A 113225-nucleotide genomic window follows, 5' to 3' on the forward strand; every position below is an offset into this window, starting at 1 on the left:
TCTGGCGGAGGTGGCTGCGTTGCAGGCCGCTCGCCGCGCCGAACGCGAAGCCGCCGCTGAAAAGGCGAAGGCGGCCGCCGACGCGAAGGCCAAGGCGCAAGCAGACGCCAAGGCGAAGAAGGAAGCCGAGGCGAAGAAGAAGGAAGCGGAGGAAAAGAAGCGCCTTGCCGCCAATCCTTCCCGCAACTGGGTGCAGGTCGGCACCGGATCGGACAGGAGCGCGCTGGCTTTCACCCTGCGCGGGCTTCGGAAGAAATATGACGATATTGCCCCGCAGGACGGCTGGATCGCCAGTTGGGGCCGCACCAATCGCCTGCTGATCGGCCCCTTCGCCAGCTTCACCCGCGCCAAGGCGGTGGAATCGAGCCTCAAGAAGGCGGGCGCCGACGTCTTCGCATGGCAAAGCGGCGCGGGAGAGGTGGTCGAACGGGTCGGAGGCAAGTAAAGGGGCGTCCATGACGACGCTCGCGCCCTATGCTTCCCGTCCCGATCACAGCCGGGGCCGTCTCCATAGCGAGCCGGGGGGCGAGGTGCGCGGGCCGCGCGACCTGTTCCAACGCGACCGCGACCGGATCATCCATTCCATCTCGTTCCGCCGTCTGCGTCACAAGACCCAGGTGTTCGTGTCCCCCGACGGCGATCATTTCCGCGTCCGCCTGACCCACAGTCTGGAAGTCGCGCAGATTGGCCGCACCACCGCGCGCACGCTGGGCCTCAATGAGGATCTGACTGAGGCGCTGTGCCTGGCCCATGATATCGGCCATCCGCCCTTTGGCCATGCGGGCGAGGATGCGCTGGAAGCGGCGCTGGAGGATCAGGGCGGGTTCGACCACAACGCCCATACGCTCCGCACGCTGATGCTGCTGGAATCGCCCTATCCCTTGTTCCGGGGCCTCAATCTGAGCTGGGAAATGCTGGAGGGCCTTGCTAAGCATAACGGTCCCGTCGACCGTCCCGGCTGGGCCATGCGCGAAGTCGATGCGCTCTTCCCGCTGGATCTTGCCAGTCATGCTTCGCTGGAGGCGCAACTGGCGGCAATTTCGGACGATATCGCCTATGACAATCACGATATCGACGATGGGCTGCGCGCCGGGCTGCTGACGCTGGAGCAGTTGCTGAGCGTGCCGCTGGTGAAGATGTCGTGGGACCGGGTGCGCGCCCGCTATCCCGATGTGCCGGAGGAAAGGCTGCTGCGCGAACTGGTGCGCGAGCAGATTGGCGTCATGGCGAACGACCTGATCGCCGCGACCCGCGCCAATATCGCGCAATCGGGTGTCGAAACGGTGGAGGATGTGCGGCGGGCGGGCCGTGCGCTGGTCGGCTTTTCGCCGGAGCTTGCCGCGCAGGAGCGCGAACTCAAGCGCTTCATGTATGCGACGCTCTATCACCATCCCGAACAGCTTGCCGCCGCCGAGCGTGCGCGCGTGATCGTCACCGGCCTGTTCCGCGCCTATCATGACCAGCCTGGCCTGATGCCGCCCGAATGGCGCGACGATTGCGTTCTGGAGGAACCGCGGCGCAGTCGCCACATCGCGGATTTCATCGCCGGCATGACCGACCGCTACGCCCAAAAGCGCCATGCGGAGATATTCGGCAAGATCGCCTCCGCCTGACGCGGTTGAAAGCGGGAGCGGCCATGCCCAACTCCCGTCCATGACCCTCCATCCGCAAATCGCCGCGCTTGCCGCGCAATTGGAGGAATTGTCCGCTCTGCTGCGCGGCCATGGCGACCGCTGGTGGTCGGCGAAGATCGACCTGTGCCGCGGCCTGATCACCGATTCCAACTTCACCGGGGTCGAGAAGTTCCTGGCGCTGCTCAATGGCGCGGGCGGTTTCGCGGATTTCAAACTGCGCGACGGGGAAGGGGCGTTGCTTCCCGATCATCTTCGCCTTGTCGAACTGCGGCAGGCGGCGCGCACGCTGGCGGAGCGGCTGGCGCGGGAAGAACGCTCCACCCCTGATCGCATGAGCGATTGACGCCGCCGGGTAATTTGCGCAATGCATGATGTGTCTCCAGCGCCGAAGACTCGGCGCAGGGCATGATGCGGGAGAGCATGGCGGGCCTTTCAGTCCAGACGCCGTCGCCGAAGGAGCAACCGCCCCGGAATCTCTCAGGCTGAAAGGACCGCATCATGGGCAGGCACTCTGGAAAGCGGATGGTTCGTTCCATCCCACCGAAGGGGTAAGCCATCGGGTCGAAAGACCAGTGGTCAAAGCTCTCAGGTTCCGTGACAGAGGGGGTGGCAAGCGCGCCGGGGCCATCGGGTCTCCCCGCGCCTGTCGCCACGCACTCATCACGGAAAGGCCGCCCCATGACCGGCAAGGAAGACGTCGCCACCATCGAAGAGGAACTTCCGCCCGGCACGCTGCCGCTTGATGCCTGGCATCGCGCCCGGGGCGCCCGCATGGTCGTCTTCGCGAACTATCACATGCCGATCCAGTATGAAGGCATCATGGCCGAACATAGCTGGACCCGCGAACATGCGGGCTTGTTCGACGTCAGCCATATGGGCCAGCTCAGCTTCTCCGGCGAGGGCGTGGACGAGGCGCTGGAACAGTTGCTGCCGAGCGACATCAAGGGATTGAAGCCGTTCCGCCAGCGTTATTCCATGCTGTTGGACGAGGAAGGTGGCATTCTCGACGACTTGATGGTGTCGCGCCTTGACGGCGGGGCGTTCGACGGCGCGGACATCTATATGGTCGTCAACGGCGCGACCAAATATGACGATATGGGTTGGATGATCGAGCATCTGCCCGACGAAGTCACCATGAACCATATGGACGAACAGGCTTTGCTGGCGTTGCAAGGCCCCGAAGCCGGGGACGCCCTCGCGACGCTGATCCCCGAAACCGCTGGTCTTTATTTCATGCAGTCCGGCCCTTTCACCTGGCGCGGCGTTCCGTTGTGGATCAGCCGGTCGGGCTATACCGGCGAAGACGGCTTTGAGATCAGCATCCCCGCTGACAATGCGGAGCTGCTCGCCGATGCGCTGGCCGCCTTGCCGCAGGTGAAGCCCATCGGCCTTGGCGCGCGCGACTCGCTGCGGCTGGAGGCGGGGCTGCCGCTCTATGGCCATGACCTCGACCCGCGGGTGAGCGCCATTGGTGCGGACCTTGGCTTTGCCATCCAGAAGCGGCGGCGTGAGGAAGGCGGCTTTTTCGGCCATGCCCGCGTGATGAAGGAACTGGCCGATGGCCCCGGTTCCAGGCGCGTCGGCCTCAGGGTCGATGGCCGCCTGCCGGCGCGGGAAGGAGCGCCGATCTTTGCGGGCGATGTGATGGTGGGCGAAGTCACCTCCGGCGGCTTTGCGCCGACCTTGGGCGCGCCGATCGCCATGGGCTGGGTCAGCCTGCCGCACAGTGCGCTCGGCACGGCGCTGGAAGTCGAGGTGCGCGGCAAGCGTATCGTCGCGACCGTTGCGCCGATGCCCTTCGTGCCGCACCGTTACCGCCGTCAGAAATCTGCCTGAATTCCGAGGGGAGTTGAGATCATGAGCCGTTATTTCACCGATGAACATGAATGGATCGACGTCGAAGGCGAAATCGCCACTATCGGCATCACCGACTATGCGCAGGAACAACTTGGCGACATCGTGTTCGTCGAATTGCCTGCCGAAGGCGCGACCTTCGACAAGGGCGACGATGCGGCCGTGGTGGAATCGGTGAAGGCCGCTTCCGACGTCTACGCGCCCATTTCGGGCGAAGTCGTGGAAACCAATGGCGCGCTGGAGGACGAACCCGCCCTCGTCAACAGCGATGCCGAGGAAGACGGCTGGTTCTTCAAGCTGCGCGTTACCGACGCCAGCGAACTGGAAGGGCTGATGAACGAAGCGGCCTACAAGAAGTTCGTGGCCTCGCTTTAAGTTTACCGTCGTTCCTGCCCTTGGAAGGCAGACGCCGTAGGAAAAGATCATGCGCTACCTCCCCCTTACCGACGCCGACCGGCAGGAGATGCTTTCCGTCATCGGTGCGGCCAGCGTGGACGACCTGTTCGTGGACGTGCCCGCCGAAGTCCGGCTTCCCGGCCAGATCGCGGGCCTGCCCGATCACGCTGGCGAACTGGCCGTCGAACGCCATATGGACAGGCTGGCGCGGCAGAATCTGTCGGCGGGGGAAGCGCCCTTCTTCCTGGGCGCGGGCGCATACCGCCATCATGTCCCCGCCAGTGTCGATCACCTGATCCAGCGCGGCGAGTTCCTGACCGCCTACACGCCTTATCAGCCGGAAATCGCGCAGGGCACGCTCCAGGTCCTGTTCGAATTCCAGACGCAGGTGGTACGCCTGCTGGGCTGCGATGTGGCCAATGCGTCGATGTATGACGGCTCCACCGCCTGCTGGGAAGCGATCGGCATGGCCCGGCGCATCACCAGGCGGGGGAAGACGCTGCTCTCGTCGGGCCTTCATCCCCATTATGTCTCGGTCGCCAACACCATGGCGAAGTTCACAGGCGACGCGCTGGTGCACGAAGCGCCCAGGCTCGACGCCGCGACGGACATCGGCGCGCTGATCGCCACCATCGACAAGGAAACAAGCTGCGTCGTCGTCCAATATCCCGACATATTGGGCCGCATCGCCGACCTGACCCCGCTCGCCAACGCCGCGCATGAAGCGGGCGCATTGCTGGTCGTCGTAGTGACTGAACCCGTCGCCCTGGGAGCCATCACCGCGCCGGGCCATATGGGCGCGGACATCGTGGTGGGAGAGGGCCAGTCGCTCGGCGTCGGCCTGCAATTCGGCGGACCCTATCTCGGCCTGTTCGCGGCCAAGCAGAAATATGTGCGCCAGATGCCGGGACGACTGTGCGGCGAGACGGTGGATGCGGCGGGCCAGCGCGGTTATGTGCTGACGCTTTCGACCCGCGAGCAGCATATCCGCCGCGAAAAGGCGACATCCAACATCTGCACCAATTCCGGCCTCTGCGCGCTGGCGTTCAGCATCCACATGACCTTGCTGGGCGAAAAGGGGCTGCGGGAACTCGCGACGCTCAATCATGCGCTCGCCTGCCAGGCCGCCGACCGTCTCACGCAAGTGCCGGGCGTGAAGCTGCTCAACGACGCCTTCTTCAACGAATTCACGCTCATTCTATCCAAGGACGCGCGCGACGTTGTCCGCGACTTGGCCGGCAAGGGCGTGCTGGGCGGCGTGTCGCTGGGCCGCCTGTTCCCGGACGCGCCGGAGATTGGCAACGGCCTTGTGGTTGCAGTCACGGAAACAGTGACGGTGGAGGATATCGAAGCGCTCGCCAAAGCGCTGGAGGAGGAACTGGCATGACCATGCTCAAGGAAGGCCGCCCCACCGCGCCGCAAGCCGTCCGGGAAGAGCATATGGCTCCCGCGACCGCCACGGGAAACCGCGCGCTGATGCTGGAGGAACCGCTGATCTTCGAGATCGGGTCGAACGACACCACCGGCGTCGATTTCGCCGCGGCCCCGAAAGCCGTAAGCCGTCTCGGCAACTTGGCGCGCAAGGATGCCATCGGCCTGCCGGGGCTGTCCGAACAGGAAACCGTGCGCCATTACACCCGCCTGTCGCGTCAGAACTACGCCATCGACCTGGGCCTGTTCCCGCTCGGCTCCTGCACGATGAAGCATAATCCGCGCCTCAATGAAAAGGTCGCGCGGATGCCGGGATTCGCCGATCTCCACCCCCTCCAGCCGCAATCGACGGTGCAGGGCGCGCTGGCGGTGATCCATGAACTCGCCCAGTGGCTCATCACCCTCACCGGGATGCACGGCGTCGCCATGAGTCCGAAGGCTGGCGCGCATGGCGAGCTGTGCGGCCTGCTTGCGATCCGGGCTGCGCTCGAAGCGCGCGGCGATGCCCGCTCCGTCGTGCTGGTGCCCGAAAGCGCCCACGGCACCAACCCCGCCACTGCTGCCTTCTGTGGCTACAAGGTGGAGGATATCCCGGCGACCCCGGACGGCCGCGTCGATCTGGCAGCGCTGAAAGCCCGGCTCGGCCCGGACGTGGCGGCGGTGATGATAACCAACCCCAATACCTGCGGCCTGTTCGAGCGCGATCTCAAGACGATTTCCGAAGCCGTCCATGCTGCGGGGGCCTTCGTCTATTGCGACGGCGCGAATTTCAACGCCATCGTCGGCCGCGTCCGCCCCGGCGACCTGGGCGTCGATGCGATGCACATCAATCTGCACAAGACTTTCTCCACGCCCCATGGCGGTGGCGGTCCCGGCTCCGGTCCGGTGGTCCTTTCCGAAGCGCTTGCGCCCTTTGCACCACTACCCTTCGTGGAGAAACAAGGCGACAAGTTCGTGCTGGTCGAAGAGGAAACGGTTGAGGACCATCATGGCCGCAGCTTCGGACGCATGGTCGCTTTCCACGGCCAGATGGGCATGTTCACTCGCGCGCTGGCCTATATCCTCAGCCATGGCGCGGACGGCCTGCGGCAGGTGTCGGGCGATGCGGTGCTCAACGCCAATTACATCCTGCGCAGCTTGGCTGACGTGCTGGACGCGCCCTTTGGCGGCAGCGGTCCTTGTATGCATGAGGCGCTGTTTAGCGACAAGGGGCTGGCTGAAGGCTTCACCACGCTCGACATTGCCAAGGGGCTGATCGACGAAGGCTTCCATCCGATGACGATGTATTTTCCGCTGGTCGTGCATGGCGCGATGCTGGTCGAGCCGACCGAGACGGAAAGCAAGGCGGCGCTGGATCAATTCATCATGGCGCTGCGCAGCCTGGCCGAACGCGCCAAGGCGGGGGATGAGGCGTTGAAGGGCGCGCCTTATCACGCTCCGCGCCGCCGTCTGGACGAAACGCTGGCCGCACGCAAGCCGGTGCTGGTCTGGACCGAACCGGAACTAGCGGAAGCGGCAGAATGACGAAGCGGCCGTAGCCGCAGAGGATGGCTCCGGTTCCGCCCGAAAGGGCAGGGTAAAGCCTTTATCCTGTTCCCGCGGCTATCGCAGTTTCGCAGTTGTGGACAGTGTCATATGCCGTCATCGTCCAGCATGGCGATGATCGGGAAGATATGAGCTATTTTGCTCCGATGGATGGAAACGGTTATGCCGTCCCGATATTGGATCAAGCCGATCAAATTGCGGTCGCGCATACGCAATCTGCCGACGGTCCATAATGATTGGCCTTTATCGCCGCGCAATTGGACCAACACGTCCGTGTCTATCGAGGCGGGCTTGATTCGATCCATGATAACCCGTTCGCCGGCGCGAAAGCGCGGCTCCATGGCTTCGCTGGGAATATAGATCGCAAAATAGCGTTCCGGGTCCGTCTGGGCGAAAGGGATCGGCATATATGCCGCAGGACGGGAAAAATCCCCTTCCCAAAGCTCCAGTTCCTTTGAAAGCGGCAGGCCATTTTCCTCTGGGAACAGAAGGGCTGTGCCGTAAACGGGGATTACATTATGCGATGGGGCGGCAAAGGGAGTTGCGCGTTCCTTGACGATCGATGACGGAGTAGGCGAATCCCCATATTCCGAAGCTGCCGTGAAATCATCCGGGAAAGCCGTCTTGAGCTTGGCAATGCTGCGCGCCGACAGGGAATAGTCGACGGACGGAACCGGATAAATCCGTGTCAACGTGGACGGCGCCAAACCGGCGCTGCGCGCAATTTCCGTCGCTGATAAACCCGTTCGATCAACGAGGCGGCCTATCAGATTGCGCGCTTTTTGCTGGTCCCATTCATAATCGAACATAGTTTCCTTTGCGCCCGTTTTTTGGCCCCGCAGCGCCGAAAACGGCAGCGCATCTGATGCCTTTTGGCGGGAAATATGTGTGTTAATGGTCCAACACGCAAATTGACCCCGTGCACATTTCGCTTATTTGCGTTTGCGCGCTAGGGATATTCGATAATATGTTGTAATATAACGATATTATTCCATTTTTATATGAGATGTGCGAACATATGTACGCCTAAACCAAAAAATCGTTTGCGAAACAGTGCGATAGATAATATCCGATTTGCGTAGATTGCGGCGGTGTGCGTTTCACGTGCGCTCCGGAATGTGGGGCTTAGAGAAAGGGGGCATCATCATGCTCTAGACTTGTTCGCGGCTTCATTTGTGAGGGAGCAGCGCTGCTTGAAGCATGCCTGCCGCATTTCTGCGCGAGCCGCCGTCGTGGGTTCGTAAGACCGAGTTAGGGGAAAGTGAATGAGAAATAGTTCCAAGTTCAACCGGAGGCTGCTCGTGTCGGCTTCCATACCGGCGGCACTGCTTGTCAATGCTGGCGTAGCCTGGGCGGCTCCCGCTACGGTCGACGTGACCGCATCGGAGACGGGTGCAGCCGTCGATGCGAAGATCGTTACGGCGATCACCGCGCCCGCCAATCCCGATCTGACCGTGACGATTGGAACGGCTGGAGAAGTGACCGGCGGTTCTATTGGTTTTGACGCCACGGCTTACGCCGCTGGTGAAGGCGATGGCGCCATCATCGTCAACAATAACGGCAAGGCTGCCGGGTTGGATTTCGGCGGCGTGGGCGTCGTCAAGGCCGGAAACACCTTCACGGTTGTCAATAAGGGCGAAGTTGATGGCGACATCAATGCGTATAACTTCGGTGGTGCGGTTTCGATCACCAATGAAGGGAGCGCTGGCGATGTAGATGTCTCCGGTTCGCTCGGTGATGTCACCATCGCAAATGCGGCCAAGGCGACGGTTGATGATTACATCACTGTGCATGGCGACGGCGCGGTTTCGATCACAAACGACGGTAAGGTGGGCGATGGCGTCCATGGCCATTCCACGGGCGATGGCACCGTTGAAATCACCAACAACGGCACTATCGGCGATTATGTTGAGGCATATGCTGACGGCAAGGGTGCGGTAACGGTTGCCAACAAGGGTGAGATCGGCACCTATGTTGACGCCGAGTCGAATGAAGGCGCCATCGCGATCACGAATGATGGCAAGATCGGTGGTTATGTTTCTGCTGGGGCCGAAGACGGTGCGGTTTCGATCGCCAACAGCAAGAGTGCCCAGATCGGCCAATTTGTCCAGGCGGGTTCGGATACCGGTGATGTGAAGTTCGTCAACGAAGGCGTCGTTGTCGGCACAACCGAACTGAGCAGTTCCGACAGCGACACGGCGGCGCCGGTTGTTGCTGGCGACACGACGACGACGGTGACCAGCGCCACGGGCGGTTCGGTCGAAGGCACCTATGCGGGCGTCAACGGTCAGTTGAACTTTGGCGGCGCGCCCGGTGGTGGCGATATCTATCAGTCAGCCGATAAGGACAGCACGGCGACCGTGACCGGCAAGGTTTACGGTAGCCTTGAGTCCGATGCTGGCTCCAACGATGTCACGAATGTCGTAACGACCAAGGTTGGTGTGGCGCCTGCCGGCGACGGCACCAAGGTGGACACCACGGCCACCAGCAATCAATATGTTTCGACGGCGGGGACCAGCAAGGTCGATGTCATCGGCGCTGGCAGCCTGGTCAGCGGCGACGTTGATTCTTATGGCACGAAGGCGAGCGTCGTGACCGTCGATGGCGGCACGGTGAACGGCGGCATTGATTCCGGCAGCAGCTCGTATGACGATACATATAAGAGCAGCAAGGTCACAACCGGAACCTACAAGGCTGGCGTTCTGGAATCGACCAATATTGTCAACACGGCCTATGATAACTCCTATACCTATACCGGCGGCGATGCGACCGTCACGGTGCAGGGTGCTGGCCATGTGGGCGGCGATATCGATGTCGAGGGCGCCAATTCCGCTTTGGCGGTGATCGGTGCGAAGGCGAAGGCCGACGGCAATGTGTTCGTCGACACCGTATATAATGATTACAGCGAATCGAGTGTCTCTAACGCCACGGTCGATAAAGCGGGTGACGGCACTGTAACCAACGTCGACAGCCAGACTTGGGCAGCGTCCAAGGTCGATGGTAATGCCACGCTGCAAAATGCTGGCCGGATCGACGGTTATGCAGAGGTCGAGGCGGCGCATGGTGACGCCACGGCAACCATCACCGGCACGATCGGCGGCAGCGTTTATGCCAGCACCGGCAATGGCTCACTTCTGGGTTCCGAAACGATAACCGCCGAATTGGACATCAAGGGCGGCGCTCCGGATTTCTCCACGCCCAAGCTCACGAAAGAAAGCGATCTTTCCAGCTTCGGCGGTGAAGCGACCATCCTCGTCGATACGGCGGCGACCTTGCAGGGCAAGGGCGTGCCGAGCGTCGGCGGCGATGCCTATGCCAGCGGTCTTGGCGGCGCCACCGTCACCATCAAGGCGGGCAATGAGGTCGGCGGCAGCGTTGGCGCGATCAGCGAGGGATATCGCGAGCAGACCAAGGAAGTGCAGGACGTCGCTGCCGACAGCTTCGAGCGGAGCGCAACCTACACGGCATTGGGCGGCAAGGCTGTCGTTTCCAACGACGGCAAGGTTGGCGGATCGGCTTATGCTTCCGGTCTGGAATCTGCTTCGGTCACCAACAGCGGTCAAATCCTGAATGGCGTCGGCGTCTACTCGCTGGGCGTCGAAGGGAACTCGACCCTGACCGACACCGATGCCAGCACCGCCACCCTGCGTAACGTGGTCGCGGAAGTGACGGTCACGCCGGTTGGCGGCGACGCCAGCCTGACCAACACCGGCCTGATCGTGGGCGGTGCGCAAATCGCTGGCGCGACGGGCACCGTGACCAACAGCGGTATCCTCAACGGCACCACCTATCTCGGTGAATCGCAGTATAGCGGCTCCGCCAAGGTGGATGCGACGTTGACCACCACGACCGTCACGGTCGATCCGGTTGCGGCTTCGCAGGAATATACTGTGAACCAGAACGGCGTGTCCGGCGGCTTCTCGGTCGGTGGCGCGACCACGACGCAATACGACGTGTATAGCGAACTGGCCGGCCTGGTGTCCGGCCGCGGCGTGACGATGACGCCTGACGATGTCGATCCGACCAAGTTCGACCTCATCGTCGGCGGTGAAAAGGCGGTCAAGACTGCCGATATCAAGGCGACTATCAACCTGAACAACGGGTCGATCACTCTGGGCGACATCGATGCCCAGCGCGACGATAGCGGCGCGTTCCTGACCGACACGACCGTCAACCTGAACGGCAGCGGCTTCCTGGGCGCCAGCGAGTTCAAGACCAAGACGTTCGCCGGTGACTACACGCCTGTCGCGTCGCTGCCGGAAAATGCCAAGGCTCTGTTCGGCACCACCGCCGTTCGCGTTCGTGGCGTCAACACGCTGAACAAGGAAGGCGCGGGCACGTTCGTCATCCATGGTGACGAATATTTCCCGGCAGACGGCGCTACGCCTGCTGCATGGACGCTGGACGTCGGCAACTTCAACATCAAGGCTGGCGAAGTTCAGCTGAGCGTGCACGATAATGCTTCGTGGGACGATGTTGATCCGGTATTCGGGATCAAGGGCAACATCAACAATGATGCCACCCTTGTGCTGGGACGCCGCGCACCGACCGTCATCCAGAATGTCGGCAGCAGCATCACCAGCGCTGGACCTGAAGTGATCGACGGCATCACCATCCATCAGCAGGGCAACTACAACCAGAGCGCCACCGGCACGACGGTCGTAGGCATCAACCCCTCACTGGTCCGCTTCGGCAACCTGTCGATCAACGATGGTGGTTCCTCGACGGAAATCCTGGGTCCGATCACGGGAAGCGTGAGCATTCCTTACTTCACCACGGTGGATAAGGCCGGTGTTGCTTCCACCCCGTCGTCCGTCACGGTCGATGGCGACCTGAACCTGGCCGGTAAGGTGGCGGTCACCGTTTCGAAGGACAGTCTCTATTCGAACGGCGACGGTTACACTCTCTTCACCTATACGGGTGACGGCGACGTAACGGCGACGGTGGATACGTCGATCAGCTCGAACTTCGTGAAGTTCGGTCTGACGCATGACACAACGGCCAAGACGGTGAAGATCGCCGCCAATCGCCTGAGCTATGCGACGGGTGCGACCAACCCCAACGCCGCTTCGGCTGCGGTGGGTCTGGACAGCGCGCTTGCCGACGTGATCGCCAAGGTGAAGGCGGATGCCGCTGGCGGCGCTGCTTTCTCCTCGGTCACGGACATCGCCAATGCTCAGGACATTGCGAACATCGCTGCTGGTCTTGACTGGCGCCTGAACGCTGCACAGGCGGCCCAGGTCTTCAACGAGCTTTCCTCGGCTGAGATCTACGGTTCGCTTGCTTCGGTGGATCAGAACTCGGTGTTCAACAGTTCGCTGAACCGCCTGACCCAGCGTCGGGGCTATGGTGAAGCGCTGGGCACCCAGCTCTGGTTCGATCCGTCGGCCAGCTTCGTCAAGACGGGCGGCACCAAGTCCGGTGCGTCGAAGATCAAGACGAACAGCTATGGCGGCGCCTTCGGTATCGACGTGGCCTATCAGGACAATGGCGCGGTCGGCATCGGCTTCGGCTACGGCCAGCATGATGTGAACGCTCGCGGCACGCCTGAAAGCGCTCAGGTCCGGACCTACACCATCGGCGCTTATGCAACGCAGGGCTTCGGTCCCTTCTACGGCAACCTCAGCTTTGCCTATGGCTTCTCCAAGTTCGAGGTGGAGCGTGATCTGACGATCCTCGCCCGCACCATCGAAGGCGATTTCAAGGGCAAGCAGTGGGATGCGGCTCTGGAACTGGGCTATGACATGCAGGCCGGTGGCAATCTGGTCGTCACCCCGTTCGGTAAGCTGGCGGCTCGCCACTGGTCGATGAACGGCTTCACGGAAGAAGGCGGTGCGGGCATCGGCCTGAACGTCAAGGGCGCATCCAAGACTGTCTTCAACCCTGTCCTGGGTGTGAAGGCGGGCGCTCTGCTGGGTGATCCGGAGAAGGTTGCCTACCGTCCCTATGGTAAGCTGCAATACACCTTCCAGGGGAATGTCGGTAACCGTCGCACGGTCCAGTATCTGGGCGGTGGGGATGACTTCCAGCTGCGCGGTGTGGACCCCAACGGTTCCGGTCTGATTGAACTGGGCATCGACGCCACGGTCAACAAGCGCGTCGGACTGTTCCTGTCGGGTGGTCTGGGCTTTGGTGGCCATACGTCCTCGGGTCAGGTCCGCGCCGGTATCAGCTTCGGCTTCTAAAACCCCTAGGGTCGCGGAGGGGGGAGGGCGCGTCGGTCACACGGCGCGCCCTTCGTCTTTGACGAAAGACGGATCGCATACTTTCAATCAATTCGGCGGAAGAATGCTCATGTGGAACGCGGGCTATGTTTCTGAAGTGGATTATCTCTACGGCTATTACCCCGAACTTTCGCCGCAGCGGCTGAAACTGGCGCTTCTTTCGCGCGGGATTCAGCATTCGGTGGGCGAACATCCCAACTATCTGGAATTGGGTTTTGGACAGGGCGTGTCCCTGAATATCAACGCCGCGACGTCGGAAGGGCAGTTTTTCGGAACGGACTTCAATCCCGCCCAGGCCGCACATGCCCGGGAATTGGCGGAGGCCAGTGGGCAGCCGGTCAGAATATTCGATCACGCCTTTGAAGAATTGATGGCAGTGGAAGATCTGCCGCAATTCGACATTATTTCGCTGCACGGCATATGGTCGTGGATTTCGGCGGACGGCCGTCAGTCAATTCTCAACATCCTGCATCGCAAATTGAAGCCCGGTGGAATCCTCTACATTAGCTATAATGTCACACCGGGCTGGTCGTCGGTCGTCCCGCTGCGTCATTTGATGGCACAATATGCCAAAACGGCTGCCAAGGGCGATCTGTTGTCGAGGGTCGATCAGTCCATCGAGTTTGTCGAAAAAGTCATTGAGGATGGCGCGTCCTATTTTTCGGCCAATCCTGCGCTTGCTCATCGGCTGGAAGCGATCAAGGGACAGGATCGCAATTATATAGCGCACGAATATTTCAACACATTTTGGGACCCCATGCCGTTTTCCGCGGTCGCGGAAATTTTGGAAAGCGCAAAGCTCGGTTTCGCTGCTTCCGCCAATATATTGGATAATATCCCTTCGATCAGCACGCCGGAAAAAGCGCGCCCTATCCTCGCACGGATCGATGATGTCAAATTACGTGAAACCACGCGCGATTATTTCGTCAATCAACAGTTTCGCCGCGATATTTTTGCCCGCGGCGTTCGCGTCATGTCGCACTATGAATTACTGGAAATTGCCGGGCAGCAATATTTCATGCTCCTTGGTGATCCTGCATCTCCACCTTCCAAGATTGTGGCAGGGGCTGGTGAAGCCTCATTGCGGTCGGACATCTATGGTCCGTTGACCGACGCGCTCGCCAGCAGGCTTCTTGAACCGATAAGCGTCGCGGAGTTGGAGGCGTCGCCAGCATGTAAAAAGCTTTCGCGCGCGCAAATCTGGGAAGCCCTGCTCATCCTTATGGCGCAGGGTTTTGTCGCTCCAGTGCAAATTCCGGGGAGCCAAAGCGCCAGCCCCGGCGCCTCACGTAGGCTGAATGCACATATCTGCAAGCGCGCACAATATTCGGGCGATATTCAGCATCTGGCTGCCCCGACCATTGGCTCCGCTTTGCCTGTGAACCGGATCGAGCAGTTGTTCCTCCATGCCATCCATCAGGTTCACGACGATGCACCGGCATTCGTCCAGACCACCCTGACCGCTCAGGAACAGAGATTGGTCATCGATGGCAAGGAAATTGCTGATCCAGAGAAGATGGAGGCTCAACTCAGAAAGATGTTCGTTAATTTCTCTGAAGAAAGATTGCCAGTTTTGAAGGCTGTGGGGGCCGTGTAACACCAGTAATGGTCGAATATATTTTCGATTATTGCTATATTGTGGGGGATGAAAATGGAGAGTCGTCTATTCATATTGGATGTTTCCATTAATACCAAGAAAGATGATCTATACTGGAGGGGGTTGACCAGAATGGCAGGCGATGCTGCTGGTGAAGGAGCGGCGAACAGCCGCTTTCTGTAAGCGGTGCATCAGCATGACCGACCTGCTTTTCTTCCTTGGCGGCCTATTGATGGGCGCCTTCATCGCAGCGGCCATATGTGTAGCTTGGGTATTTCGTATCTGGTCTGAAGACCAGGAAGCATAAGCCCGGCCAACGTGCCTTAAACGAGCATTGGTCTGAATTATTGCCGCCGCTGCGTATCTTTCAAGATATGCAGCGGCGGCAATGAGCGTTGAATGGTAGATCCTTCTTATTGGCAATGCGGGGGCCTTTGCCCTACTCTTCCATCGGCTGCGGCGCGATGGATCGCATCTGGAAATATCCGTCAATATCTGTCCTTGCCGTTCGTCAGGCGTTAAGGAGGGCGACGATGCCCGACCGCCTGCGCTCCCTCGTCGCCCAAGAACTCGCCATGCCGGCCGATCCGCGCGCTGCCGCGATGGCGGTGGGGCTTGCCGCGCGCTACCCGCAAGCGGCGCGCGCGGTGCTCTTCTATGGTTCCTGCCTGCGGGAGGAGAATCTCGACGGGCGGATGCTCGATTTCTACCTGATCGTATCCGCCTATCGCGCCGCTTATGCCAAAAAATGGCTGGCGACCGCCAACCGCTTGGTCCCGCCCAATGTATTCCCCTTTGAGCACAGAGGCCTGATCGCCAAATATGCGGTGCTGTCGGAAGCCGATTTCGCGCGGCTTTGCAGCCTGGAAGCAGACAATGTGTCGGTCTGGGCACGCTTTGCCCAGCCGTCGCGGCTGCTCTGGGCGGCGGATGACCTTGCCCGGCAACGCGCCGTCGCCGCCATCGCCTCGGCCGCGCCGACGCTGCTGGAATTGACCATGCCGATGATGCCGCCGGGAACTGCTCCCGGCATCCTGGAACTGTGGAAAACAGGCTTCACCCTCACCTACAATGCAGAATTGCGGGCGGAGCGGAAGGGCCGATCCTTCTCCATCGTCGATGGCGACCCGGACCGTTATGAGCGCTTCGGCCTGGCCGCTCTGGAAGAAATCGCGCGGCAGCGGGGCGTCGGACCGCATGGCGAAGTGACCGGCGTCCTGGCGCCCGATCAGGCGGCACGCCGCTGGCGCACTTTGCAGCGGCGGGGAAAATGGCTGTCTGTCGTCCGCCTTGCCAAGGCCAGCTTCACCTATACGGGTGGGATCGACTATCTTGCCTGGAAGATCAACCGCCATGCAGGCACCGCGATAGAGATCAAGCCCTGGCAGCGCCGCTGGCCGCTGATCGGCGCGCTTACTCTGCTGCCGCGGCTGTTCCGGGGTGGCGCGATCCGTTGAGCGCGTTGGAAAGCGCCACCGACAGCGCCGCCAGCGTATAGGGTTTGCGCAGCACCTCATATCCTGCGAAATCGGCGCTTTCCGCCGTGTCGCCCGCATATCCGGTCACGAACAGCACGGGCAGATGGGTATAGGCGCGGGACAAGGACCGGATCAGTTCGGGTCCGGTCATATCAGGCATCAGCACGTCCGTCAGGATGAGGCCGATGTCGCGATTGGCCGCCAGCAGCTTCACCGCCTTGTCGGGATGATCGCAGGCGAGCGGCAGGTGGCCGAGTTCCGAAAGGGCCGCCATGGTCTGGCTGAGCACGCGCGGATCGTCCTCCACTACTAGAATGCGTGTCGGTGGGTGGAGGGTGGGTTCGCGTTCGACATCCGGCACGATGCTGTGCAACTCGGTTTCCGCGACGATGCGGCGGGGCAGGTGGATCTGAACCGTGGTTCCCTTGCCCTCCTGTGATTCGATGCGGATTTCTCCCTCGCTCTGGCGCACGAAGCCGAAAATCTGGCTGAGGCCGAGACCGGTTCCCTTGCCCACGGGCTTGGTCGTGAAGAACGGTTCGAACACGCGGGCCAATATCTCCGGCGACATGCCGCAGCCATCGTCCTTCACCGTCAGCGTGACATAGTCCCCGGCAGGGCATTCCCCGACCTCATTCTCGGAAAGGCGGGTCTGGGTCGTTTCGATGGTGAGCTTGCCGCGTCCGTCCATGGCGTCGCGCGCATTGACGCACAGGTTCAGGATCGCATTCTCCATCTGCTGCTGGTCGACGAAGATGCGCCAGCCCTGGGCATGATGACGAAAAGTCACGACGATCTGGTCGCCGATGGTGCGGTCGATCAATTCCTCCATGTCGCCCAGAAGGGCGTCCGGGTCCAGCGCGTTCGGCAGCAGCGGCTCCGACCGGGCGAAGGCCAGCAGGCGGCGGGTCAGCGCGGCGGCGCGATGCGCCCCTTCCATGGCGTTGGCCAGATGCCGGGACGCCTCCTCCGGTTTCAGCCTCAGCTTGCGCTTGGCCAGTTCCAGCCCACCGACGACGACCGCCAGCATATTATTGAAATCATGGGCGATCCCGCCGGTCAATTGGCCGATGGCGTCCATCTTCTGCATCTGGCGCAGATTTTCCTCGACGGCGGCGCGTTCGGCGGTTTCCTTCTTCAACAATTCATAGGCTTCGGACAATTCGATGGTCCGCGCGCTGACCGCCGCTTCCAGCCGATCGGCCCTGTCGGTTTCCGCCTCGGCCAGCCGCCGGGCATTGCGCCGTCCGGTATAGGCGGCGTTGGCCAGCCATATCGCGCACAGCACGCTCACCAGCAGGGTCAGCCCCAGCAGGCGATAGGTTCGGCTGACCCAGGCGCTGCGATCACCGGCGATGCTGACCGCCAGGCTGCGTTCCGCCAGACGCTTGTTCTCCGCCTGTATCACGCTGTCCAGCAGGGTGGTGATCCGTTGCAGGTCTTCCGATTTGCCTGCCTGATGGAATTGCGCGAGCGCTCCCATCTTCTGGTCATAAGTCGTGCGCAGGCCGATCTGGCTCAGCGTCTTGCCGCGGACGATGAAGGCCTGTTGCAACTGCCGGACATTGTCTTGCTGCCAGCCCGATTCCCGCGTGGCATAGATCAACGATTTGATCTGGCTGGCCGCCGTGCGCCACTGGTCCTGAAACAGACGGCCCGTATCCGGGTCCATGCTGATGACGTAGCGGGCCAGCGTCACTTCCGCGCGGGCGGTCGTCGCCTGGAACGTGCGGGCGAGCGCGATGACTTCATAACTTTTCTGCTGTTCCGCCAGCGCCCGCGCGTGGTCGCGCGACGCGCTGCCCGCGCCATAAAGCAGGGCGCCCAGCGCCATGACAAGAAGGATCGCCAATGCCGGGGCGAAGGCGCGCCGAAGCTGCGACCGCCAGCCGGTTCTCTCATCTTCCATGAAATCGCCGTGCGCCATGGTCTGTTACACTAGCCAAACGGTGTTGCGTGCGAAACAGCAACGGTTAAAGGTTGCATAAAAGACTGGAATTTGATCGCGCGCAAGGCTCGTCTGGTCGTGAATTAGCTGGCTCGCGCCGATCAGCCGATGGCGCCGACCGTCCGGCCCGCCGCTTCGAACATGCCGATGATCTGCCCGACCTGCTCGTCGCTATGCTCCGCGCATAGTGAACAGCGCAGCAGGAAGGTGCCCGCCGGAGTTGCCGGAGGACGCGCCATATTGACGTAGAGGCCCAGTTCCAGCAACGCCTGCCATATCGCGACCGCCTGGACCTGATCGGTCAGGATCACGGCGATGATTGCCGACTGCGGCTCCTTCGTCCCCAACGTGAAGCCGAGATCGGTGAGGCCCTTGTGCAGCCGCTTGCTGTTCTTCCAGAGATGCGCGCGCTTTTCGCCCGCGCTCATCAGTTTGCGGATGCTGGTCGCGGCGGTGGCGACCACGCTGGGCGGCAACGATGCGGTGAAGACATAGGGCCGGCAGACGAGGCGCATCACTTCGAACTTCGGGTGGTTGGACACGCAGAAGCCGCCCACCGTGCCGACCGACTTGGAAAAAGTGCCGACGACGAAGTCCACATCCTTCTCGACGCCCTGCTCCTCGTAGACGCCCCGGCCGTTGGGACCGAAAAAGCCCATGCCATGCGCTTCGTCGACCAGGATCATGCAATTGGGATGCTTGCGGACGGCGGCCACCATGGCGGGCAGGGGGGCAACGTCGCCCAGCATCGAATAGACGCCCTCCAGCACCACCAGCTTGAGCGCATCGGCGGGCAGGCGGCCCAGGCGCTTGTCCAGATCCTCGACGCTGTTGTGGCGGAAGCGCACGATTTCCGCGTCGCCCAGGAAGCAGCCGTCATAGATGGACGCATGGCTGTCCGCGTCCAGCACGACATAGTCGCCCTTGCCCGCCAGCGTCGAGATCATGCCCAGATTGGCCTGGTATCCGGTCGAAAAGACCATGGCGGAGGACGTGCCGTAGAACTCCTTCAGCGCCTCCTCGACTTCCCTGTGTCCCTGATATGTGCCGTTGAGCACGCGGCTTCCCGTGGTTCCCGCGCCGAATTCGTCGAGCGCCTTCTTGCCCGCCGCGATGACATCCGGATCGAACGTCATGCCCATATAATTATAGGTGCCGAGCAGGATGGTTTCCTTGCCCTTGATGATAGCCCGCGTGGGGGACAACACCTTGTCCATCACGATGGCGAAGGGATCGCGCACGCCTGTCGCCAGCAGCGCCTCGCGCTCCGCGATCAGGGGGTCGAACTTGGAAAACAGGTCGCGCGTTTGCGTGGCGGTGGCTTGCGTCATCTAAACTATCCCAATATCCGTGCGTCCGGCCGCACGAAGGAAATGCGCGGTTTCAGCCCTTGAGCTTCGCCACGGCGTCCACAAGCTGACCGACGGTTTCGATTTCGGCCTGCATGTTCATGGTGATGATGATGTCGAATTCATCCTCGATCGCGGCCACGAAGTCCATCACGGTCAGGCTGTCCCATTCCAGATCGCCCGCGAAGGTGGTGGCTTCGGTCAGGTCCACGCCTTTCTTGTTGAAAGGGGCGATCTGCGCCGCGACGCTGTCGAAAATCTGCTGGCGATCCGTCATTATCTCTTCAATCCATGATGGGAAGCAAAGCCCGCTTCTGGCAAGGGAATAAGGCGTCAATCGGGCAGCATCTGGCCTGAAAAACTCCGTCAAGCCGCGCGATCAGCGGAAATTGTCGGCGTAAGCCTGAATTTTCAGAGCCTTGGGCGCCGACGGGATGACGGTATAGGCGATGCCTTCGCGTTCGGCATAGGCGCGCGCGGCGTCTTCGGAAGGGAAGGTCAGCGTCAATTGCTGCTTCATGTCGCCCGAACCGGCCCAGCCGGTCAGCGGATCGGGCGTCTTGGCTTCGGCGGGCGCATATTCCAGCACCCATTTACGGGTCAGCGCCTTGCCGGATTGCAGGGCGTTCTTCTGGATTTGATAGATGCGCGCGGTCATCGCGTGAAAGACTCCGTGAAATCGTGGAGCCGCGTTGCACCAGCGGGCGGGGCTTCGTCAAGGCTTGGCGCGGGCATCGGCGCGTTTCGTCCGCAATGTCGCCGCCGCGCCCGCCGGATCGTCGGGCCAGGGATGCCTGGGATAGCGTCCGCGCATTTCCTTGGCGACCGCGCTCCAGCTTCCCGCCCAGAAGCCCGGCAGGTCGCGCGTCGTCTGGATCGGCCGCCCGGCGGGCGAGGTGAGGGAGAGGACGAGCGGGATTCGTCCGCTCCCGACCATGGGATGCTCGCTCAGGCCAAAGAGCGCCTGCACGCGCAATTCGACGCGCGGCCCGCCTTCCGCCGCATAGTCGATGGCATGGCCGCTCCCGGCCGGTGAGCGGAACTCAGGCGGGGCGAGCCGGTCGACCTGCTGCTTCCCGTCCCAGCCGATCAGCCCTTCCAGCACGCCGGTAAGCTGCGATCTGTCGATATCGGACAAGCGCCGCTTGCCTGCCAGCAAGGGCGGCAGCCATTCGTCCAGCGTCTCCAGCAGCGCCGCGTCGGACAGCGTCTCCACTCCCGCGAAATCCGCCCGCGTCCTGAGCGAGTGCGCCGCATCCGACCATGGCAGCAGGTTCAGGCCGCCTTGCCGCACGCCTTCCACCAGCGCCGCCGTCACCGCTTGCGGGTCGGGCCGGTCATCGGAGCCGGAGGACAGCCGCACCGCGCCCAGCCGCCGCTCGCGCAAGGCTTCGATCCCGCCGGTGTCCGCCCGGAAGCGCACCGTCCGATGCTCCGCCACCTTGCCGCCGAACAGGGCCAGCACATCCGCCTCGCTCAAGGGCGCGGCCGACAGGATACGCGCGCCCGCCGCGCTGCCCTGCACCGCACCGACCGCGAGCCAATCCTCGCGCGCCAGCGGCGACAGCGGATCGAGACGGAACCTGCGCCCGCCCACGCTCGCCCAGTCCGCGCCATCGGCGGAGCGCCGCTTCGCTACCCGATCGGGAAAGGCGATGGCGAGGCAGATGCCCACCTCATGCTCTCCCCTCCCGCTTGCGGGATGGGCCGGGGACGGGCCGATGAGTTTCGCCCACCGCCTTGCCATCGCCCTTGCCGCATCGGCGCGCCTGCCGCTTTCCCGCCGCCAGCGCGTCCGCCGCTGCGACAGGTCGATATCCTGCCCGCCAATGCCACGCTCGCCCAGCAGCACGGCGATGTCGGCGGCCACCTCGGCCAGTCCCATCTCCCCCGCGCGCACCAGCATATGCCCGATGCGCGGCTCGACCGGCAGGCGGGCGAGCGCCTTGCCGTGCGCCGTGATTCGCCCATCCGTATCCAGCGCATCCAGCACCGTCAGCCGCGCGCGCGCCTCCGCCACCGCGGCCACGGGCGGCGCGTCCAGCCAGCGCAGCCCCGCCGGATCGCTCACGCCCCAAAGCGCGCAGTCCAGCAGCAGGCTCGACAGGTCGCTCTCCAAAATTTCGGGAGGGTCGAAGGGCGGCATTCCCGCCGTTGCCGCCGCTTCCCACAGCCGATAGGCGACGCCTGGCCGCTGGCGCGCGGCGCGCCCCGCGCGCTGGGTCGCCGCCGCCTGGCTGGCGCGTTCCGTCACCAGCCGCGTGACGCTCGCCGCCCGGTCGTAGCGCGGCCGCCGCGCCAGCCCTGAATCCACTACGATCCGCACCCCGTCGATGGTAAGGCTCGTCTCCGCGATGGACGTTGCGAGGATGACTTTCCGCCGCCCTTCCCGCGAAGGCAGGATCGCCGCGCGCTGGGCGGCGGGATCAAGGCTCCCATGCAGCCTGTGAATTTCCACGCCCAGCCCTTCCAGCCGCTCCGCCGTCCGCTCGATCTCCGCTACGCCGGGCAGGAAGGCGAGCAGGTCGCCTTCCGCCTCCTCGCCCAGTGCCAGCCGGACGGCGGCCGCCATCTCGTCCTCGATCCGCTTTTCCGCCGACCGCCCGACATGCCGCAAGTCGAGCGGCTGGATGCGCCCCTCGCTCTCGATCACCGGCGCATGGCCCAGCAACGCCGCGAAGCGCGCCCCGTCCAAAGTCGCCGACATCGGCACGATCCGCAGGTCGGGTCGCAATGCTCCTTGGGCGTCCAGCGCCAACGCCAATCCGAAATCGCTGTCCAGGCTGCGCTCATGCACTTCGTCGAACAATATGGCGGACACACCCGACAATTCAGGATCGTCCTGAATCCGCCGCACGAAAATGCCCTCCGTCAGCACGAGGATGCGCGTTCTCGCCGACTGGCGGCTGTCCATCCGCGTCGCATAGCCGGCCGTGCCACCCGGCTCCTCGCCCATCAGTTCGGCGATCCGCTCCGCCGCCGCCCGCGCGGCCAGCCTGCGGGGCGAGAGCAGCAAGACCTGCCCCTCGCACCATGGTTCGTCCAGCAGGGCAGGAGCCACCGCCGTCGTCTTGCCCGCGCCGGGCGGCGCGACCAGCACCGCATTGCTCCTCGCGCGCAGGGCGCTGCGCAGATCGGGCAGCACATCATGGATGGGCAGATCGGTCATCGCGTTCCTGTCGCGCCATTCCGTGTCCGGCGCAATCCTATCCGAACAGATAGAGGTGGATCGGGTTTTTCGGATCGATCAGCATCTTTGCCGTCAGCGCCAGCGACATGACGATCAGCAGCGGCCGGATCAGCCTGCTGCCGAAGCGCATCGCCAGCCGCGCCCCGATCTGCGCGCCCGCGATATTGGCAACCGCCATGGCAAGGCCCGCGATCCACAGCACATGCCCGCCCGCCATCATCGTCAGCAGTCCGGCAAGGTTGCTCGCGAAATTCGCCGCCTTGGTCTGCGCCGTCGCCCGCAACAGGCTGAGGCCGCCCAGCGCCAGAAAAACGGTGGTATAGAAGGCCCCCGCGCCCGGCCCGAAAAAGCCGTCGTAAAATCCGATCCCGCCGATCAACAGGCTGAGCGCCGCGATGCCGACGCGCTGATGCCGGTCCATCTCGCCGACCTTGGGAGAGAAGGTAAAATAGGCCGCGATGGCGATCAGCAAGGCGGGCATCAGTCCGGCGAGAATAGACGGATCGACCCGCTGCACCAGCCACGCGCCGCCCACCGATCCGGCAAAGGCCGCGATCACCGGCCAGCGATAGGTTTTGAGGTCCATATGCCCCGCCCGCGCATAGGCGATGCAGGCCCCGAAGGTGCCGAGCGACGATTGCAGCTTATTGGTCGCCACCGCGCCCACCGGCGGCACGCCCGCCGCCATCAATGCGGGAAGGGAGATAAGTCCCCCGCCGCCCGCCATGGAGTCGATCAGCCCCGCCATCAGCGCGGCCGCCATCAGGAAGGCGATGGTTTCCTGGGACAGGATCATCGGGCTGCCGCGCCTTTGTCAGGGACGGGCAGGCGGCTCAATAGGCGCGCGCTATGGCGAATTCCACCGCTTCCGCCAATGCCGTCTTGGCCTTGCCGCCGTCGAACATGCCCAGTGCGTCGATGGCGCGCTGTCCATAATGGCGCGCGCGCGCCAGAGTGTCGTCGATCGCGCCGGTCTGCCGCAGCAGCCGGGTCGCATGAGCGAGGTCTTCGTCGCTGGTTCGATGCCCGGCGATGGCAGCTTTCCAGAAGGCGCGATCCTCCTCCGTTCCGCGCGCATAGGCGAGGATGACCGGCAGCGTCACCTTGCCGTCCCGGAAGTCGTCGCCCGCGTCCTTGCCCATGGTCGCGCCATCCGATTCATAGTCCAAGGCGTCGTCGATCAACTGGAACGCGATACCCAGATTCCTGCCGTAGACGTCCAGCGCCTGCTCCTCTGCCTCGTCACGTCCCGCGACCACGGCGGAAATGCGGCAGGCCGCGGCGAACAGCGCGGCGGTCTTCGCCACGATGATCTCCAGATATTGCTCTTCGCTCGTGTCGATCTTGCGCTGGGCGGTGAGCTGGTTGACCTCGCCCTCCGCGATCACCGCCGATGCGCCCGACAGAATCTTCAGCACCTTGAGCGATTCGGCCTCGACCATCAGTTCGAAGGAGCGGGAGAAGAGGAAATCGCCCACCAGCACGCTGGCGCTGTTGCCCCAGATGATGTTGGCGGTCTTGCGGCCCCGGCGCAGCCCCGATCCGTCGACCACGTCGTCATGCAGCAGCGTGGCGGTGTGGATGAACTCGACCGCGGCGGCCAGCTTGTAATGGCGCGTGCCCGCATAGCCCACGAGATCGGCGCAGGCGAGCGTCAGCATCGGCCGCATCCGCTTGCCCCCACCCGCGATCAGATGCCCGGCAAGTTCGGGGATCAGCGGAATGCGCGACTGCATCCGGTCCAGGATGACGGCGTTCACCTGATTCATACCCTCCGCCACCAGCGCCATCATGGGCGCGAGCGAAGGCGCGCTGCTGGCGCGGCCGATGGAATGGACATTACCTGTGGCAGATGCGGTCATGACAGGGGCCATGTGGCGGCGCAAAAAGCTAAACGCAAGCGGGAATAGCTTGCCTCATGCCGCGTAAGGCGCAAAAAGCGCCCCACGAACGGGAGGACTTGCGTGGACGAGACACTGAAGCGGTATCGCGAAAGCATCGACAATATCGATGCGGCGCTGGTGTTCATGCTGGCCGAACGCTTCAAGGTCACGCAGGCCGTGGGCCGTTACAAGGCGGAGCACAAGCTGCCCCCCGCCGATCCCGGCCGCGAGGACAGCCAGATCGCGCGCCTCCGCCAACTGGCGCTCGACGCCCATCTCGACCCCGATTTCACTGAGAAATTCCTACGCTTCATCATCGACGAAGTGATCCGCCATCACGAACGGTTGCGCGAGGGGTAGGGGCGTTCAGGCGGGTTCGACGACTTCCGCCTCGCGCCGCTTCATCCGGGACCGGCCCAGCAATACACCGCCCAGCGCCAACGCGAATCCGGCAAGCTGCACCGCGCCCAGTCTTTCGCCGAAAATCAACCAGGCTTCCACGACCGCCAGCGGGGGTACGAGCAGCAGCAGCATCGACATCCTTGTCGGTCCCTGATGCCGGACCAGCCATATCAGCAGCGATAATCCTGCACCCGACAGGACGATCACCGACCAGCCGAGTCCCATCCACAGGATCGGGGAATTGTCCCATTGCGCCTCGCCCACGAACAGGGCGGCGGTCATGGCGACCATTGCGCCGCCCGCATTCTGGACCGCGCCTGAAATCGCGATGCCGTCTCCGGCGATGGCCCCGCGCTGGATCAGCGTGCCCGCCGCCATGCCCATGATGGAAAGCAGGGCGGCGATGGCGGGCAGGACGCCGATCGAACCCGCGCCCGACCGCTCGATCGCGGGCGCCAATACGCAGCCCACGCCGATAATGGCGACGCCAAGACCGCTCCATGCCCGCGCGGGCAGGCGTTCGCTCAGGAAGATCACGCAGGCCACCGCGACCATCAACGGTTGAAGCGCGCCCAGCAGAGACATGATGCCGGCGGGCATTCCATGATCGACCGCCCACCAGCTCAGCGTCAGATACACGCCATGCAGCAATGCGCCTGCCGCCAGATGCAGCGCCAGCCGGCGCCCGCGCGGCAGGACCTGCCGTGCATGGAGGGCGGCCGCGCTCAGAAGCAGCGTCACCAACGCGAGGCGCACGGCCACCACCAGTTCGGGCGAACCGTGCGGCATGACGGCCCGCGCGACGATGAAGCCGGTGGACCAGATCAGGACGAAAAGGACGGAGGCGAGAAAGGCGAGCATGGGGCAGCGCCTTTGGCGCACCCGTGTTCCCATGTCGAGCGTTGTTCGCTTATTCCCGTCCCGCGCGGATCGCCGCCCCGCCGGCAAAGGGCGTGATCGCCACCAGCAGAAGCGAGGCCGCGCCCAGGAATTTCAAGGCCGCTCCGCTGCCGTCGCCCAGCGTTCCCGCGCCGAAGATGAGCAGCGGCACGGCCAGCGGCAGGGCCAGCAATCCGGCCAACGCTCCGCTGGACCGCAATCCGGCGGTCAGGGTCGCCACCAGCAGTCCCAGCGCTGCAAGGGCAGGTGTTCCGATCAGCAGGCCCGCCTCCAGCAGGATGACGGTCGCTCCGTCCAGTTTCAGCAGGGCGGCGGCAGGCAGCGTGGCGATCATCAGCGGCGGCCCGAAACCCAGCCAGTGCGCGATCAACCGCGCCAGGACGATCAGTTCCTCCCCGATGCCGCGCAACGCGATCTGGTCCAGCACGCCGGAGTCCCTGTCCGGCGTCACCAGCCGGTCGACGGGAAGCAGGCTGGCCAGCAGCGCCGCGATCCACAACATGCCCCCGCCTGTCCGCCCGAGCAGTGCCGCGTCGGGGCCGACGGCAAAGGGATAGAGGCTCGCCACCAGCAGGAGGAAGGCGACCGGCAGCCACAGCCCCGCCGAACGCCATGCCTGTCCCAGGTCGCGGCGCGTGAGCAGCCACATAGTCCTCATGCGCTCTCAGCCTCCGCCGCATGGATGCGCAGGTCGATCCGTGCATGATCCGCGAGCGGCAGGGGCTGGTGCGAAGCGGCCAGCATGATGCCACCCGCCGCCAGATGCCGCGACACCGCCGCGCCAAGCAGTTTCAGCGACGCATTGTCCAGCCCGTTGCCCGGCTCGTCCAGCAGCCAGATCGCCGCGCCGGAAGCGATCACACGCGCCAGCATCGCCCGCTTGCGCTGCCCGGTGGACAGCATCCGCACCGGCAGATCGGCAAGCGCCAGGAGCGCCATGGCGTCCAGCGCGCGGTCGAGCGTCCCGTCATCCACCCCGTCCAGCCGCGCCCAGAAACCCAGCGCCTTCCGCAAGGGTCGCTCCATGTCCAGCGCCAGCCGCTCGTCCGTCAGGGCCACGCCGCCCCGTCGTTCCACCGTTCCGGCAAAGGCGGGCAGCAATCCCGCGCATATCCGCAACAGGCTCGACTTGCCAACGCCATTGGGTCCGGCGAGAAGGGCGCTCCCGCCCGCTTTCAGATCGAGGTCGACGCCCCGGAACAGCATCCGCCCGCCCCGCAGGCAAGCCACGTCCGACAGGCGCATCGCCGCTTCCTTCATGGCGCGACCATGTCTTCGAGCACATGCATGTCGAGGTCGGACAGGCCGAAATGATGGCCAATCTCATGCACCACGACATGGGTGATGAGCGCATCCAGCGCGATGCCGGTTTCCACCCACTCGTCCAGCAGCGGCCGGCGGAAAAGATGAACCGTGGGCGGCGTGTCGCCGGTCTGCGCTTCGTGGCCCACGGGACGTCCGGTATAAAGGCCGGTAAGGCCGAAGGGGTCCTCGATCTCCATGTCCTTCAACACCTGTTCGTCCGCGAAATCCTCGACAAACAGCACGACATTGGACAAATGCGCGGCGAACGGATCGGGCAGGCGACTCAGGGCTTCGAGCGCCAGCGTTTCGATCTCTTCCTTCGTCGGCGCGAAACGCGGCGGTTGACGGATGTCGGGCATGGCTGCGACATAGGCCAAAGCAGATTGCGAGGATAGTCAAATGGTTGGTAAACTGGACGAGAAAGCGCGGACTCTGGCGCTGGCGTCGCTGCCCGACTGGACGCCGGCCGGCGATCCGGATGGCATCCGCCGCCGCTTCACTTTCGCCGACTTCAACGAAGCCTTCGGGTTCATGACGCGCGTTGCCCTGCTGGCGGAAAAGGCGGATCACCATCCCGAATGGTCCAACGTCTATAATCGCGTGGACATATTGTTGACCACGCATGACGCAGGCGGCCTGTCCCGGCGCGACATAGATATGGCCGCCGCCATCGACGCGCTATTGAAACATTAGGGCGGATCGACATTCAGGCATCATTCTGCGTAGCCGGCTGATCGGTCCCAGGCCCTGGGGTCATTTGCCGATATATTTGCCCTTTCCCGCATTATCCTCGACCCGGTCCTCATAGCTCGAAAGGGCAGCGATCACCGCGGGATCGTTCGCGTAGCGCATACGCAGGGCGGCCAGCCGGCCGTCGGTGCCCGTGCACAGCTCCGCTATATTCTCGGCCAGATAGGCGCGCCTGTCCGCATCATAGGGTTCCTCACCCCGGAAATGATCGCAACTGTCCCTCTCGACCATGAAATTCGTCACCTCCCGCGGAAAAGGCGCAACCTGCCCCGCTTGCCCCGAGAGCGGGAGATCGCGCGGGCGATAGGATTGCGGCAGGACGTCGGCCATGTTCCGGCTGTCCGCCAGCTTGGCTTGCGGCACACGGTCCACTTCCGTGGAAGCGACGGCCTTGTCGGGCGGCAAATCCTTCACCGTGGGGGAGGGTTGCGGCGGAATCCTCTTGTCGTCGGACGGCAGCGGCGGGGGCGGTGGAGATGCAGGGGGCTGGATCGCGGTTTCGTCATGCCGCGTCTGATCGGCGGCGGTCGCGCGCTCTCCCGATGACGAGCAGCCGCCCGCAAGGACCAGCAGGATCGTTGCAATCACTGTCGCGCGGATGTTCATCCGATCTCCTTCCGCAGGCTGGCGATCAAATCCGCGACATGCGGCAACCTTTCTTCCTCCTCGTTCAGGATCGCCAGGAATGCCTCCCGCCTATAGTCATGCAGCCGCTCGGGTGAAAGGCGGCTTGCTGCGGGCACGGCCGAAATCACGATATCCAGCAGCCGCTCCACGCCATGCAGCCGTCCCCACAGATAGTCATTCTCCCGATAAGCGCGGCTGAAGAAAGCCCCGAAATTGTTGAACTCGATACCCTTGAGCGTGGCTTCGGCACCGCCCGACCGAATGGCGGTGCAATCTTCGGGCGAGATGCGGTCGACCTTGATCGGGTCATATTCGTTCGTCGCGTCGCCCTGCAACAGCGGCAGGGTGGCGATGTCGTAAAAGGGGAAGCCGAGATAGGCCAGAAGCATGATGCGCCGCACTTTCCTGGGCAGCGCGGCCAGCGCATCGGCAAGCATCCTGTCGGCGGCTTCGTCCCGCGTCCGCAAGTCGCGTTCCCGCGCGACCGCAGCCAGCGCAGCGGCGGCGTCGGTCGGCACTTCCCGCGCGGCGGCGCGCACGGTTTCGCCGTGGAAATCGGCCTCGTCGCATTCCGAATAATGGGCCAGCGCCTGATAGATGGCGTCGCGCAGCTTTTCGACCGCGGCTTCTTCCGCCGCGCTCTCGATCTCCAGCGTTTCGGTCAGCCGCCGCGCCAGGAAGCGCAGCCGCCGTACCCGGAAGGCCATATCGTGCGTCCGGAAGAACTGCACGGGCGCGGAGGATGGACCCACATCCTCGGTCAGCTTGTCCGCGCCGGTCGCGCGCACTTCCGCCCAGATCGCCTGGCGATAGCTTTCGCGCATCATCGCGCTGTCTTCCCCGCTTAGGCGGAACAGCAGCTCCGCCAGCGATTCGACGATCCCCGACAATTTGAGATGCCCATAGGCCGGAAAGGCGAACCCTGCCGAATTTGCTGCCCTTTGCTGTGCCTTGGTGCGCCAGTTCGACAGGCGCGCCGGCGTCGGCCGGTCAAGGAACAGCATCCCGCCGATGGCGTTTTCCACCTCCGCCTCGATGCCGGGGCGCAGCGCGTGCAATATCCGCACCATGCGCCGGATGCGTGAGGAATGGCGGTCGATCGCTTCCAGATTGTCGCGGATCGGCTGTTCGCGCGGAATGTCGCTCAACGCCCCGAAGATGGTGCGGAAAAACCCCGGCAGCCGCATATCTCCCGGTTCATCCTCCTCCGCTTCACCCTCACGGTTCAGGCGGATGGAACGATGTCCCGGCTTGGGATCGATATAGACGAATCGGCGGTCCACCTCCCGACGGGAAGGCCGGTTGCCGAGCGCGCCTATGGCCTGCGCGAAGGGCGCATTGGCCAACACCGACCCGTCGATCAGCACGGCGTCCTCGGCCATACCCTGCGCCGCATGGCGGGGCAGGGCGCGCGCCAGGAAGGCGTCGCGCGTCGGCCACGCCCGATGGCGGCGCTTGAGCACCGCGTCCAGCTCCCGCACGGTGAAGGGCGGGAAGGCGCCGGGAAAGCTCGCCGTCGCCCGCGCGGCGAAGACCAGTTCCACCGCGTCGGCGAAGGCGCGCTTCCCATGGCCCTGTGCGCGAAAGCCGATGGACAGACGATGTTCCGTCTCGATCACCTGCGGCGGGCTGTTGAGCGTCAGGCTTTGCGGATGGCCCTCGAAATCGGTGACGGTGACGAACAGGTCCAGCGGATGCCCGTCGGGCAGCAGCGAAGGCCCGCGCTCCGTCGCCTCCATCGCGTCGAACGCGTCGAGGATCATGCCGGAGAATATCTGCCCGCCGAAAGGCGGCTCGAACCAGCGCGACCGGATGAAACGCGACAATTTCTGGCGCACCTCTTCCCGCGTGTCGGGCGCGACGGTACGCTCCACCGCGTCGCCGGGCCGCCGGGCCGCCACCCATACGAGCGGCGCCGCCCAGAATTTCGTGATCGCCCGCGCGGGCCGCGCATCGGGGTCCAGCAACTCCTCGACATCGGCATTCTCCAGCCACATGTCGGTCAGCGGCTCCAGCGATTGACCCGTCTCGATCGCCTGCGCCAGGAATATGCCGTTGATCCCGCCCGCGCTTGCCCCCGCGATGATGTCGGGCATGACGCGCAGCTTGATGCCGCTTTCCTGCTCCATCGCTTCCAACAGGCGGCGATAGACCGCTTCGGTGCTGTTGCCGGGGGGAGAACCGTCATGAAAAGACCGGCTCGCCCGCGCCAGCCGCCAGATTTCCTTGCTGATGCCGTGCATGTAGACCGCAAGGCTGATCCCGCCATAGCAGACCAGCGCCAGCCGGAGTTCCTTCTCCCTCATGCCCCATGGATCGCAGAGCGGCGCGGGCTTGTCGAGAGGGCGTCAGCCAAGCGCGAACTCCGCCCAGATCGGCAGATGGTCCGAAGCCTTCCGCGCCGCCGCGCTTTCATGCACGCCGCTGTCCATCAGCTTCAGCCGCCCGCAATGCATGATCCGGTCCAGCCGCGCCACGGGCCGCCGCGCGTGGAAGCTCCGCCCGCACGGCGCGAAGCTGTAATGCCGTGCAAAGTCGGCCAGGCATCCCCGTTCCGCGCTCCATTCGTTAAGGTCGCCCATCAGCACCGTGGGCAGCGCTTCCCCCTGCGCCGCCGCATGGATCATCGCCGAAGCCTGCCGCCGCCGCCACAAGCCCGACAGGTCCAGATGCATCCCGAACACCCGCATCGTCGCGCCGTTCAGCGTCACCTCCGCCATGGTCGCGCCGCGCGGCTCCAGGCAGGGGAGGTGGATGACGTCATGCGCGGCGACCTGCGCGTCCTTGCGGACGAGGATCGCATTGCCGTGCCAGCCCATCGAATCGGTCTGCACATTGAGCGGCACCGCCTTGTATCCGCTCTGACTGTCGAGCAGCAGCGGCGGGAGAGCCGCCGAGCGCACCCCGAACCGCCGGTCCGCCTCCTGCAAGGCTATGATGTCGGCATCCACCTCGTTCAGCACGTCGATCACCCTTTCCGGGATGCGGCGGCGGTCGGTGCCGATGGCCTTGCGGATATTATAGCTGGCGACGCGGATGGACTTCATCTCCGTTTAATGCGCCAGCGCGCACCCTGTTTCCAAGAGGCAATGCAGCTTTGGATTGTGTTCCGCATATGTTCTGTTATGCGTGAATCATGGCAAAGGCAAAGCGCAAATTCGTCTGTCAGCAATGCGGCACCGTATCGGGCCGCTGGCAGGGCCAGTGCGACGATTGCGGCGAATGGAACAGCATCGTCGAGGAAGCCGCCGAAACCGTCTTTTCCGCGCGCCACGATCTCCAGACGGGAGGGCGGGCGATTTCCCTCATCGGTCTCGACAGTGACGTGCGACTGCCCGACCGCACCAGCACCGGCATCGCGGAGTTCGACCGCGCGCTGGGGGGCGGCATCGTTTCCGGCTCGGCCACGCTGATCGGCGGGGACCCCGGCATCGGCAAGTCCACGCTTCTCCTCCAAGCCGCCGCCCGCATTGCCGCGCGCGGCCTGCCGGTCGCCTATATCAGCGGGGAGGAAGCCGCCGATCAGGTCCGCCTGCGTGCCCGGCGCCTCGGCCTTGGCACCGCCCCGGTGCAACTTGCCAGCGCCACCTCCGTTCGCGACATATTGACTACGCTGGGGGAGGGGGAGCCGCCCGCGCTGCTCGTCATCGATTCGATCCAGACCATGCACAGCGACCTGATCGAAGGCGCGCCCGGCACCGTCAGCCAGGTCCGCGCCTCCGCCCAGGAACTCATCCGTTTCGCCAAGCAGCGCGGCACCGCCCTCGTCATGGTCGGCCATGTGACCAAGGACGGCAGCATCGCCGGTCCCCGCGTCCTCGAACATATGGTCGACACGGTGCTGAGCTTCGAAGGCGAGCGAAGCCATCAATACCGCATCCTGCGCGCCATCAAGAACCGCTTCGGCGGCACGGACGAGATCGGCGTCTTCGCCATGGTGGCCGAAGGGCTGGAGGAAGTCGCCAATCCCTCCGCTTTGTTTCTCACCCATCGCGACGAAAGCGTCACGGGCGCGACGGTCTTCCCCGCGCTGGAAGGAACGCGGCCTGTGCTGGTGGAAATCCAGGCGCTCGTCGTCCGCCTCTCCAGCGGCGCGACCCCACGCCGCGCGGTGGTGGGCTGGGACAGCGGACGGCTCGCCATGGTCCTTGCCGTGCTGGAAGCGCGTTGCGGCCTCAGCTTCTCCACCTGCGAGGTCTATCTGAACGTCGCGGGCGGCTATCGCCTGTCGGACCCGGCGGCGGACCTTGCCGTCGCCGCCGCGCTCATGTCCGCGCTCGCCGAACGGCCTGTTCCCGCCGACGTGGTGCTGTTCGGTGAAATCGCGCTGTCGGGCGAAATCCGTCCCGTCGCCCATGCCCCCTTGCGGTTGCGCGAATCGGCCAAGCTCGGCTTCAATCGGGCCTATGTGCCCGCTGCCGCAGCGGACGGTGTGAAGGGTATTTCGGTCAGCGGCTATCGCGCCCTCTCGCAGCTTGTTGACCAGATGCTTGGGCGCGGATAGCCAGCCATGCCATGAACGCCGTCGACATACTCGTCCTGCTCGCCATCGGCGGCTGCGCCGTTTTCGGGCTGCTACGCGGCTTCGTGCAGGAAACGCTATCGCTCATCGCCTGGGTGCTGGCGATCTTCGCCATCCGCCTGTTTCACGCCTCCGTGGCCGAGCTGCTGGCGCCGCTGATCGGCACGGAAAGCGGTGCGGCTATGCTGGCGCTGGTTCTCATATTCGGTGTGACGTTCGCGGCGGGCAAGCTGCTCGCTCACGCCATCGGCAAGCGCACGCGCCAGTCGGTGCTGGGGCCGGTCGACCGCGTGCTGGGCGGCGGCTTCGGCGCAGTCAAGGGATTGATCGGCGCGACGCTGCTCTTTCTCGCCTTCAGCCTCGTCTACGACACCTTCTACGGCAGCGCCGCGCGTCGCCCTGATTGGCTGTCCGACGCACGCACTTATCCGCTGCTCAACGCCAGTGGGCAGGCGATCAGCGAATTCGTCGCCGAACAACGCTCGAGGAAGCCTGCGGAAGCGGGAGCAAATTAGGCGCGAATCCAACGGGCGGCGGTTTCCGACCATTGCCGGTCATTTATCGAGCCTTGCAACGCACCTTAAAGCCCATACTGGCGAAACACCTGATTTCCGTGCTTTTTGCACGGTTTGCAGGCTATTCTCCGCTACGACGCAAGGTTTTCTCAATCAGCCAAAGATGCAAAACTTGAATGCCCACGAGGATGCTCCCAATGAAAATCAGGGAGGGCAGCAACATTCCTTCTTGGCCGGGCCTCGGCGTTAGAGTCGTCGCGCCAATAGCGAACAGCGACAGCACAGTGATCCCCAAAAAGGGAACAAAGCCGAGAGCAATAACGCGCGGGGCCGACCGGATTACCGTGCTGGAAAGAGGTTGCGATCGTGAAATCATCCATTGCATCGGAAGCTTTTGCTCTTTGCGAAAGCGGGTGTTGGCGCGAACGGACAAGACAATCATCACCAGTGCAAAGACGATGGCTAAAATAATTGAGATAATAATGGCCATGCGTCCATCCTTTCTTCTCCGCAGATAGCAGGATGCCGAATGTCCGTAAATTGACGACCGGTATCGAGGCATGCCGGAAAACACATCAATTCCGTGCAGTCGTCACGCGATTCCGGGAAAAACATATCGCATACGGTGTTGTGCGGTCGATTCGTTTCTTGCGGTGTCCGACAATCCCTGCCGGATTGAGAAAGTGTCCGACAACGCGCGTTGAGGGGTTTTCCGGCGCCGTAGAACGACTTCCTATCAGGCTACACTTTCCCGTAAGCCGCCATGCCGCTTTCCACCCAAATCGGAGCGCATACTATAACCATCCCTTCGCCCGATAAGCCTCGACCGTCGCCCTCAGCCCATCCTCGGTCGTCACTTCCGGCGTCCACAGCGCCTTGGGCGGGTGCTGCCCCGTAGCCGCCACCCAATCGGGATGGCAGAAATAACGCACCCGGTCCGGCGTCAGCTTTGCGCCCTTGCCCCGGAAGAATCCGTCCATCCGCGCGCCCGCGCCCAGCAGCCAGGCGGGCGTCGCCATGGTCCGCACCGGCCGTCCGACCGCGCGCCCGATCGCCTGCCCGAAATCCCGATGGTCCCAACCCTGCGGCGTCCCGTCATCGACCTCATATGTCTCGGCGAGGCTCATCTCCGTCTCGCCCGGCAGCGCCAGCAGCAGCCGGGCCAGATCGCTGACCTCGATCACTGAAAGCCGCCCGCCCGGTGGCAGCAGCATCACGCCGCGCTTTGCCATGCGGAACAGTTCCAGCATCTCCCGGTCGCCCGGCCCGTAAATGGCCGGCGGCCGCACGATGGTCCAGTCAAGCCCGCTCGCCTTCACCAGCCGCTCGGCCCGCTCCTTGGACCAGCCATAATCCGACAGTTCCGGTTCCCGCGCCGCCAGCGACGACACATGCACCAGCCGCCTGACGCCGCGCTTGCGCATCGCGTCCACCACCACCATTGTCCCGCGCGCGTTCCCGGCTTCGAACCCCGCGCGATCCGGTGCGTTCACCACGCCCGCGATATGGATCACCGCATCCGCGTCGCGCATCAGCGTATCGAGCGCGGCGGCATCCTCCAGTGAGCCCGGCACCCATTTGAGCCGCGCGCGCGGCGGCTGCGCCCGGCGGGTGAGGGCGTTCACATGATGCCCCGCGTCCAGCGCCTGGTCCAATGTTTCAGCGCCGACGAATCCCGTCGCGCCCGTCATCGCAATGCGTAGGGGCATGGGCGCTCAGACCATCGCCAGATGATCGCGATGGACCAGCACCGACCGGGGCAGATGCCCCAGCAAAGCCGCGATATCCTCGCTCCGCTTGCCCGCGATCCGGGCTGCTTCCTCGCTGTCATATTCGATGAGGCCGCGCGCGATCACCCTGCCGTCCTCCGTCAGGATATCGACCGCATCGCCCCGTGCGAAAACGCCTTCCACGCGGGCGACTCCGGCGGGCAGCAGGCTGTTGCCCTTGCCCAGCGCCTTTTCCGCGCCCGCATCCACGACGATCCGTCCGCGCACCGTCAAGCGGCCCGCCAACCACCCCTTGCGCGCGCGCCTGGCGGGGGCGGCAAGGAAGATCGACCCGCGCCCGCCCTTCGCCCAATGCGACAGCGGCGCATCCACCTTGCCCGAAATGATGGCGAGGTGCGCGCCCGCGCCCGTCGCGATCCGCGCGGCCTCGATCTTGGAGGTCATGCCCCCCGATCCCATGCCCGAAGCGGAACCGCTGTCCGCCATGCCCGCGATGCGCGCGTCGATGCGCTCGATTGTCTCTATCAGCATGGCGTCCGCATCGACATGCGGATTGGCGGTGTAAAGCCCGTCCACGTCCGAAAGGAGCACAACCGCGTCAGCCCGTGCCGCCTGTCCGATGCGCGCCGCCAGCCGGTCATTATCGCCGAATCGGATTTCCGCTGTCGCCACGCTGTCATTCTCATTGACCACCGGCACGACGCCGAGTTGCATCAGCCGCTCCAGCGTCGCCGAAGCATTGAGGTAGCGCCGCCGGTTCTCCAGATCGTCCAGCGTCACCAGCATCTGCGCGGCGGTGATGCCGTTTTCGTGCAGTAGATTCGCCCAGCATTGCGACAGCGCGATCTGCCCGGTCGCCGCCGCCGCCTGCGCGTCCTCCAGCGATCCGCGCCCGCCCTTGGGCAGCTTCAGCCGCCGCGCCCCCAGCGCGATCGCACCCGACGACACGATGATGACCTGCTGTCCCGCGGCGCGCCGTTCTGCCACGTCGGCGACAAGCGTGCGGAGCCAGTCCGCCCGCACCTGCCCGTCGGGATCGACCAGCAGCGCCGACCCGATCTTGATGACCAGACGACGGATCTGCGCGGGAGGAAAGCCGGGGAGGGACGCGGTCACAGAACAAGCATCCGTTCGGCGTTACGCCATCGGCTCAAATCGGCGACCATTGAGCATCGCCTTCCTCATCCGCCTCGTCGCCGTCATCCGCGGGTTCGTCCAGCAACGGCAGCACTGCATCCAGCAATGCCTTCACGCCTTCGCCGGTGGCGCCGGAGATGATGAACAGATCCTCCACCCCGGCCTGGTCGCGAAGTTGCGCGGCGATATCCTCCATCAGTTCATGCCCCAGCAGGTCGCCCTTGTTCAGCGCCACCAGCAGCGGCTTCTCGTCCAGCCCCGCGCCATAGGCGGCGAGTTCGTCCTGCACGACCCGGAATGCTTCCACCGGATCGTCTCCGGTGGCGTCGATGAGGTGCAGCAACACCCGGCACCGCTCGATATGCCCCAGGAACCTGTCGCCGATTCCCGCGCCCTCGGCCGCGCCCTCGATCAGCCCCGGAATATCCGCGAGCACGAACTCCCGGTCGCGGTGCAGAACCACGCCAAGCTGCGGCTTGGTGGTGGTGAAGGCATAGGCCCCCACCTTCGCCTTGGTATTCGTGACCTGATTGATGAAGGTCGACTTGCCCGCATTGGGCATCCCCACCAGTCCCACATCGGCCAGCAGCTTCAGCCGCAGCCATACCCACATTTCCTGTCCGGGCCAGCCCGTGCCATGCTGGCGCGGCGCGCGGTTGGTGCTGGTCTTGTAGGACAGGTTGCCCCGCCCGCCATCGCCCCCGCGCAGCAGCACGATGCGCTGTCCGACCTGCGTGAAGTCCGCCAGCACCTCCTGCTCCTCATATTCGGGAATGCCGTCCTCGTCCTCCGTGCCCTCGATCGGCTGGGGGTCGGACAGAATCTGCGTGCCGACGGGCACCTTGATGACCAGATCGCCGCCGCCTGCGCCAAAGCGGTTCTTGCCCGCGCCGGGCATCCCGCGCTGCGCCTTGAAATGCTGGGTATAGCGGAAATCGATCAGCGTATTGAGGCCCGCGATGGCTTCAAAGATGATGTCGCCTCCCTTGCCGCCATTGCCGCCGTCCGGGCCGCCATATTCGACATATTTTTCGCGCCGGAAACTGACCGCGCCGGGGCCGCCCCAGCCGGATTTGATGAAAATCTTGGCTTGATCGAGAAAGTGCATCGCGCGCCCATAGCCGCTTATGCGGCGGAATTAAACCGGCGATGGAGGGCGGCCGCCGCTTGACGGCGCACCAAGGGTCGTCATCATGGGAAGATCATGACCCACGCGCCCACGCTGCACGGCGAAAGGCTGACCCTGCCCCTCACCGGCAGGAGGATTTCCCCACCAGCCGCGCGCTGTGGAGCGACCTCGACGTGGTCCGCCATGCCGCGGCATCCCGGAGCTCGAAGGCGCGGCAGAAATCGGCTGGGTCTTTTTTCCTTCCTGCTGGGGCAAGGGCATAGCCTCCGAGGCGGTCGCCCTGGTGCTGCGCCGGGCGGATATCCATGTCGATGCCCCTGCGATTCGCTGCATCATCGAAAGCGATAACAGCGCGTCGATCAGGATCGCGCGAAAGCAGGGCTTTTCCCGCATCGGCCGACGCCTGATCGACGGAACTCCCGTCGAAATATTCGGCCGCCCCCGCGCGTCAGGCGGGTAGGGCCGGGAAGCGGAGGGAGAGCGCTTCCCGGCCCGAAGCGTGCCCTTATGCCGCCAGGGCGGGCAGGGCGTCGCCATAGATGTCGAGCGCCGGGTCCACCGGCATGTGCGCGCCTTCGCCTTCCTCGAAGATCAGGCAGTCGGCGGCGCTTTCACGTCCCGGGCTGCGCCGCTTCTCGACGCGGCCCGTGAAGCGGAAGCCCATCTTCCGCAGGACATGGCCCGACGCCGGATTATCCGCGAAATGGGCCGCGCGCACGCCGCGCACGCCGCTGGCACGGGACATGCCGAGCAGGGCGCGGGTTGCTTCGGTTGCAAAGCCCAGGCCCCAATAGGGCCGCGCGATCCAATATCCCAGTTCCGGCGTGCCGTCGGCGCAGCGTTCGATCCCGCAGCCGCCGACCAGACGCGGCGCGCCTTGGGTGCGGGCGAAGATCAGCAGGCGCGGCTGACGCGAATCCTGCGGCATCGACAGGAAGGATTCGGCATCTTCCGTCCCATAGGGACTCGGCGCGCGCGTCAGGTTCCGCAGGATCGCGGCATCGCCGATAGTCCGGGCCAGGGCGTTTGCGTCCTCCTTCCAGCCGGGCCTCAGCAGCAGGCGGGGGGTACGGGCGAACATGATAAGTCTCTCCTCTTTTCTGACGCGCCCATGGCCGACAAAAGTTACGGCTTGGCGACGGTCGCGACTGGCCGCTTCGGCTGCGCGATGACGCGCGAGAAAGCCTTGGGTTCCAGCGATTTGAGGGAAAATGATGGGAGAGTCCGACGAACGGAAAAAGGGGCGCTCCCATGGATGGGGCGCCCCTTGTTTCCCTCGAAACACCGGCAGTCTGCCAGATGGCTTTTCTACCGGGAGGATCGCCCCTGCGAAGGACGATCCGTCATCGATCGTCCGTTATTCGGCGGCTTCGGCCATCGCGTCGACCGATACATATTTGCGGCCGAGCTTGCCGGTGTGGAACACCACGCGGCCTTCGCCCAACGCGAACAATGTGTGGTCCTTGCCCATGCCGACATTGCGGCCGGGATAGACGCGGGTGCCGCGCTGACGAATGATGATGTTGCCGCCGATCACTTCCTGACCGCCGAACTTCTTGACGCCAAGGCGCTTGGATTCCGAATCGCGACCGTTGCGCGACGAACCGCCAGCTTTCTTATGTGCCATGACCTGTACTCCTTGAATCTTTGGCTAGCGGCTCAGGCGCCGATCGACACGATCTTCAGGATCGTGTGGTTCTGGCGATGGCCGTTCTTGCGGCGGTAATTGTGACGGCGGCGCTTCTTGAAGACGATGACCTTCTCGCCCTTCGCCTGCGCGATGATTTCCGCGGCGACGGTCAGCTTCGCGGCGTCCTGCGCCTTGCCGCCTTCACCGGCGAACAGGACATCGTCCAGGGTTACCTTGTCGCCAGCCTCACCGGCCAGCTTTTCGACGACGATCTTGTCTCCGGCGGCGACGCGATATTGCTTGCCGCCCGTGCGCACGACTGCGAACATGGCTCTTCTCTTCTCGTTCAAATCTGCTTTACGCAGATCATCAAGGACAAAGTCCTGCCGACCCGCGCGGGAATGTGGCCCGGTAAGGGAATGACTCGGCGATGTCAACCGATATGGGCTGTTATCGGCACTGGTTTTCGGCGCTTCGACGCCCTATTTGTCGTCGGGAAAGGGAATATCGAGCCAAATGACGCCATCAAGCGACAGGGATGAAGCAGGAAAGGGCCGTCCGCTCTTCCTCGCCACTCTGTGGATGGCGATCTGGGTGGCGCTGCTCTGCGCGCTCGCCCCGCTTGGTCCTCCGGCGAGCAAGCTCACAGGCTCCGCCTTCAACCCCGCGACGACCGCCGTGCTGCTCAAGGCCCGCTCGCCCGCCGCGCCGGAGGCGAGCCGGATGGTCCGCCCGGAACGGGAAGGGCCTGCCCCATCGTCCCTGCCCGCGCCGCCGCTGCCGATCGTGCCGCTGCTGACCATGCTGGCGATTGCCTTCCTCTTCCTGCGCGTATCGGCCTCTCTTTCCCCCCATGCGGCGCGCCTTCTCGCTTCCGCCGCCATCGGCCATCGCCCGCCGGCGCGCGCGCCGCCGCTCTCCTGAATCGGCAACCGCAGCCGGTCCGCTTCTCTCATCCGGCCCGGCTTGTTCTTTCCTGAACAAGGGAGTGCGCTCATGTCCCGCAAGCGATGGCGGCGCCGTCCGCCCTGGTGGTTCATGCCCGCCGTCATGTCCGGCCTCGGCGCGGCCGGCGCGCTTTTGTCAGCGGCCCTGCTGACGGCCATGGAATAAAAGAATATCGTCGGCGGACGGCCGGACCGTCCGCCGATGGACAGAAACAAAGGATTTCTATGCCCCATCACACGCCGCTGATCGGCACCGTCGTCGCCGGTCTTGTCGTCGCGTTCATACTGGGCGCCATCGCCCATCGTTTGAAAATGTCGCCCCTGGTCGGTTATCTGCTCGCAGGCATCATGGTCGGGCCGTTTACGCCCGGCTTCGTCGCCGATGCCAGCCTGGCCAACGAACTGGCGGAGATCGGCGTCATTCTGCTGATGTTCGGCGTCGGCCTCCATTTCTCCCTGCGCGACCTGCTGTCGGTGAGGAATATCGCCGTGCCCGGAGCCATCGGCCAGATCGCGGTCGCGACGCTGCTCGGCATGGCGCTCGCCCATTTCCAGGGCTGGTCGCTCCTGGGCGGCCTCGTCTTTGGCCTGGCGCTATCGGTCGCCAGCACCGTCGTCCTGCTGCGCGCGCTGCAAGGTGCGGACCTGATCGAAACGCGGCGGGGCAGGATCGCGGTCGGCTGGCTGATCGTCGAGGATCTGGTGATGGTGCTGGCCCTCGTCATGCTTCCGGCGCTGGCGAGTGTCATGAACAATGCCGAAGCGGGCGGCGGCATGGAGGCGCTGCTTGCCCCGCTGCTCGGCACCCTGCTCAAGGTCGTGGGCTTCGTCGCGCTGATGCTGATCGTCGGCCGCCGCATTATCCCCTGGGCGCTGCACTGGGTTGTCCACACCGGATCGCGCGAGCTGTTCCGCCTCGCCGTCCTCGCCATCGCGCTGGGCGTGGCCTTCGGCGCGGCCATCGCCTTCGACGTGTCCTTTGCGCTGGGCGCCTTCTTCGCGGGCATGATCCTGGGCGAAACGCCGCTCAGCCGCCGCGCCACCGAAGAAACCCTGCCCCTGCGCGACGCCTTCGCGGTGCTGTTCTTCGTGTCGGTGGGGATGCTGTTCAACCCCGCCGTGCTGGTGCAGCAGCCGCTGCTCCTGCTCGCCACCGTCGCGATCATCATTGTCGGCAAGTCGATCGCGGCCTTCGCCATCGTGCGCGCCTTCGGCCATCCCACCGACACCGCGCTCACCATTTCGGCGAGCCTTGCGCAGATCGGCGAATTTTCCTTCATTCTCGCCTCGCTGGGCACGGGGCTTGGCGTGTTGCCTGCGGAAGGACGCGACCTGATCCTCGCGGGCGCGATCATCTCCATCTTCCTCAACCCCATCATCTTCTCCTTCGTCGTGCGCGACCGCAAGGATGAGGAGAAGGAAGAGGAGGAAGCCGTGCCCGAAAAGCCCCGCATGGGCCATGTGATCCTGGTCGGCTATGGCCGCGTCGGCAAGCTGATCGCGGCGCGCCTGATGGAACGCAAGGTCCATTTCGTCCTGATCGAAGGCGACGCCGACCGCGCGGAAGAAGCCGAGGAAGCGGGCCTGTCCGTCGTGCGCGGCAGCGCACTGGAGGACCGGCACCTCAAAGCGGCGGGCATAACCGAAGCGCGCCGCCTGCTGATCGCCGTGCCGGAAGGGTTCGAAGGCGGCGCGATCCACGAACATGCCCGCCGCCTGAACCCTGAAATCCAGGTCATCGCCCGCGCCCACAGCGATGCGGAGGTCGCCCATCTGGAAGGGCTGGGCGTGCCGCATATCGTCATGGGCGAGCGGGAACTGGCTTCGCGCATGTTGACGCTGTGCGGCGCGGGGTAGGGACGGGAAAATTCGTTCACACTGAGACACGGAGACGCGGAGCGGACAGACGATACCCCCGCGCTCCGCGCCCGGCCCGCGGTCTTCCGGCACGAGGTTGGCGCGGGGCGCGCCTTCTCCGCGCCTCCGCGTGAATCAATGAAGTTCTTCCCGTTCAGGAGGGTGTGTTCCTGCGAAGGCAGGAACCAAGCACCAAGCCTATCCCCTCGGCTTGCGCGGCCCGTTCCGCTTCGGCCCCTTGAACGGCCTTGCGCTATGCGGCGGGCGTTCGCCATTGGGGCGGCCCTTGCCCCTGTTCCCCTCGCGGCGATGCTCGCGCGCCTGTTCGCGCGGCGTCCCCTCGACCTGCTCGATGGCGACTTCCGCGCCTTCGTCGCTTGCCTGCCCGGTGCGCTGCACCGCCGCCATGAAGCGCGATGCGATGGCGGAGGGAATCTCGAACAGCGTCTCATTGGCGGCGATGCGGATCGCACCGATCTCGCCCCGGCTCACATGGCCCCGGCGGCAGACCAGCGGCAATATCCAGCGCGGATCGGCATTCTGCCGCCGTCCGATGTCCATGCGGAACCAGACCGTATCTTCAAAGCCCGGACGCGGCCCGTCGCGGCGCGGCGGCGCTTCGCTGGCGTCGAGCAGTTCTTCCGGCGCGGGCAGGGCGGCGCGGGCGCTGCGCACCAGCATCGCCGCGATTTCCTTCGCGCTCTTTTCCGCCAGCAGTTCCGCGCCCAGCGCCCAGTCCGCCTCGTCCAGTTCGGCCCGCTCCATCAGGGTAGCGCGCAGTCGCGCATTATCCTGTTCCTGAATGGCCTCGCGGCTGGGCGGCGTGCCCCATTCGACAGGGATCTTCGCGCCCCGCAGCATGGATTCGACCCGGCGGCGACGCGGATAGGGTACGATCAGCACGGCTGTCCCCTTCTTTCCCGCGCGCCCCGTGCGGCCGGAGCGATGCTGCATGGTCTCCGCGTCGCGCGGCAACTCGACATGGACGACCAGGGAGAGGTTCGGCAGGTCGATGCCCCGCGCCGCCACGTCCGTCGCCACGCATACCCGTGCCCGCTTGTCGCGCAGCGCCTGCAACGCATGGTTGCGCTCGTTCTGGCTATGCTCGCCCGACAGCGCCACCGCAGCGAAACCGCGCTCGGTCAGGCTGGCGTGCAGATGCCGCACATTGTCGCGGGTCGCGCAGAACAGGATCGCCGTCTCCGCCTCATGAAAGCGCAGCAGGTTGACGACAGCATTTTCGATATCGGCGGGCGCGACCGTCAGCGCCTGATAGCTGATATCGCCATGGCCGCGCTCATCGCTGACGGTGGAGATGCGCAGCGCGTCCTTCTGATAGCGCCGCGCGAGCGCCACGATGGGCTTGGGCATGGTGGCGGAGAACAGCAGCGTTCGCCGTCCCTCCGGCGTTGCGTCCAATATCTCCTCCAGATCCTCGCGGAAGCCCATGTCGAGCATCTCGTCCGCTTCATCGAGCACGACCGTCCGCAAGGCCGACAGGTCCAGCGCCCCGCGCTCCAGATGGTCGCGCAGGCGTCCCGGCGTGCCGACGACGATATGCGCGCCGTGGGACAGCGCCCGACGCTCCTTGGACGCGTCCATGCCGCCCACGCAGGTCGCGATCCGCGCCCGCGCCGCGCCGTAAAGCCATTCCAGTTCCCGGCTCACCTGCAAGGCCAGTTCCCGCGTCGGTGCGATGACAAGCCCCAGCGGCAGCGCGGCGACCGGCAGCTTCCCCGCTTCGCCCAGCAATTCGCCCGCCATGGCAAGGCCGAAGGCCACGGTCTTGCCTGATCCGGTCTGCGCGGAAACGACCAGGTCGCGGCCTTCCGCCTCGGCCTGCGTCACTTGCGCCTGCACCGGGGTCAGGCTTTCATAGCCCTTCTTGCCGAGCGCGTCGGCGAGGAGGGGAGGGAGATGTTCAAAAGTCATGTTCTGTTTTTCCGTCGGATAAGCGACCCGCCTCTGCCGACGGTATCTTGATCTGTGCCGGGCCAGGTTCCCAGCGTCCCATCCGGGTAACGTCCCATCCCCCTCATCCGTTCGGGCTGAACCTGTGAAGGCTCCGCTCTTTCTTTTGAAGTTGCAGAAGGTGGAACGACCTCTGGCCTCGCTCAGCTTCGGCGAGGCGATCCTGGCGCCTTCCCGAAGGAAGGCGAAATCGGAAAGCCCCTTAGCAGACTTCCCGAAAAAGAAGAAAGCCTCCTTCCCCGCGCGGAGGAAGGAGGCTCCCCTATCCGTTAAAAACGTCCGATCAGGCGGCGGCGACTTCCGCCACGTCGACCTTCACGCCCGGACCCATCGAGGACGAGAGCGCGATCTTGCGGACATATTTGCCCTTGGCACCGGCGGGCTTCGCTTTGACGATCGCATCGACGAAGGCGTCGAAATTCTTGCGAAGATCGTCCTGGCTGAAGCTGGCCTTGCCGAGACCCGCGTGAATGATACCGGCCTTTTCGACGCGGAACTCAATCTGACCGCCCTTGGCGGCCTTGACCGCTTCGGCGACGTTCGGCGTGACGGTGCCCAGCTTCGGGTTCGGCATCAGGCCCTTGGGACCCAAGACCTTGCCCAGACGGCCGACCAGACCCATCATGTCGGGGGTCGCGATCACGCGCTGGAAGTCGATATTGCCCGCCTGGATGCTGTCCAGCAGGTCTTCCGCGCCCACGATGTCGGCGCCAGCGGCGGTCGCGGCTTCGGCCTTGTCGCCACGGGCGAACACGGCGACGCGCACGGTCTTGCCGGTGCCTGCGGGCAGGGTGACGACGCCGCGGACCATCTGGTCGGCGTGACGGGGATCGACGCCCAGGTTGATCGCGATCTCGACGCTTTCGTCGAACTTCGCGGTCGCGTGGGTCTTGATGAGGCCCAGCGCTTCGTCAACGCCGTGCAGCTTTTCCTTGTCCACGGCAGCGGCCAGGACCTTCGCCTTCTTCGTCAGCTTTGCCATGATCTCAGCCCTCCACCACTTCGAGGCCCATCGCGCGGGCGGAGCCTTCGATGATCTTCGTCGCCGCGTCGATGTCGTTCGCGTTGAGGTCGGCCATCTTGGCCTGCGCGATTTCGGCGAGCTGCGAGCGCTTGATCGTTCCGGCGACGACCTTGCCGGGTTCCTTCGAACCGGACTTGAGGTTCACGGCCTTCTTGATGAGGTAGGTGGCCGGCGGCTGCTTCGTGGTGAACGAAAAGCTGCGGTCCGCATAGACGGTGATGATGGTCGGCAGCGGCGTGCCCTTTTCCATCTTTTCCGTCTGCGCGTTGAACGCCTTGCAGAATTCCATGATGTTTACGCCGCGCTGACCCAAAGCAGGGCCGATCGGGGGCGAGGGATTGGCGGCTCCAGCGGGCACCTGGAGCTTGATATAGCCCGTAATCTTCTTGGCCATTGTCACTCACTCTATTGCTGGAAGGACGAAAATCCGGCCTTCCGGTTCAAGTTTAGCGGTCTTGACGGATCACCGAAGCGATCCTCCCGCGACACTTCCGGGCCGAAGCCCGAAAATCCTTATTTCGACAGTTCGACCTGTTCGAAATCCAGTTCGACCGGCGTGGCGCGGCCGAAGATCGACACCGACACCTTGACCCGGTTCTTTTCGAAATCCAGTTCCTCGACCGTGCCGTTGAAGCTGGCGAAGGGGCCGTCCAGCACCTTGACGCTGTCGCCGATCTCGTAATCGACGCTGACCTGGTGCTTGGGCGCGGCGGCGGCTTCCTGCTGCGCGCCGAAATAGCGGGCCGCTTCGGATTCGCTGATCGCCTGCGGCTTGCCGCTCGACCCCAGGAAACCCGTCACCTTGGGCGTGTTGCGGATCAGGTGGTAGATGTCGTCGTTCAGGCTCAGCTTGGCAAGGACATAGCCGGGCATGAACTTGCGCTCGACCTGCACCTTCTTGCCGCGCTTCACTTCGGTGATCGTTTCGGTCGGCACCTCGACCTGCTCGACCAGTTGGGAGAGGCCCATGCGCTCGGCTTCGGAAAGGATCGATTCCTTCACCTTGTTCTCGAAGCCCGAATAGGCGTGGATGATGTACCAGCGCGCCATGTTACCGTCTCAAACTCCCAAAAAAGCCGACATATCAGCCCTGACCCGACGCAAAGCCCAGCAGCCACTGGACGATCGCGCCGAAGAAGGTGTCGATGCCGAAGAAGAAGAGGCCCAGCAATGTCGTCATGATGACCACCATCACCGCCGTCATCACCGTTTCGCGGCCCGTGGGCCACACGATCTTCGACGCTTCGGTCTTCACCTGATTGACGAATTCGCCCGGAGAAACCTTCGCCATCGCTTGCCTCAAAACCTTCGTAACAACGCCAATTCGCGAAGCAACAGTCCGCCCTCCCGATCCCGCCCTATGTGGCGTCCGGGGGTGCGGCCGCGCTCCGCGACCCAAATCTTCGCCTGCGCTCCTGCCGGAAAATCCTTGCGAAATCAAGGAAAAGCAGCGGGTCGCGTGGCAGGAGTGGAGGGACTCGAACCCCCGGCATTCGGTTTTGGAGACCGACGCTCTACCAGCTGAGCTACACTCCTGTACTGGCGAAGGAGGGCGCTTTAGCGTGGCGGGGCGGGCAGGGCAAGCGGGATTATGCCGCCGTCGCCCCTGCCTCTGCCGAGGCCTGCGCGACGGACGTGTCCGCGCTGGTCTGCCGCTCGGCTTCCGCATTGATCTGCGCGCCCAGCAGCACGACGAAGGCGGAGACGAACAGCCAGAGCTGCAACACCACCACCGCGCCCAGTGACCCATAGGTTTCATTATAATTGCCGAAATGCGAGACATAGAGCGAAACCGCCAGCGTTGCGCCCAGCCAGCACAGCGTCGCCGCCACCGACCCGACTGTCAGCCATTGCCACTGCGCTCGCCGCCGGTTCGGTCCGAAGCGGTAGACAAGGCCGAAGATCGCGCTCGCGAGCAGCCCCGCGCTCAGCCATGTCGCGGCCTTGATCGCGAACAGCACGCCCGGTCCCCAACCCGTCAGCAGCTTTTGCAGCAGGCCGATGACCGTCGCTGTGAACACGCCCGCGACCACGATCAGCACGGCGGAAAAGGTGATCCCCATCGACACCCGGTAAAAGGCGAACAGGCCGCGCCCCTCCTTCTCCCCATAGACGACATTGAGTGCCTCCATCACCGCCGAAGCCGCCCGCGTCGCGCCATAGACCGCCAGCGCCAGCGCGACCGCCAATCCCACGCCCGCCACGCCTTTCGCGGTCGTCACCACCCCCAGCAACTGATCGTTGATGAGCGATGCGGCGTCGGCCGGAACCACGGTGATGATCGCCTGCATGTGGCGGCTCACTAGTTGCGGGTCGCCGAACAGGCCATAGGTCATGACGACAGCCGCCAGCAGCGGCGCGAGGCTGAGGAACGCATAATAGGCCACCCCCGCCGCCAGCAGAGTCAGATGATTGCCCGAAATAGCCACATAGACGCGTTTGAGGATTTCCCACCAGGCGCGCGGCGGAATCTTCCACGGCGCATCGACATGGACCTGCTGCGCGACCGTCTCTCTCATCGGTTCCCCCGTTTGGTGCGGCTCTACCATAGGCAAGCGCATGAGGGGAAAGGCGGTTCCATCAACTTCCGCCGGTTCCGGGCCGAACATAGGCGAACATGTGCGGCACATAGTCGGCCTTCCCCAGTTCGATTCCCCGGCTTCGCAAAATGGCATAGGCGGTGACGAGGTGAAAATAGAACTGCGGCAGCGCCCAATCGCGCGCATATTGGTCGCCATTCATGTCGAAGATCATGCCGGTCGGCAACTCAAGCGCGATCTGCCTTTGCGCTCCGGCGTCCAGCGCATCGGGTTCGAGTGTGCCCAGTCGCGACAGCGCGTCATCGATGCGGGCCTGCGCGTCGCTGATCGAGCCGGGCTCCTCGCCCGCCAGCCGTCCTTCCCGGGCCAGTTGCTCCAGGAGTTCCGGCAAAGGCTCGCCCCTCAGTCGGAAAATCGCTTCCTGCGCCTGTAGGCAGGCGAATCGGACCTGCGATGAAAGCGGATACATGTCGGGAGCGAGCCGCGCCGACAGCAGCGCTTGCGCTTCCGGTCCGGGCAATTGCTTCTGCGCCTTGTCCAGCAAAGCCGAAAGCGTCCGCAGCATCTGTGCATAGGTCGGAATGAGGAGGTTCGTCAGCGACATGGAAAGCTCCCGAATTTCGATGGCCCATGTCCTCCCTAAAAGAACACGCCGCCCTTCATGATCCGCCGCACGCGCCCCTGCACGGGCACCCGGTCGAAGGGCGTATTGCCCGCCTGCGCGGCCATTTTTTCCGAATCCACGATCCAGGGCGCATCGGGATCGACGAAGATCAGGTCCGCCGCGCTCCCCGCGCCGAAGCTCCCCGCATTCACGTCTAAAATCCGCGCCGGATTGGCGCTGAGCAGCGTCATCAGCCGGTTGATCGACACCAGCCCGTCGCGCACCAGATTGAGCGAGAGCGCCAGCAGCGTCTCCGCCCCCGCCATGCCCGGCGCGGCATCCGCGAAGGGCAGCCGCTTATCCTCCGGCCCCCGCGGATCGTGGCTGGAGGTGATGACATCCACCGTCCCGTCGCGCACAGCCTCCAGCGCGGCCTTGCGATCCTCCTCCGACCGCAGCGGCGGCGACAACCGCGCAAAGGTGCGGAAGTCCGTCACCGCCTGATCGTTGAGAAACAGATAGGCCGGGCTGATCCCGCATGTGATCTTCAGCCCTTCGGCCTTCGCCGCGCGGATCAGGTCGAAGCCCGTCCCTGTCGTCACCAGCCGGAAATGCATGGCCGCGCCTGTCTCTCGTGCGAGCATGATGTCGCGCGCTATCGCCAGCGCCTCCGCGCAGGCCGGGGCATGAGACAGTCCCAGTCGCGTCGCCGTCTCCCCGCTGGTCGCCACCGCCTTGCCCGCGAGGCCGCTATCCTCGGCATGGGTGATGACCGTCAGTCCCAGCCCGGAAGCATAGGACAAGACCCGCAGCATCACGCCGGAATCCGCGATCCACTGCCGTCCCGTGCCCACGGCCTTCGCGCCCGCCGCCTGCATCATGCCGATCTCGGCCAGCTCCGCGCCTTTCAGGCCCCGCGTCGCCGCCGCGATGGGATGCACCCAGAAATCGGGCTTTCCCGCCCGCGCCGCCTGCCGGATCAGGCCCACATCGTCCAGCGGAGAGGACTGGTCCGGCATCAAGGCCGCCCGCGTGATTCCCCCGAAATGAAAGGCAGGCTTGTCCGTGGCAAAGACGCCCAGATCGACAAGCCCCGGCGCGACCACCTGTCCCCCGGCATCGACCGTCTCCGCGCCCTGCGGCACCGCGACATCGCCGGCCGCGACGATCCGGTCGCCTTCGATCAGGATCGTCCCGGCGGTGAGTGCCGCGCCCGCCGGATCGGCCAGCATCCCGTTGACGATGGCGAGCGTGCTCACGCCCATCGAGTCCCTGTTGTTGGCCGGGATGTTCAAGACCATCCCTCCACGCCCCGCGCCCGGCGTGTCAGCACGTCCAGGCACGCCATCCGCACCGCCACGCCCATTTCCACCTGCTCGGTGATCGCCGAACGGTCGGGATCGTCCGCCACATTGCTTGAAATCTCGACGCCCCGGTTCATCGGTCCCGGATGCATCACCAGCGCGTCGGGCTTCGCTATCGCCAGCCGCTCCGGCGTCAGTCCGTATAGCATATGATATTCGCGCGGGGAGGGGATGAAGGCCCCGTCCATCCGCTCGTTCTGAAGCCGCAGCATCATCACCACGTCCGCGCCGTCCAGCCCTTCGTCCATGCGGGTGTAGGGCGTCGCGCCCAGCATCTCCACGTCCGACGGCATCAAGGTCGGCGGCGCGACCGCGCGCACCTGCGCGCCCAGCGCGGCAAGGCTCAGCATATTCGACCGCGCCACCCGGCTATGGAGAATGTCGCCGCAAATCGCCACGATCAGCCCTTCAAAGCCGCCCTTGCGCCGCCGGATGGTCAGCGCGTCGAGCAGCGCCTGCGTCGGATGCTGGTGCCACCCGTCGCCGGCGTTGAGCACCGCGCAATCCACCTTGTCCGCGATCAGCGCCACCGCGCCCGAACTGGCATGACGGATTACGATCACATCGGCGGCCATGGCGTTCAAGGTCATCGCCGTGTCGATCAGCGTCTCGCCCTTCTTCACGCTGGATTGCCCGGCGTGCATGTTGACGACATCCGCGCCCAGCCGCTTGCCCGCGATCTCGAAGGACAGCAGCGTTCGCGTCGAATTTTCGAAAAAGGCGTTGATCTGCGTCATGCCCGCCAGTCGGTCGTCGTGCTTGCGCGCATTGCCGCGATTGGCCTTGGCCCATTGCTCGGCCTCATCCAGCAGGAAGCGGATCTCCCAGGGTTTCAGGTCCGCGATGGACAGCAGATGCCGATGCGGAAACAGCGCCCGGCCGGTCAGCTCGGGCGATGCGGAAGGAATGGAGATTTCGGGCATGAACCGACCCTTTAAGCGAGGGGGCGGAAGAGGGCAAGCTGCTGGGCCAGTCACCACCGCGTGCCCTGCGCATCCATGCATGTGTTCAGCGGGCCGGAACGAAGCAAGCATTTCTTGCCGCCGCTACGCCAGCCTGAATTGCCCCGACATTCTTATGTTCAGGCCGAGGCTGCTTGCATCGTCGGCCTGAACATAGGCAGCCACACATCCTCATCCTTTTCGAAGAAGACTTCGACGGGCATGCCGATTTTCACATCTTCGGGCGCCACATCCCGAAGGTTCGTCGTCAGTTGCAATCCATCCTGCTCGTCGAGCATGACGATGCCGATAACATAAGGCACTTCCAGCCCCGGCCCCCAGGATTTGGCGTTCACCGTGAAGCTGAACACCTTGCCCTTGCCTGACAGCGTGTCCGGCTCAAGTTTCCGGCCAAGGCATTTTGGACAGACGGGCCGAGGCGGGTGCTGCCAGTGACCGCAACTCTGGCACCGCAGCATGCGTAGAACCCCATCCTTTCCGCTCGTCCAATAAAAGCGGTTCAGATCGTCCAGCAGAGGTAGACTGCGCTGATAGCCCTGGCTCATCGTTTCTTTTCCCAAACAAGCGCCCCGACGGGCGCAAAGCGGATGTTCCTGCATACCGTCTCGTGGAAGGCTCCACGATATGGCGGCTCCGTCCCTTCAGTCACGCACGAGCAGCATGGCGCCCGCCATCGGCCCGCCGCCGTTCGATACAGCCGCGACTTGCGGATTCTTGGCGACCTGCCTTGCTCCGGCTTCGCCGCGCAATTGCAGCACGGCTTCATGCACGAAGCCAAAGCCATGCGTTCGTCCGCCGGACAATTGCCCGCCATGAGGATTGAGCGGCAGCGCGCCGTCGCGCGCGATCCTGTGCCCGCCTTCGACAAAGGCTCCGCCTTCTCCCCGGCCGCAGAAGCCCAGTGCTTCCAGCCAGGTCATGGCGAGGAAGCTGAAGCCATCGTAAAGCAGCGCCAGATCGACATCCTCCGGTTTGTAGTCAGTGCGCGACCACAGCATCCGCCCGGCGTCGAACGCGGCCATGTCCGGCATGTCGGCCTGATCCCAGCCGGCGCGGCCGTGAATACCGCCGCCGACCGAGTCTATCCTGATCGCCGGCTTGGGCGATCCGGCCGCGGCGTCCGCCGCCGAAAGGATGATCACGGTCGAGGCGTCTGTCGGCGCGTCGCAATCGAGCAGGCCGAGCGGCGAAGAGATCATGCGCGCCGACAAATAGTCGTCCATGGTCATGGGATCACGGAACAGCGCCTTGGGATTATCCATTGCGCCGCGCCGGGCCGTCAACGCGATCTGCCCCAGTTGCTCGCGCGTGGTGCCGTAAAGCGAGAAATGCCGCTGGGCATAAAGACTGAGCCAGTTGGTCGCCGAGATAGCGTCATAGGGGAAGATGTACTGGAACTCGCCTCCCACCCGCACACGCTCGGCGCGCGCGGTTGCGCTTTCCTGCCAGGAAGCGCCGCCGGACCCTTCCTTCACGGTACGGAAGCACAGCACATGGCGAGCCAGTCCGGCCTTGATGGCGGCATAGGCATTGATGATCGCGCCGAGCTGGGCCGAACCTTCGAGCGCGCCGCAAAACCAGTCGAGCTTCAGGTCCAGCGCCTCCTTGATATCGATACTGCCGACCGGCGAAAAAGGCTGCATGTCCGGCCGGAATCCGGGAAAGGTCGCGACGCCGTCAATGTCCTGGGTGGTAAGGCCCGCGTCGGCAATGGCCTCCAGGGACGCGTCGATGGTGAGTTCCAGACCCGATTGCGGAAGCTTGCGGCCTACCGCCGACTGTCCGATTCCGCTGATGACGACTTCTGGTGCTGACATGCGCATGGTCTCCCTGAAGCACAGCTAGACTACAATTTGTCGACTGTTCCAGATGGCATTCTCCAAAGGGGGCAGCCATCACATATATGGCCGCACCCAGCCCGGCCGGGTCAGCCGACGATGCCGGCGGATCGCAATGCCGATATGGCATCGCCGTCCATGGACAGAATGTCCCGTAGAACCATCTCGCCCTGTTCCCCAAGCAAGGGCGGCGCGACCGGAGTCGCCACCGGCGTTCCGGAGAGCTTGAGCGGCGAAGCGACAAGGGGCACCGTGCCGGCCGTGGGATGTTCCACCTTGACCACCATGTCGCGCGCGAGCGCTTCGGGCGAAGTCAGCGCCGCGCCGACCGCCCGCACCTCGCCGCAGGGAATGCCCGCCGCCCGCAGGTTTTCCAGCCACCAGCCGGTTGGATGGCCGGATATGAGCGGCTTCATGATGGCGAGCAGCGCCTCACGATTGGCGACGCGCGCGGAATTTCGCGCAAAGCGTTCATCCTCGGCTATGTCTGCGCGGTCGAACAGTTGGCACAGCCCGGCGAACTGGCGATCATTGCCGACGGCGATCACCACTCGCCCGTCGCTGCTGTCGAAGACCTGATAGGGAACGACGGCGGGATGGCCATTGCCATAGCGGCGCGGTTCGTTGCCCGATGTAAGGAAGGCGCTGCCGACATTCGCCATCATCGCAAGCTGGCAGTCGAACAGCGCCATGTCGATATGCTGGCCAACGCCGTCCCGGCTTCGCGCTACAATCGCGCCCAGAACGGCCTGGGCTGCGGCCATGCCGGTGAACAGGTCCGCCACCGCCACGCCGGCCTTCATCGGTTCGCCATCGACCTCGCCCGTCACAGCCATAAGGCCGCCCTCGGCCTGGATCACATAATCATATCCCGCCCGCCCGCCGATGGGAGACGACCTGCCATAGCCGGAAATGGAGCAGTAGATGATCGCCGGATTGATGCGGGCGATCGAATCATAATCAAGTCCGAACTTCTCGAGGCCGCCCAGCTTGTAGTTTTCCACCAGAATATCGCTTTGGGCAGCAAGGCGCCGGATCAGGTCCTGGCCTTGGGGCTTCGACATGTCGATGGCGATGCTTTTCTTGTTGCGGTTCGCGCACAGAAAATATGCTGCCTCGCCGCCGACATAGGGCGGCCCCCAATGCCGCGTGTCATCGCCGCCGGCGGGATTTTCCACCTTGATGACTTCCGCGCCGAGATCGGCGAGGGTCATCGTGCACCATGGCCCGGCGAGCACGCGGGAGAGATCCAGCACGCGCATCCCGGTCAGAGGAGGGAGACGAGTCGCGCCCTGTGCAATGGAGGGGGAGCCGTGCGGGTTTGCCATGATGCTCCTTGACGGCAGGCCGATAAAGGAAAGGCGCCTGTGGATATGGCGCCTTCCGGACAAATACTGTCGCGGCGATCAGCTCATCCGCATTCGGGCCTGCATGATCGCAAGCGGCAGGGGATCGCGGATATCGTCGCGCATCGACACGACATTGCGCATCTGGCGACCGAAACGGCTTTCAATCTGTTCAATGAGCGCAGTGGAGATTTCCTCCTCGCGCGCGCGCATTACTTCGCTGACGCCGCCCACGCCGATGACCATCAACGGCTGGCCGCCCATGCGGGGAAGAGGGGCCGCTATGATGCCGCCGCCGCGCGTCACCATGTCACAGGTAAAGGCGTAACCCTTCTTGCGGATAGCGGTGAGCTGATCGAGCAGCTCACGGATCTTGACCAGCGGCTGTCCTTCTTCAGTCTCCGCATTGATCCGCATGACGAGCCTTGTGACTTCCGCATCGGTCATCGTGCTGAGCACGGCATAGCCCGCGCCAGACGCTGCCAGCGGGCGAACGGTGCCGAGCGTCATGTGCAGGCGTGCCGGACTCGTTGCCTGGATGACATGGATATACTGCACATGCAGGCCATTGCGCATCGCCAGCACGACCGTGTCGCCTGTCTTTTCGTTCAGTTCCTTCATCATGGAGATGATGGTGCCTTCTGCGAAGAACTGGGAATTGACCCAATTGCCGAGCAGAGCGACGCGACTGGACGTGATATATGTACGGGCGTGGGGATCGTAATTCAGATAGCCCATGCCCACCAGGCTGCGCAGCAGCGCCGACGTGCTGGATTGGGGATATCCCAGGGAATCCGCAATTTCCATGACCGTGGAATGGCGTTGGAGGTCGTCAAAATATTCCAGGATTTCCAATACCCTGCCTGCGGATTTCACCATCTTGTTTTCCAACGGCGCCTTGGCGGTGATACGTTCGCGCAGGGGATTTACTCGACGTCGTGCCATGATATCCTCTCCCAGGCATATTGAGTCCCTTGGTGGGGCAAAGGGTGCGCCATCACGCTTGTGCTGTCTACCCCCGTCTGTGCACATATGTGATGACATATCGGCATTTGCATAAACAACATACACAATGTTATCTTTGAAAAAGCGATAGCCGGAGAGTCAGCCGGGGCGGCGAGGAGAGTCGAGATCATGCAGGTGCGTTTTCCCAAGTGGGACTTTTCGAAGATCCGTGCGCATTGGGCTCCCAATCATGAGTTCGCGCAGATGCAGAACGCGGCCTCGACCGTTCCTGCCTATATCGAACCCTATCTCGTGAAGGTCATGCTGAAGGCGCAGGCTGCGCTCGATCCCAGGCATGAGCAGCTCCACCGCGACCTTGCGATCTTCATCAAGCAGGAAATGCAGCACTGCAAGCAGCATATCGCCTTCAACAAGGCGCTGCGCGCCGATGGCTATGAGGGCATGCTGCCGTTGGAGCAGAAATATGAGGCCGACTATCAACGATTCCTCGAAAAGAAGTCGCTGCGCTTCAACTGCGCCTATAGCGAAGGGTTCGAAGCGATGAGTTCGGTCGCCGTCACTGCATTTTTCGAAGAATATGACGAATTTTTCGAGGGCGCCGATCCGGAGGCGGTGGACTTGTGGAAATGGCATCTGGCCGAAGAATATGAGCATCGTGAAGTGGCGCATGACGTCTATCACGCGCTCTTCGGACGCGGAATCTTTTCCTATCTCTACCGCATCTATGGCTTCTTCTACGCGATGTCCCACATCCGCGCGCATGTGCGCCGGGTGCAGGCCTTTCTGCTGGCCAAGGATCGTGAGGGCATGACGCCCGAACAGATCGCCCAGTCCGAAGAGCGGGTGGCGCGGATCAAGGCGGCGACGGCTCGTCGCGCCAAGGAGCATTTGAAGGCGATTCTTTCGCCCTCCTATCAGCCCGCCACGCGGCCCGCGCCCAAGGGGGTCATGGACTATCTGGAGCGTTTCCAGCGCAAGTCCGAGCCTGCCGCCGCCTGATCGGCGCAAGAGCACATATGGGTTGATCGCGCGGGCACCGTCGCCGCCGGATCACAGTCCGCCTATACGCATCGTCTGATCAATCTTTTTGGGGAGCAGCATGTATGGGACAGAAGAGGCTGCTGGTTCTTGGTGCATGTGGCGACATCGGCCAAGGCATCGCGCGGGGCGCACATGCGGCCGGATTGCAGGTCATCGCGGGCGGTCGCAATGCGGAGCGCCTGGCGCGCTATGAGGATGGCTCGGGCATTGCCACCGTCGTGGGCGATCTTTCTACGGAAGAAGCCGTGTTACAGCTTTGGGAGGCCGCTCAGCGTCCTTTCGGCGGTGTCGATGCCGTCGCGATCGCGGTGAATGCGCCCAATGCGGCCAAGGCGCTGATGGAATGGAGCGCCGAGGAGATGGCTGGCGTTTACGCCACCAATCTGCTCACCCACTTCAATGCCATCAAGGTGATGTTGCCGCGCCTGCCCGAGGACGGCATGCTGATCGGCATCGGCGGGGGAACTGCCGATTTCATCCTGGCCAGGATGGCGCAGCTTTCGATGATGCAGGCCGCGCAGCGGATGATGTATCGCGGCTTTGCAAAGGAACGGCAGGGCGGTGCGCAGATTCGCGAACTCATGCTGATCAGCATGATCAATGGCGAACGAAAGCGCGAGATAGCTGAGCCTCATTGGGTCATGGATACCGAAGTGGGGCAGCATGTCTGCGCGATCATCGCCGATCCCGAGACGTTCAAGGGACCGATCCTGCGTCTGGAATCGCGCGAACAGGTCGGCAAACCCGAAGCAGGAAAGAGCATTGCATGAGTGGCGAAGTTTTGAAGGTCAGCCGTGAAGGTCCGGTCGTGATCCTCACTATAGACGATCCCGAAACGCGCAATGCGCTCAGCGTGGGGCTGACCAGACAGCTTGTCGCAGCCTGTGCCGAGATCAACTCGGACATGTCCGTCGGTTGCGCCATCCTGACGGCGGCAGGCGATGTCTTCTGCGCCGGCGGCAACATCAAGGACATGTATGCCCGCGCCAATCACTTTGCGGGCAATGCGGCTGAAATCCGCCGCACCTATCTGACGGGCGTGCAGACGATCGCGCGGGCGCTCTATGATCTGGAAGTGCCGATCATTGCCGCCGTCAACGGCCCGGCCATGGGCGCGGGCATGGACTTTGCGACCATGTGCACCATCCGCATCGCATCGCAGCAGGCGAAATTTGCGGAAAGCTTCATCAAGCTCGGCCTGACGTCGGCGGCGGGCGGGGCGTGGTTTCTCAGTCGCGCCGTCGGGTCTTCGGCCGCAGCCGAACTGGCGCTGACCGGGGACACCATCGATGCGGCTCGCGCGCTGGAATTGGGTCTGATATCCCGCGTGGTGCCGCATGAGGCACTGCTGGATGAAGCGAGATCGATCGCCGCGCGCATTACCCGCCATCCCACGCATTCGATCCGACTCAATACCCGCCTCTTGCGGGAATCCGCGCGGCTCGATCTGCCCGCGGCGCTGGAGATAGCGGCCGGGATGCAGGCCATCGTCCAGCAGACAGAGGACCAGTATGAAGCCGTGGCTTCCGCGGTTGAAAAGCGCAAACCGGTTTACAAGGGCCGGTAGGGCATGACCGTCGAACCCTGGGCATCGCAACGGCTGGACGGCAAGCTCGCCGTCATCACCGGCGCCGGGTCCGGCATCGGGCGTGAGGTGGCCCTGTTCTTTGCGGCGGCCGGCGCGCAGGTCGTGGCAAGCGACATTGACGGGAATGCGGCACGGGAAACGGCTGCCCTTGTCGGCGCCGCCGGCCATGCCGTGCCGGCCGATGTCAGCGACCGGTTGTCGATAGAGCGACTCGCCGATGCGGCGGAGGCGATTGCGCCTATCGCCCTGTGGGTCAATGTCGCGGGCGTGGGCGCGGCGGCGTCCCTGTGCGATGTGACGCCCGATCTTTATGACAGGGTGACGCGCATCAACATGGATGGCGTGTTCTGGGGGTGCGCCGCCGCCGCGCGGCGGATGATCCCCCGCAAGGGCGGGGCGATCATCAATATATCCTCCAATGCGGCCGACCAGCCGATACCGACCTTGTCGGTTTACGCGATGACCAAGGCGGCGGTGAACATGCTCACCCGGTCGCTCGCGGCTGAACTGGGGCCGCATGGCATTCGCGTGAATGGCGTCGCGCCGGGTTTCACGCTGACGGGGATGACGGCCCCGGACCGGCTGACGGATGAAGAACGCGCCGCATTGATTGCGCGCAATGCCGCCCGATCGCCTCTCGGCGCGGTGGGAGAGCCATGCGATATCGCCCAGGCCGTCCTTTACCTTGCGTCCGACGCTGGGCGCTTTGTCACGGGCCAGACCTTGCGGGTCAATGGCGGCGTCGCTATGCCCTGAAAAGGATGGCGGACAGTGTCCGCGCCGCCATCGTCACCATCTCGTCCGACGCCGGGCGCAAAGGACGGCTGGCCAGATCAGGCGGCTTGGCTGGGCGCAATCATGACGGCCTTAAAAAACATACACAATGATGGTTTTTTCAGATATATGTTCTTTGCAGCGAGGCGGCGTGCGCGAATCGGGATTCGCTTTGAGTCCGAACATGTACGTAGTAGCCGATTGCAAGGATGAGGAATGCGGAACCGGGCAGGGGTTTTCGCGCCAGTTGGAAAGGCTCAAACTTTGATACAGGTAATGAAGGGCGTCCGTGTTCTCGAGGTCGCGCAATTCACGTTCGTACCGGTCGCCGGCGCCGTGCTCGCCGACTGGGGCGCGGATGTCATCAAGATCGAGCACCCCGTTCGCGGCGATACGCAGCGCGGTTTCATCAACCTCGAATCATCGCCGGTAAATCCGGAGCGTAACGTGATGGTGCAGCACCCCAATCGCGGCAAACGCAGCGTCGGAATCGACGTGTCCACTGCTGAAGGGCAGCAGCTGATCTATGAGCTGGCGAAGGAATGCGACGTTTTCCTGACCAATTATCTGCCCGACCAGCGGCAGAAGCTGAAGATCGATGTCGAGCATATTCGCGCCGCCAATCCGAAGATCGTCTATGCGCGGGGCAGCGCCTTTGGCGACAAGGGGCCGGACCGCAGGAAGGGCGGCTTCGATTCCACCGCCTTCTGGGCGCGCGGCGGGTCGGCCATGTGCGTGACGCCGCCTGAACTGGGCGGCCCGTTGACGCAGCCTGGCCCGGCCTATGGCGACACCATTGGCGGCATGAACATCGCGGGCGGCATTTCCGCCGCGCTGTTCCATCGGGAGCGCACGGGTGAAGCCGTCGAACTGGACGTTTCGCTGCTCGCTTCCGGCATCTGGGCGAATGCGATGGGTATCGCCATGGCGATCGAACTCAACCGTATTCCCTTTACCGCCCGGATGCCGCAATCGGGCAGCATCAAGGGCAATCCCTTCGTGGGAGTCTTCAAGACGGCGGATGGCGGGTACATCAACCTGACCATCCTCACCCCCGGACCCTATCTGGAAGATACCTGGACCCATCTGGACAAGCCGGAAATGATGCAGGATCCGCTTTACAACACGCCTGAAGCGCTGATGGAGAACTGGGTCGAGGGCAGCGTCATCGTCACCCGCGCCATCGCGGCGCAGCCGCTGTCCTACTGGACGCAAAGGTTCAGCACCCTGCGCGGCCAGTGGGCGCCCTATCAGAACCTGCTTGAGGTCAGCCAGGACCCGCAGGTCATCGCGAATGACGGGCTGTTCGAAGTTGAAGCGAACAATGGCGGCGATCCGATCAAGCTTGTTTCGGCGCCCGTCCAGTTCAACCATCAGCCCACCGTGGTCGGCCGCGCGCCCGAAGCTTCGGAACATACCGAGCTGGTGCTCATGGAAATGGGGATCGAATGGGACCGGATCGAGCAATTGAAGGCAGGGGGCGTGATCGCCTGATGGCGATCCGCTTCCGGTTGAAACCGTAACGAAGGAAGGCGCGTTAAATGCAATTGAAGGCGGGCACGAAGCTGCATAGCAGCGTGTGCGACACCGATGTCATGGTGATCAAGGGATCGGGCGACGTGGCGCTGACCTGTGGCGGCGCGGAAATGGTGATCGCGCGCAACGGTGCATCGGGCGATGTCGATCCAGCTTTCGCGAGCGGCACCGCCATGGGCAAGCGCTATCAGAGCGCCGACGGCCAGGTCGAACTGCTCTGCATCAAGCCGGGTAAGGGGACGCTGGCGATCGACGGCGTTCCGCTTGAGATCAAGGCTGCAAAGGCTCTTCCTTCATCCGATTGAAGGCACATCACGCGGCATGAATATTTCCCTCGTCCTTCAGATGGCGGCCGACACCGTTCCCTATGCCGGAAGCCGTTCGTTCCGTGGACGCGTTGTCCTATATGAAATAGGCAAGCTCCCGCGCCGTCAGCGCAAGGGGATTTTCGACGCCTGATCACGGTCGCCCGTTGCCGCCGCTGACGCATGGCGCGGACGCGGTTCTGGATGAACTCAGGCGGCTGAGCGATGCGCGTCCGCTGCGCGCCATTGACGCCGCGACGTTGATGACAGAACGGGCGGCGCTTTGCGGCTTTCCCATGGCCGGGGCGGTTTCTGCGGGCGGCGCCTGTCATATCCTGCCGGTGCGGGATGGCGTGATCGCACTCAATCTGCCGCGCGATGCCGATTGGGAACTGCTGCCCGCGCTGTTAGAGGATGATCAGGCGGGCGCATCGGGATGGGCTGGCCTTGCCGCCATGGCGGCCGGGCATGAAGCCGACATGCTGATCGACCGGGCGCGCTTGCTTGGCCTTGCGGCTGCCCGTGCCGATCGAATGCCGCCAGCCGAAACGCCCATGGCATGGATGCGCATGGCGGCGCCCGCCGCGCGGCCCTTAAGCGTCGGGCCGCTGGTGCTCGATCTGTCGTCCCTCTGGGCGGGACCGCTTTGCGGTCATTTGCTGGAACGCTGCGGCGCGCGCGTGATCAAGGTCGAAAGCCCCGGCAGGATGGATGGCGCCCGCCGGGGCAACGCCCATTTCTACGGGTTGCTGAACCAGGGGAAACAGTGCCTGTCGCTCGACCTTGCGGACCCCGCGGACCGGGGGCATCTGCTCGACCTCATCGCAACCGCCGATATCGTGATCGAATCCTCCCGCCCCCGGGCGCTGCGCCAATGGGGCATCGATGCCGAACAACTGGTGGCGAACCACGCCGGCCTCACGTGGATCGCAATCAGCGGCCATGGTCGCGGCGCGCCGCAAGAAGACTGGATCGGCTATGGCGATGACGCCGCCGCCGCCGCCGGGATGTGCGTCGCAATGCGGGAAGCGGTGGGCGAACTGGTCTTTGCCGGAGACGCCATTGCCGATCCGCTGACCGGCATTCATGCGGCGCTGGCGGCATGGAAGGGCTGGATGGCGGGGGGCGGCATATTCGCGGCGCTGTCCTTAAGGCAGGTCGTATCCCATTGCCTGCATCGGGAAAGGGCGAGGCGGGGCGATGCGATGCGGCTGGACCTGGCCCGCTGGCATGGCGCGGGCAGCGGCCAGGTGCCGCTTCGCGCTATCGATCGGCCGGTCGGGGCTGTGGGCGAGGATAATGGCGCCCTGCTTTGCGCGCGTCTTCCGTGCTGATCCGCGACGCGGAACTGGGCGGGCATGAAAACGGCGGCGGCCGCATTGTGGATGTGCGTCTTTCCGATGGCATCGTTGCCGGCGTCGGATGCCTGACGCCCTTGCCGGGCGAGGTGGTGCTGGATGCGCGCGGGGGCGCTCTGCTGCCCGGTCTTCACGATCACCACATCCATCTGTTTGCGCTGGCCGCCGCCGGAGAGTCGATACGCTGCGGTCCGCCCGACGTGGTCGACGAGCATGGACTCGCGGCATGTCTCCAGAACGCGCCCGGACAAGGGTGGATACGCGGCATAGGCTATCATGAGCATGTCGCCGGTGACATGGATCGCGCCTGGCTGGATCGCCATTGTCCCGACCGGCCTGTCCGTATCCAGCATCGCGGCGGACGGCGCTGGATTGTCAACAGCGCCGGTCTTGCGCTGCTGATGGCCGCCGGCGATGCGCCGCCGCCGGGCGTCGATGTTGCACGGGGGCATATCGACGATGCGGATGCATGGCTGCGGCAGCGACTGTCCGCGACCTTTCCCGATCTCGCGGCGACCAGCGCAGTGCTTGCCTCTTATGGTGTCACCGGGCTGACGGAAATGACGCCGTCGAATGACGGGCACGCGATCGACTATCTCGCGTCGCAGCAGGCCAATGGCGCATTGCTCCAGCAGGTTCTGCTTGCGGGACGGGCGGACATGCCTTTCGCGGGCAGCATGGAGGTCCGCCCCATCCTCACGAAAATCCATCTGCATGAGGCGCGCCTGCCGCCGTTCGGGGATATATGCCGGACGATCGCGGACAGCCACGATTCCGGCCGGCCGGTCGCCGTCCATTGCGTGACGCGCACCGAACTTGTTTTTACGCTGGCGGCGCTCGGCGAGGCGGGCGTGCTGGCGGGCGACCGGATCGAACATGCCTCCGTCGCGCCCGATGAATTGGTCGCGCAGATGATGGCGCTGGGGATTCAGGTCGTGACCCAGCCCAATTTCATCCGGGAGCGGGGAGACGCCTATCTGCGCGATGTGGAGCCGGATGACCTTCCCTTTCTCTATCGCTGTGCCGGTCTCACGCGGGCGGGTCTTGTGCTGGCGGGCGGCACCGACGCCCCCTTTGGCCATGCCGATCCCTGGGCGGCGATGCAGGCCGCGGTGGAGCGCAGGACCATGGCGGGCGCTGTCGTCGGCGTGGAGGAACGCCTGTCGCCAGAAGATGCGCTGGGCCTTTTTCTGGCGCGGGGCGAGGCGCTGGGCACGGGCCGACATGTCGGGACAGGCGTTCCGGCGGACCTGTGCCTGCTGCGCGCGCCCTGGTCAAAAGCACGCGCTCATCTGTGCAGCGACCTCGTTCGCGCCACGATCCGCGCGGGCGCGCTCATCTTCCAGCGTGTCGATGAGGCGCCATTTTAGCGCCGTTCATCCATCCAGGCCGCACGCTGCGGGCTTCGGACCAAATCGCACCTTCGAGTCTGGTCTATCACGAACGCGATGAGATCGCGCGCGCGGGGCGACGCGGGCCGATGAAGAGGTTAGCAAGAGGCGCGACCCAGTGACGGGCCAAGGGAGAAGGAAATGGCTGGATCAAGCGCCTTGCAGGAATGGAAAAGCGGATGGCTCCTGGTGCTCGCGGCCGGTCTGGGAGTCTCGTTGGGCAGCATCCATATCTATGCCACCGGATTGTTCATTCAGCCGCTGGAAGCCGAATTCGGGTGGTCCCGCGCGCAGATCACGGGCGGATTGTCTTTGCTGGCTGTCTGCGGTGTGCTGTTTTCGCCGGTGGTGGGCGTGGCCGTCGATCGTTGGGGATCGCGCCGCATCGCCGTGCCCGGCTCTCTTTTCTTCTGCCTTTCCCTCATGGGGCTGTCGCTTGCGGGACCCTCCATTTTAAGCTGGTGGCTGCTCTGGGGCGTGGTGGCGCTGGCTGCTGTTCCGCTGAAGCCCACGGTCTGGTCGACGGCGGTGTCCGCCAAGTTCACGGCAAGCCGCGGACTGGCCCTGGCGATCATGTTGTGTGGAACGGGCGTGGGATCGTCACTGATCCCGATAGTCACCCACTTCCTCATCGGCGCCCTTGGCTGGCGTGGCGCCTATGTCGCGCTCGGCGGCTTGTTCGCCGTCATTGTCGTTCCGGCGCTCTGGCTATTTTTCGTGGACGTGCGGCATCAGGACAAGGGACGGCCTCAACAGGCTCTGACCGGCTGGACCGCGCGCGAAGGGCTGCGCACGCGCCAATTCCATCAGCTTTGGATTGCGGCGTTGCTGGTGACGACGATCATCGTCGGCTTCGTCGTTCATCTCGTGCCGATGCTGAACTGGGCCGGACTGGATCGTGGAACGGCGGTCAGCATTGCCGGGATCGTGGGGGTGACGTCCGTGGCCGGGCGGTTGATCGTGGGCTTTCTGTTCGATCGCCAGGCGGGGCCGCCGCTGGGCATGGCCAGTGTCAGCCTGCCGGTGTTCACCGCCTTGCTGCTATTGCTGTTCCCGGGATCGATTCCCGTCATTCTCGTCGCCATCTTCCTCCTCGGCCTGTCGGTCGGCGGCGAATATGACGCGATCATTTATCTTTCGACGCGCTATTTCGGGATGCGCAACTTCGGAACGCTATTTGGTTTCGTGGCCGCGGCGCTGCTTGCGGGCGTGGGCTTGGGGCCGTTGATCGCCAGCCATCTTTACGACCAGACGGGATCCTATCAATCCTTCCTTCTCCTCGCCATTCCGGCAGGCGCGCTATGTGCCGTTCTGATCGGGACACTTGGCCGTTATCCCGATCATGAAGCCGCGCCTGCCGCAACGTGATCGTTACACTTCGATGAGCATCGCGCCGGCCCGGCCGCTGCGCGCATCGCTGCCTGAACGCAAGGGCCTCAAAGGCCGAGCGCGGCCTTGGTCAGCGAGGTGACGAGGTGACCGTCCACGTTGCTGATCGTCTGCACCGGCACGCGATAGATCTTCATCTGCGAGAGGAAAGTCACATAGTCCTTGCCGCTGTCCGCCTCGAAAATCTTGCCCAGGCGCCGGCCTTCGGCATCCGTCAGCGTCATGTTCTTCTTGATCACGACAGCTTGCGCGGGTGCGGCTTCCGTCTGGGCGGCCGCCGGAACGGAGATCGCGACGCTCGCGGCCGCACTCAAAAGCAAAGCAATAGTCTTGATGGTCATGCTGGAACTCCCTGTATCCGAAGTGAATTTCCTTCGCACATGCGCAGTCAGCCATCGCCAGTGCATGGTCAATGAATAAAATAGCATTTTGAAACTGTTCACGATTGCGATGGAGATGGGTATCGCCGCTTCAGATCGCGCCTGACTAGCTCTGCCGATAGGCAACGACATGCCGATCCATCGCGTCGCGGACGAAAACAGCGCCCGCCGCTAACACGGTTTCCCTAGAGGGTCTGGCGATTCAGGAAATCGATCACGGCTTCGTTGAACATGTCGTTGCGGTCGCCAGCGACCATGTGATCCGCGCCCGCAATGTTGACGACTTCCCCGTGGGGGACGAGTTCACGGAATTGCGCGACGCTCTCTTCGCTCACGACCGCGCTCAGCGCGCCGCGTACAAGCAGCGTCGGGACAGTCAAGGCGCGAGCGGCGTTCTCAAGCCTGATGCCGTTTTGCGTGAATTCCGAAGATGATATCTCCCGGCCAATAAAGCGGGGATCCCAATGCCAGTGATAGCGGCCGTCATCCTTCAGGCGCAGGTTTTTGAGCAGGCCGCTCGTGTCCTTGGGACGAGGCCGGTGCGGCATATAGGCGGATACCGAATCCGCTGCCTCCTCCAGCGATGCGAACCCTTCAGGCTGCGCCCGCATGAAGGCGCCGATGCGTTCGGCGCCCTCCATCTCTATCCTCGGTGCGACGTCCACAAGGACGAGCCCCGCAACGGGAGCCCGCTTTTCGCCTGCCGTGACGAGCGAGGCGAGACCGCCCAGCGATGCGCCGACCAGGAAGGCGGGCCGGCCCAGGGTGGAGACGATCGCCGCCAGATCGTCGACGAAAGCATCGAGCCTGTAATTGCCGTCCTCGGCCCAGCCGCTTTCGCCATGGCCGCGCAGGTCGATGGAGATCGCGCGGTAGCCGCCCGCCGCGAGATGCCTTGTGGCGGCGCCCCAGGAAAAACGGGTTTGGCCGCCGCCATGGAGAAGCACGACCGGAACACCATCTGCCGGACCGCCTGTATCAGCCGCGATGTCGACGCCAGCGCCTTTGAACATGGTGCTTTCGAGTGCGGCTGTCGTCATGATTTGGCATTCCCTTCCAGTTGCCCGACATGTGGTTACGGGGCATCCACGGTGGCAAGGGATACAGACCAAACATCGCATATGGGCTTTGAATCGCACGCAGAAAAAAGGCGGGCCGGAAGCATCCGACCCGCCTTTCAACCTGGTGGCGGAACCTAGAAGGTGATCTTGGCCTGCACGCCGTATGTCCGCGGTTCGGCGTAGAAGAGCGAGCTGAAGCCCGCCGAACGCGCCGTGTTGGAACCGCCGCTTGCATAAACCTTGTCGAACAGGTTGCGGGCATAGACGCCCAGCGACACCGGCGACCCGCCGATATCCTTGAGGTCGATGCGCGCATTCACAAGCGTATAGGCAGGCTGGCTCAATCCCTTGTCCGACTTGTAGGTGCCGAAATAGGTCCGCGACGCGCGATAGACGTCCGCGTTCAGCGCCAGCGATCCAAGATTGCCGATTTCAGTCTCGTAGGAAACATTGCCTCCCATCGTCCATTTGGGGGCGTAGGGGAACGCTGTGTCATCGGGATCGGCCGGGAATGCGCCGGTGCCGTTGAAGATCGCCGGAATGCCGCTGGAGGTGTAGACCGCGTCGGTGTAGGACAGGAAGGCCCCAAAGGTCAGGCCATGGAACGGACTGATCGTGCCTTCGAAGTCGAAGCCCTGGACCCTTGCGTTGCCGGCGTTGACGATGATGGTGCCCGCCGAAGGATCATTTGTCGAGTCGCCGTCGCCATCAAAGCCGTTGAGGCCGTTAATGCCGCGCTGCGATCCCTTGTATACGCCGCGATACACGTCGAAGTTCACCGTGCCCCGAACGTCGCCCGCGCGCCAGCTCGCCTTTGCGCCGAGTTCGACATCGGTCACCTTTTCGGGCGCATAGGTCTGGTATGGCGCAAGGCTGTTCGGCGCGCTTGCATTGAACAGCGGCGTGTTGACGCCGCCGGCGCGATAGCCCCTGCGCACCGTTGCATAGAGGAACAGGTTGGGCATCGCCTGATAGTTGACGCCGAAGTTCCAGGTCAGCGCCTTCGACTTGTCGTTGGTCTGCGTGCCCTGGATGTCCACCGGCGCGCCGTTGATGGTGTAGGTCGCGCCGTTGACGCATTCGCTCAGCGTCGCGATCGGCGTCGTCTGGGGAACGAAAGGATAAGTGGCCGAATAGCCCGCGCCGCAGGCTTCGGTTTCGTCCCATGTGTGGCGCAGGCCGGCGTCGACCTTCAATCCTTCCAGCAGATCGCTGAAATCATAGGTCGCCGCACCGAACAGCGCCTTGCTGGTCTGCGTGCGGTAGGCAATGATCATCGCTGGCCGCGACGGCGGCGAGAAGGTGGAGAGAGTCAGGCCCACCCGGCCATTGGGCTGGCTCTTGAGGTAGAAGGCGCCCACGATCGTATCCAGCTTGTCGTCGAGGAAGGAGCCCTGGAGCTGGAGTTCGTCGGTATATTGCTTGTACCGCTGCGCCTGATCGGGGATGATGAGCGACAGGCTCGTGCCGTCCGTGTCGTTGACGTTGACGTTGGACGCGCTGCGATAGCCGAAGATGTTTTTCAGCGTGATGCTGCCCAGATCGATCGTCGTGGTGTTGGAAATGCCGATCGCCCGCGTCTTGAGGGTGGTGATGACATCGCTCCATGTCTTGCGGACGCCGGCCGCCTGCTGGCGCTCGAATTGCAGATCGATGTCGCACGCGATCGACGTGTTGCAATCATAGAAGCCGTTGAGCGGGGCGAAGCGTTCCGGGATGTTGCCGGGATAGACCTGATTGATGATCGCGGCGTCCCCGGCGCGGTTCCATTTCACATAATCGTACACGAAGACGTTCTTGACGGTGTCGACCGGTTCGAGCAGCACGGAAACGCGAAAGGCGCTGTCATTGAGATCGTCGCGGCGCTGGCCGGTGTTGACCACATGCGTATAGCCGTCGCGCTTTATCCGCTGGCCGGCGATCCGCACCGCGAGCTTGTCCGCGACGATGGGAATGTTGACCGCGCCTTCGGCTTCGCGGCGATCGAGATTGCCATAGCCGGCCATCATATAGCCTTCGAACTGATAGGTCGGCTCGGCGGGGTAGACCAGCACGGCGCCGCTGGTCGAATTGCGGCCGAACAGTGTGCCTTGCGGTCCTTTGAGCACCTGCACCGATCCAAGGTCATAGGTCGGCAGAATGCTGGAGAAATAGGGGAGGGGAACGTCCGCGAAATAGGTGAGCACGGGCTGGGCCGCGTCGCCGATGTTCGAACGGCTCTGGCCGCGGATCACGATCTGCGGATTGGCGCTGCCGCCCGAGCGGCCGAACGTCAGGCCCGGCGTTGCCTGCGCAATCTGGTCGATGCTCGAGATCGACTTGTTGGCAAGCGTGTCCTGCGAGAAGGCGCTGACGGAAATGGGCACGCGCGAGAGACTTTCTTCGCGGCGACGCGCCGTAATCACGATCTCATTCGTGTTCTGGGCCTCAGCCGGGGGAGCACTCTGCTGCGCCTCTGGAGCAGTGTCCTGGGCAAATGCCGTGAATGCCGGGGCAATGATCGTGGCACAGCTGGCTAGAAAAAACTGCTTGAAATTCAAAATGATCTCCTCTCCAAACGAGTTGACATAGCACGGATATATTCGACGCGCCCTGAGTGCGGCGGGAACATACATTTTGTTCTTTCTTTATCTAGGCTCGCGCGACGAATGTCCGATTGAACATATCCGTGTTCAGTTATCGCATCCGTGCAGAAAAACGGCGCCTGGTTGCTCCGCCATCCCATTCGAGCGACATTGCGCACAGGAAGGATGCATCATGACGGCAGGAGCACGCCTGCGAGGCAGGCGAATCATTATTACGGGCGCTGCATCGGGTATCGGACGGGCGACCGCCCGGCTTTTCTCTCAGGAGGGGGCGGCGCTGGCCCTGGTCGATCTACAGAAAGACAGTCTGGAGGAGATTGCGGCACAGACGGGCGGCCAGGCGCTGACGGTCGACTTGTCGGATCATGAGGCGACGCGCGCAGTCGTGGCGCAGGCGGCGCAACTGCTTGGCGGATTGGACGGCGTGGTCAACTGCGCCGGCATCAGCGGTTCCTGTCCGCTTGCGGATCTCGATCAGGCGGCGTGGGACCGGATGATGGCCATCAACCTGACCGCGCCTTATGTGGTCTGTCGCGCGGCGCTGCCCTTTCTGCAGGAAGCCGCCGCCGCCACCATCGTCAATGTCGCATCCGGGCAGGCGCTGTTGCCTACGGCGCATGGGATTTCCGCCTATTCCGCGTCGAAGGCGGGCCTCGCCGCCTTCACCAAGGCGCTGGCGTTCGAGCTTGCGCCGCGCATCCGCGCCAATGTGATTGCGCCGGGGATTGTGCAGACGCCCATGGTGGAGTCCGTTCTGGGCGGTTATTCCAATCCCGACGAGGCGCCCTTTGTTGCCCAATATGCGCTGAAGCGCGTGGCCAGGCCCAGCGAACTGGCGGATGCCATCCTGTTTCTGACGAGCGGAGAATCATCCTTCGTTACCGGCGCGCTATTGGCCGTGGACGGCGGCCGGACCTTTCATTGAGGACGGGACGGGGCGCGCCGTCCCGTCCCGTTGTCCTCGGTCATATGGCTGCCGATCAGCGCGGCACGGCGGAACGGGGCCTTTGAAATCGGGGATTGGATCGCTTGCAAACCCGCGCTGAATATCGGTTGGGGTGGTGAACGGACATATCTATTCGTCATGCCAGCGAAAGCTGGCATCTCGCTTCCCAGGGCACGGCCAGGCCTAACGAGATCCCGGCTTTCGCCGGGATGACGATTTGGGAGAATGTCCGCAACCGGCCGCAACCGGCCATTGCAGGATTTGGTGTGCAAACTGCATAATCGCCTTTGACCCCGATATCCCTTCAACCAGCGATGCCGTGATGGAAATCCTCCGCCTTCACGCCGAAAATCTGCTCGGCGCGCGCGCGCAGGTCGGGGATATAATCGGTCGGGAAACGGCCAGGTGCTGCCCGATAGTTTTTGAGGACGGCGCGGCCGGCGAACATCTGATGGATTTCCGTGGGACCGTCGGCCATGCCCATCGCGAGCAGCGAGGACCACATGCGGGCCAGCGGGGTCTGATTGGAAACGCCCAGCGATCCCAGCATATGCATTGCCTTGAAGATCACATTATGGCTGATCTGCGCGCAGGCGACCTTGCAGGCCGCGATCCACGGCAATGCTTCCTTTTCCATGTGATTATCGAACATCCACGCGGTTCGCATGACCAGCAGCTTGAACTGCTCGACCTCGATCCAGCACTGGCCGATATCGACCTGCACGAGTTGCTTGCGGGCCAGCGTTTCGCCTTGGGTGATGCGGGAATGCGCACGCTCGCCCATCATGTCGATCGCCTTGCGGCACATGCCGATCACACGCATCGCATGATGGATGCGTCCGCCGCCCAGACGGGCTTGCGCAACCTTGAAGCCGCCGCCCCGCTCGCCGAGCAGATTTTCCCGGGGCACGCGCACATTGTCGTAGCGCACATGGGAATGCGAACCGATGGGATAGGGTTCGCCAGCCATGCCGGGCTGGCTGACGAAGCTGATGCCCGGCGTGTCGTGCGGCACGATGATGGCGGAGAGACGTTCATAGCGCGGCGCGTCCGGCTCGGTGACGACCATGGCGATGAAGAATTCCGCCTGGGCGGCATTGGACGAGAACCATTTCTCGCCGTTAATGACCCACTCGTCGCCTTCCAGCACGGCGCTGCACCTGAACTGCGTCGGGTCGGAACCGCCCTCCACCTCGGTCATCGAGAAGCAGGAGACGATTTCATTGGCAAGCAAGGGTTCAAGGAAGCGCTTCTTGTGCTCCTCCGTGCCGAAGCGGGCCAGAATCTCGCTGTTGCCGCTGTCAGGCGCCTGGCAGCCGAAGATCGTGGGACCCCAATTCGTGCGGCCGAGGATTTCGTTGAGGTGACAGAGCTCGACCTGGCCGAAGCCGGGGCCGCCCAATTCCGGGGGCAGGTGCAGTCCCCAGAGACCCTGTGCGCGGACCTCCGCCTGGAGCGGACGGACGACCGCCATCGCTTTCTTGTCCCGCGGATTCCACGGCGCGACATGCTCGTCGATCAACGCGTCGAGCGGATCGATCTTTTCGCGCACGAATGTGCGCACCCATTCGAGCTTTTCCTCGAACGCGGGATCGAGACGGAAATCTATCATGGATCAGGTCCTCATCTTGATTGGCTGGCCGTCATGTTCACGGCCCATTTCGGCGGCGGATCGCAGCAGTTCGAGGACCAGCGCGCCCATCTCCTCACCCTTGTCGCGCGGCAGGCGGCCATTGAGGCCGCGCGCATAATGGCGCTCCAGCAGCATCGCCAGCTTGAACTGGGCAAGGATCATATAATAGGTCAGGTGCGCAACCGGCCGCCCGCTGACAGCGGCATAGTGATCGACCAGTTCCTCGCGCTTGGGATAGGCGGGGTCCTGAAACAATTTCGGCGGTTCGACGGCGCTTCTTTCGGAAGGCACGCTGTACATCAGCCAGCCAAGATCGATCAGCGGATCGCCGATCGTCGAAAGCTCCCAGTCGATCATCGCGGCGAGCCGGACGGGGAGGTCCGGCGCCATCAATGCATTGGGCCAGCCATAATCGCCATGGATGATGCCCGCGCGCGGCATGGCCGGGGTGTTCGCGCGCAACCAGCTCACCACTTCGTCCTTATGGGGGAGCGGCCGATAGCCATAGCCCTCGGACTCGGCATAGCTCGCATGCTGGTGCAGCCAGCGGTCGACCTGCCGTTCCAGAAAGCCGTCGGGTTTGCCGAAGCCCTCAAGACCGACAGCCTTGTAATCGACAGTGGAAAGCCTGGCGATGCCGCCGATCAGGGCAAAGGGCATCTGACGCCGTATTTCAGCCGGTTTGAATGCATCAGGCAGCGTCTTTTCGCCCAGCGCCAGCCAGCCGACGATATTTTCCATCAGATAGAAAGGGGCGCCGATGACGTCCTGCGTTTCGCACGCGGCATAGAAGCGCGGTGCGGGGACGCCCGTGCCATTCAGTGCGCTCAAAACGCGAGCCTCGCGGGAGAGGACCTTGGCGCTGTCGGGGCGGGGGGTCAGCGGCGGCCGGCGCAGCACGACGGGTATGCCGCCCCGTTCAATCCTCATAACGATATTCGTCGCGCCCCCGGTCAGGATCGTTGCCTGAATGGGGCCGTTGCCCGCTTCTGGAACATGCTGGTCCATCCATGGCGCAAGCCGCTCGGGGTTGCACATCTGGGCCGCATCCGGTTCAAGCATATTAACGCTCCCTTTGCTGACTGGACGATTGTCTAATTTAATGTCATATGTCCATAATCAATCCACAACCCGCTTGAGGTGATCACATATGCGCTACCATGGACAGTGGGCTGTTACATTTGAGAGGCTGGCTCGGCGATGACGGTCGTTCGCCCTTCCTTGCGCCAGGAACAGAAATACCTCACCCGCCGGCGCATCGCGGAGGCGGCGCGGACGTGTTTCTACGAAACCGGTATCGCAGAGACATCCATCGAGCAAATTGCGCGCGTGGCGGGCGTGGGGCGGGCTACGCTCTATCTGCATTTTCCCAATAAGGATGCCATCCTGCTGGAATTGCTATCGTCCAATTTGCGCGGTGTTCGGGGCATCTATCAGGAACTGGGCGAAATGGATGCGCCTGACGCCGCCGCGCTGCGGCGCTGGCTTGCCCGCTACGTCGGGACATTGCGTGAGCATCGCCTTGCGATGCGGCTGTTCCATGTGGGCCTGGCAAATGATCCGCAGGCCAGGGGCCTTGTCGACGATCATCGCGATGCGATCGTCGACATGCTGGCGGCGCGCTTTCCCCATCTGGGCCTTGGGCCGGACCGCGATCCCCGGGCTCATGCGCACATCGTCCTGCTGCTTGCGCGAATCGATCATCTGGCGAGCGCCGCAGTGGAGGAGGAGCCGCGCATCGATCTGAATGCAGGACTGGATATCGTTGCGGAAGAAATGGCGCTGCTGCTTGCCCGGCAGTAAAGGGGACCGGCGCTCGCCCATGAGCGCCGGCGTCAGGGCGCTATGTGCCTTCCCGGTCCGCCAAAGGAAGATGTCCATGCCAGCAGATAGGCGATGCGTTGGACATTCGCGGAGATGAGCCTGTGTCCGCCGATCGGGCGGAAATGCTGGGCGGCGCGTCCATGTCAGCAGGGAGATGATGATTGGGCGCTGGCATTGGTGCCGATCCGCCCAGGCTGTAGGCTGCCGGATAAGTGGCGCACGATGCCTCAAAAGGAGATGGAATGCGGATAGGGTTTATCGGACTGGGGGACCAGGGCGGTCCTATGGCGCGCATGATCAAGGCGGGCGGTTTCGACCTGTCGATCTGGGCGCGTCGTGAAGAGGTGCGTGACGAATATGCGCGGGCGGGCGCGACGATAGCCGATACGCCCGCCGGTCTTGCCGCGCGCAGCGACATGTTGTGCCTGTGCGTGACCGGTGACGATGATGTGCGCGACCTGCTGGTCGAACAGGGAGCGCTGGCGGCGATGGGCCGGCGGTCCATTGTCGCGATCCATTCAACCATCCGTCCTTCCACCTGCATCGCGTTGCAGAAATATGCGGCCGAGCGCAACGTGATCCTGCTTGACCTGCCGGTGTCCGGTTCCGGTCATGCTGCGCTCGCCAAAACGCTGCTGGTGATGTGCGGCGGGGACAACCGCGCGATCGCCCGGATCGTTCCGGTTCTCGAATGCTATGCCGGCACGATCCTGCGCATGGGTGGCGCCGGCGCGGCGATGAGCGCGAAGCTGATCAACAATCTGATGGCGGTCGTGAACATCGGCCAGGCTTATCAGGCATTGCTGCTGGGCCGTGCGGCGGGTATAGATCCCGCAGCGCTGCGGCAGGCCGTTCTTGCCGGCACCGGGCGGACGTTCGCGATGGATCTGATCCAGCGGTTGCAGGTTCCCGATCGGGCCGCGCATGTGCTTGGCATCTTGCGCAAGGACGTCGCCCTGGCGCTGGAGGCGCTACCACGGCCGCAGGTGAACTGCTGGGTGCCGCTGGCCCATGCGGGCCTGGAGGCGCTGGAGGTTCTCGTCACGGGCGGGGAAATGCTGCTGCCCTCGAATAAGGAAGGAATGCTTCATGGCGAATTCGTCGTCTATGGCAACGCTTGATCCCGCCCGCGCCCGCGCCCGTTTCTATGCGCCCGAGGTCGCCTTCGACCGGCCTGTGCTGAAGGTGCCCGCCGCCGTGTTCTGGGCGGAACGGCAAAGGGCCTTCGCGCCGGACGCCCCAACCGGATTCGTGCCGCTCGACCAATCGGCCGCGCTAGGCAGTCCATGGCCGGCGACCACGCCAACGCTGCTCGCGCGCTACATCGTCGTCCATGCGGGTGATCATTTCGCGCATCGGCTCGCATCGTCCGGCGAAGTTTATTATGTGATCCGCGGAAGCGGCGATACGCGTTGCAAGGATGAAGGATTCACCTGGGCCGCGGGCGACGCATTCTGCCTGCCGGGCGGTGAACGGGTCGAGCACAGGGCGCGGGATGCGGCCATCCTGATGCAGGTGACGAACGAGCCGGAGCTTTCCTATCTGCGCGCCGAGCCGGACATGGGGCTTGCGGCGGCGATCCAGCCCACGCTGTTTCCGGCCGAGGAGATCGGCACTTATCTGCGCAATGTCCACGGCCGCAACGGTGAGCAGCTTGCGGCCGGCAAGTCGGTGGTCCTGCTTTCGGGCATGATGGAGGAACGCCGGCTCACGACGCCGACCATCCTTGCCGCCATCAACACGCTGGAAGCGGGCGCCGATCAGCGGCCCCACAAACACAGTTCCGTGGCGCTCACCCTGTCGATCATGGGGGAGGGCGTCTATTCGCAGGTGGATGGGCAGAAGGTCGACTGGCTGCCCGACACCATGTTCGTCACCCCGCCGGGAGCCGTCCATTCGCATCATAATCGCGGCGCGGACATGATGCGCAGCTTCGTCGCGCAGGATACGGGACTCCACACCCAGCTGCGCACCACCAATTTCTCCTGGACGGACTGACGCCATGCCCGTGATCGCGCCTCTCCCGCTGGATGACGTCGACGCTGAAAGCCGCGCCCGTATCGACGCCGGGCTGGCTACCGGCATGTACAGCCAAACCCTGCCGCTGCAGATCGTGGCGCGTGCGCCCGCGGCGCTCCGCGCGCTGGATGAGGGATATAAGGCAATGTTTCGCCGGTCCCTGCTGGATGATCGCCTGCGTGAATTGCTGCGTTTGCGCAGCGCGCAGATCAATTCCTGCGGCCCCTGCTCGCAATCGCGCAAGGAAGAGAGCGTGTCCGAGGAGGATGTGGCCTGTCTTTTCGATACCGATTCGGGCGGCCTGTCGCGCCGCGAGCGTCTGGCGCTGCGCTATATGTCCCTGATGTCGACGGATCATTATGCGATCACGCCCGACGTCTATCGCGAACTTGGCGAGGAATTTTCCGCCGCCGAAATCGTAGAGCTTGGCTGGACTTGCGCGCAGACCATCGGCGGGCATCGGTTCCTGCACAGCCTTGACATGCTGGGGACCGCGCCGCCCGTCGTCGCCTGATGGGAAGGCGGCATTGAAGATTGGGCTGCCCTCCCCGACCGTCAGACCGTTGCGGCGGGTGAAGCAAGCGGCCTGGTTTCATCATCCATGTGTTGCGTCGACAGTGAAATGCGGAATTGCGCCAATTGATGAATAATGGCCGCTATAGGCCACGGCCGTATCTGCGCCGCGCATAAGTGCGGGGCAAACACTCAACCGCCGCAACGGCTTTTCCAAAAGGGGGAGAGGACTTTGAAACTTCAGTATATTCAAGCAGCCATGCTCGTGGCGATAGGCGCCCAGCCGGCATATGCGCAGGAAACGGCGCCGCAGGATGCCGAGGCGGCCCAGCAACAGAATTTCGATATCGTCGTGACCGCCCGCCGGCGCGAGGAGCGGCTGCAGGACGTGCCGGTCGCCGTGACCGCCGTGACCGGGGAAGCGCTCCGTTCGGCAAACATCACGCAGGTCCAGGACATCCAGCAGAAAGTGCCTGGACTCACCATCCAGTCTTCGGCTTTCGGCTCCAACGTGCTGCAAGTCGCGATCCGCGGCCAGCGTCAGTTCGATCCCTATATCACCAAGGATCCGGCTGTGGCCGTCTATTTCGCGGATGTGGTGCAGAATCGGCCGCAAGGCTTGAATTCCGGCATGTTCGATCTGGATTCCGTGCAGGTGCTGAAAGGGCCTCAGGGTACGCTCTTTGGCCGCAACACGACCGGCGGCGCGATGATCATCACGCCGGCCGCGCCTACCGACAGGTTTGAAGGTTATGTGACGGGCGGCCTGGGCAATTATGATTCCTGGCGACTCGAGGGCGCGGTCAATTTCCCGCTGGCGGACTGGATTCAGGTGCGTGCGGCCGGCGCGCTCCAGCGGCGCGACGGCTTCACCAAGAACATTACAACGGGCCAGCGCCTTGACGACGAGCACAAGGACAACTGGCGCCTCTCGGTCAAGCTGACCCCCTTCGACGGTTTCGAGAACCGGACCGTCATCAACGGCTTCAAGGCGGATGAAAACGGTATCGGCTACAAGCTGCTCGGCAGCCTGCCGGGCATCGGTTTCGGGTCGTCGCCTACGGTGATCGACGAACTGGCGCGTCTTGCCGCCCTGCCATTCCACACGACGACCAGCGACCTCGTTCTGGAGACGAAGATCAAGACCTTCTCGCTCTCCAACGTGAGCGAATGGGACGTGGCGGACGGCGTCACGCTGAAGAACATCTTCGGCTATCGCTATGTCGATTCCCACATTCCGTTCGATCTCGACGGGTCGAGCATGACATTCACGGATGCCAACGACAAAATCGTGCCCTTCTTCCCTTCGCGCGAAGACATGCGCGTGCGGCAGTACAGCAATGAACTGCAACTGCTCGGCACGGTCCTGGACGGCAGCCTCGATTATATTTTCGGCGGCTTCTATTTCCTGGAGAAAGGCCGGGATCGCCAGGCGAGCGGCGGTCATGGCGGCGTTTCGGCAGGGGGCGTCTATCTGGGCGATCGCGTGACCTATTCCGATCCTGTCCGCAATGAAGCCTATTCGGCTTTCGCGCAGTTCACCTATCGGCTGCCCTTCCTGGAAGGCGTGTCGTTGACTGCCGGCGGCCGCCAGAACCATGACAAGCGCGAACTGACCTCGCGCAATCTGATCTCCGATGGAACCTGCCGTCTCGTCGATGACGCGGGGCAGCCGCTCAACCCGTGCCAGGCATATCATGCCAAGAGCTACAACCGCTTTACCTACACGCTGAGCGCCGACTGGAAAGTGGTGCCCGGTGTGCTGGCTTATATCGCGCATCGGAAAGGGTATCGCACCGGCGGCTTCAACATATCGGCAACGACGCCCGCTCAGTTTACGCCTTTCAATCCCGAGAGCGTGAAGGATGTCGAACTGGGCGTGAAGACGGATTTCCACATGAGTGGCGGCCGCGGCCGGTTCAACCTCGCCTTCTATTCGCAGAACTACAAAAACATTCAGCGGAACCAGGGCAGCCTCATCAACGGCGTCTTCACCCAGACGATCGTCAATGCCGCCTCCGCCCGGATCAAGGGCTTTGAAGCGGAACTGGCGTTGCAGCCCGTCGATTTCATCGATTTCGGCGTGAACGTCGCGCATGTCCACGCGCGGTATTCGTCGTGGATGAGCAATGGGGTCGACATCGCCGCTTCGCAATTCGCGGGCACGCCGGCGTGGACCATCGGTTCCAATCTGGGCGTCAACATCCCGTTGGGCGATATCGGGGAACTGGGCCTGCGGGGCGACATCTATCACCAGACCAAGACGAACAATTCGGACAATAACTTCCTCTCGGCCTGGAACCGCATTTCGCCCACGTCGATCATGCCCGCATACACGCTGGTCAATGGCCGCATCGACCTGCGCAATATTGCCGGCTCGCGCATCACGGCCAGCCTGTGGGCGAAGAACCTGTTCGACGTCGATTATCTGGCGGGCGGCACGGAACTCGCCAATACCGGCCTCGGCTACACGGCGGGCTTCCTGGGCGCGCCCCGGACCTATGGCGCGGAACTGAACTTCCGCTTCTGATCCCCGGATCACCCGCGGCGCCATTCCGGCGTCGCGGGTGAATTTGGCTCGTCGGTGGCGGCGGTCGCCCGATCCACGGGACGCCGACAGCCGACGGGGCAACCGGATAGGCCGGATCAGGGCCTTATCAGCGCATCATCAGCGTGCCGCCATCCACCGGGATGATCTGGCCGGTAATGAAATGCGCGCCTTCCGATGCGAAGAACGCCACGACCGGCACGAAATCCCTGGCGATGTCGCCCAGCTTGCCGCCCAATGGGATGGCGGCTTTCAAGGCGGCATCATGGGCTTCCAGTTCCTCCGGCGTCATGGACGCGCGGGTCTTGTCGTACATCGGCGTCCAGATCGCCGGTGCGATCCCGTTGACCCGGATGTTGTGGCATCCCCATTCGACCGCGATCGAGCGGGTCCATGCGACCACGGCGCCCTTGGCAGCGGCATAGGCGGCCTTGTTGGGATAGCCCTTCACCCCTGCCGCGGACGCGAAATTGAGGATCGCGCCGCCGCGGTCCTTCAAATGCGGGAAGACCGCCTGATTGGTCAGGAAGGTGCCCGTTGCGTTGACCGCCATGGCCTGATGCCATTGCTCAAGCGAGATGTCCTCCGCCTTGGCGCCCGGTGCGATGCCGGCGGCGTGGATGAGCACGTCCAGCCCGCCGAGCCGAGCGACGGCCTGATCGACGGCGTTCGTCACGGACGCCTTGTCCGTCACATCGACCTTGATGAACGCCGCGCCTGATTCCTTCGCGATCCGCTCACCGCCGTCTTCATTCAGATCCAGCGATATGATTGAGGCGCCGCGCCGGGGAAGCGCCCGGACCAATCCTTCGCCCATGCCGCTTGCGCCGCCCGTCACGATGATGCGGCGTCCCTGCAATTCCCGGTCGCTCATTCTGCTCTCCTTGTTCGCTTGATATCAGCGCCAGATGCGGGACGTTTTCCGCGAAAAGCGCGACCATTTATGGAGTCCGTCCATTCGTCGATACCGATGGGGACGCATGCTAAAGCCGGATCAGCCGTTTGCCGATGCCTTCGCCGCCGAGCATGGCAAGAAAGGTGTCGGCCGCATTGTCCAGACCGTCGATGATCGTTTCCTCGAACAGCAATCGCCCCGACAGGATGCCGTCGCGCAATTCCTCCAGGGCCGGTGCGAACAGGTCGGGATAATTGGCGGTGATGAAGGCGCGCAGGGACAGTTCGCTGTAGAGCAGATATTTGAAATTGCGCAGCAGCATCGGGTCTTCCGTCAGATAATGCTGGGCGAGGCCGCAAAGCATGATCCGCCCGCGCGGCCGCATGAGGGGGAGCGCGGCGTCCAGGCTGGAAGCGCCGACATTCTCGAACAGCACGTCGACGCCCTCGCCCGCGGCCGCCTTCAACCTGTCTTCCAGATCGGCCGCGCCATGGTCGATGCAGGCGTCATACCCCAGAAGGTCGGTCGCGTGGCGGCATTTGGCTTCGCCGCCGGCGGTGCCGATGACATGGCACCCCCGCGCCTTGGCAAGCTGTGCCGCGACGCTGCCGACGGGGCCGGAGGCCGCCGAGATCAAAATCGTTTCGCCCGCTTTCAGGCCGGACAGGTGGAGGCCCACCCAGGCGGTGATGCCTGACCGGCCCAATGCGCCCAGGACGAGGCTGGGCGGATCGATATCGGGCGCAATAAGCTGAACCGCTTGTCCCGGCATCGCGTTGACCGGCTGCCAGCGGCCGATGCCAATCACGCGATCGCCGACCGACAGGCCGGGAAAGCGGGATTCGATCACCGCGCCGACGATCCGGCCATGGATCGTCCCATCCGCCCAGCCGGGATGCTCGCCCTTCCAACTCTTCATTGCGCGGGAAAGATAGGGGTCGAGCGAGATATATTGCGTCTCGACGAGGATCTCGCCATCTCCGGCTTCGGGCGGCGGCATGTCGCGCAGCATGAAATCGTCGATGGTGAGGTTGGCCGTTGGCCGGCGCATGGCCCAGCTTTTCATAAGGCTTCCTTGGTCTGGGTGAAACCGGGTTCAGTCACGATAGGACGGATCGATACGATCGAGCTGGCGGAGCAGGGCTTCCCATTCAAGGCCGCCGCTCACCGAAACATCCGCGCTCCCGGTCGCCGGATTGAAAAGAGCCGCCGTCCGTTCCTGACTCGAGCGGCTGGGGAAGATCGGCGGACCGCCGGCAAGGGCGGCGACCTGTATCTGGCAGGCCGTTTCCAGCCGCTGCATCAGCAGGAAGGCTTCGGCAACCGTCCGTCCCACGGTCAACAGGCCATGATTGCGCAGGATGAGCACATCGTTGCGGCCGAGCGCGGCGATCAGGCGGCTGCGTTCGCCATCGTCGATCGCCGGCCCTTCGAAATCATGATAGCCGACCCGGCCCATGAAGCGCAGCGCCGTCTGGCTGATCGGCAGCAGGCCGTCCGTCATGCAGGACACCGCGACTCCGGCGCGGGTATGGGTATGGATGACGCATTGCACATCCTCCCGCGCCGCGTGGACCGCGCTGTGGATCACATAGCCCGCGCGATTGACGCCGTAGCTGGTCGAACCGGGCGCGAGGACGTTGCCCTCAATGTCGATCTTGATGAGCGCGCTTGCCGTGATCTCCTCATAGAGCATTCCAAAAGGGTTGATCAGCAGTTCATGATCGCTGCCCGGAATACGCGCGGTGATATGATTGTAGATAAGGTCCGTCATCCCGTACCGCGCGACGAGTCGATAGCAGGCGGCAAGGTCGTTGCGGGTCTTGCGTTCGGTCGCATCGATGGCGGAGAGGACGGCTGGACTGCTCATGCGCCGATGGTGCGCCCGCCAGCTCGCCAGTCAAGTCTCCTGCTGCCATCAAGCACATTGAGGATGTGATGATTATGCAGGAGGCTTTCCTCCGCACGACGGGTGCGGCAAGCGAGGCGCAGCGAACAAGGAGACGGACGTGACACGGATATTCGGCGGACCCACCCGCTATGTGCAGGGGCCAGGGGCGATCGACGATCTTGGAGAACTGACCGCGGGGTTCGCCGGCCGGCCATTGCTGATTGTCGATGCGGATGTCCTGCCTTTCATCCAGGCGAGCCTCGACGCCTCTTTCGCGGATCGCCCGCATGCCGTCCTGTCATTCCGCGGCGAAGTGACGCAGGCCGCGATCGACTCGCTGGCGGCGAACGGCACCGCCTTGAACGCCGATCTTGTCATCGGCATCGGCGGCGGCAAGGGGCTGGACGCGGCGAAGGGCGTGGCGTTCCAGCTCGGCCTGCCTTTTGTGGCCGTGCCCTCGATCGCATCGAACGATTCTCCGACAGGCCGTTCCCTGGCGATCTACAATGACGAGCATATCTTGGTAGCGGTTGAAAACATCCCCGACAGTCCCTTGCTGGTGGTCGCCGATACGGCATTGATCGCCAATGCGCCGGCCCGTTTCCTGCGCACCGGCATGGGCGACGCGCTGGGCAAGAAGTTCGAGGCGGAGCGCGCCTTTGCCGATGGCGCCGCCAATTTCTTCGGCACGCGCCCGCTGCGCACGGCGCTGGTGATTGCCGACGCCTGCTACGCGACGCTGCGCGAACATGGCGTGGCCGCGATGAAGGCCGCCGAAGCGCATACGCCCGATGAGGCGTTCGAAGCCGTGGTCGAGGCCAATGTGCTGATGGCCGGGCTTGCCTGGGAAAGCGGCGGCCTGTCCTATGCGCACGCCGTCGTCCGGGGATTGGTCAAGGCGAGGGGGGCCGCCTCTGCGCCCCATGGCGACCATGTCGCTTATGGCACGCTGGTCCAGCTCGCGATCGAGGGGCGCGATGATGCCTTCATCATCGACCTGATGGGCTGGTGCCGCAGCGTGGGCCTGCCGGCCTCGCTGGTGGAATTAGGCATGGAATCGCCTACGGAGGCGGATGTCGCCGAAATCGCGCGGCTGACGGCGATTGGCCCCAAGGGCGGCCGCATCATTGTAGCAGCGCCGCCGGAGGCAATCGCGGCGGCCATTCTTCGTGTGGAAAGGTTGGCAGCATGAGCAAGGTGGCTTTGGTGACGGGCGCGGCGGGCGGTATCGGGCGCGCCACGGCCATACGCTTCGCGCAGGCGGGCGCCAATGTCATGGTGTCGGACGTCAACATGGAAGGGTTGGAAGAAACGGTCTCCATCATCGCCGGGCAAGGCGGCGCCGCCCGCCTTCATCGCGCCGATGTGAGCCAGGAGGCGGATGTGAGCGCGCTGGTCGAGGCGACGGTGGCGGCGTTTGGCGGACTTGACTGGGCATTCAACAATGCGGGCATCATCGGTCCGCTCACCGGCCTTGCGGACACATCGATCGAAGATTTCGACCGGGTGATTGCCGTGAACCTGCGCAGCATATTCCTGTGCATGAAGGCCGAACTGGCGGTCATGGGGCCAAAGGGCAGCGGATCGATCGTCAATACGGCGTCCGAAACGGTGCTCAAGGGCAATGCCGGACCTGCGGCCTATACCGCGTCGAAGCGCGGCGTTCAGGGGCTGACCGAGCATTGCGCGCTGGAATGGGCGGCATCGGGCATCCGCATCAATTCCGTGGCCCCCGGCGCGATCGTCACGCCCATGACCCTGGCGATGCGCGCGCAGAAGGAGCGGCCCAGCCCCCAGCCCAACGGGCGGCGGGGTGAAGCGCATGAGATCGCGGAAGCGGTCTACTGGCTCTGTTCGGACGCGTCGTCGAACGTGATTGGTCATATGCTGGTGGCGGATGGCGGCTGGGCGATCAGCTGATCCCATCATCACATCGCGGGCTTATGTAAAGGCGGTTATGCAGTTTGCAGACCTCCGCACGCAATGGCGGTTACGGGTGGATTTCCGCCGCCTTTCGCTGGGATGATGGACATTGAATGGCGGAATGGCCGATAACAATCCTTGCATGAGCGCGGGTTTGCAAACGGAATAATCTCCTTTGCGAAGTGGTGGATCAAGACGCTATAGTCGTCGGCGATGTGTCGGGAATGGAGAATGGGAATGACCACGATTACCCAGGCCGGCAATGGCTTCGCGCTGCTGGGCGCCTGCGCCGAATATTATCGGGTCAATGGCTTCGGTGCTGAATAAATCGGGCCATTCCCCGGCCAGGCCCGTGGGGGCGGTGGAACGGTCCTCGCTGTTCTCCCCCTTCACGCTGCGGGGAGTTACGTTCCGCAACCGGATCGGCGTGTCGCCGATGTGCCAATATTCGGCTGTCGACGGCATGGCCGGCCCATGGCATCTGACCCATCTCGCCAGCCGCGCGGTCGGCGGCGCCGGCCTGGTTGTCACGGAAGCCGCGGCTGTTGTGTCGCAGGGGCGGATCAGCCCGGCGGATCTTGGCCTCTGGTCCGATGCCCACAGGGACGCGCTGAGGCCCGTCGCGGCCGCCATCACCGATGCCGGGGCGGTGCCCGGCATCCAGCTCGCCCACGCCGGGCGCAAGGGCAGTACGCAGATACCCTGGATCGGCAGGGACGCCGTAGCCGAAGGCGGCTGGGCCGTTCCGGCGCCAAGCGCCCTGCCGTTCAACCGACGGTCCGCGCTGACATATACGATGGGCGCCGAAGAAATAGCGCGCACGATCATTGCCTTCGCCGAAGCCGCAAGACGGGCGGTGGATGCGGGATTCCGGTTCATCGAGTGCCATTTCGCGCATGGTTATCTCGTTCATCAATTCCTCTCGCCGCTGACCAACCTGCGCGACGATGCCTTTGGCGGCGGCCTTGAGGGGCGGAGCCGGCTGGCATTGGAGATCGTCCGCGCCGTCCGGGCCGCCATCCCCGCGGAGATACCCCTCAGCGTCCGCCTGTCCTGCGTCGATTGGGTGGAAGGGGGATGGACGCTGGACGACAGCATCACCCTGGCGCGGCATCTGGGCGAAGAAGGCGTCGATATCGTCGATTGTTCCAGCGGCGCGCTGGTGCCGGGCGCGGCTCCGCCCGATGGCCCGGCCGTGCAACGCGATTTCGCGCGGGCGATCCGCGAGCGTGCCGGTCTTCCGACCGCCGCCGTGGGGGGCATCACCGGGGCGCGGGAAGCCGATGCGCTGATCGAGAGCGGAGGCGCGGACATGGTGCTCATCGCGCGGGCCATGCTGCGGGACCCCTATTGGGCGCTGCACGCAGCGGAGGCGCTTGGCGTTGAGGCGGCGTGGCCGCTTCCTTATAAAAGGGCGGTGACGTGAGTGAACATTCCCTGTCGGAACGGCTGGACCGGCTGGAATCGATCGAGGGCATCCGGCAATTGGCCTATGGCTATGCGCTGGCTGTCGATGCGCGTGATATCGATGCGGTCGTGGCGCTTTATGTCGATGATATCCGGGTGGGCGGCGGCCGCCAGGGCAGGGCGGCGTTGCGAGCGGTGTTCGATGCTTCTCTGCGCCAGTTCACGGCCAGCGCCCATCATGTAACCAACCATCTGATGGAATTTCTGGGACCCGACGATGCGATCGGGCTGGTGAGCTGCCGGATCGAACATGAGGTTGACGGAAGCTGGGTGACGGCCAGCCTTCTCTACCATGATCGCTATGTCCGGCGCGGCGGCATCTGGCTGATCCGCGGGCGAGTGCAGACGCGGCTTTACGCGACGGCGCATGATGATCCGCCCGTCGGCCCGAAGAAAGTCCGCTGGCCTGGCGCCCAACCGATGGAGAGCGGCTTTCACGATGCGTTGCCCGCCTGGGCCGAATTCTGGAACGATCGCGAAATGCCTCCTCGCGAGATGGAGGGAACGCAAAAGCTGGTCACGCGATTGCGTCGTGGCACGGGCTTGCCGCCGCCCCCGGCGTATATCTTCACCGCCAAAAATTAAGGGACGCGTCCTGCTGTCGGTGGATGGGATAAAGCTGCGGCCGTGCGCCTGTCTTCATGAGAACACATGGCTTGTGCATCATTGCAGGCGAAAATATCGAGCAGGTGAGCAATGGGAGACTGTTCTTGACGGGCGCAAGCAGACAGGTCTGCTTGCTGCCAGCCGCGCGGCTTTAGTGTCGCGGAGATAGAATTGGGCGTGGCTGGCCAATAGAGGCCAAAAGCAAGGAGAGATGCAGATGAGCGGTCATATCCTGGTGCAGCAGCATAATGTCGCGTCGGGACGGGAGCATGAAGCCTTTCGCTGGTTTCAGCAGGATCTCGCCCCGAGGCTCTTCGCGCAAGGTGTGGGCAGCGCCCGCCGGTACAAGCTGCTCGATCTTCAGCTTCAGCCTGAAAATCCCCAGCCGCACGCCTATTTGTCGGTGTTCGATTTCGATCCCCGGACGTCCCCCGGCGCGCTCGATGCGTTGTCGCATCTCGCCCGGGAAGAACCGCTTGCCGCCGGGTTGCTGACGGATGACGCGGCGCACGTCTATGAGATGACGCGCGATTGGGTGCCAAGCCCCAATCCGGCGGACATGCTGGCGCCCGAATATCTGTTGCTCGTCATGGCCAATTTCGTCGTCGAAATGGAGGACGAATATCACGACTGGTATGACAATGTGCATGGACCCGAAGTGCTCGACACCCCCGGCTTCACGGGCCTTCGCCGTGGACGCCGCGCTGAAAGGCAGACGGCCCCCGTCAATGATTATCCTTCCAATGCCGTGGTTCTCTCCACCACGCGAACCAACGACATCATTGGTTCGCTGGATGAGTTCCGGGCACGTGCGAATGGCGAAAGCAAAACAGGCATCCACTGGAATTTCCGGTCGCCTTCCGCCTCGCTGGCCCGCACCACCCATATCTTCGCGCCGCTCACGCCGCGGCTGACGGCCTGAACAGGCGATCAGGTAGGAGAAAGCCGATGGACACCCTGTCGCGGATCGAGGCGGAGCGCGCCTGCGAACGCCTGGTCATGCGCTATGCGCTGGCGGTTAACGAGTGGGATCTCGACGCATTTGTTTCGCTGTTCACCCCCGACGCCATTTGGCAACGCCCCAATGTTCCGGCGTTGCGCGGGCATGAGGAAATCAGGAGCTTCATGTCGGGACAGCCTTCCGGGCGCACATTGAGGCATGTCAACGGCCTGTGCATGGTCACTGTGAATGACGACGGTGAAACGGCGGGCGCGATTTCCCAAACCACGGTCTACGACACGGCAGGTCACATGGCCGTGCCCGCTCCCTTCAGCGGGCCCGACATGGTCGTGGAATATCGCGACAGGCTGGTGAGGATCGAGGGCGACTGGTTTTTTGCACAGCGGGATACGACCGTGATCTTTTCCATTCGCGCATAGCCGCTGTGCATCGATTCATTCACTCATCACGAACGCGTTAAAGCAGCCTTTCGGCTTCAGAATGAGGCGGAGGGGCTTGCTTCGGTTTAAGATTGCTCTCTTTGTGTTAGTCATACTTACGTCAACCGTCGTTTCAGGACGGCGTAAAGACCGACAAAGGAGGGATGATGAACGAAGTGACAGGCATTTCCGGCCATAATCAGCCGGACTCAGAAACGCTTGTCGAGATTTTCTCGAAAGCGATGCTGATCAAACTATGCGATGATCGTATCCGCGCCGTGCTGCGGTCGGGCAAGATCGTCTCGCCGCATTATTCGCCTCGTGGTCAGGAAGTCGTGTCGGCGGCGATGGCGACGGCGTTGCGGCAGGGCGACTATCTCGTCACCATTTACCGCGGTTTGCATGACCATCTGGCCAAGGGCGTGCCGCTTCGCCAGCTCTGGGCGGAATATGCCGGGCGCGTGACTGGAAGCTGCAAGGGCAAGGGCGGGCCGATGCACATCACCCATCCGGAAGCGGGCGTCGTCGTCACCACCGGCATAGTGGGCAGCGGCATTCCCATTGCCAACGGCCTTGCACTGGCTTCGCAGGTCCGGGGAGAAGACAGGGTCACCGTCACGAATTTCGGCGACGGCGCGTCCAATATCGGCGCGTTTCATGAAGCGCTGAACATGGCCTCGGTCTGGAAATTGCCGGTCATTTTCCTGTGCCACAACAACCGCTATGCCGAACATACCAGATATGAGGATTGCACGGCCGTGGACAGCGTGGCGACACGCGGCATCGCCTACACCATGCCCGGCGTGTCGGTGGACGGCAACGATCCGGTCGAAATGTATCGCGCCGCAACCGCTGCGGTCGACCGGGCGCGCAGAGGGGAGGGACCGACGCTGATCGAAGCGCGGACCTTCCGCTTCGAAGGGCATAATTATGGCGATCCCGGCCATTATATCCCCAAGGATGTCTACGCGGCGGCATTGGCCGATGATCCGCTGCCGAAATTTCGCGCCAAGCTGGTGTCGGAGGGTCATGCCGACGAAGCGCGCGTTGCGGGCATCGAGGCGAAGATTCTGGCGGACATCGACGACGCGGTGGCGTTCGCCCTCGCTTCCGACTGGCCGGAAAAGGCCGAATTGCGCCGGGATGTCTTCGTACAGGAGTTGGCCGCATGAACGCGCTTGTCACGCCGAACAACAAGGGTGAGATCAGCTGCACGCAGGCGTCGCTGATGGCGATGGATGAGGCGATGGAGCGCGATCCCACCGTGCTCGTCTTTGGCGAAGATGTTGCGGACCAGGAAGGCGGCGGCATCGTCGGCGCGACATCGGGGCTTTCGACCAAATATGGCAGCAGCCGCGTCCGCTCGACGCCCATCGCGGAACAGGCGATCGTGGGCGCAGCCGTCGGCGCGGCCATTGCGGGTATGCGTCCGGTCGCCGAAGTCATGATGATGAACTTCATGACCGTGGCAATGGACCAGATCGTCAACCATGCCGCCAAGATCCGCTTCATGTCTGGCGGCAAGACCGGAGTGCCGCTGACCATTCGCACGATGAGCGGCGTGGGCGGCGGCTTTGGCGGTCAGCATAGCGACATGTATGAGGCATGGCTTGCCCATGTGCCCGGCCTGAAGGTGGTGGTGCCTTCCAATCCGGCGGATCAGAAGGCCCTGCTCACCTCCTGCATTTTCGATGACGATCCATGCATTTTCATCGAATCCACGCTCCTCATGGGCACGCGCGGCCCCGCGCCCGAAGCGGACTACAGCGCGCCGCTCGGCAAGGCGAAGATCGTGCGCGAGGGCGGCGATGTCACCCTGATCGGCTATGGCCGTCCAATGGTGGACGCTGCCATGGCTGCCGAAGCGCTGAGCAAGGAAGGTGTGTCTGTCGAACTGATCGACCTGCGCTCGATCGTGCCGTTCGACCGGGATACGGTGATGAATTCGGTCGCGAAGACCGGGCGGGCGGTCATCCTGCATGAAGCGGTGCGCAGCTTCGGGGTAGGCGCGGAAATCTCCGCCCGGATCAACGAGGAACTGTTCGGCCAACTCAAGGCGCCGGTCCGCCGGATCGGCGGCCTCGACTGTCCGGTGCCCTTTTCGGCCGCGCTGGAACGCGAATATATGTGGAGCGTCGAGCGCATCGTGGACACGGTTCGCACCACGCTGGATTGATGGAAAGGCCCTTGTGCAAACAGCAAGCCTGTACCGAAATGGAGGATCGCGGGTTTGACGGACGATGGCGGGTTACGGGCACCGACCTCCGTTCGGAGCTGAGTTTGTCGACGCCCTGTTCTTCCTTCCCATGCTACTGCTTGGGAAAGAGAAGCACGGGCGTTCGACAAGCTCAAGCGACAGGTCGTTTCAGGACGGATCGCCATTCAGGCATCGTCCCGTGCAGCCGACTATCTGATCGATTCACGCAGATGTGCGGAGACGCAGAGGACAAGGATGCGCCGAAGGCGTTTCTCGGCTTGCTGGCCGAATCCTCCGCGCGCTGATGGGGCGGGCCGCGCATCGTTGACTTGCGAATACCCTGCGTTTCCGCGCCTCCGCGTGGAAATGGTTCGATCCCATGAAGAGGAATGGATCGCCTGCGTTCGCTGAATGTCGATCGGTCCTGGTCCCGGAAAATAGCCTTATCTCTGCGCCGCGAGCCGGGTCATGCGTGATCCGCCTGCGTCCAGCACCGTTTCCATCGCCACATAGGTCGATGTGCTTGCGACATGGGGCAGGCTGGAGATCTTCTCGCCCAGAACCGTGCGGTAGCGGCGGATATCCGATGTCCGCACCTTGAGCAGATAGTCGAAGCTGCTCGCGATCATGTGGCACTCCTCGACTTCGGGGATGCGCCGGACCGCTGCGTTGAATTCGCGCAGGGCCTGTTCGCGGGTGTCGCTGAGCTTCACTTCGGCGAAGGCGACATGATCCATGCCCAGCTTCGCCGGATCGACGATGGCGCGGAATCCCTTGATGACGCCCGCTTCGGTCAGCCGCTTGAGGCGCACCTGGCAGGGCGTCTTCGACAGTCCCACCACGCGAGCGAGGCCGGTGACGGTTATGCGGCCATCCTCGATCAGGGCGGCGATGATCTTGCGGTCGAACTCGTCCAGATCGACTGTTTGGAGTGGTTTATCCATTCATCTCGCCTAACATATGGCCATAAATAAGTCATATTGCCTGGAAAAGGTCTTTTGAAAAGTCGGATCATAGGGCGTGCCGATGATATTATACGGTCATGACGACGCAGCCCCCCTTCGCCGATTTCGCGCCCGCCATCCGGGACCAGTCCCCCCTCCGCCGCGCCATTACCGCCGCCTATCGCCGCGACGAGGCGGCCTGCCTCGCGCCGCTGATGGAGGCGGCGGCGCTACCCGATGCGACGCGTGAAGCTGCGCGTGAAACGGCCCGGTCGCTCGTCATGGCGTTGCGGGCCAATCGCAAGGGCAACGGCGTCGAAGGGCTGGTGCAGGAATATTCGCTCTCCAGCCAGGAAGGCGTGGCGCTGATGTGTCTGGCCGAAGCGCTGCTGCGGATTCCCGACGATGCGACGCGCGACGCGCTGATCCGCGACAAGATCGCGGACGGGGATTGGAGCGCGCATATGGGCGGCGGCAAGTCGCTGTTCGTCAATGCCGCGACATGGGGCCTTGTCGTCACCGGCAAGCTGGTCGGCAGCGTGGACGACAAGGGACTGGGCGCGGCGCTCGCCCGCCTGATCGCGCGCGCGGGCGAGCCGGTGATCCGGCGCGGCGTCGATCTTGCCATGCGGATGATGGGCGAGCAGTTCGTGACCGGCGAAACCATCGCCGAAGCGCTGAAGCGCGCCAGGGAGATGGAGGCCAAGGGCTTCCGCTACAGCTATGACATGCTGGGCGAGGCGGCGGCGACCGCCGCCGATGCCGCGCGCTATTATGAGGACTATGCGCGCGCCATCCACGCCATCGGCAAGGCGTCGAACGGGCGCGGAGTCTATGAACGGCCGGGCATCTCCATCAAGCTGTCGGCGCTCCATCCGCGCTACGGCCGCGCGCAGGCGGACAGGGTGATGGGCGAACTGCTGCCCCGCGTGAAGGCTCTGGCCGTGCTGTCCAGGGACTATGACATCGGCCTCAATATCGACGCGGAGGAGGCGGACCGGCTCGAACTGTCGCTCGACCTGTTGGAAAGCCTGGCGCTGGACCCGGATCTTGCGGGCTGGAACGGGCTTGGCTTCGTGGTGCAGAGCTATGGCAAGCGGTGCCCCTTCGTCATCGACTGGATCATTGATCTTGCGCGGCGGGCGGGGCGGCGGATCATGGTGCGGCTGGTCAAGGGCGCCTATTGGGACGCGGAAATCAAGCGGGCGCAGGTTGACGGCCTTGCCGACTTCCCGGTCTATACGCGCAAGGTCCATACCGATGTCGCCTATATCGCCTGCGCGAAGAAGCTGCTGGCCGCGCCGGATGCTGTCTTCCCGCAGTTCGCGACGCATAATGCCCAGACTCTGGCGACCATCTATCATCTCGCCGGTCCCGATTTCACCGTGGGCCGTTATGAGTTTCAGTGCCTGCACGGCATGGGCGAGCCGCTTTACGAGCAGGTGGTGGGCGCGAAGGGGCTGAACCGCCCCTGCCGCGTCTATGCGCCTGTGGGGACGCATGAGACGCTCCTGGCCTATCTGGTGCGCCGCCTGCTGGAGAATGGCGCGAACTCCTCCTTTGTGAACCGCATCGCCGATCCGGCCGTGTCGGTCGATGAACTGACGGCCGATCCGGTGGAGATCGTGCGGGCCATGCCGCATCCGGGACATCGGCATGATCAGATCGCGCTACCGTCGGCGCTTTATGCCGACCGGCGCAATTCGGACGGCATCGACCTCAGCGACGAGGAGGCGCTTGCGGCGCTGACCGTGGCGCTCAAGGAAAGCGCGGCCATGGCCTGGGCTGCCGCGCCGGAGAGCGGGAAGGGGAGGGAGCGCCCGGTGCTCAATCCCGCCGACCATCGCGATATCGTCGGCGCCGTCACCGAAGCCTTGCCCGACCATGCCCGCGCCGCCGCCATCCGTGCCGCGCAAAGCCTGTGGGGCGATAGCCCCGTAGCCGACCGCGCCGCCGCTTTGGAGCGCGCCGCCGACGCCATGCAGGCGCGGATGCCGATCCTGCTGGGCCTGATCGTGCGGGAGGCGGGCAAATCGCTGCCCAACGCCATCGCCGAAGTGCGCGAGGCCATCGACTTCCTGCGTTACTATGCGGCGCAGGCGCGCGCGACCTTCGGGCGGGAGCAGACGCCGCTGGGGCCGATCGTCTGCATCAGCCCGTGGAACTTTCCGCTCGCCATCTTCACGGGGCAGGTCGCCGCCGCGCTGGCCGCGGGCAGCCCGGCGCTCGCCAAGCCCGCCGAGGAAAACCCGCTGATCGCCGCGGAAGCCGTCCGCATCCTCCACGAAGCGGGCGTGCCCGCCGATGCGCTGCAACTGATTCCCGGCGATGGCGCGATCGGCGCGGCCCTTGTCGCGGCGCCGGAAACGGCCGGCGTCATGTTCACCGGATCGACCGAGGTGGCGCGCCTTATCCAGCGGCAGCTTGCCAAGCGCCTTTCCCCGGGCGGCCAGCCCATTCCACTGATCGCCGAAACGGGCGGGCAGAATGCGATGATCGTCGATTCCTCCGCGTTGGCCGAGCAGGTGGTGGCCGACGTCATCGCCTCCGCCTTCGACAGCGCGGGACAGCGCTGTTCGGCGCTCCGCATCCTGTGCTTGCAGGAAGAGATTGCGGACCGGACGCTCGCCATGCTCAAAGGCGCGCTCAGGGAATTGCGGATCGGCCGCACCGATCGGCTGGCTGTCGATACCGGCCCGGTCATCACCGCCGAAGCGAAGGACGGGATCGAAGCCCATATCGAAGCCATGCGGAAACTCGGCCGCAGGGTGGAGCAGCAGGCGCTGCCCGAAGAGGCCGCCCATGGCACTTTCGTCCCGCCGACGATCATCGAACTGGAAGACATCGCGGATCTGAAGCGGGAGGTGTTCGGACCGGTGCTGCATGTGATCCGCTTTTCGCGCGAGCGGCTCGACCGGTTGATCGACGATATCAACGCCACCGGCTATGGCCTGACCTTCGGTCTGCATACACGGCTGGACCAGACCATCGCCCATGTGACGGAGCGGGTGAAGGCCGGCAATATCTATGTGAACCGCAATGTCATCGGCGCGGTCGTGGGGGTTCAGCCCTTTGGCGGGCGCGGCCTGTCGGGCACCGGGCCGAAGGCGGGCGGGCCGCTTTATCTGGGCCGCCTGACGGCAGCCGCGCCGGTTGCGCTGCCCGGCGCGGAGGGGATGGCCGTTCCGCTGAGCGCTTTCGTGCAGTGGCTCGAAGCGCAGGGCGATAGTGAAGCGGCGGTCCGCGCGCGCCGCTACGGGCGTCAGTCCGCGCTGGGCATCGAGCAGCTTTTGCCGGGGCCTGTGGGCGAGCGCAATCTTTATGCGCTGCATCCGCGCGGCGCTATCCTGATGCTGCCGGCCACGCGGGAGGGCCTGCTGGACCAGATGGCCGTGATCCTCGCCACGGGCAATCGGGGCGTTCTGGAAGGCATGGCGCTGCCCGCCGATCTGCCGCTAGCTGTCGCAAGCCGCTTTTCCAACGACCTCGCCGCGCCTGTCGCGGCCGCTTTGGTGGAAGGAAAGGCGGACAAGATCGCTGCAACCGCCCAGGCTCTTGCCGAGCGTCCGGGGCCGATCGTTCCGCTCCATGCCGCGCCCATGGGACGGGCGGGCTGCTATCCCGTCGCTCTGCTGCTGGAGGAAGTATCGACCTCCATCAACACGACGGCAGCGGGCGGCAATGCCAGCCTGATGATGATCGGGTGAGAGAGACGGCGCGCCGGGCCTCGGGACCGTCTTTGCTTGCCAGTTCAGCGAAAGAAGAAGAACCAGAGAATCAAGACCAGCGGGAGCGGCACCCCTAGCGCCCAAAGCAAGCATCCACGTCCCATTCATTCCTCCTGCCTGTCAGTCCCGCACCAACGTGCGGCGACGACGGCCGGTTCCCTCGGAGGGCCGTGGCAGACAACAATCATGCCGCTATCAGATTGAGGCTGGGACTCTCCCATGCAAGCGCGTCCGAAGCGTCCCGTGAGTCGTCAATCCCCAAAAAGGGGATGCCTCATTGCAATGAATCGATGCCGCTCCAGCCGGGATCGCAAATGCGCGGCGGGGCCGCAGCCGCTATCCTGCAATGATCGTCAGCTGCTCGGGGAGTTGACGGTATCACGGAAGCCCCGCCCCCCGCGTGTATCCGTGATCCTTGGACCCGGCTGTCCCCGGCCATTGCCCAGGAATCGCAGCCGGGTCCGCCGCCTTCATCGTCCGGCGGGTGCTTGCCCTTCGCCATATCCTCGCCGATCCGTTCCGGAACTCTCCGCATCATCGAGCGATGGGTAATGGAATGACGGAGATACACTATGGCGCTGCGACGACGGGCATTACCCAGTGGCCTCCAGCGCTATCGCACTGATTCACATCAACCCGATGAACCCGGCGAACCGTGGAGCGTTCAAGATGCTCCTCGATGAAAGACCAGTCTGATGTTTACGCAACTCAATCCGCCGATTCCCGTTAATGTCATCGGCAAAGGCGCGGGCTATGCGATCGGCGTTATCGACTATGGCCAAGAGCATAATCTGATCTGGGTGACCGCGATAAGCGAGACGGGTGAGATATGGTGCGCACCCAATCCGGTGGTGCGTATGACGAAGAACTGGACGATGGACAGGCCTGAACCGACGCTCGCGGTGGTGGATGGTCAAGTGGTGAGCAGCAACGGGAGCGGTACAACAGATTGTGCGTGATAGCGGACGCCCGAAATGGCAACGCCCGCTCACCGTTCGGACTATGGGTGCAATTCCTGTGTGGGATGCGCCTTGTCCAAAATCCCCGGACGTTGCGTTTGCGGATCACGTTCCCGGATACATCCACCCGAGAATTTACCCGCCCATGGAACGACTGCGGTGGAATACGGTTCATGCCCCGCACATGGGCGCAGTCGATGCGCTCGCCCGGTGCAATAATCGGAGATCTAAAATGAAATTGATCATCGCTGCCGCCGCACTTTCAATGGCTCTTGGGAGCGCCGCCCTTGCTCAGCCTCGCCATGACCCGCACAGAGGCGCTTCGAACCATTCCCGTTACGCGCCGCCGAAGCACTGGAACCAGTCGCGCGATCATTGGGACCGCCACACCATTGCGTGCCAGAAGCGCTATCGCAGCTACAATCCGCGCACCGATCGCTACACCATCAGTCGCGGCCGCACTGCAATCTGCCGCCTCTAATCCCGGCGTGACGTAACAGGATGGCGGGCGCTTCGGCGAGAAGCTCCCGCCTCTTGCGACAAGCCGCGCCGGAACTGGGGATCGCTCCCATTGGTTACGTTTCCATAAGGAGAACAGCGATGAAGACCCGTGGAATGACTATCGCGATGATCGCGGCGCTGGTGCTGACAGGCTTTTCCGTATCGGCCTGCCGTGATGGACGGCCGGGCTATAACAGCGACCGGCATCATGGCCGGGACCGCGATCACAGGCGTGATCGGCACGACCGTCATGATCGTCACGACCGGGGCGACAGGCAGAGGCCCCGTTAAGCGGGAAACATGCCCTCGCAATATGGGCCGGTTACGACTTCTTCATGTCGCGTGTCCATTGAGGACTCCTTAGTCCTGCAAGAGGTCCGAAGCTGGTAGCATCACCATGCTTCAGGCATAGAAAAGCCCCGGAAACCACTTGGATTTCCGAGGCTTGTCATGGTGGGCGTGGCAAGGATTGAACTTGCGACCCCTGCGATGTCAACACAGTGCTCTACCACTGAGCTACACGCCCACGGGAGTTGCGCCAATAGCGGCGGCCGATTGGCTGCGCAAGCGGGAATTTGCGTTTTGGCCACCAAATATCTGGACAGCGTGGATGCGGCCCATATGTTTCACGGCTTTCACTCGGAACGCCCATAACGATGCTGTCATCCTCCCCGATCCAGACAACGGCGCGACTGCCTTTCCACCGGCAGCTTTATGTCCAGGTTCTGGCCGCGATCGCTCTGGGTGTGCTCGTGGGATATGCCTGGCCTTCCGTCGGGATCGCGCTCAAGCCTCTGGGCGATGCGTTCATCAAGCTGGTCAAGATGATCATCGCGCCGGTAATCTTCCTGACGATCGTGACCGGGATCGCCGGGATGCGCGAATTGAGGGCGATCGGTCGGGTGGCAGCCAAGGCGTTCGGCTATTTCCTGTTCTTCTCCACTCTGGCGCTGATCCTGGGGCTAATCGTCGGCAATCTGATCCAGCCGGGGGCGGGACTGCATATCGATCCCGCGACGCTCGATAGCGGCAAGGTCGCCGACTATGCGTATCAGGCCCATGACCAGACGCTGACGGGCTTTCTGATGGCCATCATCCCGTCGACGCTGGTGTCCGCGATTGCCGACGGGGACATATTGCAGGTGCTGTTCGTGGCGATCCTTTTCGGCATTGCCCTGACGATGATCGGCGGAAAGGCCGCTCCTCTGCTGCATGTGCTGGATTCGGCGAGCCATGCGATTTTCCGTCTCGTCGCCTTGCTCATGAAAGCCGCGCCGATCGGAGCTTTCGGCGCCATCGCCTTCACCATAGGCCAATATGGCGTGGGAACGCTCGCCAATCTCGCGGGGCTGGTCGCGACCTTTTACCTGACGTCGCTGCTGTTCGTCCTTGTCGTGCTGGGAGCGGTGGCCCGGCTGGCCGGTTTCAACATCCTGCACCTGATCCGCTATCTCAAGGCGGAACTGCTGCTGGTGCTGGGCACGTCTTCATCCGAAGCGGCGCTGCCCAGCCTGATCGAGAAGATGGAGCGGGCGGGGTGCCGCAAATCCGTGGTCGGACTGGTCGTGCCCACGGGCTACAGCTTCAACCTGGACGGCACGAATATCTACATGACGCTGGCAGCGCTGTTCATCGCGCAGGCGACGGACGTGCATCTGAGCCTGCAGGAACAGGTCCTGCTGTTGCTGGTCGCGATGATTTCCAGCAAGGGCGCGGCGGCCGTGACGGGCGCGGGCTTCATCACGCTGGCGGCGACCCTGTCGATCGTGCCGTCCGTGCCGGTCGCGGGCATGGCGCTGATCCTGGGTGTCGACCGTTTCATGAGCGAATGCCGCAGCCTTACCAACTTCATCGGCAATGCCGTCGCGACGATCATCGTGTCGGCCTGGGAAAAGGGGCTTGACCGGGAAAGGTTCGATGCGGCCATGGCGAACATCCCGCTCGACCCCACGCCCGACATGCAGGAGGTGGTGCCCGACTAGCGCCGTTGTTCAGGTGAGCCCCGTCAGGCTTTCCGTGCCGAACATGCGTTCGACCTCCAGCACCAGTTCGCGCAGGTGGAAGGGTTTGGACAGGACCTTGGCCTGAGGCACCGCCTGCCCCGCGCGCAGGGTGACGGCGGCAAAGCCGGTGATGAACATGATGCGCATGTCCGGCGCGGCCGACGCTGCGTGCTGGGCCAGTTCTATGCCGTCCATTTCCGGCATGACGATGTCGGTCAGCAGCAGGTCGAAATTGTCCGTATCGATGTGCGGCACGGCCTGCGCGCCATTGGCGACGGCGACTACTTCATAGCCCGATTTTTCCAGCGCGCGCGAAAGATAGGCGCGCATGCTGTCATCGTCTTCCGCCAGCAGGATTCGGATCATGATCCCCAACTTTTCCCCGGTTCGCATCGCGCGGCCGCCCCGCAGTCAGGGTGGCATGAAGCAGACATATATGCGACAAGTCGTAAATATTATCCAGCCAGCCGACCAATTTTGGCGCATGGCGCAGAAAGGAGTCCCGTGGACCGCTTCACGCTGCCGCGCCCGGTGGAAAGCAGCCCCGCGTTCGACCGTTACGGGCCGGACGTGCCGGCGCATCCGGTCGTCCTGTCCATCCCCCATGCCGGCCGGCTCTACGATCCCGATCTGCTGGCGCGGGCGCGGGTGCGGCCGGAGATGCTACGGCGGCTGGAGGATCGATGGACCGACCTGCTGGCGCTGCCGCTGGTCGAGCGGGGCCATAGCGTGCTGGTGGCGCGCGCGCCCCGGGCGATGATCGACCTGAACCGTCATGAGCGGGAGATCGATCCCGCCATGGTGACGGGCCTGCCGCACGGCATGGCGCTGCGGACCAGCCAGAAACTGCGCGGGGGGCTGGGGCTGATCCCGCGGCGCCTGCCCGGCGCGCCGGACCTGTGGCGCGGGCCGATCCCCTGGGCGGAGGTGCAGCGGCGGATCGAGACGGTTCACCGGCCCTATCATGCGGCGCTGGATTGCCTGTTGAAGGCCGCGCGGGACGCGCATGGCCATGCGATCTTGGTCGACCTTCACTCCATGCCGCCGCTGCCTCCGGCAGGGGCCGGGCAGATGACGCCGTCGCTGGTTCTGGGCGACCGGTTCGGGCGGACGGCGTCCGGGCGTTTGACGACGCTGGCCGGCGACATCGCGGCGGGCCGGGGCTTCGTGGCCGCGCTGAACCACCCTTATGCGGGCGACCATATGATCGAACGGCACGGCAATCCGGCTCACGCGATTCATGCCTTGCAGGTGGAGATCGACCGGGCCTTCTATCTCGACATCGCACTGGAGGAGCCGGGGCCGGGGCTGGAACGGATGCAGGCGCTGGTGCGCGCGCTGGTGGAGGCGCTGGCCAATGCGCTGCCGCGCGCGGACTTCGCCATGGCCGCCGAATAGGGGCGTCCGCGTTCCCCGATGGCGGCGGCTGCGGAGACGCCCCAGCAATATTTTGTTACCTTCGGCATATCCCGCAGACATGTGGCGCGGTTACAGACGGGAGCTTGTCCGGCGCCGCGAAAGGAGAAGCCCGCATGTCTGTTGCCATGGCGTTGGAGGTCGCCATGCTCCGCCTTCGCCTTGCATCCATGGCGGCCGGATGACTCATCCGCTGATCCTCATCGCCGAACAGCAGCCGAAATTGCGTCACGATCTGCACGCCTTTCTGGAACGGAGTGGATTCCGCGCGCTGCCAGCTTCCTGCGCCAGCGACATCTGGGATGCGATTGCCGCTGAGCCGGTCGATGCGCTGGTGCTGGACGCCGGCCTGCGCGAAGCCGACGGCACGGATTTGTGCGGCGGCATCCGGGCGCGCAGCGACGTGCCGATCATCCTGGTCGGCGCGAACAGCACCGAAGTCGACCGGGTTGTCGGGCTGGAGCTGGGCGCGGACGATTTCATCGCCAAACCTTATTCGACGCGGGAAGTGGCCGCGCGCCTGCGCGCTGTGCTGCGGCGCGGGAAAAGTGCGCGCATATTGCGCCAGCGGCGTCAGGCGGAGGCGCATTTCGACGGCTGGATCGTCAATTGCGCGCGGCGTGAAGTGCTCGATCCGGACGGCGCGCCCGTTGACCTCACGGCCGCCGAATTTTCCCTGCTCTCCCTGTTCCTGGACAATGCCCGGTCGGTCATTGCGCGCGCCAGGCTGCTGGAATTGAACGGAACGCGGGAAACGGGATCATCGCACCGCAGCATCGACGTGCTGGTCAGCCGATTGCGGCGCAAGCTCGATCACCCCTCACGCGCCGCGCCGATCGTGACGGTGCGGGGCGTCGGCTACATGCTCAGCGCTGTTGTGGACCGGCGCTAGAGGTCCAGACATAGTTTTTAACAAAAGCGCTGCGCCGCAGCAAAACGGCATCCCTATTCTTCCTGCCAAAGCCGGTCCGCTCCCCCGACCGGCGCACAGACAGGAAGGATAACGACATGAACGAGCTTATCGGTCGCGTCTTCAGTTTCGAAAGCCATGTCTTTCCGAACCAGAGCGTGCTCTATAACCGGCTTGCCAGCGACGGGCAGAGCCCCAAGGCGCTGATGATTTCCTGCGCCGATTCCCGCATCGTCCCCGAACATATCATGCAGGCCGACCCCGGCGACCTGTTCGTATGCCGCAATGCGGGCAATATCGTCCCGCCCTTCGCCACGCAGAATGGCGGCGTATCGTCGACCGTGGAATTTGCGGTCGTGGCGCTGGGCGTGCGCGACATCATCGTTTGCGGCCATAGCGATTGCGGCGCGATGAAGGCGCTGGTGCATGAAGAACTGCTGGCGCCCATGCCCAATGTCGCCGCCTGGTTACGCCATTCCCATGCCGCGCAGCAGGTGGCACGCGACAGCTATCCCGCCGATCTGAGCGACGCGGAGAAAATCCGCGCGGTGACGCTGGAGAATATCGTCGTCCAGCTTTCCCATCTGCGGACCCACCCTTCCGTGGCGTCGGGCATCGCGCGGGGCGAGATCGCGCTGCACGGCTGGTTCGTGGACATTCATGCAGGCCAGATCCTTGGCCTTGATGGCGAAACCGGCCGCTTCATGCCGTTGCGGGAAGGCACGCCGCTGCCCGTCGCGCTGCCGCACGCGCGGCGTCTGGCCGCCGAAGCGCCCTACGCGCAGGCCGCGGAGTAAGCCATGCTGAAAGCCTTTTCAGGCGGTACGCTGAGCCGCGACTTCACCGCATCCATCGTCGTTTTCCTGGTGGCGATGCCCTTGTGCATGGGCATCGCCATCGCGTCCGGCGTGCCGCCTGAAAAGGGGCTGGTTACCGGGATCATTGGCGGTATCGTCGTTGGCCTGCTGGCCGGATCGCCCCTGCAGGTTAGCGGCCCGGCGGCGGGTCTGGCCGTCATCGTCTTTGAGATCGTCCAGCAACAGGGCCTGTCGGCGCTGGGACCGATTCTGATCCTGGCGGGCGCGATTCAGGTGATCGCGGGGCTGCTCAGGGTCGGTGGATGGTTCCGCGCCATTTCGCCCGCCGTGGTTCATGGCATGTTGGCGGGCATCGGCGTGCTGATCGTCGTCGGGCAATTCCATGTCCTGTTCGATGACAAGCCGTTGTCGAGCGGTCTGGCCAATCTGCTGGCGATGCCGGGCCAGATATTCGGCCTTACCAATCAGGATGCGGCGATGGCCTTTGCCGTCGGCCTTGTCACCATTAGCGGCATGATCGGCTGGGAAAAGATCCGTCCCGCCTCGATGAAGCTGTTGCCGGGCGCACTGGTCGGCGTGGTGCTGGCGACGCTGGTGGCCTTTTTCCTCGGCCTGCCGGTGGCCAGGGTGGCGGTGCCGGAATCGATCATGTCGGCGGTTACTCTACCGGAAGGCAATCTGTTCGCGCAGATGATGACGCCCTCCGTCATCACGACCGCCGTGGCGATCGCCTTTATCGCCAGCGCCGAAACGCTGCTGTCGGCGGCGGCGGTCGACCGGATGCATGACGGTGTTCGCACCAATTATAATCGGGAGCTGAGCGCGCAGGGCGTGGGCAATCTGCTTTGCGGCTTTGCCGGCGCATTGCCGATGACCGGCGTGATCGTCCGCAGCTCCGCCAATGTGCAGGCGGGCGGCAAGACGCGCCTGTCCACCATCCTGCACGGCATCTGGATATTGGGCTTCGTCGCGCTGCTGCCCTGGCTGCTGCGGGAAATCCCGATGGCGGCGCTGGCAGGCATATTGGTGGTGACGGGCGTGCGCCTCGTCAGCCTCGACCACGCGAAGCACCTACTGCACCGCTATGGGCCGCTTCCGGCGGTGGTGTGGGCCGCGACGCTGGTGACGGTGGTGACGACCGATCTGCTGACCGGCGTGCTGGTCGGCATTGGCCTGTCGTTGCTGGAAATGCTGCCCCATGTTCGCCGCCTCGGCCTCAAGATCGACGAGACGAGCTGGGACAACAAGCATGAAGTCGCGCTGGACGGCACGGCCAGTTTCTTCAGTCTGCCCGGCCTGTCCGCACGACTGGAGGCATTGCCTGCCGGCCGCGTGATCATCCTCAACGTCGAACGGCTTGGCCATATCGACCATACCTGCGCGGAAATGCTGCGGGAATGGATCGACCGCCGCCGCAATGCGGGGATGGAGGTCGAACTGTTCGGCGCGGCAGGACGGTTGCGCCAGCTCGCGGCCTGACCGCTCCCGTTTCGAATCCCCCCTGGCCGCCGCGTCCTCCACCCCCGGACGCGGCGGCTTTTTCATGTCTGGCGTGGAACGGGACAGCAATGAAATGGAAACATGGGTTGCCAATTCGGAAAAGAACCGTGTTCCCCGGGCCACGCTATTCGCCCAGCCTTTCGCACTTGCACAAAATACGGTTTGTAAGGGACGGCAGGCGGGATAGCCCTGTGTCTGTCCGCACGTACCGAAGGCGAACCGATCTTCGGACTGGCGGACGCAGGAAGGAACATTCTTTCGTAAAGGGGAATGTTCATGAAAAAATACCAGATCGCCTGTGCCGCTCTCACGCTGATATCCGCAGCGCCGGCCTTCGCGCAGGAGGCACCCACCAGTCCTGTCACGGTTTCGGGCAGCGTGGCCCTCGTTTCCGATTACCGCTTCCGCGGCGTGTCGCAGACCGACAAGGGCATGGCCGTGCAGGGCGGCGTCACGCTGACCCATGAAAGCGGCCTTTATGGCGGAACATGGGCGTCCAGCCTGTCGGGATGGGGCACGTTCGGCGGCTCCAACATGGAACTGGACCTGTTCGCGGGCTATGCCATCCCGCTGGGCGGCGCGACGCTGGACGTAGGCCTTACCTGGTACATGTATCCAAGCGGCGCGGACACGACCGACTTCGCCGAACCCTATATCAAGCTGTCGGGTGATGTCGGCCCGGTTTCCGCCCTCGTCGGCGTCGCCTATGCGCCCAAGCAGAAGGCGCTGGGCAAGGTCTATAACAGCGCGGCGTCGGTCCTGCCCGACAATCCGGGCAAGAAGAACGACAATTTCTATGTCTGGAGCGATGTCAGCGGATCGATCCCCAACACGCCGGTGACGCTCAAGGCCCATCTGGGCTGGTCGAAGGGCAATTCGGGCCTGGGCCCCAACGGCACCAGCCTTGCCCCCACGGGCAAATATCTCGACTGGCTGGTGGGCGCGGACGTGGCTGTTCCGAACACGCCGCTGACGGTGGGCGTGGCCTATGTCGATACCGACATCGCCCGGGTCGAGGAAAATTACATCCGCCCGAACTTCTCGGATGCGGACGGTTCGTCCATCGCGCGTGGGCGTGTGGTCTTCTCGCTCTCGGCGGCGTTCTGATCGACGAGGGATGGGGCGGTTTTCTCCGCCCCATCCCTCGGCCCTGAATGTCTCCATCATGACAAATTGTTGCTGACGGCCCGGCATCCCGCCGCAGCCCGGCGCTTTGGTTGACCGCCGACGGGCGCGGCCCTATCTCCGCCAGATGATCCATTTCCACTGTGCGAAGCCGCGATGACCGCTCCCTCGATCATCCTCGTGGAAGACGATCCGCCGCTTCGCACGCTGACCGCCCGTGCCTTGCAGGAAAATGGCTATCAGGTCCGCCCGGCATCCTCCGGCCCGGAAATGTGGGTAGCCTTCGATGCAGGGCCGGTCGACCTCGTCGTGCTCGACGTCATGCTGCCGGGCACCAACGGCATCGACCTGTGCCGCCAGATCCGCCGCAAGAGCGACGTGCCGATCATCTTCATCAGCGCCAAGGGCAGCGAGACGGACCGCATCGTCGGGCTGGAACTGGGCGCGGACGATTATCTGCCCAAGCCCTTCGGCACACGCGAGCTGATCGCCCGCATCCGCGCCATATTGCGCCGCGTCGGGGTGGAGCGCGGCCCGGACGAGCATCGCGACAATGAAGCGCGCTTCGACGGCTGGGTCGTCAATTTCCCCCGCCGCGAGCTGCGTTCGCCCACGGGCGGCATCGTCGACCTGACCGGGGCGGAGTTCGACCTGCTCGGCTCTTTCCTCAGCCACCCCCAGCGCGTCATTGCCCGCGAACGGCTGATCGAATTGTCACGCACCCGCATGGGCGACAGCAGCGACCGCAGCATCGACGTGCTGGTCAGCCGCCTGCGCCGCAAGCTTTCCACGCAGGACAAGGGCGCCCCCATCACCACCGTGCGCGGCGTCGGTTACATGTTCAATGCAGAGGTCAGCCGCGCTTGAAGTCGGGGATGAAGCGGCCGCTCGGCCTGATTGGGCGGATCTTCGCGATATTGCTGCTGACGGTGGTGCTGGAATTCGCGGTCGGCACGCTGATCTACGAGCGGGCCAGCCATTTGTCGCTTCAGGATGACGAAGCGCGCCGGCTGGCCGAACATCTCATCATCGCGCGCAAGCTGATGGACGAGCAGCCCGCCCAGGCCCGCCGTCCGCTGGCGGTGCAACTGACCACCGACCGCTACGACATTCACTGGACGCCCGCATCCCCGCCGCCGCCGCCGCTTGCGCCGGAACTGGAGCGGATGCGGCAGCAGATCGTCGCCTGGGAACCGTCGCTGGAAAGGTCGCGCCTCTGGCTGCGGCTGGCCGCGCCGGGGCGCGTGTCGGAGATTAATGGCGGGCTGCTGCTGTCCGACGGCAGCTGGCTCTATTTCGGGATGCACCATAGCGGGTCGAAATGGGAATTCACCATCGGCCGGGTCGGGCTGGCGATCATTCCCGTGTTGGCGCTGCTCATCGTCGGCGGCATCATGATCCGCCGCACTCTGGCGCCCTTGCGCGAACTGACGCAGGCGACCGAGCGCATTGGCCTGAGCGACGGGGTGATCGTGGAGGAAGGGGGCGGCAGCGACGTGCGCGACCTGATCCGCGCCTTCAACGCCATGCAGAAGCGCATCCACCGCCTGATCACCGAACGGACGGAGACGCTGGCGGCGGTGGGCCATGACCTGCGCACGCCGCTCTCCCGCCTGCAATTGCGGCTGGAAGGCGTGCCGGACGGCGAAGCGCGCGAGGCGATGGAGGGCGACCTTGCCGAAATGGGAGAGATGATCGATTCCCTGCTCGCTTTCCTGGGCGGGGAAAAGAATGGCGAGCCGCCCGAACGCACCGATATCGCGGTTCTGCTGGCGACGATAGCTGACGCCTTTCAAGACCAGGGCCGGGACGCCGCCTATGATGGCCCCGATCATCTTGAGATGGAGACGCGTCCGCTGTCGCTGCGCCGCGCGGTCGGAAATCTGGTGGAAAACGCCCTGCATTATGGCCAGTGCGCGCGGCTCAGCCTGTCGCGGCGGGGTGGGGACGTGCTGATCCGCGTCGACGACGATGGACCCGGCATCCCCCGCGATCAACTGGAGGAGGTGCTGAAACCCTTCGCCCGGCTGGACGAAGCGCGGCAACGCAACACGCGCGGCCTTGGCCTTGGCCTGGCCATCGTCGCCAAGGCGGTGGAGCGCGAAGGCGGAGAACTGCTGCTCATCAACCGCCCCGAAGGCGGCCTGCGCGCCGAAATCCGCCTTCGCGCGCTTAATAGCTAGGGGAGGCTTGGAATTGTAAACCTGTGTCGGATGGCGGTTAAGGGTGGTTTGCAGTCATTCCCCGCGGTCGTCATGCCAGCGAAAGATGGCCAAAAACCCCCATCCTCACGCCCGTGAATTTGCAGGACGCATCACTAACGCCCAGCGCAGCTATCCCCTTCGCCTGCGATCAGGTCCAGGCACCGCCCGTCGATCTCGCCCCTCGGCACCGGGAGGCCGATGAGCGCGGCGAGCGTGGGCAATATGTCCACCGTCTCCACGCCCAGCGGCTGCTCGAAAGGTCGCAGCCCCTTGCGCCAGAACAGGATCGGCACGCGGCGGTCGGTGTCCCACGGGCTGCCATGGGTGGCCACATAGCCCCTGGTGGGATCAACGATCGGCGTTATGCGGGGTTTCAGCAACAGCAGCAAGTCGCCTGACCGCTCCGGGTCGAAGCTCGCCCGCGCTTCCTGCAACAGGCTCCAGCTTTCCGGAGGGCCGGAGGGGGAGGGGGAAGCGGCGATCTCCGCCTTGGTGAAGACCGCCTGCACTTGTGGATGCGCGCGCAGGGTCCTGAGCGTCTCGGCCTCCACCGCGGCGCGTTGGCTCGGTGTCAGCGCGGTATCGAAATACAGGTCGCCCATCGGCCCGTCGCCCCAGATCAGCTTGCGCCCCGCCAGCCCCGTCTTCGCGCCGACGGCGACGGTCAGCGCCTTGGGCGTCAGCGCTTCATCGACGCGCTGCTCCATCGGCATGGCGTTCTCCCGATGCCGCTCCGGCAGGTCATGACCGCCATGATCGGCTGTCAGCACCACCGCATAGTCGATGCCGTCCTTGTCGAGCAGGGCGAAGAAAGCACCCAGTTCCTGATCCAGCCGCTCGATCTGGATGCAGCTTTCGGCGCCCTCCGTGCCAAAGGCGTGCCCGACATAATCGGTCGCGGACAGGCCGATGGAGATGATGTCGGTCTGCGCCTGCTTGCCCAGCCCCATAGTCTCGATAACCGAAGCCGCTAGCGCCAGCGTCAGCGCGTCCTGCTCCGGCGAGGCGCGGAATATCCTGAAATCGCCCGCCTCGCGCGCGAAGCGGCCCGTGCCCACGGTCTGTCCCGCGCCGATGTCGACGGGGAAATCCTTTGCCACGCATTGCGGCGGCAAGTCGAAGCCGGGACTGGGCTGCGCCAGCCTCTGCGCGAAGACGGCGTTCACCTTCGCGATCAGCGGCGGCGTCGGCACGTCCTTGTAGCTTACATAGCCTTTGGGGCTGAGCCACCATGTCTGATCGGCGGTCGGCCCGCCCATCATGATCGCCGCGCGGTCCTTTCCCGCCACGGACACCACGCGGGTCGCCGGATTCGCCGCCTTCATCCTCCCGCCCAGCGTCGGCACGCGCAGATGAACGGGGGAGGCGACATAAGCGCCGCTGCTCGTCCCCGGCTGCGTCTCATCCTCGGCGCAATAGATCGCCTTGTCCTCGCGCCCCGCTTTCAGGTCGAACCATGTGTTGGCGATGATGCCCGTGCGCGAAGGGCGGCTGCCGGTGAGGATGGTGCTGTGGCCGGGGCATGTTTCGGTCGCGGCATGGGATTGATAACCGCGCGGGAATACGATGCCGTCCGCCGTCAGCCGCTTGAGGCCGCCTTCATAATATCGCCGATATTCGCTGAAGAGGTCGGCGGAGAACTGGTCGACGGCAATCGCCACGATCAGCCTGGGCGCAGTCGCGGGCGCGCTCTGCGGAGCGGGGGCCGCGCCGGGCCGGGCGACGGCGGGCATCGCGCAGGTGGCGAGCAGCAGGGCGGCGGCGGCTTTCCTCAACATCATGCAACGACCTTCTCAACCTTGACGAGGGATGGTTGCGGACCTAGCCCGCTGATAGCCACCCGACCAGAGGCCCGATGCGGATTTTTCATGTCTTCCTGATGACCATGGCGCTTCTGCTGACGCCGGCGGTTGCGCGCGCGCAGGGCGCGTTCGGATCAGGCGCGCCGCACATCGCCGCGCGTCTGGCGTCTGAAAGCGCCATGCCCGCGCCGGGCAAGGACACCGCCATCGCCTTCGCCATGGAACCCGAGGCGGGCTGGCACGGCTATTGGGAAAATCCGGGCGACGCGGGCCTGGGCATGACGGTCAAATGGACCCTGCCCAAGGGCGTGAGCGTCGGCGCGCTGCGCTATCCGGTGCCTGAAACGCTGATGATCTCCGGCCTCATGAACCATGTCTATGAAGGCCCCTATGCAGTCCTTGCCCCGCTGACGGTCGCGGCGGATGTGCCCGCCGGCACGCGCCTGCCGATCCGCGTGCGTGCCGACTGGCTCGCCTGCACCGACAAAATCTGCGTGCCGGAAGGGGCGGACCTGACCCTCGACCTCGTGGCGGGGGACGGACAGGTCCAGCGCGCCGACCGCGCCCGGTTCGACGCATGGCGCACCCATCTGCCCCGGCCGCTCGGCGCGCAGGCAAGCTATGCGATGACGAACGGCCGTTTGCATATGGCGATCCCCTTTCCGGCGAGGGCGCAGGCGAACGACGTGCATCTCTTCCCGCTGGCCGAAGGCTTCACCCGCTACGCCGCCCTCCAGAAAGCGCGGCGCGAAGGCGACCGCCTGCTGATCGAAACCGACGCCGCGCAGGGCTTCAGGGGCGGCCCGATGCAAGCCGTGCTGCGGACCGGCGATCATGTGGGCTTCCTCCTGACCGCCACGCCCGGACCGGTCCCCGCGCCCCAGGATGGCGCGATGCGGACGGTCTTCATCGCGCTGGCTGGAGCGATCCTTGGCGGACTGCTGCTCAACATCATGCCCTGCGTCTTCCCGATATTGGGTCTGAAAGCGCTCAGCCTTGCCCGCGCGGGCGGCAATGAACGCGAAGTACGGCATGAGGCGCTCGCCTATGCGGCGGGCGTCATCGCAACCTGCCTCGCCTTGGGCGGCGCGCTGCTGGCGCTCCGGGGAGCGGGCGCTGCGGCGGGCTGGGCCTTCCAGTTGCAGGATCCGCGCATCATCCTGCTGCTGCTGCTGCTGGTGACGGCCATCGCTTTCAACCTTGCGGGCCTGTTCGACCTGGGCGGTTTCGGCGGGGGCGAGCGGCTCGCCGCAAGGGGCGGAACGATCGGCAGCTTCTGGACCGGGGCGCTGGTCGCCTTCGTCGCGACGCCTTGCACCGGTCCCTTCATGGGCGCGGCGATGGGGACGGCGCTGGTGCTGCCGGTCGGCGCCGCGCTCGCCATCTTCGCGGGGCTGGGCCTTGGCCTCGCGCTGCCCTTCGTCCTGCTCGCCTATCTGCCGGCCCTCCGCAGCCGCCTGCCGCGCCCCGGCCCGTGGATGGCGCGGGTGCAGCGCATCTTCGCCATCCCCATGTTCCTGACCGCGCTTGGCCTCGCATGGCTGCTGGGGCAACAGCGGGGTGTTCCCGCCATGACGCTGGGCCTCGGCGCGGCGCTGCTGCTGGCGCTGCTCCTCTGGTGGCTGGGCCGCCGCCAGCACAGCGGCAGGGGCGGCGGGGGGCTGGTCCTGCTGGGCGCGCTCGCGCTGCTCGGCGGCGGCATGGCCCTGCTCCCCAAGCAGGCCCCGGCCGTTACACTGGCGTCCGGCGCGATCCCCTTCGACGAAGCCCGCCTCGCCAGCCTGCGCGCGGCGGGAAAGCCCGTCTTCCTCTACTTCACCGCCGACTGGTGCCTTACCTGCAAGGCGAACGAAGCCGCCGCCATCGACCGCGCCGAAACCCGCGCGGCTTTCGAAAAGGCCGGCGTCACGGTGATGGTCGGCGACTGGACCAATGCCGATCCCGCCATCACCCGCTTCCTCGAAGGGCAGGGGCGTTCGGGCGTGCCGCTCTATCTCTGGTATGCGCCGGACAGGGAGGCGCGGGCGCTGTCCCAACTGCTCACCGTTTCCACCCTGACCGCTCTGGTGCCCTGATGGCGAAGGTGCGCGCCGACCAGCTTCTCGTCGACCTCGGCCTTGCCGAAAGCCGCGCCCGCGCGCAGGCGCTCATCCTTGCCGGCCATGTGTTCCTGAACGACAGGAAGGTCGAGAAGGCCGGGCAGCAGGTCGTCCCCGACGCCGCCCTCGATGTGCGCGGCCGCGACCATCCCTGGGTATCGCGCGGCGGCATCAAGCTTGCCCATGCGCTCGACCATTTCGGCATCGACGTGGCCGGCTTGGTCGCCATCGATGTGGGCAGTTCCACCGGCGGCTTCACCGACGTGCTGCTGACGAAGGGCGCGGCGCGGGTCTATGCGGTGGACAGCGGCACCAACCAGCTCGCGTGGAAGCTGCGTTCCGACCCGCGCGTCATCGTGCATGAACAGACCAGCGCCCGCATCCTGACCGCCGACCACATTCCGGAACCCGTCCAGATCATCGTTTGCGACGCCAGCTTCATATCGCTTTCCAAGGTATTGGAAAGGCCCATGACTTTCGCGTCCCCCGGCGCAATGCTCGTTGCCCTCATCAAGCCGCAGTTCGAGGCGGGCCGCGAGGAAGTGGGCAAGGGCGGCGTCGTGCGCGACCCCGCCGTGCACGATCGCGTCTGCGCGCACGTCCGCGACTGGGTGAAAGCGCAGGGCTGGCGGGTCGAAGGCATCACGCCCAGCCCCATCACCGGCCCGCAGGGCAATGTAGAATTCCTTCTCCATGCCCGCAAATCGCGGGTTGCGGGACGAACCATTTCACCGCAAACCGTGGGACGGCGGCTGGATTCGGCGTTCAAGGATTCGCCCGACGCCGCTGAATGAGAGGCAGGGAGAATAAGTGCCGATGAATCAGATCGCGTCGCCCGGTCAGTTGCGCCTTGCCTATCTGCGCTGGGCGCTGGTGACGGTTCCCGCGATCCTCTTTCTCGGCTTCCTGTCGGGCAGGCTCGCCAATAGCGGCTATGGCAATCGCTGGTTTGCTGCGCTTGCCAAGCCCGAGCTGATCCCGCCCGGCTGGGTCTTCGGCGCGGCGTGGACGCTGCTCTATATCCTGATGGCGCTGGCCTTTGCGATGGTACTCCATGCGCGGGGCGCACGGGGGCGGGGCGTTGCCATCACCCTGTTTCTCGTCCAGTTCGCCTTGAACCTGATCTGGTCGCCGCTGTTCTTCCGCGCGCATCAGGTCGGCGACGCGCTGGTGCTGATCCTTGTCCTTACGGTGCTGGTGGCGGTCACGACGGCGCTTTTCCGGCGCATCCGCCGCGCGGCGGGATGGCTGCTGCTGCCCTATCTGCTCTGGCTGGCCTTCGCCGCTTACCTCAACTATGAGATCGACCGGCTGAACCCGGACGCGGAAACCCTTGTCGTCCCGGCGCTGCGCACCCAGATATGATTTTTGCCGCCCGACCGGAGGCGGCGCGAATGAGGACGACAGGATCATGCAGAGCGAAAACCGCTTTTTCGACGACCTTGCCAAGCTGGTGAACGGCGCCGCCGGGACCGTCGCCGGCATGAGCCGCGAGTTCGAGGCCAATGCGCGCGAAAAGGCGAAGCAGTGGATGGGCGGCATGGACTTCGTCAGCCGGGACGAGTTCGACGCCGTCAAGGCGCTGGCCGCCGCCGCCCGCGAAGAGGTGGAGCTTTTGAAAGCCCGCCTCGACGCGCTGGAAGGCAAAGCTCCCGAACCCGTGACAAAGACCGTCCGCGCGAACAAGGGCAAGGCGAAGGACGCCGAATAACGGCGTCTCGCGCCTGTCCTTTCCGCGCCGCCGGTGTTAAGGGCCGCATATGATGGACAGCGACGAATTTGAAAATGGCGGTCAGGAAGCGGCTCCGATCGACATGCTCGCCGCCTGGTTCGAGGCGCATGGCTGGAGCTTCGATCAGGTGGGCGAGGATGAGATCGTCGCCAGCACCCAGGGGTCATGGGCGCAATATGAGCTGCGCGGCATCTGGCGGGACGAGGATCAGGTGCTCCAGCTCCTTGCCCTGCCCGACATCCGTGTGGCGGAAGAAAAGCGCGCCGCGATCCACGAAACCCTCGCCCTCATCAACGAACAGCTTTGGCTCGGCCATTTCGAGCTGTGGTCGTCCAGCGGCATCGTTCTGTTCCGGCACGGCGCGCTGCTGGGCGCAGGCGGCACGCTGACGCTCGATCAGGCGCAGATACTCGTCGAAACCGCCCTCGACGAATGCGAGCGTTTCTATCCCGTCTTCCAGTTCGTCCTCTGGGGCGGCAAGACCCCGTCCGAAGCGATTTCCGCCAGCCTCATCGAAACCCGCGGCGAAGCCTGAGCATCTTACATGACCGACATTTTCTGGCCCGACCATCTGTTCCTTGTCGGCTGCGGCAATATGGCGGGGCAGATGCTGGCGCGCTGGCTCGATTGTGGCCTCGACCCCGCCCGCGTCACCGTGCTGCGCCCCAGCGGAAAACCGGTGGCCGACGGCGTTCGGGTCGTGACCGGCTATCCTGTCGCGCTCCCCGCCGATACCACTGTCCTGCTCGGCATGAAGCCCTACCAGATCGCCGATGTCGCCGCTTCCCTCGCGCCGCTTTGCGGTGAGGATACGGACATCGTCTCGATCCTCGCGGGCACGCCGCTCGCCGGCCTGCGCGCCTATTTCCCAGCGCCGCGCGCCTTGATCCGCGCCATGCCGAACCTGCCTGTCGGCATAGGGCAGGGCGTGACGGCGCTTTACACCGACGCCGCCGTACCGGTGCAGGCCCGCGAAGCCGCTACCTCGCTCATCTCCCCGCTTGGCCTTGTCGAATGGATCGCCGACGAAGCCCGGTTCAACGAAATCACCGCGCTGTCCGGCTGCGGCCCCGCCTTCCTGTTCCGCTTCATCGACGCGCTGGCGAGGGCAGGGGAGGCGCTTGGCCTGCCCGCCGATCAGGCCGCCCGCATGGCGCTCGCCACGGTGGAGGGGGCTGCCAGCATGGCCGCCCGCGCCAGCGACAGCCCCGGCGCGCTGGCCGACCGCGTTGCCAGCCCCGGCGGCATGACGCGGCAAGGCCTCAACGTGCTGGACGCCGACGACCGTTTGCTCAAGCTGCTCACCGACACCCTGAGCGCCGCTCGTGACAGGGGCGAGGAAATGGCGCGGGAGGGCTAAGGGATCATGCGGAGGTGGACGCGGCGCTTCAATCCCTCCAGCACATCCTCTACAGCGCGCTCATAGCCTTTCCCCGGAGTCTCCCATGCTGCCCTCCGACACGCCCATCCTCGTCCTCACTACCGGCGGCACGATCGACAAGATCTATTTCGACGCCCTGTCCGACTATCAGGTGGGCGAAACGGTCGTCGCGAAGCTGCTTGAGATCGCCCGCGTCCAGCGCCCCTTCCGCATCGAGGAAGTAACCCGCAAGGACAGCCTGGAACTGGACGACGCCGATCGCGCCCTGATCCGCGCCCGCGTCGCGGCTGCCCGCGAAGGCCATATCGTCATCACGCACGGCACCGATACGATGACCGAAACGGCGAAGGTGCTGGCCGACATTCCCGGCAAGACGCTGGTGCTGGTTGGCGCGCTCGCCCCCGCCCGTTTCGGCGAGAGCGACGCCAGCTTCAACCTCGGCATGGCCTTCGCCACCGCGCAGGTCGCGCAGCCGGGCGTCTACATCACCATGAGCGGGTCCGTCTTCCCTGCCGCCCGCGTGGTAAAGGACCGCGAAAAAGGCGCTTTCGTCCCGGTGGAGTGAGGGAGCAGCTCCCTAAGTGCGATGGGGGGCCAGCAGGATAACCGCCGCGCCGATGAGGCAGAGCGCAGCACCGCTCAAATCCCAGCGATCCGGCCGCACGCCTTCCGCCATCCACAGCCACAGAAGCGCCGATGTGATGTAGATGCCGCCATAAGCCGCATAGGCCCGGCCTGCATTGCTTGTATCCACCAGCGTCAGGAGCCAGGCGAAAAGGATGAGGGAGATGCAGCCGGGAACCAGCCACAGCGGCGACTTTGCCAGCCGCAGCCAGGCCCAGAAAGCGAAACAACCGGCAATCTCGGCGACGGCCGCTCCGATGTAGATGATCGCTGTGGTCATTCTCCACCCTTAATGCGCGAATTTGCGGCCATCCGACATTCCGTCATCCCAGCGAAAGCTGGGATGACGGGGAAACGACCGCCTTCCGCCCATAATCGCCTTCAGGATAAGGGTCTGCAAGCCGCCCAATCCCAAAAAAGAAAAGGGCGGCGCCATGATGGCACCGCCCCGATTTTCTCCCCGCAAGGATGCGGAGCGAAAAGCTTACTTGAGTTCGACGGTCGCGCCGGCTTCTTCAAGCTGCTTCTTGAGCTTTTCGGCTTCGTCCTTGCTAACGCCTTCCTTGATCGCCTTCGGCGCGCCTTCGACGAGCGCCTTGGCTTCGGTCAGGCCCAGGCCCGTGATGGCGCGGACTTCCTTGATGACGTTGATCTTCTTGCCACCGTCGCCGGTGAGAACGACGTCGAATTCGCTCTGCTCTTCAGCAGCGGCGGCGGCCGGAGCACCAGCGGCCGGGCCGGCGACGGCGACGGCAGCGGCGGCCGAAACGCCCCACTTTTCTTCCAGAGCCTTCGACAGCTCGGCGGCTTCGAGGACGGTCAGGGCCGACAGCTGATCGACCAGTGCGTTAATGTCTGCCATATTACTTTACCTGTTCCCTTCTGGGCGGGGCGTTGAAAGGCCCCTTAAACTAGAGTTGAAACGAATGTCCGGCGGTCCTGAAGATCAGGCCGCGTTCTTTTCCGCATAGGCGTTGAAAACCCGCGCGAGCTGGGCAGCCGGTGCCTGGGTGACGGTCGCGAGCTTGGTCGCGGGCGCAACGAGCAGCCCGACGATCTTCGCACGCAGTTCATCCAGCGACGGCATCGAGGCGAGCGCCTTGACGCCCTCCGCGTTCAGCAGCACTTCGCCCATCGCGCCGCCAACGATCTCGATCTTGTCGTTGGTCTTCGCGAATTCGACCGCAACCTTGGCGGCTGCGACCGGATCGGCCGAGGAGGCAAGGGCGACGGGGCCGGTCAGCAGATCGCTGATGCCGGTATAGTCGGTGCCTTCAAGGGCGATCCTGGCGAGGCGGTTCTTCGTAACCTTGTAGGTTGCACCGGCTGCGCGCATTTTCTGGCGCAGGTCCGTCGACTGAGCGACGGTCATGCCGAGGTTGCGGGTCACGACGACCACACCGACCTCTGCCAGATGTGCGTTCAGCGCGGAAACGACCTCAGCCTTCTGATTACGATCCATGCCATTCTCCACATATTCATGCGCCGGACGGTCCGGCGCACAACGAACCCGCGCAAAGGCTTGTCGCCACGGCGCGGGGCACTGGTCCGAATGGGGAGAGGTTGACTGGCCCGAATCGTTTCAACGGAAACAGGCAGACCCGGAACAGGGCCATGGCGGCCCGTCCGGCAAG

The 113225-nt window shown here is 64.1% G+C and carries 108 protein-coding genes, 2 tRNA genes and 1 riboswitch (1 of these 111 running past the window's edge); of the genes, 59 read left to right on the forward strand and 51 right to left on the reverse strand.

Features of this window, described 5'->3' with window-relative positions:
• The 7 genes from IQ35_RS06845 to gcvPB form a co-directional block, all read left to right on the forward strand.
• A protein-coding gene (locus tag IQ35_RS06845) for a tetratricopeptide repeat protein (protein WP_145072345.1) crosses the window boundary here: on the forward strand, window positions 1–445 show its final stretch. The gene continues 1454 nt to the left of window position 1, outside the view; 445 of the gene's 1899 nt are visible here — the last part of the coding sequence; its start codon lies off the left edge, out of view; it ends in the stop codon at window positions 443–445.
• Window positions 446–455: 10 nt separating this feature from the next.
• Window positions 456–1613 (forward strand): deoxyguanosinetriphosphate triphosphohydrolase, encoded by a 1158-nt coding sequence (locus tag IQ35_RS06850; RefSeq protein WP_145072346.1) that lies wholly within the window; start codon window positions 456–458, stop codon window positions 1611–1613.
• A 40-nt stretch (window positions 1614–1653) separates the two neighbouring features.
• Entirely contained in the window at window positions 1654–1977 is a 324-nt protein-coding gene (locus tag IQ35_RS06855) for a hypothetical protein (RefSeq protein ID WP_021247385.1), read from the forward strand.
• A 58-nt stretch (window positions 1978–2035) separates the two neighbouring features.
• Window positions 2036–2138: riboswitch (glycine riboswitch) on the forward strand.
• Window positions 2139–2312: 174 nt separating this feature from the next.
• A complete protein-coding gene (gcvT, locus tag IQ35_RS06860) occupies window positions 2313–3470 on the forward strand; it encodes a glycine cleavage system aminomethyltransferase GcvT (RefSeq protein WP_145072347.1) in 1158 nt (385 codons plus the stop codon).
• Window positions 3471–3491: 21 nt separating this feature from the next.
• Complete coding sequence (gene gcvH, locus IQ35_RS06865) at window positions 3492–3863, forward strand: glycine cleavage system protein GcvH (RefSeq protein WP_021247383.1); 372 nt, start codon at window positions 3492–3494, stop codon at window positions 3861–3863.
• 49 nt (window positions 3864–3912) lie between these two features.
• Complete coding sequence (gene gcvPA, locus IQ35_RS06870) at window positions 3913–5271, forward strand: aminomethyl-transferring glycine dehydrogenase subunit GcvPA (protein WP_145072348.1); 1359 nt, start codon at window positions 3913–3915, stop codon at window positions 5269–5271.
• The gene (gcvPB, locus tag IQ35_RS06875) at window positions 5268–6839 is read left to right on the forward strand and encodes an aminomethyl-transferring glycine dehydrogenase subunit GcvPB (RefSeq protein ID WP_145072350.1); all 1572 of its coding nucleotides are present in this window, start codon (window positions 5268–5270) and stop codon (window positions 6837–6839) included. Before gcvPA ends, gcvPB begins: the two co-directional genes overlap by 4 nt.
• A gap of 107 nt (window positions 6840–6946) precedes the next feature.
• Here the strand turns inward: gcvPB and IQ35_RS06880 are convergent, their stop codons facing one another.
• Window positions 6947–7669 carry a hypothetical protein gene (locus IQ35_RS06880; RefSeq protein WP_145072352.1) on the reverse strand — a complete coding sequence of 241 codons (723 nt, stop codon included), beginning with the start codon at window positions 7667–7669 and terminating at the stop codon, window positions 6947–6949.
• A gap of 492 nt (window positions 7670–8161) precedes the next feature.
• Between IQ35_RS06880 and IQ35_RS06885 the strand changes: the two genes are divergently transcribed.
• The 3 genes from IQ35_RS06885 (at window position 8162) to IQ35_RS06895 (ending at window position 16138) form a co-directional block, all read left to right on the forward strand.
• Window positions 8162–13045 (forward strand): autotransporter outer membrane beta-barrel domain-containing protein, encoded by a 4884-nt coding sequence (locus tag IQ35_RS06885; protein WP_199739924.1) that lies wholly within the window; start codon window positions 8162–8164, stop codon window positions 13043–13045.
• Between the two features lie 109 nt (window positions 13046–13154).
• Window positions 13155–14681 carry a class I SAM-dependent methyltransferase gene (locus tag IQ35_RS06890; RefSeq protein WP_158636604.1) on the forward strand — a complete coding sequence of 509 codons (1527 nt, stop codon included), beginning with the start codon at window positions 13155–13157 and terminating at the stop codon, window positions 14679–14681.
• Between the two features lie 533 nt (window positions 14682–15214).
• The gene (locus IQ35_RS06895; RefSeq protein ID WP_145072358.1) at window positions 15215–16138 is read left to right on the forward strand and encodes a hypothetical protein; all 924 of its coding nucleotides are present in this window, start codon (window positions 15215–15217) and stop codon (window positions 16136–16138) included.
• Here the strand turns inward: IQ35_RS06895 and IQ35_RS06900 are convergent.
• From IQ35_RS06900 to IQ35_RS06930, 7 genes are all read right to left on the reverse strand, one after another.
• Window positions 16095–18068, reverse strand: a complete 1974-nt coding sequence (locus tag IQ35_RS06900) for an ATP-binding protein (protein ID WP_376699473.1) — start codon at window positions 18066–18068, stop codon at window positions 16095–16097. The two genes, IQ35_RS06895 and IQ35_RS06900, sit on opposite strands and share 44 nt — an antisense overlap.
• A gap of 140 nt (window positions 18069–18208) precedes the next feature.
• Window positions 18209–19438, reverse strand: coding sequence for a serine palmitoyltransferase (gene spt, locus IQ35_RS06905; RefSeq protein WP_145072362.1), 1230 nt, complete (start codon window positions 19436–19438; stop codon window positions 18209–18211).
• A 52-nt stretch (window positions 19439–19490) separates the two neighbouring features.
• The gene (locus tag IQ35_RS06910; protein ID WP_145072364.1) at window positions 19491–19733 is read right to left on the reverse strand and encodes an acyl carrier protein; all 243 of its coding nucleotides are present in this window, start codon (window positions 19731–19733) and stop codon (window positions 19491–19493) included.
• A 102-nt stretch (window positions 19734–19835) separates the two neighbouring features.
• On the reverse strand, window positions 19836–20114 hold the full coding sequence (locus IQ35_RS06915) for an ETC complex I subunit (protein ID WP_021247368.1): 279 nt from the start codon (window positions 20112–20114) through the stop codon (window positions 19836–19838).
• A 57-nt stretch (window positions 20115–20171) separates the two neighbouring features.
• Entirely contained in the window at window positions 20172–22625 is a 2454-nt protein-coding gene (gene hrpB / locus IQ35_RS06920) for an ATP-dependent helicase HrpB (protein WP_145072366.1), read from the reverse strand.
• Between the two features lie 37 nt (window positions 22626–22662).
• Complete coding sequence (locus IQ35_RS06925) at window positions 22663–23442, reverse strand: TSUP family transporter (RefSeq protein WP_021247365.1); 780 nt, start codon at window positions 23440–23442, stop codon at window positions 22663–22665.
• Window positions 23443–23479: 37 nt separating this feature from the next.
• Window positions 23480–24508: a polyprenyl synthetase family protein gene (locus tag IQ35_RS06930; RefSeq protein ID WP_021247364.1), complete on the reverse strand. Its 1029-nt coding sequence runs from the start codon at window positions 24506–24508 to the stop codon at window positions 23480–23482.
• 102 nt (window positions 24509–24610) lie between these two features.
• On the opposite strand from IQ35_RS06930, the gene IQ35_RS06935 reads away from it, so the two are divergent.
• Entirely contained in the window at window positions 24611–24889 is a 279-nt protein-coding gene (locus IQ35_RS06935) for a chorismate mutase (protein WP_021247363.1), read from the forward strand.
• A 6-nt stretch (window positions 24890–24895) separates the two neighbouring features.
• Here the strand turns inward: IQ35_RS06935 and IQ35_RS06940 are convergent, their stop codons facing one another.
• The 4 genes from IQ35_RS06940 to IQ35_RS06955 are packed head-to-tail and all read right to left on the reverse strand — an operon-like array spanning window position 24896 to window position 27495.
• Window positions 24896–25792 carry a DMT family transporter gene (locus IQ35_RS06940; protein WP_021247362.1) on the reverse strand — a complete coding sequence of 299 codons (897 nt, stop codon included), beginning with the start codon at window positions 25790–25792 and terminating at the stop codon, window positions 24896–24898.
• A 49-nt stretch (window positions 25793–25841) separates the two neighbouring features.
• The gene (locus IQ35_RS06945) at window positions 25842–26489 is read right to left on the reverse strand and encodes a heme exporter protein CcmB (protein WP_031292505.1); all 648 of its coding nucleotides are present in this window, start codon (window positions 26487–26489) and stop codon (window positions 25842–25844) included.
• The gene (ccmA, locus tag IQ35_RS06950; RefSeq protein WP_145072368.1) at window positions 26486–27091 is read right to left on the reverse strand and encodes a heme ABC exporter ATP-binding protein CcmA; all 606 of its coding nucleotides are present in this window, start codon (window positions 27089–27091) and stop codon (window positions 26486–26488) included. Before ccmA ends, IQ35_RS06945 begins: the two co-directional genes overlap by 4 nt.
• Entirely contained in the window at window positions 27088–27495 is a 408-nt protein-coding gene (locus IQ35_RS06955; protein ID WP_031292503.1) for a metallopeptidase family protein, read from the reverse strand. Before IQ35_RS06955 ends, ccmA begins: the two co-directional genes overlap by 4 nt.
• Before the next feature lie 40 nt (window positions 27496–27535).
• Between IQ35_RS06955 and IQ35_RS06960 the strand changes: the two genes are divergently transcribed.
• Window positions 27536–27829 carry a 4a-hydroxytetrahydrobiopterin dehydratase gene (locus IQ35_RS06960; protein ID WP_021247358.1) on the forward strand — a complete coding sequence of 98 codons (294 nt, stop codon included), beginning with the start codon at window positions 27536–27538 and terminating at the stop codon, window positions 27827–27829.
• A 60-nt stretch (window positions 27830–27889) separates the two neighbouring features.
• Here IQ35_RS06960 and IQ35_RS06965 read toward each other — a convergent pair whose 3' ends face one another.
• Genes IQ35_RS06965 through IQ35_RS06975 form a run of 3 tightly spaced genes read right to left on the reverse strand, consistent with a single transcriptional unit; the run spans window position 27890 to window position 31560 of the window.
• The gene (locus tag IQ35_RS06965; protein ID WP_021247357.1) at window positions 27890–28492 is read right to left on the reverse strand and encodes a hypothetical protein; all 603 of its coding nucleotides are present in this window, start codon (window positions 28490–28492) and stop codon (window positions 27890–27892) included.
• Window positions 28489–30819 carry a patatin-like protein gene (locus tag IQ35_RS06970; protein WP_021247356.1) on the reverse strand — a complete coding sequence of 777 codons (2331 nt, stop codon included), beginning with the start codon at window positions 30817–30819 and terminating at the stop codon, window positions 28489–28491. Before IQ35_RS06970 ends, IQ35_RS06965 begins: the two co-directional genes overlap by 4 nt.
• Window positions 30820–30861: 42 nt before the next feature.
• Complete coding sequence (locus IQ35_RS06975) at window positions 30862–31560, reverse strand: endonuclease/exonuclease/phosphatase family protein (RefSeq protein ID WP_021247355.1); 699 nt, start codon at window positions 31558–31560, stop codon at window positions 30862–30864.
• Window positions 31561–31649: 89 nt separating this feature from the next.
• Here IQ35_RS06975 and radA point away from each other — a divergent pair, with 89 nt between their 5' ends.
• Window positions 31650–33017, forward strand: coding sequence for a DNA repair protein RadA (gene radA, locus IQ35_RS06980; RefSeq protein ID WP_021247354.1), 1368 nt, complete (start codon window positions 31650–31652; stop codon window positions 33015–33017).
• An 11-nt stretch (window positions 33018–33028) separates the two neighbouring features.
• Window positions 33029–33550: a CvpA family protein gene (locus IQ35_RS06985; protein ID WP_145072370.1), complete on the forward strand. Its 522-nt coding sequence runs from the start codon at window positions 33029–33031 to the stop codon at window positions 33548–33550.
• A 121-nt stretch (window positions 33551–33671) separates the two neighbouring features.
• Here the strand turns inward: IQ35_RS06985 and IQ35_RS06990 are convergent, their stop codons facing one another.
• The 4 genes from IQ35_RS06990 to obgE form a co-directional block, all read right to left on the reverse strand.
• A complete protein-coding gene (locus IQ35_RS06990; protein WP_021247352.1) occupies window positions 33672–34040 on the reverse strand; it encodes a hypothetical protein in 369 nt (122 codons plus the stop codon).
• Window positions 34041–34344: 304 nt separating this feature from the next.
• On the reverse strand, window positions 34345–35259 hold the full coding sequence (locus tag IQ35_RS06995) for an NAD-dependent epimerase/dehydratase family protein (RefSeq protein WP_031292500.1): 915 nt from the start codon (window positions 35257–35259) through the stop codon (window positions 34345–34347).
• A 6-nt stretch (window positions 35260–35265) separates the two neighbouring features.
• On the reverse strand, window positions 35266–36396 hold the full coding sequence (proB, locus tag IQ35_RS07000) for a glutamate 5-kinase (protein WP_021247350.1): 1131 nt from the start codon (window positions 36394–36396) through the stop codon (window positions 35266–35268).
• A 34-nt stretch (window positions 36397–36430) separates the two neighbouring features.
• The gene (obgE, locus tag IQ35_RS07005) at window positions 36431–37525 is read right to left on the reverse strand and encodes a GTPase ObgE (protein WP_021247349.1); all 1095 of its coding nucleotides are present in this window, start codon (window positions 37523–37525) and stop codon (window positions 36431–36433) included.
• A gap of 178 nt (window positions 37526–37703) precedes the next feature.
• Here obgE and IQ35_RS07010 point away from each other — a divergent pair, with 178 nt between their 5' ends.
• Window positions 37704–38006 (forward strand): GNAT family N-acetyltransferase, encoded by a 303-nt coding sequence (locus IQ35_RS07010; RefSeq protein WP_021247348.1) that lies wholly within the window; start codon window positions 37704–37706, stop codon window positions 38004–38006.
• A 45-nt stretch (window positions 38007–38051) separates the two neighbouring features.
• Here IQ35_RS07010 and IQ35_RS07015 read toward each other — a convergent pair whose 3' ends face one another.
• From IQ35_RS07015 to rplU, 3 genes are all read right to left on the reverse strand, one after another.
• Window positions 38052–38627: a GNAT family N-acetyltransferase gene (locus tag IQ35_RS07015; RefSeq protein WP_021247347.1), complete on the reverse strand. Its 576-nt coding sequence runs from the start codon at window positions 38625–38627 to the stop codon at window positions 38052–38054.
• A gap of 276 nt (window positions 38628–38903) precedes the next feature.
• A complete protein-coding gene (gene rpmA, locus IQ35_RS07020; RefSeq protein ID WP_007683600.1) occupies window positions 38904–39173 on the reverse strand; it encodes a 50S ribosomal protein L27 in 270 nt (89 codons plus the stop codon).
• A gap of 32 nt (window positions 39174–39205) precedes the next feature.
• Window positions 39206–39505 carry a 50S ribosomal protein L21 gene (gene rplU / locus IQ35_RS07025; RefSeq protein ID WP_021247346.1) on the reverse strand — a complete coding sequence of 100 codons (300 nt, stop codon included), beginning with the start codon at window positions 39503–39505 and terminating at the stop codon, window positions 39206–39208.
• Window positions 39506–39692: 187 nt separating this feature from the next.
• On the opposite strand from rplU, the gene IQ35_RS07030 reads away from it, so the two are divergent.
• Window positions 39693–40100 carry a hypothetical protein gene (locus IQ35_RS07030; protein ID WP_145072372.1) on the forward strand — a complete coding sequence of 136 codons (408 nt, stop codon included), beginning with the start codon at window positions 39693–39695 and terminating at the stop codon, window positions 40098–40100.
• Between the two features lie 248 nt (window positions 40101–40348).
• Window positions 40349–41980, forward strand: a complete 1632-nt coding sequence (ybaL, locus tag IQ35_RS07035; protein ID WP_145072374.1) for a YbaL family putative K(+) efflux transporter — start codon at window positions 40349–40351, stop codon at window positions 41978–41980.
• Between the two features lie 198 nt (window positions 41981–42178).
• Here the strand turns inward: ybaL and IQ35_RS07040 are convergent, their stop codons facing one another.
• The 14 genes from IQ35_RS07040 to IQ35_RS07105 form a co-directional block, all read right to left on the reverse strand.
• Window positions 42179–43912, reverse strand: a complete 1734-nt coding sequence (locus IQ35_RS07040) for a DEAD/DEAH box helicase (protein WP_021247342.1) — start codon at window positions 43910–43912, stop codon at window positions 42179–42181.
• Window positions 43913–44234: 322 nt separating this feature from the next.
• Window positions 44235–44933: a 50S ribosomal protein L1 gene (gene rplA / locus IQ35_RS07045; protein ID WP_021247341.1), complete on the reverse strand. Its 699-nt coding sequence runs from the start codon at window positions 44931–44933 to the stop codon at window positions 44235–44237.
• Between the two features lie 4 nt (window positions 44934–44937).
• Complete coding sequence (gene rplK / locus IQ35_RS07050) at window positions 44938–45369, reverse strand: 50S ribosomal protein L11 (RefSeq protein WP_021247340.1); 432 nt, start codon at window positions 45367–45369, stop codon at window positions 44938–44940.
• Between the two features lie 119 nt (window positions 45370–45488).
• Window positions 45489–46025, reverse strand: a complete 537-nt coding sequence (nusG, locus tag IQ35_RS07055) for a transcription termination/antitermination protein NusG (RefSeq protein WP_021247339.1) — start codon at window positions 46023–46025, stop codon at window positions 45489–45491.
• A gap of 34 nt (window positions 46026–46059) precedes the next feature.
• Window positions 46060–46266, reverse strand: coding sequence for a preprotein translocase subunit SecE (secE, locus tag IQ35_RS07060; protein WP_021247338.1), 207 nt, complete (start codon window positions 46264–46266; stop codon window positions 46060–46062).
• Window positions 46267–46435: 169 nt separating this feature from the next.
• Window positions 46436–46511 (reverse strand) — tRNA-Trp (locus IQ35_RS07065).
• A gap of 53 nt (window positions 46512–46564) precedes the next feature.
• Complete coding sequence (locus IQ35_RS07070; RefSeq protein ID WP_145072376.1) at window positions 46565–47494, reverse strand: YihY/virulence factor BrkB family protein; 930 nt, start codon at window positions 47492–47494, stop codon at window positions 46565–46567.
• A gap of 61 nt (window positions 47495–47555) precedes the next feature.
• Window positions 47556–48119: a DUF1993 domain-containing protein gene (locus IQ35_RS07075; RefSeq protein WP_021247336.1), complete on the reverse strand. Its 564-nt coding sequence runs from the start codon at window positions 48117–48119 to the stop codon at window positions 47556–47558.
• Window positions 48120–48154: 35 nt separating this feature from the next.
• The gene (locus IQ35_RS07080) at window positions 48155–49378 is read right to left on the reverse strand and encodes a dihydroorotase (RefSeq protein ID WP_031292489.1); all 1224 of its coding nucleotides are present in this window, start codon (window positions 49376–49378) and stop codon (window positions 48155–48157) included.
• A 32-nt stretch (window positions 49379–49410) separates the two neighbouring features.
• Window positions 49411–50406: an aspartate carbamoyltransferase catalytic subunit gene (locus IQ35_RS07085; RefSeq protein ID WP_021247334.1), complete on the reverse strand. Its 996-nt coding sequence runs from the start codon at window positions 50404–50406 to the stop codon at window positions 49411–49413.
• Between the two features lie 158 nt (window positions 50407–50564).
• Complete coding sequence (locus tag IQ35_RS07090) at window positions 50565–51044, reverse strand: Zn-ribbon domain-containing OB-fold protein (RefSeq protein ID WP_236614841.1); 480 nt, start codon at window positions 51042–51044, stop codon at window positions 50565–50567.
• A 42-nt stretch (window positions 51045–51086) separates the two neighbouring features.
• Window positions 51087–52262, reverse strand: coding sequence for a thiolase family protein (locus tag IQ35_RS07095; protein ID WP_031292486.1), 1176 nt, complete (start codon window positions 52260–52262; stop codon window positions 51087–51089).
• 110 nt (window positions 52263–52372) lie between these two features.
• Window positions 52373–53611 (reverse strand): CaiB/BaiF CoA transferase family protein, encoded by a 1239-nt coding sequence (locus tag IQ35_RS07100; RefSeq protein WP_031292483.1) that lies wholly within the window; start codon window positions 53609–53611, stop codon window positions 52373–52375.
• A 78-nt stretch (window positions 53612–53689) separates the two neighbouring features.
• Window positions 53690–54700 carry an IclR family transcriptional regulator gene (locus tag IQ35_RS07105; RefSeq protein WP_081659862.1) on the reverse strand — a complete coding sequence of 337 codons (1011 nt, stop codon included), beginning with the start codon at window positions 54698–54700 and terminating at the stop codon, window positions 53690–53692.
• A gap of 63 nt (window positions 54701–54763) precedes the next feature.
• On the opposite strand from IQ35_RS07105, the gene IQ35_RS07110 reads away from it, so the two are divergent.
• From IQ35_RS07110 to IQ35_RS07150, 9 genes are all read left to right on the forward strand, one after another.
• Window positions 54764–55594 carry a metal-dependent hydrolase gene (locus IQ35_RS07110; protein ID WP_021247329.1) on the forward strand — a complete coding sequence of 277 codons (831 nt, stop codon included), beginning with the start codon at window positions 54764–54766 and terminating at the stop codon, window positions 55592–55594.
• 104 nt (window positions 55595–55698) lie between these two features.
• Window positions 55699–56406 (forward strand): SDR family NAD(P)-dependent oxidoreductase, encoded by a 708-nt coding sequence (locus IQ35_RS07115; protein WP_021247328.1) that lies wholly within the window; start codon window positions 55699–55701, stop codon window positions 56404–56406.
• Window positions 56403–57203 carry an enoyl-CoA hydratase-related protein gene (locus IQ35_RS07120; RefSeq protein ID WP_145072378.1) on the forward strand — a complete coding sequence of 267 codons (801 nt, stop codon included), beginning with the start codon at window positions 56403–56405 and terminating at the stop codon, window positions 57201–57203. Before IQ35_RS07115 ends, IQ35_RS07120 begins: the two co-directional genes overlap by 4 nt.
• Window positions 57204–57206: 3 nt before the next feature.
• On the forward strand, window positions 57207–57980 hold the full coding sequence (locus tag IQ35_RS07125; protein ID WP_145072380.1) for an SDR family NAD(P)-dependent oxidoreductase: 774 nt from the start codon (window positions 57207–57209) through the stop codon (window positions 57978–57980).
• Window positions 57981–58262: 282 nt separating this feature from the next.
• Window positions 58263–59492 carry a CaiB/BaiF CoA transferase family protein gene (locus IQ35_RS07130; RefSeq protein ID WP_199739925.1) on the forward strand — a complete coding sequence of 410 codons (1230 nt, stop codon included), beginning with the start codon at window positions 58263–58265 and terminating at the stop codon, window positions 59490–59492.
• Window positions 59493–59539: 47 nt separating this feature from the next.
• Window positions 59540–59839, forward strand: coding sequence for a hypothetical protein (locus IQ35_RS07135; protein WP_242003303.1), 300 nt, complete (start codon window positions 59540–59542; stop codon window positions 59837–59839).
• Between the two features lie 167 nt (window positions 59840–60006).
• A complete protein-coding gene (locus IQ35_RS07140; RefSeq protein WP_021247322.1) occupies window positions 60007–61173 on the forward strand; it encodes a CoA transferase in 1167 nt (388 codons plus the stop codon).
• Complete coding sequence (locus IQ35_RS07145) at window positions 61152–62567, forward strand: amidohydrolase family protein (RefSeq protein ID WP_221441994.1); 1416 nt, start codon at window positions 61152–61154, stop codon at window positions 62565–62567. The genes IQ35_RS07140 and IQ35_RS07145 overlap by 22 nt, the downstream gene beginning before the upstream one ends.
• A 162-nt stretch (window positions 62568–62729) precedes the next feature.
• The gene (locus tag IQ35_RS07150) at window positions 62730–63956 is read left to right on the forward strand and encodes an MFS transporter (protein WP_021247320.1); all 1227 of its coding nucleotides are present in this window, start codon (window positions 62730–62732) and stop codon (window positions 63954–63956) included.
• A 68-nt stretch (window positions 63957–64024) separates the two neighbouring features.
• On the opposite strand, the gene IQ35_RS07155 is transcribed toward IQ35_RS07150, so the two are convergent.
• The 3 genes from IQ35_RS07155 to IQ35_RS07165 form a co-directional block, all read right to left on the reverse strand.
• Window positions 64025–64318: a hypothetical protein gene (locus tag IQ35_RS07155; protein WP_021247319.1), complete on the reverse strand. Its 294-nt coding sequence runs from the start codon at window positions 64316–64318 to the stop codon at window positions 64025–64027.
• A 224-nt stretch (window positions 64319–64542) separates the two neighbouring features.
• The gene (locus tag IQ35_RS07160; RefSeq protein WP_145072382.1) at window positions 64543–65397 is read right to left on the reverse strand and encodes an alpha/beta fold hydrolase; all 855 of its coding nucleotides are present in this window, start codon (window positions 65395–65397) and stop codon (window positions 64543–64545) included.
• A 155-nt stretch (window positions 65398–65552) separates the two neighbouring features.
• Window positions 65553–67823: a TonB-dependent receptor gene (locus IQ35_RS07165; protein ID WP_158636605.1), complete on the reverse strand. Its 2271-nt coding sequence runs from the start codon at window positions 67821–67823 to the stop codon at window positions 65553–65555.
• A gap of 352 nt (window positions 67824–68175) precedes the next feature.
• Between IQ35_RS07165 and IQ35_RS07170 the strand changes: the two genes are divergently transcribed.
• Window positions 68176–68928, forward strand: coding sequence for an SDR family NAD(P)-dependent oxidoreductase (locus tag IQ35_RS07170; protein WP_021247316.1), 753 nt, complete (start codon window positions 68176–68178; stop codon window positions 68926–68928).
• A gap of 325 nt (window positions 68929–69253) precedes the next feature.
• Here the strand turns inward: IQ35_RS07170 and IQ35_RS07175 are convergent, their stop codons facing one another.
• Both IQ35_RS07175 and IQ35_RS07180 read right to left on the reverse strand, forming a co-directional pair.
• Window positions 69254–70561 carry an acyl-CoA dehydrogenase family protein gene (locus IQ35_RS07175; RefSeq protein ID WP_145072386.1) on the reverse strand — a complete coding sequence of 436 codons (1308 nt, stop codon included), beginning with the start codon at window positions 70559–70561 and terminating at the stop codon, window positions 69254–69256.
• A 3-nt stretch (window positions 70562–70564) separates the two neighbouring features.
• On the reverse strand, window positions 70565–71644 hold the full coding sequence (locus IQ35_RS07180; RefSeq protein WP_145072388.1) for a phosphotransferase family protein: 1080 nt from the start codon (window positions 71642–71644) through the stop codon (window positions 70565–70567).
• Window positions 71645–71782: 138 nt separating this feature from the next.
• Between IQ35_RS07180 and IQ35_RS07185 the strand changes: the two genes are divergently transcribed.
• The 5 genes from IQ35_RS07185 (at window position 71783) to IQ35_RS07205 (ending at window position 77468) form a co-directional block, all read left to right on the forward strand.
• Window positions 71783–72385, forward strand: coding sequence for a TetR/AcrR family transcriptional regulator (locus tag IQ35_RS07185; RefSeq protein WP_021247313.1), 603 nt, complete (start codon window positions 71783–71785; stop codon window positions 72383–72385).
• 263 nt (window positions 72386–72648) lie between these two features.
• Window positions 72649–73527 carry an NAD(P)-dependent oxidoreductase gene (locus IQ35_RS07190; protein ID WP_021247312.1) on the forward strand — a complete coding sequence of 293 codons (879 nt, stop codon included), beginning with the start codon at window positions 72649–72651 and terminating at the stop codon, window positions 73525–73527.
• Window positions 73514–74404 (forward strand): cupin domain-containing protein, encoded by an 891-nt coding sequence (locus IQ35_RS07195; RefSeq protein ID WP_158636609.1) that lies wholly within the window; start codon window positions 73514–73516, stop codon window positions 74402–74404. The genes IQ35_RS07190 and IQ35_RS07195 overlap by 14 nt, the downstream gene beginning before the upstream one ends.
• 4 nt (window positions 74405–74408) lie before the next feature.
• Entirely contained in the window at window positions 74409–74939 is a 531-nt protein-coding gene (locus tag IQ35_RS07200) for a carboxymuconolactone decarboxylase family protein (RefSeq protein ID WP_021247310.1), read from the forward strand.
• Window positions 74940–75170: 231 nt separating this feature from the next.
• A complete protein-coding gene (locus IQ35_RS07205) occupies window positions 75171–77468 on the forward strand; it encodes a TonB-dependent receptor (RefSeq protein WP_158636611.1) in 2298 nt (765 codons plus the stop codon).
• A gap of 127 nt (window positions 77469–77595) precedes the next feature.
• On the opposite strand, the gene IQ35_RS07210 is transcribed toward IQ35_RS07205, so the two are convergent.
• The 3 genes from IQ35_RS07210 to IQ35_RS07220 all read right to left on the reverse strand — a co-directional run bounded on the left by IQ35_RS07210 (window position 77596) and on the right by IQ35_RS07220 (window position 80251).
• Window positions 77596–78360, reverse strand: a complete 765-nt coding sequence (locus tag IQ35_RS07210) for an SDR family NAD(P)-dependent oxidoreductase (RefSeq protein ID WP_145072393.1) — start codon at window positions 78358–78360, stop codon at window positions 77596–77598.
• A 109-nt stretch (window positions 78361–78469) separates the two neighbouring features.
• On the reverse strand, window positions 78470–79447 hold the full coding sequence (locus tag IQ35_RS07215) for an MDR family NADP-dependent oxidoreductase (RefSeq protein ID WP_145072395.1): 978 nt from the start codon (window positions 79445–79447) through the stop codon (window positions 78470–78472).
• A gap of 30 nt (window positions 79448–79477) precedes the next feature.
• The gene (locus IQ35_RS07220) at window positions 79478–80251 is read right to left on the reverse strand and encodes a class II aldolase/adducin family protein (RefSeq protein WP_145072396.1); all 774 of its coding nucleotides are present in this window, start codon (window positions 80249–80251) and stop codon (window positions 79478–79480) included.
• 139 nt (window positions 80252–80390) lie between these two features.
• Between IQ35_RS07220 and IQ35_RS07225 the strand changes: the two genes are divergently transcribed.
• The 8 genes from IQ35_RS07225 to IQ35_RS07260 all read left to right on the forward strand — a co-directional run bounded on the left by IQ35_RS07225 (window position 80391) and on the right by IQ35_RS07260 (window position 87824).
• Window positions 80391–81464, forward strand: coding sequence for a glycerol dehydrogenase (locus IQ35_RS07225; protein WP_145072398.1), 1074 nt, complete (start codon window positions 80391–80393; stop codon window positions 81462–81464).
• Window positions 81461–82192 carry an SDR family NAD(P)-dependent oxidoreductase gene (locus IQ35_RS07230; protein ID WP_145072400.1) on the forward strand — a complete coding sequence of 244 codons (732 nt, stop codon included), beginning with the start codon at window positions 81461–81463 and terminating at the stop codon, window positions 82190–82192. The genes IQ35_RS07225 and IQ35_RS07230 overlap by 4 nt, the downstream gene beginning before the upstream one ends.
• Before the next feature lie 319 nt (window positions 82193–82511).
• Window positions 82512–83621 carry an NADH:flavin oxidoreductase/NADH oxidase gene (locus IQ35_RS07235; RefSeq protein ID WP_221441995.1) on the forward strand — a complete coding sequence of 370 codons (1110 nt, stop codon included), beginning with the start codon at window positions 82512–82514 and terminating at the stop codon, window positions 83619–83621.
• A complete protein-coding gene (locus tag IQ35_RS07240) occupies window positions 83618–84247 on the forward strand; it encodes a nuclear transport factor 2 family protein (RefSeq protein WP_021247301.1) in 630 nt (209 codons plus the stop codon). The genes IQ35_RS07235 and IQ35_RS07240 overlap by 4 nt, the downstream gene beginning before the upstream one ends.
• A gap of 238 nt (window positions 84248–84485) precedes the next feature.
• Window positions 84486–85190 (forward strand): hypothetical protein, encoded by a 705-nt coding sequence (locus tag IQ35_RS07245; RefSeq protein ID WP_145072404.1) that lies wholly within the window; start codon window positions 84486–84488, stop codon window positions 85188–85190.
• Window positions 85191–85216: 26 nt separating this feature from the next.
• Entirely contained in the window at window positions 85217–85648 is a 432-nt protein-coding gene (locus IQ35_RS07250; RefSeq protein ID WP_021247298.1) for a nuclear transport factor 2 family protein, read from the forward strand.
• A gap of 167 nt (window positions 85649–85815) precedes the next feature.
• Window positions 85816–86820, forward strand: a complete 1005-nt coding sequence (locus tag IQ35_RS07255) for a thiamine pyrophosphate-dependent dehydrogenase E1 component subunit alpha (protein WP_145072548.1) — start codon at window positions 85816–85818, stop codon at window positions 86818–86820.
• Window positions 86817–87824: an alpha-ketoacid dehydrogenase subunit beta gene (locus tag IQ35_RS07260; RefSeq protein WP_021247296.1), complete on the forward strand. Its 1008-nt coding sequence runs from the start codon at window positions 86817–86819 to the stop codon at window positions 87822–87824. Before IQ35_RS07255 ends, IQ35_RS07260 begins: the two co-directional genes overlap by 4 nt.
• A gap of 464 nt (window positions 87825–88288) precedes the next feature.
• On the opposite strand, the gene IQ35_RS07265 is transcribed toward IQ35_RS07260, so the two are convergent.
• Window positions 88289–88789, reverse strand: a complete 501-nt coding sequence (locus tag IQ35_RS07265; RefSeq protein WP_021247295.1) for an Lrp/AsnC family transcriptional regulator — start codon at window positions 88787–88789, stop codon at window positions 88289–88291.
• 98 nt (window positions 88790–88887) lie between these two features.
• Between IQ35_RS07265 and putA the strand changes: the two genes are divergently transcribed.
• The 4 genes from putA (at window position 88888) to IQ35_RS07285 (ending at window position 94268) form a co-directional block, all read left to right on the forward strand.
• On the forward strand, window positions 88888–92496 hold the full coding sequence (gene putA / locus IQ35_RS07270; protein WP_145072405.1) for a trifunctional transcriptional regulator/proline dehydrogenase/L-glutamate gamma-semialdehyde dehydrogenase: 3609 nt from the start codon (window positions 88888–88890) through the stop codon (window positions 92494–92496).
• 713 nt (window positions 92497–93209) lie between these two features.
• Window positions 93210–93476, forward strand: coding sequence for a hypothetical protein (locus IQ35_RS07275; RefSeq protein WP_242003306.1), 267 nt, complete (start codon window positions 93210–93212; stop codon window positions 93474–93476).
• A 232-nt stretch (window positions 93477–93708) separates the two neighbouring features.
• Window positions 93709–93957 (forward strand): BA14K family protein, encoded by a 249-nt coding sequence (locus tag IQ35_RS21035; RefSeq protein ID WP_059140271.1) that lies wholly within the window; start codon window positions 93709–93711, stop codon window positions 93955–93957.
• 119 nt (window positions 93958–94076) lie between these two features.
• A complete protein-coding gene (locus tag IQ35_RS07285; protein ID WP_021247291.1) occupies window positions 94077–94268 on the forward strand; it encodes a hypothetical protein in 192 nt (63 codons plus the stop codon).
• 160 nt (window positions 94269–94428) lie between these two features.
• On the opposite strand, the gene IQ35_RS07290 is transcribed toward IQ35_RS07285, so the two are convergent.
• Window positions 94429–94503 (reverse strand) — tRNA-Val (locus IQ35_RS07290).
• Window positions 94504–94633: 130 nt separating this feature from the next.
• Between IQ35_RS07290 and IQ35_RS07295 the strand changes: the two genes are divergently transcribed.
• Window positions 94634–95959, forward strand: a complete 1326-nt coding sequence (locus IQ35_RS07295; protein WP_021247290.1) for a dicarboxylate/amino acid:cation symporter — start codon at window positions 94634–94636, stop codon at window positions 95957–95959.
• A gap of 9 nt (window positions 95960–95968) precedes the next feature.
• On the opposite strand, the gene cpdR is transcribed toward IQ35_RS07295, so the two are convergent.
• Window positions 95969–96346 carry a cell cycle two-component system response regulator CpdR gene (gene cpdR / locus IQ35_RS07300; protein WP_031292454.1) on the reverse strand — a complete coding sequence of 126 codons (378 nt, stop codon included), beginning with the start codon at window positions 96344–96346 and terminating at the stop codon, window positions 95969–95971.
• 138 nt (window positions 96347–96484) lie between these two features.
• Between cpdR and IQ35_RS07305 the strand changes: the two genes are divergently transcribed.
• The 7 genes from IQ35_RS07305 (at window position 96485) to IQ35_RS07335 (ending at window position 103932) form a co-directional block, all read left to right on the forward strand.
• A complete protein-coding gene (locus IQ35_RS07305) occupies window positions 96485–97378 on the forward strand; it encodes an N-formylglutamate amidohydrolase (RefSeq protein ID WP_021247288.1) in 894 nt (297 codons plus the stop codon).
• 199 nt (window positions 97379–97577) lie between these two features.
• Window positions 97578–98288 carry a response regulator transcription factor gene (locus tag IQ35_RS07310; RefSeq protein ID WP_145072409.1) on the forward strand — a complete coding sequence of 237 codons (711 nt, stop codon included), beginning with the start codon at window positions 97578–97580 and terminating at the stop codon, window positions 98286–98288.
• Window positions 98289–98404: 116 nt separating this feature from the next.
• Window positions 98405–99103 (forward strand): carbonic anhydrase, encoded by a 699-nt coding sequence (locus IQ35_RS07315; protein ID WP_021247286.1) that lies wholly within the window; start codon window positions 98405–98407, stop codon window positions 99101–99103.
• Window positions 99104–99106: 3 nt separating this feature from the next.
• A complete protein-coding gene (locus IQ35_RS07320) occupies window positions 99107–100603 on the forward strand; it encodes a SulP family inorganic anion transporter (RefSeq protein WP_145072411.1) in 1497 nt (498 codons plus the stop codon).
• A 291-nt stretch (window positions 100604–100894) separates the two neighbouring features.
• On the forward strand, window positions 100895–101731 hold the full coding sequence (locus IQ35_RS07325; protein ID WP_145072413.1) for a TorF family putative porin: 837 nt from the start codon (window positions 100895–100897) through the stop codon (window positions 101729–101731).
• Window positions 101732–101905: 174 nt separating this feature from the next.
• Window positions 101906–102616: a response regulator gene (locus IQ35_RS07330; RefSeq protein ID WP_062067568.1), complete on the forward strand. Its 711-nt coding sequence runs from the start codon at window positions 101906–101908 to the stop codon at window positions 102614–102616.
• Window positions 102617–102624: 8 nt separating this feature from the next.
• The gene (locus tag IQ35_RS07335; protein ID WP_145072415.1) at window positions 102625–103932 is read left to right on the forward strand and encodes an ATP-binding protein; all 1308 of its coding nucleotides are present in this window, start codon (window positions 102625–102627) and stop codon (window positions 103930–103932) included.
• 134 nt (window positions 103933–104066) lie between these two features.
• Here IQ35_RS07335 and IQ35_RS07340 read toward each other — a convergent pair whose 3' ends face one another.
• Window positions 104067–105731, reverse strand: a complete 1665-nt coding sequence (locus IQ35_RS07340; protein ID WP_145072550.1) for an alkaline phosphatase family protein — start codon at window positions 105729–105731, stop codon at window positions 104067–104069.
• Window positions 105732–105808: 77 nt separating this feature from the next.
• Between IQ35_RS07340 and IQ35_RS07345 the strand changes: the two genes are divergently transcribed.
• The 7 genes from IQ35_RS07345 to IQ35_RS07375 all read left to right on the forward strand — a co-directional run bounded on the left by IQ35_RS07345 (window position 105809) and on the right by IQ35_RS07375 (window position 111532).
• The gene (locus tag IQ35_RS07345) at window positions 105809–107830 is read left to right on the forward strand and encodes a protein-disulfide reductase DsbD family protein (protein WP_145072417.1); all 2022 of its coding nucleotides are present in this window, start codon (window positions 105809–105811) and stop codon (window positions 107828–107830) included.
• A complete protein-coding gene (locus tag IQ35_RS07350) occupies window positions 107830–108648 on the forward strand; it encodes a TlyA family RNA methyltransferase (RefSeq protein ID WP_021247279.1) in 819 nt (272 codons plus the stop codon). Before IQ35_RS07345 ends, IQ35_RS07350 begins: the two co-directional genes overlap by 1 nt.
• A gap of 22 nt (window positions 108649–108670) precedes the next feature.
• A complete protein-coding gene (locus IQ35_RS07355) occupies window positions 108671–109219 on the forward strand; it encodes a TspO/MBR family protein (protein ID WP_145072419.1) in 549 nt (182 codons plus the stop codon).
• A gap of 46 nt (window positions 109220–109265) precedes the next feature.
• Window positions 109266–109565, forward strand: a complete 300-nt coding sequence (locus IQ35_RS07360; protein WP_021247277.1) for an accessory factor UbiK family protein — start codon at window positions 109266–109268, stop codon at window positions 109563–109565.
• Between the two features lie 49 nt (window positions 109566–109614).
• Window positions 109615–110121: a type III secretion system chaperone family protein gene (locus tag IQ35_RS07365; protein ID WP_021247276.1), complete on the forward strand. Its 507-nt coding sequence runs from the start codon at window positions 109615–109617 to the stop codon at window positions 110119–110121.
• A gap of 9 nt (window positions 110122–110130) precedes the next feature.
• Window positions 110131–110946: a pyrroline-5-carboxylate reductase family protein gene (locus IQ35_RS07370; RefSeq protein ID WP_021247275.1), complete on the forward strand. Its 816-nt coding sequence runs from the start codon at window positions 110131–110133 to the stop codon at window positions 110944–110946.
• Window positions 110947–111031: 85 nt separating this feature from the next.
• Entirely contained in the window at window positions 111032–111532 is a 501-nt protein-coding gene (locus IQ35_RS07375) for an asparaginase domain-containing protein (protein WP_021247274.1), read from the forward strand.
• A 12-nt stretch (window positions 111533–111544) separates the two neighbouring features.
• On the opposite strand, the gene IQ35_RS07380 is transcribed toward IQ35_RS07375, so the two are convergent.
• From IQ35_RS07380 to rplJ, 3 genes are all read right to left on the reverse strand, one after another.
• Window positions 111545–111871, reverse strand: coding sequence for a YnfA family protein (locus IQ35_RS07380; RefSeq protein ID WP_021247273.1), 327 nt, complete (start codon window positions 111869–111871; stop codon window positions 111545–111547).
• 204 nt (window positions 111872–112075) lie between these two features.
• Window positions 112076–112453 (reverse strand): 50S ribosomal protein L7/L12, encoded by a 378-nt coding sequence (gene rplL / locus IQ35_RS07385; RefSeq protein ID WP_021247272.1) that lies wholly within the window; start codon window positions 112451–112453, stop codon window positions 112076–112078.
• A gap of 84 nt (window positions 112454–112537) precedes the next feature.
• Window positions 112538–113053, reverse strand: coding sequence for a 50S ribosomal protein L10 (gene rplJ, locus IQ35_RS07390; protein WP_021247271.1), 516 nt, complete (start codon window positions 113051–113053; stop codon window positions 112538–112540).
• Window positions 113054–113225: the final 172 nt, after the last annotated feature.

The organism is Sphingobium wenxiniae, assembly GCF_007830065.1.
Lineage (GTDB): Bacteria > Pseudomonadota > Alphaproteobacteria > Sphingomonadales > Sphingomonadaceae > Sphingobium > Sphingobium wenxiniae.

What these genes read in the sequence shown, in the direction of transcription:
- IQ35_RS06850 (WP_145072346.1), top strand. Translation starts at nt 456, where the DNA reads ATGACGACGCTCGCGCCCTATGCTTCCCGTCCCGATCACAGCCGGGGC.
- IQ35_RS06855 (WP_021247385.1), top strand. Translation starts at nt 1,654, where the DNA reads ATGACCCTCCATCCGCAAATCGCCGCGCTTGCCGCGCAATTGGAGGAA.
- gcvT (WP_145072347.1), top strand. Translation starts at nt 2,313, where the DNA reads ATGACCGGCAAGGAAGACGTCGCCACCATCGAAGAGGAACTTCCGCCC.
- gcvH (WP_021247383.1), top strand. Translation starts at nt 3,492, where the DNA reads ATGAGCCGTTATTTCACCGATGAACATGAATGGATCGACGTCGAAGGC.
- gcvPA (WP_145072348.1), top strand. Translation starts at nt 3,913, where the DNA reads ATGCGCTACCTCCCCCTTACCGACGCCGACCGGCAGGAGATGCTTTCC.
- gcvPB (WP_145072350.1), top strand. Translation starts at nt 5,268, where the DNA reads ATGACCATGCTCAAGGAAGGCCGCCCCACCGCGCCGCAAGCCGTCCGG.
- IQ35_RS06880 (WP_145072352.1), bottom strand. Translation starts at nt 7,669, where the DNA reads ATGTTCGATTATGAATGGGACCAGCAAAAAGCGCGCAATCTGATAGGC.
- IQ35_RS06890 (WP_158636604.1), top strand. Translation starts at nt 13,155, where the DNA reads ATGTGGAACGCGGGCTATGTTTCTGAAGTGGATTATCTCTACGGCTAT.
- IQ35_RS06895 (WP_145072358.1), top strand. Translation starts at nt 15,215, where the DNA reads ATGCCCGACCGCCTGCGCTCCCTCGTCGCCCAAGAACTCGCCATGCCG.
- IQ35_RS06900 (WP_376699473.1), bottom strand. Translation starts at nt 18,068, where the DNA reads ATGGAAGATGAGAGAACCGGCTGGCGGTCGCAGCTTCGGCGCGCCTTC.
- spt (WP_145072362.1), bottom strand. Translation starts at nt 19,438, where the DNA reads ATGACGCAAGCCACCGCCACGCAAACGCGCGACCTGTTTTCCAAGTTC.
- IQ35_RS06910 (WP_145072364.1), bottom strand. Translation starts at nt 19,733, where the DNA reads ATGACGGATCGCCAGCAGATTTTCGACAGCGTCGCGGCGCAGATCGCC.
- IQ35_RS06915 (WP_021247368.1), bottom strand. Translation starts at nt 20,114, where the DNA reads ATGACCGCGCGCATCTATCAAATCCAGAAGAACGCCCTGCAATCCGGC.
- hrpB (WP_145072366.1), bottom strand. Translation starts at nt 22,625, where the DNA reads ATGACCGATCTGCCCATCCATGATGTGCTGCCCGATCTGCGCAGCGCC.
- IQ35_RS06925 (WP_021247365.1), bottom strand. Translation starts at nt 23,442, where the DNA reads ATGATCCTGTCCCAGGAAACCATCGCCTTCCTGATGGCGGCCGCGCTG.
- IQ35_RS06930 (WP_021247364.1), bottom strand. Translation starts at nt 24,508, where the DNA reads ATGACCGCATCTGCCACAGGTAATGTCCATTCCATCGGCCGCGCCAGC.
- IQ35_RS06940 (WP_021247362.1), bottom strand. Translation starts at nt 25,792, where the DNA reads ATGCTCGCCTTTCTCGCCTCCGTCCTTTTCGTCCTGATCTGGTCCACC.
- IQ35_RS06945 (WP_031292505.1), bottom strand. Translation starts at nt 26,489, where the DNA reads ATGAGGACTATGTGGCTGCTCACGCGCCGCGACCTGGGACAGGCATGG.
- ccmA (WP_145072368.1), bottom strand. Translation starts at nt 27,091, where the DNA reads ATGAAGGAAGCGGCGATGCGCCTGTCGGACGTGGCTTGCCTGCGGGGC.
- IQ35_RS06955 (WP_031292503.1), bottom strand. Translation starts at nt 27,495, where the DNA reads ATGCCCGACATCCGTCAACCGCCGCGTTTCGCGCCGACGAAGGAAGAG.
- IQ35_RS06960 (WP_021247358.1), top strand. Translation starts at nt 27,536, where the DNA reads ATGGTTGGTAAACTGGACGAGAAAGCGCGGACTCTGGCGCTGGCGTCG.
- IQ35_RS06965 (WP_021247357.1), bottom strand. Translation starts at nt 28,492, where the DNA reads ATGAACATCCGCGCGACAGTGATTGCAACGATCCTGCTGGTCCTTGCG.
- IQ35_RS06970 (WP_021247356.1), bottom strand. Translation starts at nt 30,819, where the DNA reads ATGAGGGAGAAGGAACTCCGGCTGGCGCTGGTCTGCTATGGCGGGATC.
- IQ35_RS06975 (WP_021247355.1), bottom strand. Translation starts at nt 31,560, where the DNA reads ATGAAGTCCATCCGCGTCGCCAGCTATAATATCCGCAAGGCCATCGGC.
- radA (WP_021247354.1), top strand. Translation starts at nt 31,650, where the DNA reads ATGGCAAAGGCAAAGCGCAAATTCGTCTGTCAGCAATGCGGCACCGTA.
- IQ35_RS06985 (WP_145072370.1), top strand. Translation starts at nt 33,029, where the DNA reads ATGAACGCCGTCGACATACTCGTCCTGCTCGCCATCGGCGGCTGCGCC.
- IQ35_RS06990 (WP_021247352.1), bottom strand. Translation starts at nt 34,040, where the DNA reads ATGGCCATTATTATCTCAATTATTTTAGCCATCGTCTTTGCACTGGTG.
- IQ35_RS06995 (WP_031292500.1), bottom strand. Translation starts at nt 35,259, where the DNA reads ATGCCCCTACGCATTGCGATGACGGGCGCGACGGGATTCGTCGGCGCT.
- obgE (WP_021247349.1), bottom strand. Translation starts at nt 37,525, where the DNA reads ATGCACTTTCTCGATCAAGCCAAGATTTTCATCAAATCCGGCTGGGGC.
- IQ35_RS07015 (WP_021247347.1), bottom strand. Translation starts at nt 38,627, where the DNA reads ATGTTCGCCCGTACCCCCCGCCTGCTGCTGAGGCCCGGCTGGAAGGAG.
- rpmA (WP_007683600.1), bottom strand. Translation starts at nt 39,173, where the DNA reads ATGGCACATAAGAAAGCTGGCGGTTCGTCGCGCAACGGTCGCGATTCG.
- rplU (WP_021247346.1), bottom strand. Translation starts at nt 39,505, where the DNA reads ATGTTCGCAGTCGTGCGCACGGGCGGCAAGCAATATCGCGTCGCCGCC.
- IQ35_RS07030 (WP_145072372.1), top strand. Translation starts at nt 39,693, where the DNA reads ATGACGCCATCAAGCGACAGGGATGAAGCAGGAAAGGGCCGTCCGCTC.
- ybaL (WP_145072374.1), top strand. Translation starts at nt 40,349, where the DNA reads ATGCCCCATCACACGCCGCTGATCGGCACCGTCGTCGCCGGTCTTGTC.
- IQ35_RS07040 (WP_021247342.1), bottom strand. Translation starts at nt 43,912, where the DNA reads ATGACTTTTGAACATCTCCCTCCCCTCCTCGCCGACGCGCTCGGCAAG.
- rplA (WP_021247341.1), bottom strand. Translation starts at nt 44,933, where the DNA reads ATGGCAAAGCTGACGAAGAAGGCGAAGGTCCTGGCCGCTGCCGTGGAC.
- rplK (WP_021247340.1), bottom strand. Translation starts at nt 45,369, where the DNA reads ATGGCCAAGAAGATTACGGGCTATATCAAGCTCCAGGTGCCCGCTGGA.
- nusG (WP_021247339.1), bottom strand. Translation starts at nt 46,025, where the DNA reads ATGGCGCGCTGGTACATCATCCACGCCTATTCGGGCTTCGAGAACAAG.
- secE (WP_021247338.1), bottom strand. Translation starts at nt 46,266, where the DNA reads ATGGCGAAGGTTTCTCCGGGCGAATTCGTCAATCAGGTGAAGACCGAA.
- IQ35_RS07070 (WP_145072376.1), bottom strand. Translation starts at nt 47,494, where the DNA reads ATGAGAGAGACGGTCGCGCAGCAGGTCCATGTCGATGCGCCGTGGAAG.
- IQ35_RS07075 (WP_021247336.1), bottom strand. Translation starts at nt 48,119, where the DNA reads ATGTCGCTGACGAACCTCCTCATTCCGACCTATGCACAGATGCTGCGG.
- IQ35_RS07085 (WP_021247334.1), bottom strand. Translation starts at nt 50,406, where the DNA reads ATGCCCGAAATCTCCATTCCTTCCGCATCGCCCGAGCTGACCGGCCGG.
- IQ35_RS07090 (WP_236614841.1), bottom strand. Translation starts at nt 51,044, where the DNA reads ATGCAGGAACATCCGCTTTGCGCCCGTCGGGGCGCTTGTTTGGGAAAA.
- IQ35_RS07095 (WP_031292486.1), bottom strand. Translation starts at nt 52,262, where the DNA reads ATGTCAGCACCAGAAGTCGTCATCAGCGGAATCGGACAGTCGGCGGTA.
- IQ35_RS07100 (WP_031292483.1), bottom strand. Translation starts at nt 53,611, where the DNA reads ATGGCAAACCCGCACGGCTCCCCCTCCATTGCACAGGGCGCGACTCGT.
- IQ35_RS07110 (WP_021247329.1), top strand. Translation starts at nt 54,764, where the DNA reads ATGCAGGTGCGTTTTCCCAAGTGGGACTTTTCGAAGATCCGTGCGCAT.
- IQ35_RS07115 (WP_021247328.1), top strand. Translation starts at nt 55,699, where the DNA reads ATGGGACAGAAGAGGCTGCTGGTTCTTGGTGCATGTGGCGACATCGGC.
- IQ35_RS07120 (WP_145072378.1), top strand. Translation starts at nt 56,403, where the DNA reads ATGAGTGGCGAAGTTTTGAAGGTCAGCCGTGAAGGTCCGGTCGTGATC.
- IQ35_RS07125 (WP_145072380.1), top strand. Translation starts at nt 57,207, where the DNA reads ATGACCGTCGAACCCTGGGCATCGCAACGGCTGGACGGCAAGCTCGCC.
- IQ35_RS07135 (WP_242003303.1), top strand. Translation starts at nt 59,540, where the DNA reads ATGCAATTGAAGGCGGGCACGAAGCTGCATAGCAGCGTGTGCGACACC.
- IQ35_RS07150 (WP_021247320.1), top strand. Translation starts at nt 62,730, where the DNA reads ATGGCTGGATCAAGCGCCTTGCAGGAATGGAAAAGCGGATGGCTCCTG.
- IQ35_RS07155 (WP_021247319.1), bottom strand. Translation starts at nt 64,318, where the DNA reads ATGACCATCAAGACTATTGCTTTGCTTTTGAGTGCGGCCGCGAGCGTC.
- IQ35_RS07160 (WP_145072382.1), bottom strand. Translation starts at nt 65,397, where the DNA reads ATGACGACAGCCGCACTCGAAAGCACCATGTTCAAAGGCGCTGGCGTC.
- IQ35_RS07170 (WP_021247316.1), top strand. Translation starts at nt 68,176, where the DNA reads ATGACGGCAGGAGCACGCCTGCGAGGCAGGCGAATCATTATTACGGGC.
- IQ35_RS07175 (WP_145072386.1), bottom strand. Translation starts at nt 70,561, where the DNA reads ATGATAGATTTCCGTCTCGATCCCGCGTTCGAGGAAAAGCTCGAATGG.
- IQ35_RS07180 (WP_145072388.1), bottom strand. Translation starts at nt 71,644, where the DNA reads ATGCTTGAACCGGATGCGGCCCAGATGTGCAACCCCGAGCGGCTTGCG.
- IQ35_RS07185 (WP_021247313.1), top strand. Translation starts at nt 71,783, where the DNA reads ATGACGGTCGTTCGCCCTTCCTTGCGCCAGGAACAGAAATACCTCACC.
- IQ35_RS07190 (WP_021247312.1), top strand. Translation starts at nt 72,649, where the DNA reads ATGCGGATAGGGTTTATCGGACTGGGGGACCAGGGCGGTCCTATGGCG.
- IQ35_RS07195 (WP_158636609.1), top strand. Translation starts at nt 73,514, where the DNA reads ATGGCAACGCTTGATCCCGCCCGCGCCCGCGCCCGTTTCTATGCGCCC.
- IQ35_RS07200 (WP_021247310.1), top strand. Translation starts at nt 74,409, where the DNA reads ATGCCCGTGATCGCGCCTCTCCCGCTGGATGACGTCGACGCTGAAAGC.
- IQ35_RS07210 (WP_145072393.1), bottom strand. Translation starts at nt 78,360, where the DNA reads ATGAGCGACCGGGAATTGCAGGGACGCCGCATCATCGTGACGGGCGGC.
- IQ35_RS07215 (WP_145072395.1), bottom strand. Translation starts at nt 79,447, where the DNA reads ATGAAAAGCTGGGCCATGCGCCGGCCAACGGCCAACCTCACCATCGAC.
- IQ35_RS07220 (WP_145072396.1), bottom strand. Translation starts at nt 80,251, where the DNA reads ATGAGCAGTCCAGCCGTCCTCTCCGCCATCGATGCGACCGAACGCAAG.
- IQ35_RS07230 (WP_145072400.1), top strand. Translation starts at nt 81,461, where the DNA reads ATGAGCAAGGTGGCTTTGGTGACGGGCGCGGCGGGCGGTATCGGGCGC.
- IQ35_RS07245 (WP_145072404.1), top strand. Translation starts at nt 84,486, where the DNA reads ATGAGCGGTCATATCCTGGTGCAGCAGCATAATGTCGCGTCGGGACGG.
- IQ35_RS07250 (WP_021247298.1), top strand. Translation starts at nt 85,217, where the DNA reads ATGGACACCCTGTCGCGGATCGAGGCGGAGCGCGCCTGCGAACGCCTG.
- IQ35_RS07255 (WP_145072548.1), top strand. Translation starts at nt 85,816, where the DNA reads ATGAACGAAGTGACAGGCATTTCCGGCCATAATCAGCCGGACTCAGAA.
- IQ35_RS07260 (WP_021247296.1), top strand. Translation starts at nt 86,817, where the DNA reads ATGAACGCGCTTGTCACGCCGAACAACAAGGGTGAGATCAGCTGCACG.
- IQ35_RS07265 (WP_021247295.1), bottom strand. Translation starts at nt 88,789, where the DNA reads ATGGATAAACCACTCCAAACAGTCGATCTGGACGAGTTCGACCGCAAG.
- putA (WP_145072405.1), top strand. Translation starts at nt 88,888, where the DNA reads ATGACGACGCAGCCCCCCTTCGCCGATTTCGCGCCCGCCATCCGGGAC.
- IQ35_RS21035 (WP_059140271.1), top strand. Translation starts at nt 93,709, where the DNA reads ATGAAATTGATCATCGCTGCCGCCGCACTTTCAATGGCTCTTGGGAGC.
- IQ35_RS07285 (WP_021247291.1), top strand. Translation starts at nt 94,077, where the DNA reads ATGAAGACCCGTGGAATGACTATCGCGATGATCGCGGCGCTGGTGCTG.
- IQ35_RS07295 (WP_021247290.1), top strand. Translation starts at nt 94,634, where the DNA reads ATGCTGTCATCCTCCCCGATCCAGACAACGGCGCGACTGCCTTTCCAC.
- cpdR (WP_031292454.1), bottom strand. Translation starts at nt 96,346, where the DNA reads ATGATCCGAATCCTGCTGGCGGAAGACGATGACAGCATGCGCGCCTAT.
- IQ35_RS07310 (WP_145072409.1), top strand. Translation starts at nt 97,578, where the DNA reads ATGACTCATCCGCTGATCCTCATCGCCGAACAGCAGCCGAAATTGCGT.
- IQ35_RS07315 (WP_021247286.1), top strand. Translation starts at nt 98,405, where the DNA reads ATGAACGAGCTTATCGGTCGCGTCTTCAGTTTCGAAAGCCATGTCTTT.
- IQ35_RS07320 (WP_145072411.1), top strand. Translation starts at nt 99,107, where the DNA reads ATGCTGAAAGCCTTTTCAGGCGGTACGCTGAGCCGCGACTTCACCGCA.
- IQ35_RS07325 (WP_145072413.1), top strand. Translation starts at nt 100,895, where the DNA reads ATGTTCATGAAAAAATACCAGATCGCCTGTGCCGCTCTCACGCTGATA.
- IQ35_RS07330 (WP_062067568.1), top strand. Translation starts at nt 101,906, where the DNA reads ATGACCGCTCCCTCGATCATCCTCGTGGAAGACGATCCGCCGCTTCGC.
- IQ35_RS07335 (WP_145072415.1), top strand. Translation starts at nt 102,625, where the DNA reads ATGAAGCGGCCGCTCGGCCTGATTGGGCGGATCTTCGCGATATTGCTG.
- IQ35_RS07340 (WP_145072550.1), bottom strand. Translation starts at nt 105,731, where the DNA reads ATGTTGAGGAAAGCCGCCGCCGCCCTGCTGCTCGCCACCTGCGCGATG.
- IQ35_RS07345 (WP_145072417.1), top strand. Translation starts at nt 105,809, where the DNA reads ATGCGGATTTTTCATGTCTTCCTGATGACCATGGCGCTTCTGCTGACG.
- IQ35_RS07350 (WP_021247279.1), top strand. Translation starts at nt 107,830, where the DNA reads ATGGCGAAGGTGCGCGCCGACCAGCTTCTCGTCGACCTCGGCCTTGCC.
- IQ35_RS07355 (WP_145072419.1), top strand. Translation starts at nt 108,671, where the DNA reads ATGAATCAGATCGCGTCGCCCGGTCAGTTGCGCCTTGCCTATCTGCGC.
- IQ35_RS07360 (WP_021247277.1), top strand. Translation starts at nt 109,266, where the DNA reads ATGCAGAGCGAAAACCGCTTTTTCGACGACCTTGCCAAGCTGGTGAAC.
- IQ35_RS07365 (WP_021247276.1), top strand. Translation starts at nt 109,615, where the DNA reads ATGATGGACAGCGACGAATTTGAAAATGGCGGTCAGGAAGCGGCTCCG.
- IQ35_RS07370 (WP_021247275.1), top strand. Translation starts at nt 110,131, where the DNA reads ATGACCGACATTTTCTGGCCCGACCATCTGTTCCTTGTCGGCTGCGGC.
- IQ35_RS07375 (WP_021247274.1), top strand. Translation starts at nt 111,032, where the DNA reads ATGCTGCCCTCCGACACGCCCATCCTCGTCCTCACTACCGGCGGCACG.
- IQ35_RS07380 (WP_021247273.1), bottom strand. Translation starts at nt 111,871, where the DNA reads ATGACCACAGCGATCATCTACATCGGAGCGGCCGTCGCCGAGATTGCC.
- rplL (WP_021247272.1), bottom strand. Translation starts at nt 112,453, where the DNA reads ATGGCAGACATTAACGCACTGGTCGATCAGCTGTCGGCCCTGACCGTC.
- rplJ (WP_021247271.1), bottom strand. Translation starts at nt 113,053, where the DNA reads ATGGATCGTAATCAGAAGGCTGAGGTCGTTTCCGCGCTGAACGCACAT.